At 36.1% G+C, this 115,343-nt stretch carries 98 protein-coding genes and 9 tRNA genes (1 of these 107 running past the window's edge); 33 read left to right on the top strand and 74 right to left on the bottom strand.

What is annotated here, in order from left to right:
- The 34 genes from FW781_RS22020 to FW781_RS21855 form a co-directional block, all read right to left on the bottom strand.
- Positions 1-503 carry the 5' end (the start) of a right-handed parallel beta-helix repeat-containing protein gene (locus tag FW781_RS22020; RefSeq protein ID WP_149389389.1) on the bottom strand. Its footprint begins 604 nt before the window's first position, so only the first 503 of its 1,107 coding nucleotides appear in the window; it begins with the start codon at positions 501-503; the stop codon falls past the left edge of the window.
- Entirely contained in the window at positions 500-1,585 is a 1,086-nt protein-coding gene (locus FW781_RS22015) for a glycosyltransferase (protein ID WP_149389388.1), read from the bottom strand. Before FW781_RS22015 ends, FW781_RS22020 begins: the two co-directional genes overlap by 4 nt.
- Complete coding sequence (locus FW781_RS22010) at positions 1,560-2,873, bottom strand: O-antigen ligase family protein (RefSeq protein ID WP_149389387.1); 1,314 nt, start codon at positions 2,871-2,873, stop codon at positions 1,560-1,562. Before FW781_RS22010 ends, FW781_RS22015 begins: the two co-directional genes overlap by 26 nt.
- Positions 2,851-3,870 carry a glycosyltransferase family 2 protein gene (locus FW781_RS22005; RefSeq protein ID WP_149389386.1) on the bottom strand — a complete coding sequence of 340 codons (1,020 nt, stop codon included), beginning with the start codon at positions 3,868-3,870 and terminating at the stop codon, positions 2,851-2,853. Before FW781_RS22005 ends, FW781_RS22010 begins: the two co-directional genes overlap by 23 nt.
- A complete protein-coding gene (locus FW781_RS22000) occupies positions 3,860-4,855 on the bottom strand; it encodes a polysaccharide pyruvyl transferase family protein (RefSeq protein WP_149389385.1) in 996 nt (331 codons plus the stop codon). The genes FW781_RS22005 and FW781_RS22000 overlap by 11 nt, the downstream gene beginning before the upstream one ends.
- 2 nt (positions 4,856-4,857) lie before the next feature.
- Positions 4,858-6,267, bottom strand: coding sequence for a lipopolysaccharide biosynthesis protein (locus tag FW781_RS21995; RefSeq protein ID WP_149389384.1), 1,410 nt, complete (start codon positions 6,265-6,267; stop codon positions 4,858-4,860).
- A gap of 38 nt (positions 6,268-6,305) precedes the next feature.
- Positions 6,306-7,598 (bottom strand): nucleotide sugar dehydrogenase, encoded by a 1,293-nt coding sequence (locus tag FW781_RS21990; RefSeq protein WP_149389383.1) that lies wholly within the window; start codon positions 7,596-7,598, stop codon positions 6,306-6,308.
- Positions 7,599-7,619: 21 nt separating this feature from the next.
- A complete protein-coding gene (locus FW781_RS21985; RefSeq protein ID WP_149389382.1) occupies positions 7,620-8,588 on the bottom strand; it encodes an SDR family oxidoreductase in 969 nt (322 codons plus the stop codon).
- Positions 8,589-8,590: 2 nt separating this feature from the next.
- Positions 8,591-10,930: a GumC family protein gene (locus tag FW781_RS21980; protein WP_149389381.1), complete on the bottom strand. Its 2,340-nt coding sequence runs from the start codon at positions 10,928-10,930 to the stop codon at positions 8,591-8,593.
- A gap of 3 nt (positions 10,931-10,933) precedes the next feature.
- Entirely contained in the window at positions 10,934-11,653 is a 720-nt protein-coding gene (locus FW781_RS21975) for a polysaccharide biosynthesis/export family protein (RefSeq protein WP_228720259.1), read from the bottom strand.
- Positions 11,654-11,923: 270 nt separating this feature from the next.
- On the bottom strand, positions 11,924-13,834 hold the full coding sequence (locus tag FW781_RS21970; protein ID WP_149389379.1) for a polysaccharide biosynthesis protein: 1,911 nt from the start codon (positions 13,832-13,834) through the stop codon (positions 11,924-11,926).
- A 319-nt stretch (positions 13,835-14,153) separates the two neighbouring features.
- Positions 14,154-14,227 (bottom strand) — tRNA-Asp (locus tag FW781_RS21965).
- Positions 14,228-14,259: 32 nt separating this feature from the next.
- Positions 14,260-14,333: transfer RNA gene (locus FW781_RS21960), tRNA-Asp, on the bottom strand.
- Positions 14,334-14,365: 32 nt separating this feature from the next.
- Positions 14,366-14,439, bottom strand: a tRNA-Asp gene (locus FW781_RS21955).
- A gap of 32 nt (positions 14,440-14,471) precedes the next feature.
- A tRNA-Asp gene (locus FW781_RS21950) sits at positions 14,472-14,545 on the bottom strand.
- A 124-nt stretch (positions 14,546-14,669) separates the two neighbouring features.
- Complete coding sequence (gene trxA / locus FW781_RS21945) at positions 14,670-14,987, bottom strand: thioredoxin (RefSeq protein WP_047380983.1); 318 nt, start codon at positions 14,985-14,987, stop codon at positions 14,670-14,672.
- 83 nt (positions 14,988-15,070) lie between these two features.
- The gene (locus tag FW781_RS21940) at positions 15,071-16,246 is read right to left on the bottom strand and encodes a cysteine desulfurase family protein (RefSeq protein WP_149389378.1); all 1,176 of its coding nucleotides are present in this window, start codon (positions 16,244-16,246) and stop codon (positions 15,071-15,073) included.
- A gap of 2 nt (positions 16,247-16,248) precedes the next feature.
- Positions 16,249-16,716 carry a hypothetical protein gene (locus FW781_RS21935; protein WP_149389377.1) on the bottom strand — a complete coding sequence of 156 codons (468 nt, stop codon included), beginning with the start codon at positions 16,714-16,716 and terminating at the stop codon, positions 16,249-16,251.
- Between the two features lie 24 nt (positions 16,717-16,740).
- Positions 16,741-17,328, bottom strand: coding sequence for an HAD-IB family hydrolase (locus FW781_RS21930; protein WP_149389376.1), 588 nt, complete (start codon positions 17,326-17,328; stop codon positions 16,741-16,743).
- Positions 17,329-17,334: 6 nt separating this feature from the next.
- Positions 17,335-18,060 carry an SDR family NAD(P)-dependent oxidoreductase gene (locus tag FW781_RS21925; protein ID WP_149389375.1) on the bottom strand — a complete coding sequence of 242 codons (726 nt, stop codon included), beginning with the start codon at positions 18,058-18,060 and terminating at the stop codon, positions 17,335-17,337.
- Positions 18,060-19,379 carry an FAD-binding oxidoreductase gene (locus tag FW781_RS21920; RefSeq protein WP_149389374.1) on the bottom strand — a complete coding sequence of 440 codons (1,320 nt, stop codon included), beginning with the start codon at positions 19,377-19,379 and terminating at the stop codon, positions 18,060-18,062. Before FW781_RS21920 ends, FW781_RS21925 begins: the two co-directional genes overlap by 1 nt.
- Positions 19,376-20,263 (bottom strand): decaprenyl-phosphate phosphoribosyltransferase, encoded by an 888-nt coding sequence (locus FW781_RS21915; RefSeq protein WP_149389373.1) that lies wholly within the window; start codon positions 20,261-20,263, stop codon positions 19,376-19,378. The genes FW781_RS21920 and FW781_RS21915 overlap by 4 nt, the downstream gene beginning before the upstream one ends.
- Positions 20,264-20,370: 107 nt before the next feature.
- A complete protein-coding gene (locus FW781_RS21910; protein ID WP_149389372.1) occupies positions 20,371-21,060 on the bottom strand; it encodes an OmpA family protein in 690 nt (229 codons plus the stop codon).
- A gap of 25 nt (positions 21,061-21,085) precedes the next feature.
- Positions 21,086-21,577 (bottom strand): lipocalin family protein, encoded by a 492-nt coding sequence (locus FW781_RS21905; protein ID WP_149389371.1) that lies wholly within the window; start codon positions 21,575-21,577, stop codon positions 21,086-21,088.
- A gap of 125 nt (positions 21,578-21,702) precedes the next feature.
- Positions 21,703-23,385: a S8 family serine peptidase gene (locus FW781_RS21900; protein WP_149389370.1), complete on the bottom strand. Its 1,683-nt coding sequence runs from the start codon at positions 23,383-23,385 to the stop codon at positions 21,703-21,705.
- Between the two features lie 86 nt (positions 23,386-23,471).
- On the bottom strand, positions 23,472-24,095 hold the full coding sequence (locus tag FW781_RS21895) for a WbqC family protein (RefSeq protein ID WP_394349737.1): 624 nt from the start codon (positions 24,093-24,095) through the stop codon (positions 23,472-23,474).
- A 59-nt stretch (positions 24,096-24,154) separates the two neighbouring features.
- Positions 24,155-25,801, bottom strand: a complete 1,647-nt coding sequence (lepB, locus tag FW781_RS21890; RefSeq protein WP_149389368.1) for a signal peptidase I — start codon at positions 25,799-25,801, stop codon at positions 24,155-24,157.
- A gap of 127 nt (positions 25,802-25,928) precedes the next feature.
- Positions 25,929-26,630 carry a 4-hydroxy-tetrahydrodipicolinate reductase gene (gene dapB / locus FW781_RS21885; RefSeq protein WP_149389367.1) on the bottom strand — a complete coding sequence of 234 codons (702 nt, stop codon included), beginning with the start codon at positions 26,628-26,630 and terminating at the stop codon, positions 25,929-25,931.
- Positions 26,631-26,691: 61 nt separating this feature from the next.
- The gene (locus tag FW781_RS21880) at positions 26,692-27,330 is read right to left on the bottom strand and encodes a DUF5683 domain-containing protein (protein ID WP_149389366.1); all 639 of its coding nucleotides are present in this window, start codon (positions 27,328-27,330) and stop codon (positions 26,692-26,694) included.
- Entirely contained in the window at positions 27,330-28,220 is an 891-nt protein-coding gene (locus FW781_RS21875; protein WP_149389365.1) for a ParB/RepB/Spo0J family partition protein, read from the bottom strand. Before FW781_RS21875 ends, FW781_RS21880 begins: the two co-directional genes overlap by 1 nt.
- 69 nt (positions 28,221-28,289) lie before the next feature.
- Positions 28,290-29,063: a ParA family protein gene (locus tag FW781_RS21870; RefSeq protein ID WP_149389364.1), complete on the bottom strand. Its 774-nt coding sequence runs from the start codon at positions 29,061-29,063 to the stop codon at positions 28,290-28,292.
- Positions 29,064-29,227: 164 nt separating this feature from the next.
- Positions 29,228-30,070, bottom strand: a complete 843-nt coding sequence (locus FW781_RS21865) for an energy transducer TonB (protein ID WP_149389363.1) — start codon at positions 30,068-30,070, stop codon at positions 29,228-29,230.
- Between the two features lie 250 nt (positions 30,071-30,320).
- Positions 30,321-30,608 carry a hypothetical protein gene (locus FW781_RS21860; RefSeq protein ID WP_149389362.1) on the bottom strand — a complete coding sequence of 96 codons (288 nt, stop codon included), beginning with the start codon at positions 30,606-30,608 and terminating at the stop codon, positions 30,321-30,323.
- Between the two features lie 188 nt (positions 30,609-30,796).
- Positions 30,797-32,083, bottom strand: a complete 1,287-nt coding sequence (locus FW781_RS21855) for an adenylosuccinate synthase (RefSeq protein ID WP_047380949.1) — start codon at positions 32,081-32,083, stop codon at positions 30,797-30,799.
- A 178-nt stretch (positions 32,084-32,261) separates the two neighbouring features.
- Between FW781_RS21855 and FW781_RS21850 the strand changes: the two genes are divergently transcribed.
- The 4 genes from FW781_RS21850 to FW781_RS21835 all read left to right on the top strand — a co-directional run bounded on the left by FW781_RS21850 (position 32,262) and on the right by FW781_RS21835 (position 34,993).
- Entirely contained in the window at positions 32,262-32,846 is a 585-nt protein-coding gene (locus FW781_RS21850; protein WP_149389361.1) for a hypothetical protein, read from the top strand.
- Between the two features lie 13 nt (positions 32,847-32,859).
- Complete coding sequence (locus FW781_RS21845) at positions 32,860-33,783, top strand: alpha/beta fold hydrolase (protein WP_149389360.1); 924 nt, start codon at positions 32,860-32,862, stop codon at positions 33,781-33,783.
- Between the two features lie 54 nt (positions 33,784-33,837).
- On the top strand, positions 33,838-34,383 hold the full coding sequence (locus tag FW781_RS21840) for an AAA family ATPase (protein ID WP_149389359.1): 546 nt from the start codon (positions 33,838-33,840) through the stop codon (positions 34,381-34,383).
- Positions 34,384-34,474: 91 nt separating this feature from the next.
- Positions 34,475-34,993, top strand: a complete 519-nt coding sequence (locus FW781_RS21835; protein ID WP_149389358.1) for a HEAT repeat domain-containing protein — start codon at positions 34,475-34,477, stop codon at positions 34,991-34,993.
- Positions 34,994-35,222: 229 nt separating this feature from the next.
- On the opposite strand, the gene abc-f is transcribed toward FW781_RS21835, so the two are convergent.
- On the bottom strand, positions 35,223-36,812 hold the full coding sequence (gene abc-f, locus FW781_RS21830; RefSeq protein ID WP_149389357.1) for a ribosomal protection-like ABC-F family protein: 1,590 nt from the start codon (positions 36,810-36,812) through the stop codon (positions 35,223-35,225).
- Positions 36,813-37,211: 399 nt separating this feature from the next.
- Here abc-f and FW781_RS21825 point away from each other — a divergent pair, with 399 nt between their 5' ends.
- From FW781_RS21825 to FW781_RS21800, 6 genes are all read left to right on the top strand, one after another.
- A complete protein-coding gene (locus FW781_RS21825; protein WP_047420642.1) occupies positions 37,212-37,766 on the top strand; it encodes a phosphoribosyltransferase in 555 nt (184 codons plus the stop codon).
- Between the two features lie 127 nt (positions 37,767-37,893).
- Positions 37,894-38,472, top strand: coding sequence for an adenylate kinase (locus tag FW781_RS21820; protein WP_047374143.1), 579 nt, complete (start codon positions 37,894-37,896; stop codon positions 38,470-38,472).
- Positions 38,473-38,535: 63 nt separating this feature from the next.
- Complete coding sequence (gene obgE, locus FW781_RS21815) at positions 38,536-39,519, top strand: GTPase ObgE (RefSeq protein ID WP_149389356.1); 984 nt, start codon at positions 38,536-38,538, stop codon at positions 39,517-39,519.
- 341 nt (positions 39,520-39,860) lie between these two features.
- Positions 39,861-40,349: a DUF6438 domain-containing protein gene (locus FW781_RS21810; protein ID WP_149389355.1), complete on the top strand. Its 489-nt coding sequence runs from the start codon at positions 39,861-39,863 to the stop codon at positions 40,347-40,349.
- Positions 40,350-40,441: 92 nt separating this feature from the next.
- Positions 40,442-41,080 carry a porin family protein gene (locus FW781_RS21805; protein ID WP_149389354.1) on the top strand — a complete coding sequence of 213 codons (639 nt, stop codon included), beginning with the start codon at positions 40,442-40,444 and terminating at the stop codon, positions 41,078-41,080.
- A gap of 178 nt (positions 41,081-41,258) precedes the next feature.
- The gene (locus FW781_RS21800) at positions 41,259-42,563 is read left to right on the top strand and encodes a DEAD/DEAH box helicase (RefSeq protein WP_149389353.1); all 1,305 of its coding nucleotides are present in this window, start codon (positions 41,259-41,261) and stop codon (positions 42,561-42,563) included.
- Between the two features lie 62 nt (positions 42,564-42,625).
- Here FW781_RS21800 and FW781_RS21795 read toward each other — a convergent pair whose 3' ends face one another.
- The 11 genes from FW781_RS21795 to FW781_RS21745 form a co-directional block, all read right to left on the bottom strand.
- Complete coding sequence (locus tag FW781_RS21795) at positions 42,626-43,387, bottom strand: TatD family hydrolase (protein WP_149389352.1); 762 nt, start codon at positions 43,385-43,387, stop codon at positions 42,626-42,628.
- 5 nt (positions 43,388-43,392) lie between these two features.
- On the bottom strand, positions 43,393-43,920 hold the full coding sequence (locus tag FW781_RS21790) for a DUF4269 domain-containing protein (protein WP_149389351.1): 528 nt from the start codon (positions 43,918-43,920) through the stop codon (positions 43,393-43,395).
- Positions 43,921-44,871: a GSCFA domain-containing protein gene (locus FW781_RS21785; protein ID WP_149389350.1), complete on the bottom strand. Its 951-nt coding sequence runs from the start codon at positions 44,869-44,871 to the stop codon at positions 43,921-43,923.
- Between the two features lie 75 nt (positions 44,872-44,946).
- The gene (locus tag FW781_RS21780) at positions 44,947-45,918 is read right to left on the bottom strand and encodes a polyprenyl synthetase family protein (protein WP_149389349.1); all 972 of its coding nucleotides are present in this window, start codon (positions 45,916-45,918) and stop codon (positions 44,947-44,949) included.
- A gap of 173 nt (positions 45,919-46,091) precedes the next feature.
- Positions 46,092-46,658 (bottom strand): hypothetical protein, encoded by a 567-nt coding sequence (locus tag FW781_RS21775; RefSeq protein WP_149389348.1) that lies wholly within the window; start codon positions 46,656-46,658, stop codon positions 46,092-46,094.
- Positions 46,658-53,425 (bottom strand): FG-GAP-like repeat-containing protein, encoded by a 6,768-nt coding sequence (locus tag FW781_RS21770; RefSeq protein WP_149389347.1) that lies wholly within the window; start codon positions 53,423-53,425, stop codon positions 46,658-46,660. Before FW781_RS21770 ends, FW781_RS21775 begins: the two co-directional genes overlap by 1 nt.
- Positions 53,426-53,550: 125 nt before the next feature.
- Positions 53,551-54,033: a hypothetical protein gene (locus FW781_RS21765; RefSeq protein ID WP_149389346.1), complete on the bottom strand. Its 483-nt coding sequence runs from the start codon at positions 54,031-54,033 to the stop codon at positions 53,551-53,553.
- 6 nt (positions 54,034-54,039) lie between these two features.
- Positions 54,040-54,867, bottom strand: coding sequence for a cell wall anchor protein (locus FW781_RS21760; protein ID WP_149389345.1), 828 nt, complete (start codon positions 54,865-54,867; stop codon positions 54,040-54,042).
- Between the two features lie 219 nt (positions 54,868-55,086).
- The gene (locus FW781_RS21755) at positions 55,087-56,229 is read right to left on the bottom strand and encodes an inorganic phosphate transporter (RefSeq protein WP_149389344.1); all 1,143 of its coding nucleotides are present in this window, start codon (positions 56,227-56,229) and stop codon (positions 55,087-55,089) included.
- A gap of 13 nt (positions 56,230-56,242) precedes the next feature.
- Complete coding sequence (locus tag FW781_RS21750) at positions 56,243-56,881, bottom strand: DUF47 domain-containing protein (RefSeq protein WP_047374124.1); 639 nt, start codon at positions 56,879-56,881, stop codon at positions 56,243-56,245.
- A gap of 152 nt (positions 56,882-57,033) precedes the next feature.
- On the bottom strand, positions 57,034-58,743 hold the full coding sequence (locus FW781_RS21745) for a DEAD/DEAH box helicase (protein ID WP_149389343.1): 1,710 nt from the start codon (positions 58,741-58,743) through the stop codon (positions 57,034-57,036).
- Between the two features lie 227 nt (positions 58,744-58,970).
- On the opposite strand from FW781_RS21745, the gene FW781_RS21740 reads away from it, so the two are divergent.
- From FW781_RS21740 to FW781_RS21710, 7 genes are all read left to right on the top strand, one after another.
- Complete coding sequence (locus tag FW781_RS21740) at positions 58,971-60,281, top strand: TolC family protein (protein ID WP_149389342.1); 1,311 nt, start codon at positions 58,971-58,973, stop codon at positions 60,279-60,281.
- A 3-nt stretch (positions 60,282-60,284) separates the two neighbouring features.
- Positions 60,285-61,547, top strand: coding sequence for an efflux RND transporter periplasmic adaptor subunit (locus FW781_RS21735; protein WP_149389341.1), 1,263 nt, complete (start codon positions 60,285-60,287; stop codon positions 61,545-61,547).
- A gap of 124 nt (positions 61,548-61,671) precedes the next feature.
- Entirely contained in the window at positions 61,672-62,421 is a 750-nt protein-coding gene (locus FW781_RS21730) for an ABC transporter ATP-binding protein (RefSeq protein ID WP_149389340.1), read from the top strand.
- Positions 62,422-62,445: 24 nt separating this feature from the next.
- On the top strand, positions 62,446-63,675 hold the full coding sequence (locus FW781_RS21725; protein WP_149389339.1) for an ABC transporter permease: 1,230 nt from the start codon (positions 62,446-62,448) through the stop codon (positions 63,673-63,675).
- A 107-nt stretch (positions 63,676-63,782) separates the two neighbouring features.
- Positions 63,783-64,448 (top strand): DUF2461 domain-containing protein, encoded by a 666-nt coding sequence (locus FW781_RS21720; protein WP_149389338.1) that lies wholly within the window; start codon positions 63,783-63,785, stop codon positions 64,446-64,448.
- 255 nt (positions 64,449-64,703) lie between these two features.
- A complete protein-coding gene (locus tag FW781_RS21715; RefSeq protein WP_149389337.1) occupies positions 64,704-65,498 on the top strand; it encodes an FkbM family methyltransferase in 795 nt (264 codons plus the stop codon).
- Positions 65,499-65,507: 9 nt separating this feature from the next.
- On the top strand, positions 65,508-67,007 hold the full coding sequence (locus FW781_RS21710) for a lipopolysaccharide biosynthesis protein (RefSeq protein ID WP_149389336.1): 1,500 nt from the start codon (positions 65,508-65,510) through the stop codon (positions 67,005-67,007).
- Between the two features lie 56 nt (positions 67,008-67,063).
- Here FW781_RS21710 and FW781_RS21705 read toward each other — a convergent pair whose 3' ends face one another.
- From FW781_RS21705 to FW781_RS21690, 4 genes are all read right to left on the bottom strand, one after another.
- Positions 67,064-68,104 carry a hypothetical protein gene (locus FW781_RS21705; RefSeq protein WP_149389335.1) on the bottom strand — a complete coding sequence of 347 codons (1,041 nt, stop codon included), beginning with the start codon at positions 68,102-68,104 and terminating at the stop codon, positions 67,064-67,066.
- A gap of 116 nt (positions 68,105-68,220) precedes the next feature.
- Positions 68,221-69,075, bottom strand: coding sequence for a glycosyltransferase family 2 protein (locus FW781_RS21700; protein ID WP_149389334.1), 855 nt, complete (start codon positions 69,073-69,075; stop codon positions 68,221-68,223).
- An 87-nt stretch (positions 69,076-69,162) separates the two neighbouring features.
- Entirely contained in the window at positions 69,163-70,563 is a 1,401-nt protein-coding gene (aspA, locus tag FW781_RS21695; protein WP_149389333.1) for an aspartate ammonia-lyase, read from the bottom strand.
- A gap of 72 nt (positions 70,564-70,635) precedes the next feature.
- Positions 70,636-71,661 (bottom strand): N-acetylmuramoyl-L-alanine amidase, encoded by a 1,026-nt coding sequence (locus FW781_RS21690; RefSeq protein WP_149389332.1) that lies wholly within the window; start codon positions 71,659-71,661, stop codon positions 70,636-70,638.
- 135 nt (positions 71,662-71,796) lie between these two features.
- Between FW781_RS21690 and FW781_RS21685 the strand changes: the two genes are divergently transcribed.
- The 8 genes from FW781_RS21685 to FW781_RS21655 all read left to right on the top strand — a co-directional run bounded on the left by FW781_RS21685 (position 71,797) and on the right by FW781_RS21655 (position 76,781).
- A tRNA-Ser gene (locus FW781_RS21685) sits at positions 71,797-71,881 on the top strand.
- A 14-nt stretch (positions 71,882-71,895) separates the two neighbouring features.
- Positions 71,896-71,970 (top strand) — tRNA-Pro (locus tag FW781_RS21680).
- A gap of 32 nt (positions 71,971-72,002) precedes the next feature.
- A tRNA-Arg gene (locus FW781_RS21675) sits at positions 72,003-72,076 on the top strand.
- A 476-nt stretch (positions 72,077-72,552) separates the two neighbouring features.
- Positions 72,553-73,308 (top strand): T9SS type A sorting domain-containing protein, encoded by a 756-nt coding sequence (locus tag FW781_RS21670; RefSeq protein ID WP_149389331.1) that lies wholly within the window; start codon positions 72,553-72,555, stop codon positions 73,306-73,308.
- A 24-nt stretch (positions 73,309-73,332) separates the two neighbouring features.
- On the top strand, positions 73,333-73,485 hold the full coding sequence (locus tag FW781_RS22575; RefSeq protein WP_172625781.1) for a hypothetical protein: 153 nt from the start codon (positions 73,333-73,335) through the stop codon (positions 73,483-73,485).
- A gap of 344 nt (positions 73,486-73,829) precedes the next feature.
- A complete protein-coding gene (locus FW781_RS21665; RefSeq protein ID WP_149389330.1) occupies positions 73,830-75,104 on the top strand; it encodes an erythromycin esterase family protein in 1,275 nt (424 codons plus the stop codon).
- The gene (locus FW781_RS21660) at positions 75,104-76,006 is read left to right on the top strand and encodes an ABC transporter ATP-binding protein (protein WP_149389329.1); all 903 of its coding nucleotides are present in this window, start codon (positions 75,104-75,106) and stop codon (positions 76,004-76,006) included. The genes FW781_RS21665 and FW781_RS21660 overlap by 1 nt, the downstream gene beginning before the upstream one ends.
- Entirely contained in the window at positions 75,999-76,781 is a 783-nt protein-coding gene (locus tag FW781_RS21655; RefSeq protein ID WP_149389328.1) for an ABC transporter permease, read from the top strand. The genes FW781_RS21660 and FW781_RS21655 overlap by 8 nt, the downstream gene beginning before the upstream one ends.
- Positions 76,782-76,885: 104 nt before the next feature.
- Here FW781_RS21655 and FW781_RS21650 read toward each other — a convergent pair whose 3' ends face one another.
- From FW781_RS21650 to FW781_RS21630, 5 genes are all read right to left on the bottom strand, one after another.
- Entirely contained in the window at positions 76,886-77,410 is a 525-nt protein-coding gene (locus FW781_RS21650) for a thermonuclease family protein (protein ID WP_149389327.1), read from the bottom strand.
- An 81-nt stretch (positions 77,411-77,491) separates the two neighbouring features.
- Entirely contained in the window at positions 77,492-78,100 is a 609-nt protein-coding gene (locus tag FW781_RS21645; RefSeq protein ID WP_149389326.1) for a hypothetical protein, read from the bottom strand.
- A gap of 3 nt (positions 78,101-78,103) precedes the next feature.
- On the bottom strand, positions 78,104-78,940 hold the full coding sequence (locus FW781_RS21640) for an RHS repeat domain-containing protein (RefSeq protein WP_149389325.1): 837 nt from the start codon (positions 78,938-78,940) through the stop codon (positions 78,104-78,106).
- Positions 78,912-79,490 carry a hypothetical protein gene (locus FW781_RS21635; RefSeq protein ID WP_149389324.1) on the bottom strand — a complete coding sequence of 193 codons (579 nt, stop codon included), beginning with the start codon at positions 79,488-79,490 and terminating at the stop codon, positions 78,912-78,914. Before FW781_RS21635 ends, FW781_RS21640 begins: the two co-directional genes overlap by 29 nt.
- Positions 79,463-79,759, bottom strand: coding sequence for a hypothetical protein (locus FW781_RS21630; protein ID WP_149389323.1), 297 nt, complete (start codon positions 79,757-79,759; stop codon positions 79,463-79,465). The genes FW781_RS21635 and FW781_RS21630 overlap by 28 nt, the downstream gene beginning before the upstream one ends.
- 259 nt (positions 79,760-80,018) lie before the next feature.
- On the opposite strand from FW781_RS21630, the gene FW781_RS21625 reads away from it, so the two are divergent.
- Together FW781_RS21625 and FW781_RS21620 are read left to right on the top strand one after the other, a co-directional pair.
- Positions 80,019-80,093, top strand: a tRNA-Pro gene (locus FW781_RS21625).
- Positions 80,094-80,125: 32 nt separating this feature from the next.
- Positions 80,126-80,199, top strand: a tRNA-Arg gene (locus FW781_RS21620).
- Positions 80,200-80,364: 165 nt separating this feature from the next.
- Here FW781_RS21620 and FW781_RS21615 read toward each other — a convergent pair.
- Together FW781_RS21615 and FW781_RS21610 are read right to left on the bottom strand one after the other, a co-directional pair.
- Positions 80,365-81,048, bottom strand: a complete 684-nt coding sequence (locus FW781_RS21615; protein ID WP_149389322.1) for an MBL fold metallo-hydrolase — start codon at positions 81,046-81,048, stop codon at positions 80,365-80,367.
- Positions 81,049-81,102: 54 nt separating this feature from the next.
- Entirely contained in the window at positions 81,103-81,690 is a 588-nt protein-coding gene (locus FW781_RS21610; RefSeq protein WP_149389321.1) for a Crp/Fnr family transcriptional regulator, read from the bottom strand.
- A gap of 170 nt (positions 81,691-81,860) precedes the next feature.
- On the opposite strand from FW781_RS21610, the gene FW781_RS21605 reads away from it, so the two are divergent.
- The 4 genes from FW781_RS21605 (at position 81,861) to FW781_RS21590 (ending at position 85,308) form a co-directional block, all read left to right on the top strand.
- A complete protein-coding gene (locus tag FW781_RS21605) occupies positions 81,861-82,685 on the top strand; it encodes a 5'-nucleotidase, lipoprotein e(P4) family (RefSeq protein ID WP_149389320.1) in 825 nt (274 codons plus the stop codon).
- Between the two features lie 118 nt (positions 82,686-82,803).
- On the top strand, positions 82,804-83,403 hold the full coding sequence (locus FW781_RS21600; protein ID WP_149389319.1) for a TetR/AcrR family transcriptional regulator: 600 nt from the start codon (positions 82,804-82,806) through the stop codon (positions 83,401-83,403).
- Positions 83,404-83,463: 60 nt separating this feature from the next.
- Positions 83,464-84,744, top strand: a complete 1,281-nt coding sequence (locus FW781_RS21595; protein WP_149389318.1) for an MFS transporter — start codon at positions 83,464-83,466, stop codon at positions 84,742-84,744.
- Positions 84,745-84,750: 6 nt separating this feature from the next.
- Positions 84,751-85,308 carry a cysteine hydrolase family protein gene (locus tag FW781_RS21590; protein WP_149389317.1) on the top strand — a complete coding sequence of 186 codons (558 nt, stop codon included), beginning with the start codon at positions 84,751-84,753 and terminating at the stop codon, positions 85,306-85,308.
- A gap of 371 nt (positions 85,309-85,679) precedes the next feature.
- Here FW781_RS21590 and FW781_RS21585 read toward each other — a convergent pair whose 3' ends face one another.
- The 8 genes from FW781_RS21585 to FW781_RS21550 all read right to left on the bottom strand — a co-directional run bounded on the left by FW781_RS21585 (position 85,680) and on the right by FW781_RS21550 (position 99,144).
- Positions 85,680-86,519: an SH3 domain-containing protein gene (locus FW781_RS21585; protein WP_149389316.1), complete on the bottom strand. Its 840-nt coding sequence runs from the start codon at positions 86,517-86,519 to the stop codon at positions 85,680-85,682.
- 22 nt (positions 86,520-86,541) lie between these two features.
- On the bottom strand, positions 86,542-87,369 hold the full coding sequence (prmA, locus tag FW781_RS21580) for a 50S ribosomal protein L11 methyltransferase (protein WP_149389315.1): 828 nt from the start codon (positions 87,367-87,369) through the stop codon (positions 86,542-86,544).
- A 415-nt stretch (positions 87,370-87,784) separates the two neighbouring features.
- On the bottom strand, positions 87,785-88,498 hold the full coding sequence (locus tag FW781_RS21575) for a 3-ketoacyl-ACP reductase (RefSeq protein WP_149389314.1): 714 nt from the start codon (positions 88,496-88,498) through the stop codon (positions 87,785-87,787).
- A gap of 193 nt (positions 88,499-88,691) precedes the next feature.
- A complete protein-coding gene (locus FW781_RS21570) occupies positions 88,692-90,254 on the bottom strand; it encodes a calcineurin-like phosphoesterase C-terminal domain-containing protein (protein ID WP_149389391.1) in 1,563 nt (520 codons plus the stop codon).
- A 70-nt stretch (positions 90,255-90,324) separates the two neighbouring features.
- A complete protein-coding gene (locus FW781_RS21565) occupies positions 90,325-91,773 on the bottom strand; it encodes a SusD/RagB family nutrient-binding outer membrane lipoprotein (RefSeq protein ID WP_149389313.1) in 1,449 nt (482 codons plus the stop codon).
- Between the two features lie 11 nt (positions 91,774-91,784).
- The gene (locus tag FW781_RS21560) at positions 91,785-94,748 is read right to left on the bottom strand and encodes a SusC/RagA family TonB-linked outer membrane protein (RefSeq protein ID WP_149389312.1); all 2,964 of its coding nucleotides are present in this window, start codon (positions 94,746-94,748) and stop codon (positions 91,785-91,787) included.
- Between the two features lie 397 nt (positions 94,749-95,145).
- On the bottom strand, positions 95,146-95,892 hold the full coding sequence (locus tag FW781_RS21555) for a glycerophosphodiester phosphodiesterase family protein (RefSeq protein ID WP_149389311.1): 747 nt from the start codon (positions 95,890-95,892) through the stop codon (positions 95,146-95,148).
- A gap of 168 nt (positions 95,893-96,060) precedes the next feature.
- Positions 96,061-99,144: a TonB-dependent receptor gene (locus FW781_RS21550; RefSeq protein WP_149389310.1), complete on the bottom strand. Its 3,084-nt coding sequence runs from the start codon at positions 99,142-99,144 to the stop codon at positions 96,061-96,063.
- A gap of 324 nt (positions 99,145-99,468) precedes the next feature.
- Between FW781_RS21550 and ligA the strand changes: the two genes are divergently transcribed.
- Positions 99,469-101,475, top strand: a complete 2,007-nt coding sequence (ligA, locus tag FW781_RS21545; RefSeq protein WP_149389309.1) for an NAD-dependent DNA ligase LigA — start codon at positions 99,469-99,471, stop codon at positions 101,473-101,475.
- Positions 101,476-101,658: 183 nt separating this feature from the next.
- A complete protein-coding gene (locus tag FW781_RS21540; protein ID WP_149389308.1) occupies positions 101,659-103,950 on the top strand; it encodes a T9SS type A sorting domain-containing protein in 2,292 nt (763 codons plus the stop codon).
- 103 nt (positions 103,951-104,053) lie between these two features.
- Here FW781_RS21540 and FW781_RS21535 read toward each other — a convergent pair whose 3' ends face one another.
- The 9 genes from FW781_RS21535 to FW781_RS21495 form a co-directional block, all read right to left on the bottom strand.
- Positions 104,054-104,506 (bottom strand): hypothetical protein, encoded by a 453-nt coding sequence (locus FW781_RS21535; RefSeq protein ID WP_149389307.1) that lies wholly within the window; start codon positions 104,504-104,506, stop codon positions 104,054-104,056.
- A gap of 32 nt (positions 104,507-104,538) precedes the next feature.
- Positions 104,539-106,254, bottom strand: coding sequence for an ATP-binding protein (locus tag FW781_RS21530; RefSeq protein ID WP_149389306.1), 1,716 nt, complete (start codon positions 106,252-106,254; stop codon positions 104,539-104,541).
- A 5-nt stretch (positions 106,255-106,259) separates the two neighbouring features.
- The gene (locus FW781_RS21525) at positions 106,260-107,369 is read right to left on the bottom strand and encodes a sensor protein KdpD (protein ID WP_149389305.1); all 1,110 of its coding nucleotides are present in this window, start codon (positions 107,367-107,369) and stop codon (positions 106,260-106,262) included.
- Positions 107,370-107,425: 56 nt separating this feature from the next.
- A complete protein-coding gene (locus FW781_RS21520) occupies positions 107,426-108,511 on the bottom strand; it encodes a porin (RefSeq protein WP_228720258.1) in 1,086 nt (361 codons plus the stop codon).
- A 69-nt stretch (positions 108,512-108,580) separates the two neighbouring features.
- Entirely contained in the window at positions 108,581-109,138 is a 558-nt protein-coding gene (locus tag FW781_RS21515; RefSeq protein ID WP_149389304.1) for a K(+)-transporting ATPase subunit C, read from the bottom strand.
- A 10-nt stretch (positions 109,139-109,148) separates the two neighbouring features.
- Positions 109,149-111,188 carry a potassium-transporting ATPase subunit KdpB gene (gene kdpB / locus FW781_RS21510; protein ID WP_149389303.1) on the bottom strand — a complete coding sequence of 680 codons (2,040 nt, stop codon included), beginning with the start codon at positions 111,186-111,188 and terminating at the stop codon, positions 109,149-109,151.
- A 178-nt stretch (positions 111,189-111,366) separates the two neighbouring features.
- Positions 111,367-113,061 carry a potassium-transporting ATPase subunit KdpA gene (kdpA, locus tag FW781_RS21505; RefSeq protein ID WP_149389302.1) on the bottom strand — a complete coding sequence of 565 codons (1,695 nt, stop codon included), beginning with the start codon at positions 113,059-113,061 and terminating at the stop codon, positions 111,367-111,369.
- A gap of 6 nt (positions 113,062-113,067) precedes the next feature.
- Positions 113,068-113,145, bottom strand: a complete 78-nt coding sequence (locus FW781_RS22835) for a potassium-transporting ATPase subunit F (RefSeq protein ID WP_077415921.1) — start codon at positions 113,143-113,145, stop codon at positions 113,068-113,070.
- A 353-nt stretch (positions 113,146-113,498) separates the two neighbouring features.
- The gene (locus FW781_RS21495; RefSeq protein WP_149389301.1) at positions 113,499-114,821 is read right to left on the bottom strand and encodes a sigma-54-dependent transcriptional regulator; all 1,323 of its coding nucleotides are present in this window, start codon (positions 114,819-114,821) and stop codon (positions 113,499-113,501) included.
- Between the last annotated feature and the right edge of the window lie 522 nt (positions 114,822-115,343).

Below are 115,343 nucleotides of genomic sequence, written 5' to 3'. Positions count from 1 at the left end.
GGATTATAGATTTTTATATTTACGGCATCTTTAATATTTATTCCCATACCCCATTCTCCTGTTTTCCCCATATGAACAGATCGGTCTCCTATAATATTAGGGTTATATATGCTGACATTTTTCTTTCCTGTAATATCAATCATAGCATATCCCTGATTATTGGATGCTTTCAATTTTAATTGAGATTTGTCATCAAATAACAAAGTAGAATTATCCTTTAGTTGAAGTCCCTTATCATTGATTAAAACAGGAAAATTAGGTAACAACACCGTTGCATTTTCGTTGATTGCTTTTTGAACATATACTGTATAATCTTCTGATCCGTCCTTTTTATAATTATTTGGCAGAAGTTTTACAACTTCAAAAGATTTTGTTTTTAAACTATTGAAAGATGAAGTGACTTCAGCTTTTTTAATATAGGTATCGGGAACATCTTTATAACTAAATTTGCCCTGCGCACATGATAGATTAACTATAAGTAAAAAGATTAATAAACTTCTCATAATGTATAATATATTTCACGATAATATTTAGCGATTTCTTCAATAGAGAAATCTGTTGATCTGGAAAAACATTTTTCAGCAGTTGTGTTATAAAAAGATGAATTTGAGTATAAATTTTTAACTATTTCAGCTAAATCCTCCTCTTTCCCTCTATCAAATAATATTCCATACTGTGAAACGACTTCTGAAAGGCCCGGCACATTTGAGGCAACCACAGGCTTATTACAAGCCATACCTTCTACTGCTACGATGCCAAATCCTTCATAGTGTGATGACACAACTACTACATCGCTCATTTTGATGAGTTCAGCTATATTAGCCTGATTACCTAAGAAAAAAGCTCTGTTTTCCAACCCATTCTTTCTAACGAGTTCATTACAGTTTTCTAATTCCGGCCCATCTCCTACGAACATCGCTTTTACATGAGAAGGTAACAATGTAAGTGCTCTGATCAGGGTAGGCTGGTCTTTTGCAGCTCTAAAACTTGCAACCTGAATTAATAAAAAATCTTTGTCTGATAGATTATACACAGTCCGGGAATAAGCTTTTGAATTATAAAACCTACTCAGATTGACTCCGTTATTGATGACCTTCATTTTTGCTTTAAATTCAGATCCTAAATGTTGAATCAGATTTTTTTCTGTGGATTCTGAAATACAGATGATAGAATTTAATTTAGAGTAGATAAATTTTTCTATTCTTTTTAAATACCATTTAGATCTTCTGTTATTTTCTGTACTATGTTCAGTAAATATTACTTTTTGTTTTCCGGAAAATAAAAGTTTGTATAATACCCCCCAGTATAATGTAGGAAATAAATGTAAATGAATAACATCCGCATCTGCCACTATCTTATTTATAAAAAAAGGGATCCGAATATCATAAAGGCTTTTTGAAGGAATTGCTTCAATTTTTATTTTTCCATTACTTTCTACTTCTTTTTTTAAAGACGTATCAATATCGTCTAATAATAACAAATGTATTTCGTCTGAACCTCCCTCAGATAATTCAGTACAAAGGTCAACTACTAACCTTTCTGCACCGCCAAACCTTAAACTATTTATGATATGATATACTTTCATTATTATTGAGTGTTCCGATAATTAGAATAAGTGGAATAACGATATAGTGCGTATTTATAAATGATGCATGGAAGTTTCCTCCAACAAGCATTAATAAAAAAAGAAAAAACAAAATTGGCTGCTTTTTTAAACCTTTAAACCACACAACAATTAGAAATAATAATAGCAGTAAGGTAAAAATAACACCATACTGTACAAGAAAATCTAAAATAAAATTATGGGGTAACATAGATTTTGATGTCTCACTAAAGCCCAAAAACCTGGCACCAAACCAGAAGTCTTTATAAAAATAGTTGAGGGCATTCAAATAGTTATCTAAACGTCCGGAGTCATTGGATAAATTAGTTGTTCTATTCAAAGAATATATATATAATATGGTCTTAACCAGGGGAAACCCTACAATTAATGATACCACAATTATTTTTATATTCCTCAGGTATATAAGCAGAAAGAAAAGGGCTATAAAAAGAGCTGCTATACCGGATCTTCCAGAAGTTAATACACTGGTTCCTATAGTAAAAAGCAAGAAAATGATACTCAATTTATAATTAATGATATATTTCTTAGTCAATAATCCATAACATAAAATCAAAGAGGCGCTTGATAAATAGATAGATGAAATACTATAATCATAAAAAAGACCAGCAAATCCAGTTCTGGATTTACCAAATTGATTCTGAACACCCAGATAATTTATTCCCAGAATTTTCAAAGACAGGTATTGGATTAATACCATTAAACCTGCCACGGATGCTGCGAAAACATAGAACTTCATCATCGAAGAAACAGTTAAGTCAGACATTCTTAACTTAATTAACGCTATTATAATTATTAATAAAAACAACAGTGTTTTTATCAATGTTTCGACTAAAATTTTCGGATAATTGGACTGATTAAAAAAATAGACACCCAAACAAAACAATAATAATCCCAGCCCCAGGACTTGAATGAGCTGGTTCTTTTTTGAAGAAAAGTTACTTGCCAGTAATACACAGATAAATAAAAACTGAATGATAATAAAAAGGCTGAAGAAGCTGCTTCCCACTAAAGGGCTGAAACTGAAAGGTAAAGTTAATATTAAACAAACAGTAAATGCTTCATTAACGGTAGCCCTTTTACGTATACGATTAAAGTAAAAAAGAAATAACAGAATAGATAAACCACCTACTACTATCTGGTTTAAATTAAACATATATAATATTGAAATCACAAAACATATTGATATACCTATAAGGTAATCAGATTTTGTGAATTTATCTATAGTATTATTTATTTCCAATCTTTTCATTTATCAATTCATATATTCCAAAAAAAGTTAATTTACTTAAAGCTAACTTCATTAACTGAGTAAATGGCAACCTTTTTAAGTTAAATAATAAAATTTTAAGATATCTTTTACCTAAAACACAATTAACATTGAATTTATTATTCGGATAATTTGATTTTAGTTCTAAAGAAAGTTTCTTAAAAAAGGAAAGAATAAAATCCACAGAAAAGTCTTCAAAACTGATATTTCTAATTTTATCCGATAAAGACAGAATATAAATAAAATCTAATTCTTTTTGATCTAAAACAATATTCTGCTGCTGTAAAGCAAGCTGCTGAATATTAGATATTGTTCTCTTTCTCTGTTCTATCTGGCTGGCTCCAACATTAGTCTGGCTATTGGGTGTATCTCTATAATACAACAAAGGCATTCTAAAATTGTACCCTTTACCATATTGCAGAATTTTGATCCACAATTGATAATCTTCGGCGTACTTATAATCCTTTTCGAAAAAAAGATTATTCTCTTTAATAACATCCGCCCTGAACATTACTGCCGGATGGGTAAAAGGTGTACTGAAAATTGAATGTATTCTAATTGATGTATCATCAACCGGAAGTACACTAAGGTGAAAATGAGAAATAGAATCGGCAAATTCCTTTCTGGATGAACTGCAGATAATATATTCCGGATTCTTTTCCATGAAATCTATCTGCATTTGAAAACGGGATGAATGGCATATATCATCAGCATCCATTCTGGCAATATATTCACCTTTTGATAATAAAATCCCTTTATTCAAAGTTTCTATTAACCCTAAATTCTTTTCATTTTCAATGTATCTTATCCTTTCATCATTATAGCTTAGTATAATTTCTTTTGTGAAATCTATGGAACCGTCATTAATAACCAACAATTCAAAGTCTTTAAAACTTTGTGCAAGTATACTGTCTACCGCTGTTCTAAGATACTGTTCAGCATTATATGCAGGTAAAATTACCGAAATTTTAGGACTCATTCTTTACATAAAGTTTAACATTATTAAAATTCTTCAGCCATGCATCGTAAAAATTTTTACTTTTCCCATAAACATTATCTAAGATAACAACCTCTTTATCCAATAAGATACTCAGGATTAAACCGTGTAAACGGGTTGTATATACTTTATGATATTGATTGATGAACTCCTTTCCGCGGTTGATATGCAGATCCATCCCATTCTTCTTTTTTAACCCATAGGCGTTATCAATTATTAAAGAAGAAGCAGGCAAATGCTTGATGATTTTTGAAAGTTTGCCGTCCAAAGCTTCTACATAATTGGTGATGGTATTCATTCTCTTTGAAGAAGAGTTGTAAGTTGGCCAGTCTTTTATATCATATTCACCTTCAATCACATTTTGAAAAGAATCTTTACTTGCTTCTGCATCAGTTCTGTTCAGATATAAATTTTTTCTCGTTTCAGGAGAATTGGTCTTGATATCAGCATCAAAATCTAAAAAGAAAGCCATATCCGGTGCTAATTTTAATTTTTCTTCATTAAAATTAGCTTTCAAAGTATCATATGAAGGCTGGTCTCTTACTAATACGTGAAGATCAGGATGATTGTTGAAAATAGCAAAATCTCTTTTCAGATTGGCTTCGCTATTATAATGTACCGTTTGAGGCAGAACAATAACCCTGTTATTGGGAAAGTTTTCAATGATGAATCTTTTAAAACTTTGACTTGATTCATAAATATCACCAAAGTTTCCTCCTCCATGCAGCAGAATAACTGTCTTCTCAGATTTTATATCACTTTTTTTGAAAGTATATCTATTGTATTGTCCAATACATTTATGTACTAATGTTTTAAAAAATTCTAATTCTCCTTTCCAAATTAAAGAATCTCCAATATTTCTATGATTAGGTATATCTAAAAGAATAAAATCATTATCAATGAGTGGAGTAAGCTGAGTAGATATTATATTTTTTAATTGTCTTATATTTTCTTTATTGGAATTCATATTTATTTTTTTAGAGAATTTAATTTATTAAAGACTTTTTTTAAAATATCTTTATTAAAATAACCGAAAAGCAATAACGACAATACCGTTAAAGATATTGAAATTAAATGACTACTATTTATGTATAACAATATAATTATACTAAAAACTACCAGCAGCTGTATGATGAAAGACTTAATATCTAGATCCAGTTTTAAAATCTCAGCAGTCTGTCTGTATCTTATAACAAACATAACAAAGAAACTGACAAATGTACCTAAAGCAGGTGCATAAAGGCCGATATACTTTATAAAAGCCATTGAAATAAATACATTCACCAATGCTCCTATCACACTTGTAATAAAAATCCCCTTCGTTGATTTGGTTTTCAAGTAAATAGCACCTAAAAAGCCGGAAATCGATGAAAAACAAGAGCCTATATACAGGAGAGTGGCATATTTCCAGGATTCATAAAATTTTGAATCAAACAGAACTTCCGTAATCAACGGAGTAGCCGCTATTAAAATGGTTGATAAACCAATATTTACAGCGATATATTTATTAAAAAGCTTTGAAAAAAAAGGATTATTGGGGTCGTTTCCGGAGATTGCCATATCCTGCCAGGCCAGCATAAAGACGGTATTAAAAATCGTCAGAATAGCGGGAAGCCTTGCAGAAACAGCATAGATACCATTGTCTTCTATTGTTAAAAATTTTAAAATAATATATCTGTCTGATGCATTAATAACCCACCAGCTTATGGAGTTCAATATTAATGGAAGGGAATAAAATAGAATCTGCTTTTGTAATGAGTAGTTAATTTTTATACTAACATATTTCTTAAACAGAAAGCTTACTTTGAACAGCATCAATAAAATTGCAATAAAATTACTGATAAAAAGAGCATAAAAGATCCCCTGTACCTTATCATGAAATATATCCGTCAGTAAGAAAAGCAAACTAAAAGAAAATATAAAAAAACTATTTATAATTCCTATAAATGAATAGTATCTCGTTAACCCCAACCCTCTTAATATCTGCTGAAAAAAAGGCAATAAACATGCGCTTATAATCAGCAATGACAATTCTTTCTGGTAAGGAATATGATAGAAAAGCCCGGCAAGGTAAAGTAACAGTTCAAAGCTGATAAAAGAAATTATTAACAGAACACTACATTGCTTAAAAATAGTATCAATATAATTTTCTTTTTCGTTTTCTTTATCCAGAAACCAGCGATAAATGGCCTCATTCATCTGCAAAGAGACAAAAGGGACTAATAAATTGACACTTGTCAATACTAAGTCATATTCTCCTAATTCTTTTCTGGAAAGGTAGTAGGAATAAATAGGAATTAATAGAAAAGATAAAATCTTAGATCCAAAATTACCAACGGTATATATTAAAGTACTTTTTAGTAAAGTATTGCTATTCATTATTATAGTAATAAATATTTATTTCAGTTCATATTTATTTATAATCTTGAATGACTTTCTTCTAAGATTCCTTTTACGTCATAAATTATTCCATTTTCTTTTAAATGATTTTTTAAATCCAGATCATTGAATTGTTTATGTGCAACGGTAAGGATAATAGCATCATATTTTTCCTGTGGAATTTCATTCACGACCTCCAATCCATATTCGTGTTTTACTTCATCAGGATTCGCCCATGGATCAAAAGTGGTTACTTGTAAAGCATAGTCTTCAAGCCCATGAATTACATCTACCGCTTTTGTATTACGTACATCCGGGCAATTTTCTTTAAAAGTTATTCCTAAATTCAAAACTGTAGCACCATTGATGGTCACCTTGTTTTTAATCATAGTTTTCAATAGCTGAGAAGCGACATACTGTCCCATGGAATCATTAAGACGGCGTCCTGCTAATATGATTTCCGGATGATATCCTTTTTCCTGAGCTTTCTGAGCCAGATAATAAGGGTCTACACCAATGCAGTGCCCTCCTACCAATCCTGGTTTGAAAGGTAAAAAGTTCCATTTGGTTCCTGCAGCTTCCAATACTGCGTGAGTATCAATATCTAAAAGATTGAATATTTTTGCCAATTCGTTTACAAAGGCAATATTAATATCCCTTTGTGAATTTTCAATTACTTTGGCAGCTTCTGCAACCTTGATTGTTGGAGCAAGATGAGTGCCTGCAATGATTACAGACTTATATAAATTATTTACTATTTCCCCGATTTCAGGTGTTGAGCCCGAGGTAACTTTTAAGATTTTTTCAACGGTATGTTCTTTATCACCAGGATTAATACGCTCAGGAGAATATCCTGCAAAGAAGTCCTGGTTAAATACCATTCCTGAAACTTTTTCCAGAACAGGAATACATTCTTCTTCAGTAGCTCCTGGATATACTGTAGATTCGTAAATCACAATATCACCTTTAGACAACACTTTTCCTACAGTTTCTGAGGCTTTATACAGCGGAGTAAGGTCAGGACGGTTATGTTGATCCACTGGAGTCGGAACAGTAATAACGTAAATGTCTGCATCCTGAATATCTTTGATATCAGCCGAACAATATAATCCTTTTGCTGCTCCCTCATTAAAAGGGTTATTCTGAATTAATACAGATTCCAATACTTCATTTTCCACTTCCAGAGTACTGTCTACCCCTGTGTTTAATTCTGCAATCCTTTTCTGATTAATATCAAAACCTACAACCGAATATTGTGTGGCAAACAACCTGGCTAAAGGCAAACCTACATATCCTAATCCTATAATAGCAATTTTATGTTCTTTCTTCATAAAGATTCAATTAAAAAATGTTTACTTTAAATTTGTCCAATACCAGTTAATAGCTTCTTTTAAACCTTTATCTATATTGTGGCTAGGTTTATATCCTAATAATTTTTCTGCTTTTTCAACGGATGCCAGTGAGTGTGGGATATCTCCTACACGGTTCGGACCATGAACAGCATCAATGTTGGCAATCTCTCCATCAAAATCGCTAAGATATTTTTTAAGATATTCAATCAGATCATTCAATGTTGTACGATCACCCACTGCTGTATTATAAACTGTATTCACTGCATCTGGGTTTTCAGTAAGCATGGCCAGCTCATTCATCTGAATTACGTTGTCAATATATGTAAAATCACGGGAAAAATCACCTGTACCATTAATTTTTGGTGATTCGTGGTTGATTAGTTGTTTTATGAATAAAGGAATCACTGCAGCATAAGCTCCGTTGGGATCCTGTCTTCTTCCAAATACATTAAAATACCTCAAACCAATGCATTCCAATCCATAAGTTTTTCCAAATACATCTGCATACAATTCATTGACATATTTAGTAATGGCGTATGGCGATAATGGTCTTCCAATAACATCTTCTACTTTAGGTAATGATGCAGAATCACCATATGTGGATGAGGAAGCTGCATACACGAAACGCTTTACTTTGGCATCACGGGCAGCAATCAGCATATTTAAAAATCCTGAAACATTCACATCGTTACTTGTAATAGGATCCTTAATTGATCTGGGAACTGAACCGAGGGCAGCCTGGTGCAGAATATAATCTACATTTTCCACCGCCTTCTGACAAATTTCCAAATCACAGATATCTCCTTCGATAAGCTGATAGTTTGGATTTTCAAGGAAAGGTTCAACATTATGACGGTGTCCTGTTGCGAAATTGTCTAAACAAACAACGTTATAACCTTTATTTAAAAAATACTCTGTTAAGTTAGAACCGATAAAACCCGCTCCACCTGTAATTAAAATTTTATTCATTTTTATGATTTGAAAATTTTACTCCACCAACTTTTTTTATCATTTGTTTGACTGTAGCCATATCCATAGCTATAGTTATATCCGTAACCTCCTGCACGTTTTGAAACATCATTAACAACAAAAGATACGTTTTTCAACTTAGAGTCTTTCACCAGATCATTAGCAAAATCTATCAAAATATTTCTTGATACTCCTGATCTTACAACATATAGTGTTGCATCTGCTGTATCAACAATACTAAGAGTATCTGAAACCAGCATAAGTGGAGCAGAGTCAATAATGATATAACTATATTGAGAAGACATATCCGCAATAAGCTTTTGATATCTTCCGTTAGAAAGCAGCTCCTGAGGGTTAGGAGGAATTGCTCCGGCATAAATAACATCACATGAAGGATTGGTAGTGGATGTATGGATAAGTTCTTCCACGTTTACAGAATTATCATATAAATATTCTGTAAGACCTTTTCTTTTGGTCGGCTCACTGTCATATCGCTGAATCTGAGGGTTACGAATATCTGAACCAATCAGAAGCGCTCTTGAATTTTTATTGGCAATGGTAAGCGCAAGATTCACAGATACCAGGGTTTTCCCTTCTCCTTTTACGGATGAAGTTACCATAATTACTTTAGCAGAATCTTTTACAGGCAAAATAAATTTAAGATTGGAAACAAGAACTCTGAAAGCTTCAGCCAGCTCCGAGAAGTCGTTTTTCTGTATCAAATGGTTTTCATTATCCTTAAGCGAAGGGATATCTACCAATACACCCAATTCTGAACGTTCTTTAATATCATCTCTGGTATAAATCTTATCATCCATCATGAAAAGGAAGTATAAAACAGCAAAAGGAAATAATACCCCAAGTAATATAGCTCCTAAAAGGATAATATCTTTTTTAGGGGATACAGGTATATCTTCTGTAAATGCAGGGTTTACAATTTTAGCTTTCGGTACATTTACCGAAAGATTGATTGCGTTTTCTTCTCTTTTTTGAAGAAGGAATAAAAACAATTGCTCTTTAAGAGTTTGCTGACGCTCGATTCCCCTATAGACTTTAGACTGCCCGGGAACTTTCTGAATCATACTGTTGTTAGTATTGATCTGGTTCTGCAGCTGAGAGATACCTGTCTGCACCGTTTGCTTCTGCTCACGGATATTATCACGGATCACTTCTTTTAAAGAGGCTATTTCCCTGTTCATTTCTATGACAGCAGGGTTTTCGTTAGTAGCCTGCTTAAGGGTTTTATTCCTACTGATAATCAACGAGTTATACTGAGATATCGTTTGTTCCAGTGAAGGATTCAATCCAAGATTGGATGGCATAAGCTGGTTATTGCCTTTTGAAGCCTCTCCTGAAAGTGAATTCAGAAGATCCAGCTGAGCCTGCTGCTGAAGAAGAACTTTGGTATTATCACTGGTGTTCTGTAATGCCAGTTCGGCCTGTGCCTGAATGTCCACAATACGGTTACGGTTCTCGAAATCTTCTTTTTGGTTTTCTACCCCTGAAAGGTCTTTGGTAATCACTTCCAGTCTTTTATCGATGAATTCCTGAGTATTCTGTGCTTGTAAATTTTTATCTTTCTGACCATCCAGATTATATTGCTTAGTAACCTCATTAAGAATAGCCTCCGATTTTTCAGGAAGGGTTCCTATCAGGTTAATCTCCATTAGCATGGCTTTTTCATCTGGTAAATTTACCTCTATCTTTTTTTCTAATTTTTTTACTTTCTCAATAGGATTCCAAAAAACTATTTTATATTTTGATTTAAAAGGAAAAGCAGAATTTCTATGGAACATCACGATTCCAAAATCTAAATTCAGGGGTACATTGAACTTACCCTTAAAGGTTGCTTTTTTTTCATTCTGAAGTGTAAATTCATCTCCCTTTAAGTCTATCATTGTATATTCAGAAAATTTAAAATTTTCATTATTATTATATGATAATACTTTTGCAACAACTGGAATTTTGCTAAATAGTTGTGAATCTTTAATTTCTCCTGTATTGAAATATTCCACACTGAGATTAAGGTTTTTCACTACCTCCATTAGAATAGGTCGTGAGGTGACAACAGCTCCCTCACTTTTCAGCTCATCAGCATTCCCTAGGCCCATACCCAAATTCTCCAGATCAGACAATGCCGAGGAAAGATTATTTTGTTTTTTATCAAATTTAAGAACCGTTGTCGATTGATATTGAGGTACACTATATCTAAGATAAATATAAGCACTTATTACAAAAAGTAAAATGGAGGCAATAAACCATGGCCATTTATAAAGGTATTGAGAGATAATTTTTCTTAGATTCAAACTATCTTCCTTTTCCTGAAATTCTATCTTCTGCATATTTTATCTTCGTGTTAAGGCAATAATAAGCGTACCCGCTGTTAATAATGCACCAATAATCTGGAATGTAAGAGCTCTGTTCGGGTTCGAGTTGGCCTGAACCTGTTTGTTTTTGTCCGGCTGTACATATAATATGTCATTTTGTTTCATATAATAGTATGGAGAACTTACAATATCAGATCTGGTAAGGTCAACATTAGCAATCTGATCAGTACCATCTTCTCCTGTACGGATAAGCTTTACATTGGTACGGTCTCCGAAATCTGTCATATCACCAGCAAGACCTAATGCCTGAAAAATATTAATCTTTTGAGAAACACTTTCTTTCTGTCCCGGGTTTTTTACTTCACCTAAGATACTCACATTGAAATTTTTGAGAGTAATACTCACCATAGGATCTGTAAGGTATCTCTTGAGACGAGCCTCCAAATCATTTTTCAATTGTATCTGTGTCATTCCTTTAGCATATACATTCCCAATTACAGGAAAATATATGTTCCCTTCCTCATTTACCAAATACTCGCTTGGTTGTGCATATTGATTTATCCCGGTATTTGAATTGCTTCCTACCTTGTTTGTTGTATTAAGATTAAATGGCTTTACTGCAACTTCATCCAGTGCAGAAACAAGAATTAAAAGTACATCCCCTTCCTGAATATGTAAGCCCTGGAACTTTGCTTTTGCAACTTCCTCTTCCATATTATGTTTCGATATATATACCATATTTTGCTTCGGTCTACATGATAGTAAAGTAACCGACAACAATAGTATATATGCAATAATAGTTTTATTCATATGTTTTTGTTCTAAGTCTACTTGAATTAACTTCAATTTTATTTAAGATTTTATGATATTAGTTTTTACTTATTTGAAATATATTTTAATCCCTCTATTTAGATCAATTCTTTTTCTAGCAATTTTCATTCCGTTTGAAAACAAAGTAACGAAAATTATTATTTTCTACTATTTCTTTATTAATCTCATTCCTATAATTTACTCATATACTTCATGTTCAGATATTTTATCCAGAACTTCAAATTCCGAATTATTGCTTATAAATTCCGGTACAATGACTTTTAATGTTTTCACAATTTGTAAGCTATCTTTATTCACTGCCAACATAATAATTTGTTGACATAAAGCTTCTATATCTTCAAACGCCATCACCGGATCTCTGGATATCATAATTTTCTCATGATGTGTAGGAATAGTTGTAGAATGATCTGTTAGAAGTTCTTCATATAATTTTTCACCAGGTCGTAAGCCTATAAAATCAATTTTAATATCAATACCTGGTGTATATCCTGATAATTTGATCATTCGTTCTGCTAAATCCAAAATTTTGACAGGTTTACCCATATCAAAAACATAAATTTCACCTCCTTTTCCCATTGTTCCTGCCTGAAGTACCAATTCACAGGCTTCCGGAATAGTCATAAAATAACGAATAATATCAGGATGAGTAATCGTAACCGGTCCCCCTTTTTCAATTTGTTTTTTAAAATGCGGTATAACAGAACCGTTGGAGCCTAGTACATTTCCAAAACGCGTTGTAATAAATTTTGTTGTATTCTCCGAAGAATTTTGTAAAGACTGTACAAAAAGTTCAGCGGCCCTTTTAGAAGCCCCCATTACGTTGGTTGGATTTACAGCTTTATCTGTAGACACCATCACAAAACGATTTACATTATATTTTTTCGATAAAAGAGCTAAATTTTTAGTTCCTCCGATGTTTACGAAAATAGCTTCATGTGGATTATCTTCTATTAAAGGAACATGTTTGTATGCAGCCGCATGGTAGACAATTGAAAACCGATGATCTTCAAACAGTTTTTCCATCCTGGAATAGTTTGAAATATCTGCCAATACAAATTTGAATCTTTGGTTTGGGAATCGCTCTAATAATTCAAGTTGCAATTCATATAAAGGAGATTCTGCCTGATCAACGACCACAATAAGTGATGACTTCAATTGAGCAACCTGCCTTACAATTTCGCTCCCTATAGACCCAGCGCCTCCGGTTACTAAAATAGTTTTATTAACATGAAAACTCTTTACCTCTTCCCCCTCTATTTTAATGGCAGGACGATTAAGCAAATCTTCAATCTTAAGCGGGCGGATGCCTTTTACAACATCATCTTCTTTTATTATACTAGCCACAGGGGCTTTTAATACTTTCAATCCATGATCCAATGCTAGAGCAGTCCATTCTTCCATTTCCCGTTTTGTCATCATATCCTTGATCAAAACTGCATCAAACTGTTCTCTCAGATTATCACTTTTAAGAAACTGCTTTTTATTATAAATCTTATGACCCAACAGCATTGCCTTCTTAGAATCTGACCTGGCACTAAGAAATCCTGCCAGCTGGTATGGATGATCAGGATTATGGATGATAGCATTCGCTAATGAAACAGAAGTATCTCCTATCCCTACAACCGCAACCCTTTCCTTGGATGAAACATCCTTATCTATAAATATAGAAAAAAACTGTTTGGTTATCATTCTGAAAAAGAACATCAGAAAAATAGAAATAAAGAAAAACAAAAACAGTACCGGATATAAAAAAAGAGGTTTACCCAACGCCAGTGCCGATATAAAATTCAGTCCCAGTAATGTAATCAGAGTACTACCTGAAGACCATAGAATTTTACAAAAATCTGAAAAAGTAGAATGTCTTATGATTCCTGCATAGGTTTTGAACAGGAGTATAAACAGAATATTAACAATAATTACTGAAAATATTTTTTCATTTTGGTACTCAATAAAGTTCAGCCTTACCCCCAGACTTTTTAAGAACAAATATGAAACTAAAACAGAAAAGAAAATAACTGAAATGTCGATAAAAAAAACCGACCATCTGGGTATATACCTTAACTCCCTGATTTTAAAAATGTCCCCCATATACAAATAAACCTAAAATATCATTTTCATTAATTCAACACTCGGTGGCTTTTATTATTGGGCGAAGGTAATAATTATTATTAATATTTTTAGTACTACATGTTAATTTTTATTTAAAATATAAATTAACATTTTGAAACAAAATTTCGAAACTAGATTATTAAAAAAGCCCATAAACCAACTGGGATGTACGGATATTATTTTCCATCCAACTTTTGTCCCTGGTCATTTCTCACATTTTTGAAATACACGTAAAACAAAAAAAATACTGTAAAACATATATTTTACAGTATCCTATACAAATTTCATATTGTATCTGCGATCCGGACGGGACTCGAACCCGCGACCTCCGCCGTGACAGGGCGGCATTCTAACCAGCTGAACTACCGGATCAATTTTTTTAAAGTAAATTGAGAAAACTTCTGCGATCCGGACGGGACTCGAACCCGCGACCTCCGCCGTGACAGGGCGGCATTCTAACCAGCTGAACTACCGGATCAATTTTTTTAAAAGAAATTGAGAAAACTTCTGCGATCCGGACGGGACTCGAACCCGCGACCTCCGCCGTGACAGGGCGGCATTCTAACCAGCTGAACTACCGGATCAATTTTTTTAAAGTAAATTGAGAAAACTTCTGCGATCCGGACGGGACTCGAACCCGCGACCTCCGCCGTGACAGGGCGGCATTCTAACCAGCTGAACTACCGGATCATTTTTTAAAGAACGTCGTTTCTTTTTCGTGGTTGCAAAATTACACCTTTTTTTGTTATCTGCAAATTATTTTATAAAAAATGCCTCCCAATACTGGAAGGCATTCATTATCAAACTTATTTTTTTATAAGTGAGCGCTTAATTTTTCAGCGATTACCTCTTTTGGAGCTACACCTACTAATTTGTCTACTACTTCTCCGTTCTTAAAAATAAGAACTGTAGGGATATTTCTGATACCATACTGCATAGAAATCTCTTGGTTGTTGTCTACATCCACTTTCCCAACGATTGCTTTACCTTCAAAATCTGATGCAACTTCTTCGATGATTGGTCCTAAAGTTCTGCATGGTCCGCACCATACTGCCCAAAAGTCTACTAATACCGGTTTATCTGATTTTAAAACCGTATCCTGAAATGAGCTGTCTGTAATTTCTAAAGCCATTTTTGTTTCTTTTATTTTATTAATATTATTTTTCTTTTAATCCTCTTTCGGATGTTCAAAATTACGATTTTTAAAGCACAAGACTATCTATGCTCAACATTAGTTTTTTCTATAGTGTAATCACTTGAAATTTCTTTCAATGCATTCACTAATGCATCGATATCCGCTTTGGTTGTCATATGACTGAATGAGATACGTAATGGGGTACAATGATCCATTTCGTCTTCAGAAAGCACCATCATCATAACCATTGAAGGTTTTGAAGCTCCTGATGAGCATGCACTTCCCTGAGAGATTGCAATTCCTTTCATATCCAGCTGAAGTCCTATCAATGGGTTTTTGTATGGCAATAATGCGCTTAAAACGGTATAAAGACTGTTTTCTTTTTCAGCACTTCTTCCGTTGAATTTAATTCCTTCAATTTCCGCAGAAAGTCTTTCAATTGCATAATTTTTAATATCCTGCATATGGTTGGTATATTCATCCATATGATTCAGAGAAAGTTCTAATGCTTTACCCAGTCCTACGATACCGCTGACATTTTCTGTTCCGGCTCTAAGGCTTCTTTCCTGAGGTCCTCCGGTAATTATTCCTTTTAAACCTGTTGCTTTTCTGATAAACGCAAATCCAGCTCCTTTTGGCCCATGAAACTTATGAGCACTACAGGAAGCAAAATCTACAGGGATATCAGAGAAATCAAGATTCATATGAGCCATAGTCTGTACAGTATCCGAATGGAAAAGTGCATGATACTCTTTGCACAGCTGGGCAACTTTTTTAAGATTAATGATATTTCCGATTTCGTTGTTGGCATGCATTAAGCTTACCAGTGTTTTTTTATCTGAAGCTTTTAACAGCTCTTCTAGTTTTGTAAGGTCAATATCTCCTTTTTCATTCGGACGGATGTAGCTTACTTCTACTCCTTTTCTGCTTTTCATATCCAGAATACTTTCAGAAACACATTTATGTTCCAGAGGAGAGCTGATGATTCTTTCTACTCCAAGGTGTTCTACCGAGGATTTGATGATCATATTGTTGGATTCGGTTCCGCAGGAAGTGAAAATGATTTCAGCAGGAGTTACATGAAGATAGTCTGCAACCTGTCTTCTTACATTTTCAATAAGGATTTTTGCTTCCTGGCCAAAGCTGTGCGTTGAAGACGGGTTTCCGAAATTCATCTTCATAGTGCCCACCATTGCATCTATAACTTCTTCTGCAAGCGGAGTGGTTGCGGCATTATCTAAATATACTTTATCCATTATTATTTTGAATATTTTAATTCTACGGAGGTAAACTTGTAATCTGTGGGAACAGTAAAAATAAACCATGGACTGGAGATCACCTGAATTTCCAGTCCACCGGAAGGCTCTCCGGCCGGAACTTCTACATAGAGAATCTGATTTTTCACAGATACACTTTTGACTTCTTCAATTTTGTGACTTCCTGATCTGAAGGTTCCCAAATTGTATAAAACAACTTTTTTGTTTTTCGGAAATTTCGGATAGCTGATATAAGATTCTTTTCCCAGGTCTGCGATTCCAAAACTTCCTTTGATAATGTTACGAAATTCTTTTTCGTCATTGATTATCTTAAAGCCAGGTTTATCGGTTCCTCCCTGAGATTCAGAAACAAGGACCTCAGTATTTCCCTGCATAGCAGAAGACTTCTGAGATGAAGCGCTTGCACAGCTCATCAATATTACTGCACATGCAATCAACAGGCTTTTCATTTTTTACAATTTTATCTCCCAAAATTAGTGAAAAAATTGATAATGTCCCTCATTTGCCCATTTCAACATTGCCCGATCTCCTGAAGTATCCCCAAATGCAATAATTTTATCGTACTTAGAATTGTTTATTTCTTCTTTAATTCTTATCAGTTTTTCTTTCCCATTGCAGTTTTTCCCTACAAAATTCCCAGTGAAAACTCCGTTCTTAAACTCTGCCCGCGTAGAAATAAGCTCCATTTTAAGTTTTTCAGCAAAAGGCTTTACCCAAATATCTAATGATGCAGTCACCAATAAACTTTGTGTATTATTCCTATCGATATTTTTTATAAAGTCTAATGCATTTTCCCTCACAATTTTAGGATAATGAAGTTCAAAAAATTGTTTAGACTTCATTTCAATCTTTTCCTGGGTCTGCCCTTTTAGAATAGACCCAATAAAGCTTTTTTTCACTTTTTCCGTTTCTGCCAGCTTCAGTTTCAATAAGATAAAGAGAGGTACATGTCTTAAAAATTGTATCCGGTATTTTGTAGAATCGTAGAATTTAAGATACATAAACATAGTATCTTTATAGGTCAAAGTTCCGTCAAAATCAAAACAATACAATTTTTTCATTTCTCTTTAAAGCTTTAATTTTTTGAATATAAATTCAGGGATATTCCTGATAATCATCATAATAATACTCCAAACCGGCAAAACATATGCCACGTTTTTTTCCTTTTTGAAGGCTTTATAAATACAGGCAGCCGCTTGTTTCGGTGTTGCTGTCAGTTTAGGATTTAAAGGCAGGCCTTCTGTCATTTTGGTTGCCATAAATCCAGGTTTTATAGTAAGAACGTGTACTTTCTTATCAAAAAGATAGTTTCTTAAACCACTTAAATACGCTGTAAAAGCTGCTTTCGCACTTCCGTAGATAAAATTACTCTGTCTTCCCCTGTCTCCTGCTACTGATGAAAGCCCAATGATCGTTCCGGATCTTCTGTTTTCAAATTTATGAGCAAAATAGTTCATTACAGGAACCAGTTTTGAATAATTAATATCTATGATACGTTCCGTATTCCGGTTGTCATACAGTCCCTCTTCTGTTCCTTCTCCTAAATATCCTACGGCACAAAATAATACATTTGAATTGATATAATCAAATCTGTTGTAATCAATTTCTTTAGTCAGATCCAGTTCAATGACTTCTGCCTGCTGCAGAAATTTCACATCAATATGTCTTGCAAACCGTTCTGTAGTTTCTTTATTTGAGGTAAAAAGATAGATTTTTTCAAATTTTTCTCCTTCCTGAAGTGCTTTTTCCACAAAAGCCTGTGCCACTTCAGATGTGCTTCCCAGAACTATCATTATGAGTTGTTGTTTATGATTCTTTTGTGCTGTAAAGACACAAATTTAGGATTTTGAATATTTTTCAGATAATTAGTCAATGATGATCTGCTCATACTGTCTTTGGTAAGGTAAATTCTTCCTCCGAACTCCTGAACAATTGCATCAAGCTGGTCTACCAATTTTTTCAGTTTTGAATTCACTTTAAAATCCAGGGCGAGCGTATACCCTTCCACCGGGAATGAATTGTAAGCCTCCGGATTGTGCTTTCCGAAAAGTTTTAAAACTGCTAAGAATGATCCATTCCCGCTGTTGGCAATCGTTTCAAGGATTTTTTTCATCCCTTCTTTTCCCGCTTCTTTAGGAATGACCATCTGATATTGTATAAAACCGGATTTCCCATAGATTTTGTTCCAATCATTAATCGCATCCAAAGGATAGAAAAATGTTTCGTAATCAATAAAGTTCTTAACTTCCTTCTTGGACTGTTTCTTATAGTAAAGCCAGTTGAATATTTTTACCGTAAGTGCATTCAATACAAATCCGGGAAAATAAAAAGGAACTGTAGGCTGTAATTTTTTCTTTAATCTTAAAGGGGTTTTCGAAAGACTCTGAGGCAGCTCATGTTGGAAAGCATGCTCACCTCTCATCAGGATACTTCTTCCGATATTTTTCCCTTTCTGAAGGCAATCGATCCATGCAACGGTATACGTCCAGTTTTCACTTTCATCAAACAGTTTAAAGATTTCATCCAGATTTTCTGCTTTGATGCTTTCCTGACGAATATATGCGGATTCTATATTTTTAAGCTTAAACTTTGCCGTAAGAATAATCCCTGTAAGTCCCATTCCACCGATAGTAGCCCAGAATTTCTCTGAATTTTCTTCTCTGGAACAGGTAATAATTTCCCCATTCTCCGTCATGAGCTTAAATTCAATCACGTATTCTGAAAAACATCCTTCTGCATGATGATTTTTCCCATGAACATCGGAAGCAATAGCTCCACCCACTGATATAAACTTTGTCCCTGGAGTAACGTACAGGAAATATCCCTGCGGAACAGCAATTTCCAGAATGTCTGAAAGCAGTACTCCGGATTCGCATTCTATCACTCCGTTTAAACGGTCAAAATTGATGAACTTATTTAATTTTTTTGTTGAAAATATAGATTCTCCCAACGAAGCATCTCCATAGCATCTTCCGTTCCCTCTGGCAATAATTTCGTTGTGATTGAGTACAAATTCTTTTATTTTTTTGAAACTGTCCTCTGATCTCATTTCTTTCTCCACTACCGGGAAATTACCCCAGTTTGTAACTTTCTGTGTGAAATTCGGCTTCATTTCTTAAAATAAATTTGAATTAAAAATGCAGCAACCCAAAGTAATAGGGTAACCTGTATATAGCGGTCCCGGTACACAATTTTTGTAGGAGATTCCGTTCTGTTGTAAACCAAAGTCTGCTGAAGATATCTTAATAAGGCAAAAACTACGAAGATTACCGTGTAAAAAACCCTTTCATGAAATCTTTCCTGAACTTCCGGTGACAGGGTAAACATCAGGTAACACACAATAGCCAGTGTAATCGAAATCGACAGTGCAATATCTGCAAACTGAACGTTATATCCGTCCAATGCTTTTCTTGTTTTTCCTGAAACCTGAGCGTTGATCAATTCCCCCCTTCTTTTTCCAATTGCCAGTACAAGGGCCAATACAAACGTTAAGAGAATAGCCCATTGTGAAATACTGATTCCGGTAATATAACCTCCAGCCAATACACGGAGTACAAATCCTATAGCAATAATAAAAATATCGATGATCGGAACATGTTTCAATCTAAATGTATAAGCAAGATTCATTACTACATAGAAACCTATGATGATGGCAAACTTCCAGAGCAGCTCGTGGAAGTAGAGTTGTGTAAAAAATACAAGAACAATATCCGTGATGACCAGACCGATAAGAATTCCTATAGCTTTCGCTTTTGAAATAGCACCACTAGCCAGAGGTCTTCTCCTTTTTTCAGGATGCTTTCTGTCTGCTTCAATATCATTATAATCATTCAGAATATATACTACACTTGCAGCAAGCGAAAATATAACAAATGCAAAAATGCTTTTGACAAGCAGATCTACGTTGGTAATGTTACCTGAAAAGAATAGCGGGACAAATACAAAAAGGTTTTTCACCCATTGCTCTACACGGAGCAGCTTTAAATATTTCTTCATTTATGTTGTTTCAAGTGCAAAAGTAATCAATTCAAAATTTCTAGCATAAAAATACAAAAAAAACCGCCGGGGCGGTCTTTTACGAAAATATTTATATGTAAAATTAATTACTGCCCTTGCTTGGCATCATTAATCATTTTTTCATTTGCAGTAATCGCAAACTCAACTCTTCTGTTTTTAGCTCTTCCTTCATCAGTATCGTTGCTTGCAACCGGCATATTTTTACCTTCACCTTTTGTGAACATTCTGCTTGATGCAACTCCTTTTCCTGCTAAATAAGATTTTACAGCATCAGCTCTTCTTTGAGAAAGTGCCATGTTGTAAGCATCTTTACCTACACTGTCTGTATGTCCGTAGATATTGATATTAGTATCAGGGTTATTCGCTAATACCTCAGCTAACTTATCAAGGTTAGTTTGTGCAACAGAAGTAAGGTTTGAAGAGTCGAATGCAAAGTTAACGATGCTTTCGTTCATTGTTACTTTAATACCATCTCCTACTCTTTCTACCTGAGCTCCCGGTAAAGTTTCTTTAATATCTTTAGCCTGCTTATCCATTTTGTTACCGATAACATTACCAGCTACACCACCGATAATACCACCTAATACAGCACCAATAGCTCCATTTCCTCCTTTTCCTACATTGTTCCCAAGGATACCTCCAAGTACTGCTCCTGAAGCAACACCAACCGCTGTACCTCTTTGTTGGTGATTTGAATTCTGAACCGCCTCACAGCTTGTCAATAATAATGCTGATGACAAGAAAAGGGCTCCTACGTATGTTTTATTAAAATTCATTTTTTTGATCTTTTATGTTGATAAATTATTTCATTCCCGCTCTCTGGAAGTTGTAAACTACTTTTACATTACCTCCTTCAAAAGGAACATCTTGCTCAAGTGAAAACTGATCTGTAGTCTGGTTGATTAACGTCATTGTATAACCTGCAGTATTTTGTTTTGCTTTAGTACCTGAAGCAATTTTTTTAAACATAAACGTATTACCGTCTTTTACTTCAAATTTTATTGGTTGTGTAATTGCCGGGCAATCCCCACCGCCATTTAAAGTATACGCTCCTGTCCAGTTATTAGGAATCAGTCTCCAGTGGCTTCCTACGAAACACTGTGCATCTGCACCTTCGTCAAAAGGTTTAATTTTATAACCTTTATCATAATCTATGCTCACAATCTGCCAGTCTCCTTTCATTTTCAGGAAGTCGGCTCTTTGATTTTGAGATGTAGCTGCTTTGTTAACAGAGGAACACGAAACTGCAAAAAGTGATGTTCCCAACATCCCTGCAAGTAGTAACTTTTTCATTTTGTTGTTTATTATTTTGTTACTATAAAGTTACAAAAAACCGTGCCAAAATTTAAAATAAAAAATAAAAAGTCCGAAAAAAATTCGGACTTTTTATGGTTTCTCCTTAAACACAGGGAGATAAATTATTTTTTAACAGCCTTTTTTACGGATTTCGAAGGCTTAGCAGTGCTTGATGGCTTTCCTTTATAGAAATTGGTGTAGGCATATTCTGCGGCCCTTTTCAGGTCGATAACACCTCCTGCCTGCGATTGATCTGTGAATCCGTTTGCTGTACTTGGGTTGCTGCTTTTCACAAGTGCTTCAATGATCTGATAAGGTTTCAGATCCGGCATATATGCTAATAAAACAGCAGCTCCACCAGCTACCACAGGAGAAGCCATAGAAGTTCCCTGAAGGTATTTGTATTCGTTTTTAGGAACGGTAGAATAGATTTCTTCTCCAGGAGCGAAAACATTCACCATTTTTTTATTGTAGTTAGAAAAATCGGCTCTCAAAGCATTGTTTTTATTGGTACTTGCTCCTACTACAAGAACGTTGCTCACAAATGGTTTTTCATCCGTAACATTCTTAAAGTTGGTAGGAAATGCCAAGTGTTCTGCTACATCTTCATTTTCGTTACCTGCGGCCTTTACTAAAAGAACGCCTTTATCTTCAGCATATTTAAAAGCATCCCAAACTACATTTTTACCCGGTGAAACAGGTTTTCCGAAGCTCATATTTAAAACTTTTGCTCCGTTATCTACTGCATATCTGATGGCGTTGGCAACATCTTTATCTCTTTCATCACCGTTTGGAACTGTTCTTACAGACATGATCTTAGCAACCTTTGAAGCTACCCCATACTGAATTTCTTTTCCTTGCGGAAGTCCTGCAATGATTCCTGCTACGTGAGTTCCATGTTCTGCATCCGGTCCTTCGTAATGATTGTTACCATAGCTTTTTTCAGAATAGTCATCATAGTTATCCCCTACAATTTCTTTTCTTGGATCATAGGAAAGATCATATTGTTTTGCTGCCGGAGCAAAATGGTCTATTGCCTCCTTCATCTCTTCCTTCATCTTTTTTTCAAATTCAGCGGAAGACTTTCCTTTGAATTCGGGACTTTGAGAAATCTGACCCAGAAATTCCAATGCGATTGCATCTTTCTGATCTGTAGGGGCTTTAATTGCTGAAAGTGTTTCAGCTGTTACAGGCTTACCTCCTAATAATTTAACCATATTAGGAATCAGCTCGTTCAGCATAGAATAGGTTTTGAAATTTTGCTGAGCCTCGATACTTTTTTTATTGAACATATCCTTGGCTTTCATATACATATCAAACTCTTCTTTCATCTGAGCCTGATTTGCTTTATTCTTAGTAGAATCATTTCCTTCAAAAACAGGTTTGTATTTGGCAACAACTCTTGTCACTTCCATGTTGTCAATATCAACATCACCGTTTTTACCTCCTATGAAGTTCCAGCCGTGTACATCGTCAATATATCCGTTTCCATCATCATCTTTGCCATTTCCGGGAATTTCGTTAGGATTTGACCAAAGGTTCTTTACCAATCCGGGGTGGTCTACCTGTACTCCACTATCCAAAACTCCTACCACAACAGTTTTAGGCTTCAGTCCTTTAGATTCTAAATATTTATAAGCATTTGCCGTATTTACTCCATATACTTTTGAAGTTGTAAAATCCTTATGATACCATGTCATCAGATCTTTATCTTCATTTGGATCAATACTTTTAGCTTTAGATTCCTGTGCAAAAGAAAAACTAAAACCTGCTAAAAAAACTGCAGCTAATAATACCTTTTTCATATATTGAAATTTATTTTTTAAAGAGATATACCAATCGCCGACTTTATCTGCTGTATGCTGAAAATATCCTTAATAACGATGGTATGCTAATATGATTGTTTTATATTTTTTATATACATAAGCGATTCCGGACCTTTATTACATAGAAGATCAAGAACCGACAAATCTTCCAAAAATCCGAATTTATCAGAAAACGTCTGGTAATACTCTTCCATTTGAAACTCTGAAGGAAGCTTTGCCGAAAACTTTTCTCTGAAATTAATACTTTCAGGATTTTTGATATATTCTTCATTCAAAGAGTGTGCCTTTTCTGTTTTCAGTATCTGTTGGATAACTTCTATCCCTTTAAGGTTAAAATCAAGAAGATACTTTTCCTGAAGTTCAAATATTTTTCTGAACTTATCTTCATAATATTCAAAGTAAGGAGAGCTCTGATATGCTGTTTTAATTGATTTCCAATGAAGAGCTCTCCAGTCTTCACGATAAGAGATCTCTACATCTTTAAATTCTCTTTTCCCGTTATGATGGATAGGAATTATTAAAGACAATTTTCCGTTGGCTCCATAGATGTTTGCTCTGTTTCTGTAAGTCTGCTTGGGAAAGCTCTCAAACTGTTCCAATGTAATTTCATTCTCAGGATTTAATAATACTGAAAACCATGAAATTGGGGGCAAATAAAATGCCGGCAATAATACATTCTTCATATTCATAATGCAAAAATGAAGTATTTTTTCAAATACTTCATTCTATTTTAAGTTTAATTTTTCTATTAGTCGTCTTCAGTTTTTTTCTTTCTGAACAATTTCACGAAATACTCCCATCCGAAGAACAGGATCAGGATCATCGCTGCAATCCACCAGTAAGAGGTTTTATTGGCTTCTCCTGTATTGGTTGCTTTGAACATTCTTTCCCAACGGATTTTGAAAGGTGCCTGATAAGTAGAGCTGCTGTCTGCAAAAGCACCCTGAAGGCTCATCCACGTAAACATTGGCTTTCCTACGATATTTTCTTCCGGAACAAAACCAAAGAATCTTGCATCTAGTGAAGCATCTCTGTTGTCTCCCACCATCATATAATAATCCTGCTGAATGGTATACTGAGTAGCTTCTTTTCCGTTGATAAAGATCTTCCCGTTCTTTTTCTCTAAACTGTTATGCTCATATTCAGAAATGATCCACTGATAGGTTGGAAGTGTTTCCTGATTGATCGCTACAACATCTCCTTTTTTAGGAATTCTAAGCGGACCGTACCAATCCTGATTCCAAGGTTTGTTGATTGGGAAGATAGATTGTGTCGTATCAACCTTGGTTTTAGCTTCATCTCTGTAGTATACTGCAGCTTCTCCTTTTGCTGAAACCTCTTCTTTCATATCAAGAACATGAGGAAGTTCTTTAATTTCTTTAGCCGTCTTATCAGTTAACCCCTGAAAGCCATAAATAAATCCTCCGTTATCCTGCTGAAACTCCTGAACCGGTAAAAATCCATAAGCTTTATATAAGGTTGGGATATCTAATTGAGCATCCGTTGTTACAATATATCTGTGCTGTACTTCCTGATCTCCTAAAACAACTTCCGGTTTTCCGTTAACGAAAAGTCTTCCGGCTCTCATTTCAAAAGTATCACCTGCTGTAGCAACACAACGTTTTACGTAAGGATCTTTTCTGTCGATCGCAGTATGCACGGAATCCTGAGGATAGTTGAAAACTACCACATCATTTTTCTGCGGCTTATTGAATTGTAAAATTCTTGTGTAAGGAAGCTTTATTCCATCTACATATGATTTTGGATCATCTTTCGGGTTACCCTTTTGTCCTGTATCCATAATCGTCCCCTGAAGGAAAGGTATTGCTACCGGACGCATCGGAAGTCTGTACCCGTAGCTCCATTTGTTTACAAAAAGGAAGTCACCTACCAATAACGTTCTTTCCATAGACCCTGTAGGAATCCCGAAAGGCTGTGTTACAAAAACGTGGATAATGGTTGCAAAAACTACCGCGAAGGTAATAGAACCTACGAATGTATCTTTCTTTTTATCATTCTTTTCTTCGTCTGTAAGGAACAGGTCATTTGCATTTTCATCTTCTAACTCTACATCTTTAGAATAGTTGATTACCGCCATATAAATAAATGGCAGGATCACGGTAAGAATCTGATCTTTGAAAAGGGTTTTCCCGAACTTTTTCACCAGGTAAAGGTGGAAAACAGACATCATGATTGGCCCTACAATCGGAAGATAAGACAGAATTGCCCACCATTTCGGATGTTTTGTTTCTTTCAGAATGATGAAATAGTTGTAGAAAGGGATAAAAGCAAATAAAGGGCTATACCCCATTTTCTTGAACAGTTTCCAAGATGAGACGCCCATCAATACGGATAGTATGAGGACATATACTGTATAAGTTAAAAAATAATTCATAATTTTTTTGTGCCTATTCTTATAATAAAAATGATGACTAATAAATGATAAAAGCAGTCCGCTGTTTACAATTCACTATTCATCATTTTCTGTTTATTTGTCTGCAATTTACAGAATTTGTTACAAATTAAAGTCCCAAAACATCTTTCATTGCGAAGTTTCCTTTTTTATCTTTGATCCATTCGGCAGCTACCACAGCTCCCAGTGCAAAACCGTTTCTGTTGAAAGCCGTATGCTTGATCTCGATTTCATCTACTTCGCTTCTGTAATATACGCTGTGTGTTCCCGGAACTTCATCTTCGCGTACTGCAAAAATTCCTAGTTGTTTGCCTTTTGTTTCTTCCAGTTTCCAGGCATCGAATTTCGGATTGTTTTGGATAATTCCTTCTGCAATGGAAATAGCGGTTCCGCTTGGAGCATCTTTTTTGTGAATGTGGTGAATCTCTTCCAGCTGGCACGAGTATTCATCTACGTTTTTCATCAGATCTGCAAGTTTTTCGTTTAAAGCAAAAAACAAATTGACTCCTAAGCTAAAGTTGGAACCATATAGGAATGCTGTACCGTTTTCTACAGCCAGTTTTTCTATTTCTTCTTTCTGATCCAGCCAGCCTGTCGTTCCACAGATCACCGGAATTTTGTTTTCAAGACAAGCTTTGATGTTTTCAAATGCCACTTCCGGCAGCGAAAATTCAATCACAACATCCGGATTATTAAGATTTTCAGCAGTTGGGGTTTCCTTAAGGCGGGCAACTACTTCATGACCTCTTTTCTGTGCGATCTCATCAATGATCTTACCCATTTTACCATAACCAACTAATGCTATTTTCATATAATCTTTTTTATTTTTAAATACTGCTTTCAACCGGAGTCTTTTGCAGATATGTTGTCTTCTAAAATCTATAACTTAAACTGAACCCTGTTTTTGGAGCACTGTATCCGTACTGATCCTGAATCACTGATGGCTTAAAAACCAGATCCGGGTCATGACGGCTTTCGTAAAGGTGGGCATCTACTACAGCATCTACAATATTCAGAATATAAATAAGTCCTGTAATTGCAATGGCGTAATCTCTTTGCCTTTTAGCTCTGTCCTGAGCATTTCCTAATGCTCTTTTATCTAAAAACGGGTGACTGTCTACAAATTCATTGGGTGTTCCGTTAAGTTTCGCGATGTAGTATTCACGATATTTTTTGTACTGGTTGTCATTCCATACAGCAATACCTACTCCGGCTCCTACCGCTCCCCAAACAATGGGAATCTTCCAGTATTTTTTGTTATAAAACTGTCCCAATCCCGGTAAAACGGCAGAATATAATCCTGCTCTGGTGGGATTCAGCTTTATGGTTTTTACTGTAGGTCCATTGGCTTTTTCAAGATCTTCAATGATCTTTGCTTCTGTTTTCCCTGGTTTTACCACACGGGGTTCCTCTGTCGGAGGAGTCTGCATCCGAACGGTATCAATAGGTTTCACTTGTGAATAGGCCAATGCAGCGATACACAAGAAAAATGTGAAAAATATTTTCTTCATTATTTAATATGGGATAAAATATATTCCAGCTCTTCTTCATTTTTGAAGTCCAGGACAATTTTACCTTTTTTACCATTTCCAAAAGATTTGATCTCTACTTTTACGTCTAAGATATCAGCGATGGTCTTCTGGGCTTTTTTATAGTTATTGGAAAGCTCCACTTTTGCTTTTTTTGCAGCGGGAGACTTTGGATTCTTCAATGCAGCAGCTGCCTGCTCTGCCTGACGAACGTTTAATTTTTCTTTGATAATAAGATCGAACAACACCTGTTGATCTTCTTCGCTTTCAAGACTGATGATTGCCCGGCCGTGTCCTGCAGAAATCTCACCGCTTCTGATGGCATTCTGAATATCCGGATTCAGTCTTAACAGCCTGATAGAGTTCGTAATAGTACTTCTGTCCTTTCCTATTCTCTGGCTCAGATTTTCCTGAGTAAGCCCTATTTCCTCTAAAAGCCTATGATACGTAAGTGCAATTTCGATGGCATCAAGATCTTCTCTCTGGATATTTTCAACAAGAGCCATCTCAAGAAGTTCCTGATCATTCACTAAACGGATATAGGCAGGAATAGTCGTTAACCCCGCAATCTTAGTTGCTCTGTAACGTCTTTCCCCGGAAATGATTTCAAACTTTTCACCATCTTTTCTCAGGGTAATCGGCTGGATTACCCCTAGGTTTTCAATTGACTGTGCAAGCTCGTTTAATGCTTTTTCATCAAAATAAGTTCTCGGCTGCGTCGGGTTTGGATAAATATCTTCAAGCGAAACTTCTACAATATTTCCCACAAACTTATCTGCTCCTTCATCAGTAGCTGAATTGACAGTTGCTTTAGATTCTGCGCTTAAAATGGCGCCCAAACCGCGTCCCATAGCTCTTTTTTTGTCCTTCATAGATATAATGGATAAATGATGTTTAACAAGTGATGACCAGCATACACTTATTGGCCATTTATTATTAATTTAATTCTTTATTAAGTTTTCGTTCCTCAAAAGAACTTCTTCAGCTAACTGAATATACTGAACAGCTCCTTTACTTTCTGCATCATAATTCAGGATACTTTCCCCGAAACTTGGTGCTTCACTCAATCTTACGTTTCTGCTGATAATAGTTTCAAAAACCATTTCCGGGAAGTGCAGGTTTACTTCTTCCACTACCTGATTGGATAATCTCAATCGGCTGTCATACATCGTAAGAAGAAGACCCTCAATTCCAAGATCTTTATTATGGATTTTCTGAACGTTTTTAACGGTATTCAAAAGTTTCCCAAGTCCTTCTAATGCAAAATACTCACACTGGATTGGAATAATTACAGAATCTGCTGCAGTAAGAGCATTTACTGTAATAAGACCTAAACTCGGTGCACAGTCGATGATAATGTAATCATAATCGTCTCTTACACTAGCCAGTGCTTTTCTCAGCATATACTCACGGTCTTCCTTGTCTACCAATTCAATTTCAGCAGCTACCAGGTCAATATGTGACGGGATAATATCCAGATTCGGAGTTGCTGTTCTTTTGATACAAACTCTTGTTTCTGCACTATGCTCCAGTAGATTATAGGTGGAATACTGAACATCTTCAACACCCAAACCGGATGTAGCATTTGCCTGAGGATCAGCATCAATGATTAATATTTTTTTTTCCAATACTCCTAATGCTGCTGCCAAATTTACAGCGGTGGTAGTTTTACCAACACCTCCTTTTTGATTAGCAATACCTATGATTTTTGCCATTATTAGAACTTTAAGTTTCAAAAATACACTTTTTTCTTTGCTCTCGGTGAGTGGGGAAAATCAAAATTGAGTTAAAATATTGTTAATAAGCAATTTAGCAATAAAAAAAATTATCCACAAAAAAAAATCTTTGTGGATAACTATTTGAAATGTGTTTTTCCGTATTAATTATCAAACTTCATTGAGATAGGAAATTTGAAATAACTTCTTACGAATTCTCCTTTTTTGTTTTTGGCCGGGATCCATTTTCCTTTGCTTGAGATGTTTTTAATTGTTCTCATGGCCTCATTGTTAAATTCGGCGTTGGTTCCATTAGCTTTTACCCCTGAGATGGTTCCGTCCATTTCTACAATAAAGGTAACTGTCGTTTTCACAACATCTTCTGATTCAAATCCTGAACCGTCGAAGTTGTTCATTACTTTATTTCTGAAGGAGTCTATTCCTCCTGTGAAATTAGCTTCTACACTTAATTCCGTTTCAATCTTTTTAGGATCAGCTTTTTCAACTACCGGATCAGCTTTTACAGCTGGTGGCCCATCACCTCCTATAACTCGAGGAACAATTGGAATATAGCTTGTAGTCGGAGTCTCTTTACCTTCAGATGTTTCTGTGCTTGCTACTGCATTAGTTTTATCCACAACTTGTTTTTCATTGGTAACAATAGCTTTAGGCTCTGGTAATCTGTCATCATAAGTTTTTACTGCGGGAGCCGGTGGCGTTGGTTTTACAATTTGTACAGGAGGATCTTTCGGCTTTTCTACATCTTGAATCTCAATTACATGTGGAAGGTTATATATAGTTCCTGTAGGTACTTCTGCAGGTTTAAATGCAGAAAGCACAAATGGTGTAATGGATACTGCTGCCATTAAACTTGCTCCGATAAAAAGCGCTTTGGTTAATATTCGATCTGATTCGTTTCTTAATGCATAGGCACCATATTCTTTATTGCGGTGCTCAAAGAGAACTTCGTTAAAACGAAATTCCTGGTTTTGATTATGTTGTTTCATCACTACTACTTTTTAAACTGTTAAAAATTTTGATTATTAGTTTGGTTAGCTCTTATCGATAAGCAATGTTGTAATATCAAAACATCTGCCAAAATTTTAGCAAAACAACATAATATTAGAAAATTTTATGATAATGTTTGAATTTTAACATTTTTAAATAGAAAATTTACACAGAAAAACAGGACTGTTTCTTATGAAAATAAATAAGAACAACAAAACACAAACAACAGAGGATTAGCTTAGTAAGAGATTATATAAGCAGTAAAAGAAGAGTTAGCGGTATTAATAATCCCAAAGCATTAATCATAATGAGAATAACAGAACTGATCTTTGTTTTTGAATAACTTTTAGAGGCAAAATAGATTGCCCCTATACTAAAAATCAAACTGCAGGCAATAAACAGAATCAATAAGAAATTTGAACTTACACTGAATGGCAAGCCTAAGTAAACAATAATCAAAACAGCATATGCAATGGTAAAATATAAACTGATCACAATATTGTCCAGAAAGCGTTGTGGTATTTTATTTTCTTCCATTATTCTTTTTCTTATTTATATTTTATGTATTAAAACAAAAGTATACAAAAATTCAAAACCGGAATGACCCCACCAAAAATCTTTTAAGTTGTGATTGTTGTACTCCTTCAGCAAAAAAACAAATAGATTAAAACAAAAAAAGAGACCATCAAGCGACAGTCTCTTTTTTATTTAATAGTCTAAGAATATTAGAATAATTCTTTTCTGATGATGTTCTGACTTCTTTCAGGACCTACAGAAACTAAGTATACATTAATTCCTAAATATTTCTCAATAAACTCGATGTATTTCTGAGCAGTATCAGGAAGTTCATCATAGCTTCTTGCTTTTGTAATATCTTCGCTCCAACCTGGTAAATCCTGGTAGATTGGTTCGTAGTTGTACAATTTTTCTGTAGATGAAGTGAAGTAATCAATAATTTTTCCATCTTCAGTTTTGTAATGTGTTACTACTTTCAGGTTTTCAATTCCTGTAAGAACGTCAAGCTTAGTGATCACAAGATTGTTGATTCCGTTGATCATACAAGCATGCTTTAAAGAAACAAGGTCTAACCAACCTGTTCTTCTCGGTCTACCTGTAGTGGCTCCGAATTCACCTCCGATCTGTCTGATTTTTTCACCCAGTTCGTTATCTAATTCTGAAGGGAAAGGACCGTTTCCAACTCTTGTACAGTATGCTTTAGCTACTCCAATAAGGTTTTGAAGGGATGTTGGTGGAACTCCTGCTCCTGAACACACACCTCCTGTAGATGGAGAAGATGAAGTTACGTATGGATATGTTCCGAAGTCGATATCAAGCATTAATGCCTGTGCTCCTTCGAATAATACATTCTTACCATCTCTGATCGCCTCGTTCAGTTCCAATTCAGTATCAACGATTCTGTCCTGAAGTTGTTTTCCGATTTCTAAATATTCATTGTAGATTTCTTCAACGTCCAAAGTTGGTTTTCCGTAATATTTTTCAAAAAGAGAATTTTTAACTTTTAAGTTTTTCTCAATTTTATCTCTTAAAATTTCAGGATTTAAAAGGTCTACCATTCTGATCCCGACTCTTGCAATTTTATCTTCATAACAAGGTCCGATTCCTTTTTTGGTAGTTCCGATCTGAGTTCCTCCGTGTTCCTCTTCACGGTAAGTATCCAAAAGGATGTGGTAAGGCATGATGACATGCGCTCTTCTGCTGATAAAGATGTGATCTGTTCTCAAGCCTTTGCTCTCGATCTGACCAACTTCTCTAATAAAAGATTTAGGGTTTACCACTACTCCGTTCGCAATGATACATTTCCCTTTGCATTGAAGAACTCCTGAAGGAAGAAGGTGCAAAACGAATTTTTCTTCACCTACATAAACCGTGTGACCAGCGTTATCTCCACCCTGGAAACGTACTACATAGTCCGATTTTGCTGATAAAACATCCGTGATTTTTCCTTTGCCTTCATCTCCGTACTGAAGACCTACAACTACATAAGTTGACATATTTTACTTTTGTTTTTAGATTCGTGCAAAATTACTTTTAAAAAAAATGACGGCCAAATTCTAGAGGATATTTATTTTGAGTTAGGGTGAAAATCATGAGGTTAATATGACTCCATTTCTATTATTTTTACTTTCATGCCTATATAAAATGGATTATATTTACTCTAAAATATTTAAAATGAAATTTAAAATTCTGATTCTACTTTTAACAACACCTCTGCTTTATGTAAACGCTCAAAATAAAGTGAGTGATTATCTAAATGTACCAGGTCCTATTAAATTGAATCAAAAAGAATATACTCTTGTCTGGAGTTCACATCCTAATGAAAATTATTTCAAACAAGAATATTTAAGCTCCAATGAAAATGTCAATAAATACAACAGTATGGTTTTAATTGACTTCATAAAGGGTGACTTCAATCTTAAGGATATTGTTGATCAAAAAGTAACTGAACTTCAGGAGATGAAAAAAAACAACCCTGTTGTCAATTATCAGATTCTTGAAAACAATGGAGAGTATATTTTAGATTTTCTTATTAGTGAAAATTCAAAGGACGGAAAAGAAATATTGATTGCTGAACGAAATATTTACCGTTATAAACTTATTAATGAGGGTAAAAACAAAGGTATTTTTCTTTTTGCAATGAGTGAAAGAGGATATCCGGAAAATATGGATACTTTCTTTAATAATCTAAAATCCAATTCTACTCAATTAATTGAAACTGTTGGAAATTATAAACTTCCAAACATTGAAATAAAATAATATTCCAATTGCTATGATCTCATCCCAAACATCAGCATACCTACCCTCAAAAATAAACAGTGAGTCTCAGCTTTTCCACACCATATTTTCCCCGGAAACAGTAAAAGCCACCCTTCTCATTGTTCATGGCATGCAGGAACACAGTGGAAGATATGGAGAGATTGCAGAATATTTTGCAGCTCATGGGATTGCTGTATTGACGTATGATCATCTGGGACATGGAAAATCTGTCAAAGAGAAAAAGGATATTGGTTTCTTTCAGCTTGAAAAACCGGATGAAAGGCTTGTAGCGGATGCAGAAATGATGGCGGATTATCTTGCAGAGCAATATCCGGATGTTCCGCATTTTATTTTGGGCCATTCTATGGGATCATTTATTACACGCTGTCTTCTTCAAAAAGCAAGCAATAAGTTTGCAGGAGCTGTCATTACGGGAACCGGCGGACCTTTAGCAGAAATTAATATATTAAGAGGTTATTTGTCATTAGCTAATACCGTTGCACCTCATCATCGTACTTTTTTGAATTCTGTGTTCACGAACGTTAATAATAAACATTTTAAAAAAGATAAAGATTTCGGCGATACCAGCTGGCTGAGTGTAAATTCTAACAACAGAAAAGCTTTTGAGCAGGATGAGCTTTGTGGAATTCCGTTCACTCATAATGCTTTTTATACTTTATTTACTATTTATAAAAAAGCGACAGCGAGAAATTGGGCTGCTCCTATTTCTAAGTCATTTCCTTTTCTGTTTGTAAGCGGACAGAATGATCCGATAGGTGACTTTGGAAAAGGAGTTATGCATACAGTCGATAATTTAAAAGCTGATGGCTTTCAGAATGTGGAAGTAAAGATCTATCCGGAAATGCGTCATGAGATTTTAAATGAGGAAATACGAGAAGAGGTATTGAAGGAAATTGATGACTGGATTTCAAAATAGAAAGAATCTCTCGCAAATTTTGCAGATTTCGCGGATGTAATACACTTAAAAATCATGAGAATACATATTTTCGGAGCATCGGGTTCCGGAGTGACCACTTTAGGAAAAGCTTTGTCTGAAGAACTCCAAATTGAATACTTTGACAGTGATGATTTTTTCTGGCTTCCAACACCAATCCCTTTTACAGAAAGACAAAACCCTGAAACGAGAAATTCAATTGTTTCGGAAAAACTTCATACTTCTGAAAACTGGACTTTTGGTGGCTCAATCATTCATTGGGGTGAAAATGTATTTCCGACATTTGACCTGATTATTTTCCTCTATCTCCCTCCCGAAATCAGAATGGAAAGGCTGAGAAAAAGAGAATATGAAAGATATGGAGACGAAATTATTACCAATCCGGAAAGAGCAGAAAAATTTCAGAAGTTTATGGATTGGGCTAAAGATTATGATCACCATACGGGTATTGCCAACAGAACTTTGAAAACCCATTTGGAATGGCTGTCTGCAATGAATACTCCTTTGATTGAGCTTTCAGGAGATTATGACCTGCCTCAAAAGATGGACATTATTCTGAATACAATAAAACAGGCTATATAGAGATTGCTTCGCTTTGCTCGCAATGACATTGATTATGCTACTTTCAAAAGAATTGCTATTTTAGGACACTTAAAAAAAATAATCAATCACCGTGACTATAGAAGAACTTATAAAAGACAAGACTGTAAAATCAAAAGAAAAGGTAGACATCATCAGCAAATGGATTATTGATGCTTCTTTACCTACTGATGAATTAATTGCTTTCGCTGAAAAATCAAAAGATCCTGTAAAGGCAACCTGCGTAGAAGCCTTGGAATATGCTACAAAACAGAATTCCAATCTAGCGGATGAAACCGTATTTTCATTTGTTACCCAAACCCTTACTGAAAAAGCACCCAGAATAAAATGGGAAAGTGCCAAAGTAATAGGTAACACAGCTCATTTATTCCCTGAAAATCTGGATCCAGCTATTTCTAATTTGTTAGTGAATACGGAACATGAAGGAACTGTAGTACGATGGAGTGCAGCATTTGCATTAGGTGAAATTTTGAAACTGAAGACTAAGCATAATACGACTCTACTTCCAGCTCTTGAAAATATCAGTGAGAAAGAAGAGAAAAACAGTATTAAAAAGATTTATCTGGATGCGATTAAGAAAACAAAGAAATAATCTTTTTTTCATATAAAAATAAAAAACCTGGAAATCAATTTCCAGGTTTTTTATAATAGGTTTTGGCTAAAGCCAATGGATTCTTATTCTATATTTTAAAGACGGGCCAAAGCCCGTCCCTATTGAATACCAACTACATTATTCATTCGCAGAAAATAAATAATTAGCATTTCGCAGAAACCTCATAATATTTAGATTCCTACGGAATGACAAAGTATGAATACAGTTCTTAATCCAACAAAACCTCACTATTCACACCAATCTCTTTCAGAAAAACTTCGTCGTGGGAAATCACCAGCAATGTTCCATGATAGTCTTTAATGGAATTGGTGAGAATTTCTATATTCTGGAGATCAAGATTATTGGTAGGTTCATCAAGGATGATCATATCCGGGGCTTTATTGCTGATGGAAAGTCCGCAGAGAAGCAGGCGCAAACGTTCTCCTCCACTCAGCATACCACATTTCTTGTTCCAGGTATCTTTCCAAAACAAAAATCTTGACAATAATGTTTTCACTTCGGATTCCTGTATTGCACTGTCATTAAAGGTCTGAACAAAATCATAAAGCGTTGAGTCCTGATCAATCAGAGAATATTCCTGATCAATATAAATAGTGTTGAATTCCGTCTTGGTTATTTTCCCTTCCGAAGGTTTAATATTTCCCAGCAGAAGCTTGATCAGCGTAGTTTTTCCTGAGCCATTCTGACCTTTGATTGAAATTCTTTCCCCACTTCGGATCTCAAGGTTGAAATTTTCTTTCCATAGATTTCCATTTCCATAATTGAAGTTCATATCATCAGCAGTAATTAAAATCTTCCCTGAATGCAGACTGGAATCATTAAAGTTCACTTTCATCTGTTCAGAATTCTTTAAGGAGGAGCGCAGATCTCTCAGCCCCTCTGAAATCCCACTGATTTTCTCTGCATGTACACTTTTCAGTTTTGAACTATTTTTTTCAGCATTATTCCGAAGCGTATTCATCATAATGCGTGCAACTCCGGATTTTTCCTGCTTTTGCTTTCCTTTTGCGTCCAGTTTCTGTTTTCGTTCCAGTGTTTCCCGTTCTTTTTCTTTTGCTTTTTTCAGCGCCCGTTCTTTTGCATGGATGTCATTATGCAAAGCTTCTTCCTCCACTTCTTTTTGCTCTGCATAGAAATCATAGTTCCCGCCATATGCAGTAATTCCCTGATTGCTTAATTCAAAAATGGTATCAACAAGATTCAGTAAAGTCCGGTCGTGGCTTACAATTATTACTGCTGCATCTGTTTTATCAATAAGGTCATACAATAACTTTCTTCCTTCAAGATCCAGATGATTGGTGGGTTCATCCAAAATGATAATATCAGGCTGGCTGATCTGGATTCCGGCAAGAAAAACCTTTGTCTTCTGGCCGCCACTTAAACCTTCCAGTGTTTGATTTAGATCAAAATTGTCAAGTCCCCAATGCTCCAATGCCTGCTGGCAGCGCTCTTCAATATCCCAGTCGTCATTGAGTATTTCAAAAAAAATTTCATCCACTTCTCCATTGGTAATTTTTTGGAGAGCATTCAGTTTCTGATCTATTTTAAGACATTCAGCAATGGTAAGATGGTTAAAGTTCCCAAATATCTGAGGAACATAGAAAATATCGCCGAGAATATTAATATTGCCCTCTAAAGGCTGTATTTCACCCGCGATTATTTTCAGCAGGGTTGATTTTCCCATACCATTACTTCCCACCAATGCAGATTTGGTTTGAGACTGTATTGTTAAATTGATATGATTAAATAGAAGATTTCCTCCCGGAAACCCAAAGGATATATTTTGTAGTAAAATCATGATTTCTTTCTTAAAAAATGGTTGAATACCAGTAACATCTTCGTTACTGTTTTTATTGAATCTGAAAGAAATGATATCCTACATGTCCGTATTTTGGATTTTGAAAGAACAAAGATACTCATTTTCTGCAATATCCATTTTTCCAATAATTATCAGGATATTTATCATCTCTTTTTTCTTCCATATTTAAACACAAGGCATTTATTCTCTGCCAAAGAATTCATTTTTCTAAGGTTATACCTTTCTATGTCGTTCAATCATTTATACTTATTCTTATTTAAACAGGCTTCATCATGATACTCCAATCTATCATCCCGAAAGCGCCAAACTTTCAAACTCATAAAAACAGGAAAGTATTTTAATCAAAAATCCGTAACTTTGCCTCCTACTAAAAATTTTATGGAAAGCATTAAAGTTCACGACAAAACTTTCGTTCCTTATTTAAAGGATGCCGAAATTCAGGAAATTGTAAAAGAGACAGCGTTAAGAATTTATGAAGATTATAAAGATGAAGTGCCTGTATTCATTGGCGTTTTAAATGGGGTGGTGATGTTCTTCTCAGATCTTTTAAAATATTACCCGGGGGAATGTGAAATTGCCTTCATTCAAATGAGTTCTTATGTAGGAACTGAATCTACAGGGATTGTTTATCAGAAAATGGAACTTACCAAAGATGTAAGAGACCGTCACATCATTCTTGTAGAAGATATCGTAGATACAGGAAACACGGTTGAGAGTCTTTTCAAATATTTCAAGGAAACACAACGTCCGAAATCCGTAAAACTGGCCAGTTTCTTACTGAAACCTGAGATTTACAAGAAAGATTTCAAGCTGGATTATATCGGAAGGGAAATTCCGAACAAATTTGTACTTGGATACGGACTTGATTATGATGAATTGGGAAGAAACCTACCTAATTTATATCAATTGGAAGACGGACAAATCAACCATTAATTATTGTCATTAGCTACCGGCTATTGGCTGTTAGCTTTAAAACTTAATCGAAATAAAAGTAAAATATTAACTTAAAAAAGCTAAAAGCCAACAGTGTATTACTAACGGCTGGAAGCGTATCAACATTATGATAAACATTGTTCTGTTCGGCCCTCCAGGAAGTGGAAAAGGAACACAAGCTCAGAATCTAATCGAAAAATTCAATTTAAAACAGGTTTCAACAGGTGATCTTTTCAGATACAATATGAAAAATGACACTGAACTTGGAAAACTGGCTAAGTCATACATCGATAAGGGAGAATTGGTTCCGGATCAGGTAACAACAGATATGCTGATCGACGAGATCAAAAAACCTACTGATACCAACGGTTTTATTTTTGATGGATATCCAAGAACAACGGCTCAGACAGAAGCTTTGGAAACCATCGTTAAGGAAGTACTGAATGACGATATTGATATCTGTCTTTCATTGGTAGTAGAGGATAAAATTTTGGTTGAAAGACTTCTGAAAAGAGGTGAAACCAGCGGAAGATCAGACGACAGCAATGTAGAGATCATCGAAAACAGAATTAAAGAATATTATACTAAAACAGCAGAAGTTGCCGAGCTTTATAAGCAGCAGGGTAAATATGTAGAGGTAAACGGTGTTGGAGAAATTGATGAAATTTCCCAAAAACTTTTCGCTGAAGTAGAGAAAATTAAATAATCGGGATACGGGTGCGGGATAGAAAATTTCGTCCCGTAGCCTGCAACTCGCAACACAAACTATATGTCTAACTTTGTAGATTACGTAAAGATCCATTGTAAAAGCGGACACGGAGGTGCTGGTTCTGCCCACCTTCGCCGTGAAAAGTATATCCCTAAAGGTGGTCCTGACGGTGGCGACGGAGGTCGTGGCGGACACGTCATCATGAGAGGAAATGCTAATGAATGGACTTTGCTTCCACTTCGATACACCCGTCACATAAAAGCAGAACGGGGTGAAAACGGAGCAAAAAACCAGCTGACCGGAGCTGACGGTTCTGATATTTATATCGATGTTCCTATTGGGACCATTGCTAAAAATGAGGAGGGTGAAATTATCGGAGAAATCCTTGATGACAAGCAGGAAATCATTTTGATGCAGGGAGGAAAAGGAGGAAAAGGAAACGAACATTTCAAATCTTCTACCAATCAGACCCCAAGATATGCTCAACCCGGAATGGATGGTGAAGAAGGCTATGTTGTCTTTGAGCTTAAAATTTTGGCCGATGTAGGACTTGTTGGGTTTCCAAATGCTGGAAAATCTACACTTTTAGCATCTGTTTCTGCAGCAAAACCAAAAATTGCCAATTACGCCTTTACCACTCTGACTCCTAACCTTGGAATTGTAGATTACAGAAATTACAAGTCTTTTGTAATGGCTGATATTCCGGGAATTATTGAAGGAGCAGCGGAAGGAAAAGGCTTAGGACACAGATTCCTGAGACATATTGAAAGAAACTCTATCCTGTTATTTTTAATTCCTTCTGATTCTGAAGACCACTATCAGGAGTTTAAGATTCTGGAAAATGAGCTGAAGGAATACAATCCTGAACTTTTAGATAAGGATTTCATTGTTTCCGTTTCAAAATCTGACCTTTTGGATGATGAACTGAAAAAAGAAATCTCAGCAGAGTTTCCGGAGAACAAGCAGCCGCTGTTCTTCTCAGGAGTTACCGGAGAAGGCCTTATGGAACTGAAAGATGCCATCTGGAAGCAATTGCACGGATAGAAAAAACATTGATTCACCAGTTTTATTTTAAAATGGAACTGCAACATACAAAAACAGCCTCAGATTTTCTCTGAGGCTGTTTTGTATAAAATTAACTCTATTTCTTTTAGACAATATTTTAAACCATTAAGTAGGATTTAAGAAATAAAGTATAGTTAAGTAAATCATTCCGATTCTTAAGTATAAAGCGGAGTTCATCTTCATATTCTTAACACCTTAATACAATCTTAATGGTTCAAATAAAAGGTTAAGCAGATTCTCCATTTATATTTAACATAAAAACAAAGGAAGGTTTTTATCTTTTGGAACAATTATTGGGAGAATCTCCGAAATTTTAAACTATGAAATATTTACTAGGTCTTTGCGCATTTGTATTTTTATTTTCGTGTACTTCTCAGAAAGTAAATTCAAAATATTCTGCTATTGAATATGAGGCTACTCCCTGTTTCGGATTCTGTCCTGTTTTTAAAATGACAATCAGTCCGGACAGAACTGCAGTTTTTGAAGCGGAACATTTTAATTTTAATGATAAACCTTCAAAAGATGAGTTTTCCAAGCCTCGCGAAGGAACTTTTAAAGGGACAATCAAGGAAGAGGATTACAATAGATTAATCAGTTTGCTGGACGGGCTCAATGTAAAAAGCCTAAACGACAAATATGGTGAACGAAACATTACCGATCTTCCAACCTCTTATTTAAGAATCAAATTTGCTGACGGAGCTTCAAAAAACATTGAAGACTACGGAAAAAACGGAAGTGAAAAGCTTTCAGAAGTATATAAATTTTTTGAAAACTTAAGAAAGAACCAACAATGGAATAAGGTGAAATAGTTTCACTAAAATATTTAAATTATCTTTGCCACAGTAATTCCTTCATTTGGAGGAATTTTTTTTTGTAAAATTAGTAACCATTTAAAATAAACATGAAGAAGAACATTTTTTTCCTTGCAGTATTTGCTTTCTCAGCACTATTGAATGCACAAGAAAACCAAAAAAATCCGACATCTATGAGCTTTGGGGTAAAAGGAGGATATTCCTTATCCGATATGAAGTTTTTTGGAACTGGACTGGATTCAAAATCCTATTTCTATGCAGGTATCGTAGCAGAACAACCTTTATCCTCTAAATTTGGTTTGCAGGCTGAATTACTGTATACTCAATTGGGTGGTAAAGATGCTTATCCCTGGTATGAGTTGGTGGGCAATGAAGTGATAAACATGGGTAATATGAACTTTGATTACAAATTCAATCAGATACAGGTTCCTGTTTCAGTAAAATACTATATTGTTCCACAGCTTTCTGCATCTGCAGGAATCAACTTAGGGTTTAACATATCATCCAAAGTAAAAATGGATAATCTTTTTGATGAGTCAGAAACCCACAATTACGAATCTTTAAAAACCTTGAATTTATTTCCTTTCCTGGGTGCAGAATATAAGATTAATGAAAAGTTTTTTGTGGATGCCAGGTACAATTTCAATTTTATAGAAATGAATAAAAGCAATGCCGTTCCTATTAAAATTGGATTTCTGCAGACTGGCGTAGGATATAAATTTAAATAAGACTTCAGACATTTAATAGAAAAAAATGGCGGCTCATATTTGGGTGGCCATTTCTTTTTCCACTAGTAAATAAGTCTAAAAAAGTGGAATAAGATACTTAAAAATATTTAAACTACCTTTGCAGAATGTAATTCTTTCAGACTGAAGGAATTTTTATTTAAATTTTAAAATAATTCATTTGAATTTTACAGACTTAAACTTAATAGAACCTATTGCAAAAGCAATTCAGGAGCAGGGATACACGACTCCCACTCCTATCCAGGAAAGATCGATTCCTGATATATTAGAGGGCAGAGATTTTTTAGGCTGCGCGCAGACAGGAACTGGTAAAACAGCTGCTTTTTCTATTCCTATTCTACAGAATTTATCCAAAAATAAAATTCCCAATAAACATATAAAAGCATTAATCCTTACTCCAACCAGAGAACTGGCCATCCAGATTGAGGAAAATATTAATGCTTACGGTAAATACCTTCCATTAAAGCAACTTGTAATTTTCGGAGGGGTAAAACAAGGAAATCAGGAAGCTGCTTTGAGAAAAGGAGTTGATATTCTGGTAGCAACACCAGGAAGGCTTCTTGACTTTATTGCCCAGGGCATTATCAGTTTAAAAAATCTTGAGATCTTTGTTCTTGATGAAGCAGACAGAATGCTGGATATGGGATTTGTACATGATGTAAAAAGAATCATCAAACTTTTACCTCAGAGAAGACAGACTTTATTCTTTTCTGCAACAATGCCGAATGAAATCCAGAAACTGGCTAATTCTATCCTGAATAATCCGGTAAAAGTAGAAGTAACTCCGGTTTCTTCTACCGCAGATACCATTAAACAGTCTGTTTATTTTGTAGAAAAAGATAACAAACTGAATTTATTAACTCATATTCTTGAAAATGATATTTCAGATTCGGTACTGGTATTTTCAAGAACGAAGCATGGTGCAGATAAGATTTCCAGAAAACTTCAGAAAGACAATATTTCTGCAGAAGCGATTCATGGTAATAAATCTCAGAATGCGAGACAAAATGCGTTGAATAATTTTAAATCGGGAAAAACAAGAGTTCTTGTAGCAACAGATATTGCCGCAAGAGGTATTGATATTGATGAATTGAAATTTGTGATCAATTTTGAGCTTTCCGATGTTTCTGAAACCTATGTACACAGAATCGGAAGAACAGGCAGAGCCGGAGCTGAAGGTAATTCTATATCTTTTGTAGACGGACTTGATCTTTTGAATTTAAAGAATACAGAAAAGTTAATCGGAAAGAAAATCCCGATAATCAAAGACCATCCATTCCATACTGATGATTTGGTTGCCCAGAAAAGAGATTCTAATAATAAGCCTATGCATGCGGGTGGTGAGAAACCTAAAACAGCAGGCAATAATAATTCAAGGCCAAATAACAATCGTAAAAAGCCTTCTACAGGAGCTTCAGTAGGATTCAAAAAGCCTAAGAACAAGAATTTCACCAGAAAGAAATAATAAATAAAACCCTTTTCAAAATTGAAAAGGGTTTTTGTTTGTCTTATAGTTGAGAACTTTTGTTACTGAAAAAGATTCTTTGCATTTTCTGTAGTAATGCGGTCTATCTCAGAGAAATCTTTCCCATAAATATCTACCAGCTTACCAGCTACCAGATCAAGATAGGAACTTTCATTTCTTTTTCCTCTGTGGGGAACCGGCGCCAGATAAGGAGAATCTGTTTCCAGAACAATTTTATCCAATGGAATCTCACTCAGAAACTGGTCTATTTTTCCATTTTTAAAGGTGACTACACCACCAATTCCTAAAATAAAATTAAGATCAACGGCATGCTGTGCCTGTTCCAGATTTCCTGAAAAGCAATGGAAAATCCCTCTCAGCTTTGGGTGTTTTTTTCTTTCCAGCACTTCAAATGTCTCATCAAAGCTCTCTCTTGTATGAATCACAATGGGAAGGTCTTTTTCTATCGCCCAGTCAATCTGCTGTTCAAAAGCTTTCACCTGAATATCCAGTGTTGTTTTATCCCAATACAGATCAATCCCGATCTCTCCTATTGCTGGAAAATGTCTCTGTTCGAGATAATTTTTTACAATTTCAAGTTCTTTTTCCCATGATTCCGGTTTTACATAACAAGGATGTAATCCCATCATTGAAAAAATCTGTCCCGGATATTCTGTTTCCAGCTGCAGCATCTTCTCATGGGATTCAGAATCAATGGCAGGAAGATAGAATTCTGTAATTCCTTTATCTAAAGCCCTTTGAATAGCTTCTTTTCTGTCTTCATCAAATTCTTCTGCGTACAGATGTGTATGTGTATCAATCATTTTATTTAAAATTTCAATAGATCTTCGTAAGGATTTTCAAGCCCCAGCAATATTCCGAAAGCAGGTTCTGTCTTTACTCCTTGTTTCTTAAGTTCTATTATTTTTTGTTTAAATTCTTCTCCTTTTTCCTGTAATATTTTGTATTCAGCAACCATATGAAGATATGCGTTTTGCTGTGTTGTAGGCTTATTTTGTCCGAAAATTTCAATGGGAAATTCTTCCAGCATAAAGTTTAATGTAATGCATTTTTCGCCATTTATGATCGGATATTCAACTTTCGTTTCAACATCGTAAGGAATAAACCGGCTAAACATTAAATCATCCAGAAAATCTTCTTCAAATCTTAAATCGACCTCAAAAATAAGATCCAGATCACTTCCTTCTATGTCAATTTCAATGGGAACAGTTCCTGCTAAAATGGGTGAATAATCTTTTAATTTTTCAAAAATCTGATGTTTTGCAAGAACTTCATAAGCTCTTTTCTGCCTTTCATTTCCGGTCTTCAGATAATCAATTTTGGTAAAATCAAGCATTTAAAATATTTTATGTTTTACCTTTTTCCGCTGAATTTCAATTCTTTGATCTAATTTCTCTCTGAATTCTATAAACTTTGGATCTTTCTTGTCACTGGTCTTATGTTCGAGTGCCTTAATAATCTTAAAGTTTTCTTTAATAAAATTCTGGGTATCAACTGAAAAATAAGCATTCCCAAATTTCTCAAAAATATAATTAACCGCCTGTGTGCTAGGATGAATCATGTCTTCTTTATAAAAACGATAGTCCCGCAGGTCATCCATCAAAATCTCATAAACCGGCAGATAATGACAGTCTTCAAAGAGAGAAATAGACTCGTGGATAGCTGTAATTAATTTGGATTTACTTAACTGGTTTTCTACCATTCCATCTTTGGTATGTCTTACAGGGGAAACAGTAAACAGAATCTGTACTCCTTCTTTACAAATGTCTTTAAGGTCAAGAATCGTCTGGTAAATCGAACTCGTAAGCTCCTGATGGGAAAGCAGTCTTTTCTCAAAAAACTTTTGTGGAATTTTGTGACAGTTGGCCACCAGCTTATTTTTGGGAAGAAACTCATAGATAAATGATGATCCGTAGGTAATGATGATCCAGTCGGCTTCCTGAAGAAAGGCATTCCCGGCTTCAATGGCTCCATTTATTTTATCTAAGGTCTGATGAATATACCGGGTATCAAAACTGGTATGATGATCCAGAGAAATATATTCTTCATTATAGGTAATCAGTTCTTCTTCTTCATAAAACGCAGAATCATGTAATCTATTGACAGCGTTATTGATTGAAAAAGGATTAAATATCGTCCCAAAAGGATTATTAAGGGTCTGAAGCTGTCCGTCATGAAGTAAATCAGTCATTTCAGACGCAAAGCATGAACCTATTGAAAATATTTTATCTTCAATCTCAATCTTTTTATCTGATGCAGGAATATCAACTTCTGTTCTGAATTTCATTGTATAGGGATTGGGTTGCAGGAAATAGATCGCAGGTAAATACTGCTACCTGCTACCTACCATCCACTACCTCTATTAACTTTCTCTTCTCAACAAATAATTTGCCAGTTCGATAAAAGGTTTTTTCTTTTCTTCAGGAACATCTATTTTCTGAAGATAGCTTTGCCCGATTTCATTATGTTTTTCGATCAGACGTAATGCTTTTTCATCTACTTTTGTTCTTCTGAATATCTTTTCCACTCCATAGACTTTATCAACATTTTCAGTCTTTTTAGAATACCAGTAATCCAGTTCTTTTCTTTCTTCATCGGTAGCATGTTCTCTTGCTAACAAATACAGAACGGTTTTTTTGTTTTCGTAAATATCTCCGGCATGTTTTTTCCCAAACTGTGCCTGATCACCGAATACATCAAGGTAATCATCCATAATCTGGAATGCAATTCCGATATGTTTTCCGAAGTTGAAAATAGCTTTAGCATCTTTAAAATCTGCTTTTGCAATCAAAGCTCCGATTTCAAATGATGAAGCACTCAAAACTCCTGTTTTATAAGTAATCATCCTGATGTAATCATCAAAAGTAACGTCTTTCTGAGTTTCAAAGTTGATATCATACTGCTGTCCTTCACAAAGCAGAAGCCCGGTGTGGGTAAATATTCTGATACATGCTTTAAAGATTTCAGGCTCAAGATCCTCAAAAAACTTATAGGCTTTAAGCATCAATCCGTCTCCGGAAAGAATTCCCACATTTAGACCATGTAAAGTATGAATGGTGGGTTTGTTTCTTCTTAGTGGCGCTTCATCCATAATATCATCATGGATCAGCGTGAAATTATGGAAAAACTCGATAGCCAATGCCGGCTTAATTGCCTGCTTAAGATCTCCGCCGAACATCTCACAAGCCATCAGCACCATAATAGGACGAAGACGCTTTCCACCGTGGGAAATAATATAATTCATCGGGTCATACAGCTCCGAGGGTTTATCTTTAAAAGTATATTTAGTGATGGCGTCCGCAACAATCTGCTGGTATCTGTCTAAAAATTCCATAAAATCTTTTAATTTGAACAAAAATACGATTTTTCGGGGCTTTATAAAACAAAAAACTCATCGTTTCACCAGAATTTTTGAGGTTACAAATTTAACGAAGAGTTGATTATAAAAGCCCCCTATGATAATCATAAGGGGGCTTGATTTTAAGTATGAATTCTAATATTGACTATCTATGGTTTAAAAAAATAGGTATTTAGGTCAAAAGTATTAGATGAAATATTTTTGTTGAAATATTTTTCTTTTATCTCTGAGGAGTTTCTATATTTTTCTATATGCTCTCCAAAGTATATAATCTTGGGCCTCACTGTAAATTTTTTCTTTTTCTTAAAGACTAAGCTATTATTAAAATCGGAAACATTATAAATGATTTCTTTTTTCTCCAAAGGCTTAATCTCAACTATATTCTGGGCAATATATTCTGAAGCAGAGAGATCCTGATTTATTCCGTACATTTTTTCTCTTTGCCTCATGGGTACAATATTAGATTGATAATCATAATTTTTCGGATACTCAAAACAAATCGCCAATCTTGCAAAATTACTGAGTGACGGCCATCTATTTTTATAATCACAAGAGTATACTAAAGCTCTATTATCTGCTACCAGCTTAATCGTTTCAGTCTGGCTTGTATTTTTAATACTCACTAAAATCTTTGACAGACTTAATTGTTTTGCATTAATACTTACAGATTGAGCAAATAGCCAATTACTGATTAATAGTAAACATAATGTTCTCATTATTTCTTTTTATGATATAAATGTTTATAATCTTTGTATACACTTGTTGTATCACCAAGACTAAAAATAAATTTAAATGCTCTGTCTTCAGACCAATCGGTTAAACTGCCAGTTATTGTTTCAGTATCTTTATAAGTATTCACTGTCTTAATATACTGGGTTTTATATGCCTGTGATCTCATATCAGCTACATGATAATATTCATGCAATATACTTTTTCCTAAATTTACCCAGCTAGAAAAAGAACCTTTAAACAAAGTTATTACTATTTTTCCTGATATTTCAACACTCAATACTTTACCTTTTACTCCTTTAGTGGTAAAAACTGTTTTTTCTCCCCATCGTGTATCGGCCGCAAAGTCATCATTCGGATTAATATTATTTTCTAAATCCAGTTTAATATCGCTGATAGGAACGGCTTTTACTGCCGCCAACATGGCTTTGGTAAATAATTTTTTAACTTTTCCATAGGCATCTTTTACACTTTCCATATTCTCGGCTGGTTTTCCATCAGGATCCTCAAAAGCTTTTCGGATCAGATTATTTTCTTCAATCTTATGAGCAAGGAAATTAAATCCTGTAACAATCAACCCTTGTCCGGCTCCCATCCAGAAGTTTCCACCTCCAAGTACAGCACCTACACCACCACTTATCGCTCCATTAAATAATGCAAAGCCGTCACTTCTCAGGATGTTATTTGATCCTACATTACTTGTCGCCATTTCTAATAAATCACTGGAAGCACTGGAAAATGCGCCACTTAATGCACCACTCCAGAAGTTTCCTCCCTGTACATAAGATAAGAGCCCTTGTGTCAGAGCATGAGCTCCTGCTCTGGCCAGAATAGTTCCTGTGGGTCCCAATGTATTAATTACTGAAGCAATTTTAAATACATCTCCTATCTGCCCAGCAAGTCCGGCACTTGCATAAGACATGGCCAGACTGCCGGCAAAACGCATGGGATCAAAGGGAGTCTGTGTATAGTACATCGTAAAAAACTCTGAAACTATAGCCACTACTGCTGGTACCCACCAAACAAATTCTCCACTCGGGTCATTATAGAGCAGTGGGTTATTCATTACGTATCCATACTTATTATAGTTTTGGGTATTATATGGATCCTGAATATTTTCATCAGCATTTAAAAATCTTCTTAATAGTGGATCGTATAACCTTCCGTTCATATGGATGATTCCTACTTCTGCAAAATATTCATGGCTGGTATATCCACGATCTATAAGCAGAGAAGAATTGTCAATACTATTTTTATCTGTAATAACCGGGCCATTTCCTATCTGCAAATGAGTGAAATTACCCCAGGCGTCAAAATGCCGCTGCTCTAATTTATTTCCTGCTTCATTACTTATAGCCAAAATACTCCCCAGATGATCTTTATGCAAAAATTTATAAGATCCAGCATTCTCTGTAAAATCTTTTAAAAATACAATGTTGCTTTCATAGGGTGTTCCTCCTATATACAAAATATGCTTTTCTTTTCCTGTAGCATTATTTTTCAATATTTCATAGCTTCCGTCCTCACTATAATATTTGGTAAACTTACCTTCTTCATCAGGATTGAAATTACCTCCATAGGTAACTCTCTGCCTCATGTCTGTCAGACCATACTGAAAAGCAACATCTCCCTTCATTCCATCAATAAATACAGGATCATTGTTTTCATTATAAACAATACTTTGAATCAAATCATTGTTATAATTTTGCGTCCCTGCTGCATTAAGGGTCATCCCCGTAGCCTGATAGACCTTTGAAGAGTTTTCAAATTTAATCTTACCTACCTGGTCATTTTCTACAATTCTACCTTTAACGTCATATACATTTCTGTTTGATGCAGGCTTTATACCTGTAACGGGGTCTGTCCAATTGATCAATCGGTTATTGCTATCATAATCAAAGGACTCCACGATATTAAAATCACCACCTGTAGTTCTGCTTTTTAATTCATTTTTAATAGCATCAAAAGAATAAGAAAGCTGTAAAATACTTGGTTTAACTTGTGAAGAGTGATTAGTAGTACTTAAAAAACCGTTGGTATCATAAGTATTCGTTATCTCCGCTGCTCCTAATTTAGCTTTCAGAATCTGGCCTTTGGCATTTGTTTCATTAAGTTGAGATAATATTTTTCCGGAACTTTTATCTTTTACTTGAGATAACTCACCATTCCATGCGCTGTATACGTTTTCTATTTGTACTTTCGTCAGAACACCGGAAGAATATAACTGTTTTTCATAGGAAATTACTCTTGCTTTATCGTCGTATGTAATTCCTTTCTGAATAAAATATTTTCCGTTGCTGCTTTCGGAAGAGGAAACTATTCTTCCCTGAGGATCATAAGAAATGGCAGAACTATATGGCATTCCATTAGACGTTCCTGATTTTGAGGCCAGCCTTCCCTTATTGTCATAGGTAAAAGATATGGTCTTATCTGTTGCCTTGCCCCCGTCAGCTACTGAAAGTTCTTTATTTAAAATAAGCTGTCCTAAAGCATTGTATTTATATTCCTTAGTTCCTTTAGGACTTATGATCTTTTTGGGTTGCCCCAATCCGTCATATTCATATTTGTAAATGCCGTTAGAAGGATCATTAACTTCGGACTTTCTTCCCCAGCCATCATACTTGGTTGTTACAATATTTTCTCCGTACTGGGCTTTTACCTGTTCACCGGCTGCATTATAAACAAACTGTATGGTTCCTCCTTTATCCGTACTTGAAACTACATTTCCTAATGCATCAGAAATCTTAGAAGTAGTTCTCTGATATCCATTTAGTTCCTTTATTGTAGTTGTCGACCCTGAAACAAGTGTTTCTGTTTGCTTCCCGTTGGATGCAGTAGCCGTGGCTTTAGCAGGAAACACTGAATCATCATAAACAATGGTATTCCATAGACCAGCTCCCTGCCCCTCAAAATAAGGATCAGATTCCATTGTTTTTCTTCCTAACACATCATACCGGGTTTCCTGAGACACATATTTTCCCTGGCCAAAAGCTTTCGTAGCTATCTTATACTCCTGCCCCAGTTTATTAGTATATTTTTTTGAAATGCCTCCATCAGGATTGTATTCAGTACTAATAATATTAGAATTATCGTCCCTGTCATATTGATAGGTTGTCATTCCTCCTAAATTATTCTTAGAAGTCAATATTTTTCCCCACTTATCATATGTATTTTCTAAAGTGTTCCCGAAAGGATCTGTCTGAGTTAAAACCTGTCCCCAATTATTATATTCAATTTGGATAATCAGCCCAAGGTTATCGGTTTTTTTATTGACAAACCTACCTTGTGGTTCATAACCTGTTTTAGTAGTTTGTGTTTGCGAATCGGTACTGTTTGTGATGTTTTTTTCAGTAAGATTCCCAAAGCTGTCATAATTATAGGTTTCAACTAAGTAAGCAGTATTATCCCTGTTCCAGGTTTTTAAAGTTTTTAATAAATTATTGTCATAGCCATATTCCTCTTTACTGGCTTTACTATCACCATATGCCTGAGTTACATTATCCTTTAATTTTGGACGCCCTATATAGTAATTTGCACCAACACCAGACGGATTATGGTAATAATCAAATGTAGAAGTGGTAATTGCCAATCCATTATTAACATTAGAAATACTTTGTTTTGGAAGATAATAGTCTCCATACGTTACATTTCCGGTTATCACTGTTCCGGTTAAGAAATCCTTAGATTTTGTGTTACCTGGAACAATGGCTGTAATGACTTTAGCTTTATTTGCATCAGCTACTGCTGCTGTTACAACCTGCCCATTCAGAATTTTGTCAATTTTATAATCATATTGTTTAAATGACAATAACTGTGTATTATTTTCAGTAATATCTGCCGGGAAAATTTTATTTTCATCATACGTTCTGACAGACCAGTCTTTATATGGCAGACCTTCATTTAAAGGCATCAATTCTGAGCCGGTCCAGATTTTTGTATTTTCAAAACCATTGGCAAAAAATGTTGATTGGGCCGTTTGCCTAAAACCGATCATCCCCTTACCATTCAAATGACCGATCAGATCTCTGTATCTGAATTCCTGCTTTCTTTGATCCTGGATCAGTTTAGAAACCACATAATAATTCAGGTTTTCCCTAACATTGATATAAGGATAACTTACAGGATTGGTATCGAGATAAGATTTGTAAATATTTCCTTCGTTGATCAGAGGAGAATATTCTATGTCTGTTTTGATTCCACCTTGTGTAATAGACTTTATTCTTGCCATCTTATCCAGCTTACCTCCTAAATCCCATGTGATAAGTTTGGTTTTATGGATAATAGCAAAATCAGTATTGAGCTGTGAAAGTCGGAAGCTTCCTATGAGTGGAAAATAATGTTCTCCATAATTAGAATAGTTAATATCTTCATCGTTCTTATCTCCCCATGCTGTTTCTTCCTTAGAGGCAAGATTATATGCTGTGGTAAATATTGGTTTACCGGTACTGTCAGCACCATCATTTCTGAAATAAACGAATCCGTAGCTTGAATCCGGGTTATTAATTGCCCATTCTCTGAACCATACTTCAGACTGAAAATGAAGAAAATCACTTTTCCCGTCTTTATTCAGGTCAGGGGTAAAATAATTTCTTAATGTTTGTCTTCGCTTAGTAGGAGCTCCGGTATGTTCAGGTTTATAGAGAGTCAGATTTGAATAATAGTATTCCGCAACCCCTTTACCTGTAGAAATAAACATTTTCCAGTCTGCGGAATCTTCCGCTACCGGAGACATCACATCCGTTTTTCCGTCACCATTAAAATCTCCTAGTAAAGCCACTCCTCTTACTGAAATCTGTGCCGGTGATTGTACTTTCAGCTCAAATTCTTTTGTAGCATTATTTAAGGAATACACCTTGGTTCCATTAAGAAGGCTGATAAGATCTGTTTTTCCGTCACCATCAAAATCCCCAATTGGAACTGGCTTATAATACCATTGATCAGTAAATAAATATGGTCCTATATATTTGCTGTAATCACTTAAAGGCAGATTTACTCTTTTTAGAGTTCCTGACAGCGGATCAAAATAAAAATCAAAAATCTCATTTCCAATAATTTCGGCTCCCTGAAGCTCAGGATACCCGTTCCAGTCCATACCCCATATTTCTTCCTGTACCATTTTCAAGGTAGAAATAATAAACTCCGATATTCCATCACCATTGAAATCACCTTCCAGGAATTTTAAAGTAGAGGTACCTGCCACTAATGGATTAGATACACCATATATAGGAGTGTACCCTTCAGTACTGCTAAAATTATAGGGTGAGAAATCTAACTCTTTGGAGGTAATCTCTTCAAAGTTGGTCCCATTAAAATCATAAATTTTAAGTCTGGTTTTTCCATCCGGTTCATTATCCGATAAAGTATACAAAACATCTTTTGGGCTAAACTTTCCGTTCTTCAAAAAAGATCCTTTTGATACTGCCGTTCCTGCGTACTGTACGGTGAAAAATGTTGAATTTCCATCAAGCCTGCTAAGCATTAATGTATTCTTTTTTACAAAATCTAATTTTCCATCTCCATTAAAATCTCCCGAAATAACACCATCTCCATAAATTTCATCAAATCTGGAATTCTGATTAAACATATTTGATGACTGCGGAGATGATTCATTTTCAAAAGTTACAGGATTTGCCGGCTCATTATTAGCGTTATATTCTGTTATTTTATTAACAAATCTATACTTAGTATCATTATTAACATACTCAATAACATATCTTTTAAACTGACTACCGTTTGAATTGACTTTAACCTCTGATAAGATTTTACTTTGTGTGTGTCTCAATCCCTGTACATAGGATTCTTCTACTATACCTCTGTCATTATAAGTAAATTCAATTAAGTTAAAATGAGGTTTATTGAGCGTTTCATTTCCTCCCCATGCTATTGTGGATATCCGCATGACACGATTAGAGGTTCTGAATCCTCCGGTATCAGAGTCAGATTCATAGCTATAGCTAATGTAATTTCCTTGTGCATCTTTCCATTTTACAATATTGTACTCTAAAGGAGTAGTTACGACAACACTTCCTCTAAATCCTCCTTCATTTTTACCATACCAAGCTTGTGAGCCATCCTCAAAAGTAACTTCAAAATGGGCTGGCCCCGCATCTTGCCCGTCGATACCATAGGTACCTACAGATTTTATTTTAATATTGGAATATTTCTCGGTAACATATTCTGCCCCATCCTTGCCATATTCTCCAGACTTAAGGATCAATCTTTGCCCATTGAAACTGTAATAATCTGAATAATCTAACTGAATACCTTTTGGTTCGCCATCCTTATCAATATTTTTTCCAATTCTTGAAATAGAAGTAATTCCTGATAAGTTCCAGCTGTATCCTGCAATACCGTTTCCTGATCCGCTGGCATAAACAAGATTAATTTGAGGAGCTACACTTTTTATGCCCGGAGGAAGAGCTATAGGCAAAGTAAATTGAAGCTGACCTCCACCTGCTACGTCAATATTTCCTTTTGTATCATGGAAACTTTTGCCTGCAGGAGATGAAGTCCCGTTAGGGTTATTAGCCCCTGCATTTGAATTTGTGGGCCCTCCACCCGGATTCTCCGTAGCAGGGCCTATTTTTGCCAGAAAAGGATTTGAAACATCTGATTTGGCAAAAAATCCTTGTGTCATGACCACCGTTTGCGGATCCTGAACCGTCCGCGAGGTAGATTCGGGCTGATAAAGTATGGTCTGTGTAAATCCCCATACTGAACACAAGGATAACATCAATGATGAAAATAATTTCATTGTTGTATTAGTTTTTTATAAATAGTAATTGATGAATAATCATTGACCATTAGAAATCATGTTGAATAAAAGGAAAGAAAAATGTTAAAATCTTTCTATACTTTAATCCTTAGATTCCCGGTTTTCTATCTCTTCGTTACATTTCTACCAAAGACCCTTCCGTCTTTCAAGGTGAAACGAAGAATATAAACTCCCCAGTCATATCCGGTCATATTAATTTTTACCTGACGGTTTAATCCCGGAATATTCTGTTGCTGGAATTTCCAATGAACGGTACTGTGCTGATATAATGAAACAGATTCAATCAAACTGTCTACTTCTTCAGTCCAGTCAATAGTAAGATAGTCATTTACAGGAACAGGATAGAGCCTGATCTGTTTCCAGAATGTTTTTTCATCTATGGCAGAAGACTGTTGGCTAGCAGCCCTCTCTTTTGCTTCTTCTAATTTGATTTCTTTGGGTACAATTTCCTGGGCATTTTTCCCAGCTGCGTTAGTTCCTCTGTATCTTTGGTTTCCGGCTTCATCATACTTGAAGTAAACTTCAGTTTGCGAATAGCCCATAAAACCAATCAGCAGAGAAGCTGCTGAAAGAAGTTTTCTTTTCATGGATATTTATTTTTTTGTAGAAAGAAGTTGCTGTACCTGAGATTTCAATTCTCTGATTTCTTCAGACTGAGATTTCAGTTGTTTGTTCTGCTCGATAGAATAAAGGGTCAATTCCTCTATTTTTTCCAAAAGTTTAGCATCCATTTCACCTAGGTTAATCCCTTCTTTTTCTACTTCTTTTGCAGAAGGAATATTAGGTAAATGCCCTTTTTCGGAAATGTGTTTTTCCACATCTTCAAGCGAGAGAAGTTTATAGTCTTTCTTGAAGACATAGTCTGCCCAACCGTTAGCAGTAGGATTTTCAACTTTTATCTGTTCTGCTTTTATTCCTTTACTCACATATAAAATAAAGTTAGGATCATTATCATAAAGTTCTGTTCCCATCGTTACTTTTCCAGTATTGAAAAGAACCAATAGGTTTTTATGAACTCCATCAGAAAAACGCACTCTTGAAATTCCGGGCGAATTAGGAGTAGTGGTATCTGCATTAGGATCTACAGCATTATTATTATCCATATGGATATTCAGATTATGACCGCTTAAAAGTCTCATCACTGCATCATTGGGTTGAGCCCATTGAGAATAACAGCTGTTGCAAGGGGAAAGAGCCAGCTGCAGGCTTCCGGTTCCGGGAATTCCGCTTCCGATATTAATACTCTGGCCATCGAGTTTGAAAATCTGCTGATTGTTCTGCTTAAAAACAATTGGATTATTATCCGTTGTTCCGATAAAATTGTTTGAAGGATTGGTTCCTGCATTACCCGTAGTATTCCAGGTTTGTGCAAAAATGCTGGAAGTCGCAATTGTAAAAACGAATAGTAAAGTACGTTTCATTGAATAGTGTTTAAATTTATTTATTCCGGCTGCAAATTTAAGACTTTTTCACCGTAATCACCTTTTAGTGTCTTATAATTAAAGATTATATAACACATAAAACCTATATTGAAAAAAAAAATATTATAAAAAACACCAGACTTCCTTGCTTTGAGGCTTTATAAAACAAAAAACTTTGCCCAAACGGACAAAGTTTATATAATTATATGATTTGTTTTTTTAGAAAAGGAAGGTTACCATAAGATACGTAATTCCTGCAACAATTGCTGAGATTGGAATGGTAAGAACCCAAGCCCAAAGAAGACTTACGGTAATCCCCCATCTTACAGCTGAAATTCTTTTCGTTAATCCTACCCCGATGATAGAACCTGTGATCGTATGTGTAGTAGATACAGGAATACCAAAGTGGTCTGTAATGAACAGGGTAATAGCCCCAGCAGTTTCTGCACTTACACCTTCTAATGAAGTTACTTTCGTAATCTTGGTACCCATTGTTTTGATGATCTTCCATCCACCGCTCATTGTCCCTAAAGCAATTGCAATAAATGAAACTAAAGGAACCCAGATATAATGTTGAGCAAAATAATCAAAACGTCCTGCAGAAGGAATATTCAAATATTGTGCATCCTGAAGCATATTAACGTGATAATAAATTACTGCTGCCCCAATGATACCCATTACTTTCTGAGCATCATTCAAACCATGTCCTAAACTAAACAGTGCTGATGAAACCAACTGCAATCTTTTGAAAGATTTGTCTGCTTTGTGTGGATTTGATTTTTTATAAAGGTGTACAATAATTAATGTAATAATGATGGAGATAATCATTCCTATAATTGGTGCCATGAAAATGAACAGGAAGATAGGAATAACTTTATCAAACTTTACCACACCCTGATGAGTTACCTGGCTGAAAGCCTCTTTAGTGGTCTCCCACATCCCAAGCTCGGGCTGTGCTGCAGCCACAGCATGATAATCCATCATGTAAGCATGCATAAGAGCCGCCCCCAAGAATCCTCCGATCAGTGTATGTGATGATGATGAAGGAATTCCGAACCACCATGTAAGAAGGTTCCAGGCAATAGCCGCTATAAGTCCGGAAAATATAACCTCAAGAGTAATAAAATTCTCATTAACTGTTTTGGCAATCGTATTACCAATTTTGAATTCTCCAATAATATAAGCAGCAATAAAGAACGCTGCAAAGTTCCAAAGTGCTGCCCAAAGTACAGCCTGGAATGGAGTTAAAACTTTTGTAGAAACAATAGTCGCAATTGAGTTGGCGGCATCATGGAAACCATTGATATAATCGAAGATCAGGGCCAACGCAATAATAACTACAAGTAAAATCGGAAATTCCATTTTTTGCTATGTATTAGGCGTATTTAATCATGATGTTCTCGATTGTATTGGCAACATCTTCTGCTTTATCCGTTACAATTTCAAGGTAGTTCAATACAGATGAAACTTTAATAATGTTGATCGCATCATTGGTTTCAAATAAGTCTACCATTGAATTGGAAAGCAAATCGTCAGCAATATTCTCAATAGAGTTCACCTTAATACAAGCTTCTTTCACCTGTTCCATGTTTTTGAACCCTTTAAGGTTTTTCATTGCATTCTGAATTTCAAGACATGCTTTATGGATCAATAAGGAGAAGTCTGAATAAGCCTTCATCTCAGGTGATTTGTAAAGGAAAATATATTTTGTGGAAGCGTAGATATAATCAGCGATATCATCCAGTCCTGTTGCTAATGTGTGGATATCCTCACGGTCAAAAGGTGTAATGAAGTTTTTCCCTAATTCTACGAAAATTTCGTGAGTAAGTTCATCATTCTTGTGTTCGAAGTCACTCATTTTCTTCAGCATAGAATCATCATTAAGATCGAAATCCTTGATTCCTGTGTTGAAATCTTCTGACATTGCAACTAGATTTTCAGTTACTTTTTCGAAAAGTACAAAGAAGATTTTATCCTTTGGTTGAAAAGCGTGGAAAATATTACCAATTCCCATTTTTTAGTATTTATAATTCGTGTGCAAATTTCCTAAAAAAGGATTGTACGTGAAACTATATGACATTAAGTTTTGTTAACATTCGCTTAACTCCTGATTATCAAATAAAAAAACCGGCTTTAATGCCGGTTTTATATAGTAATTGATGAGATTTAGTTTGCAACTTCAGCTCTCATATCTTTTCCTTTGAACTTCATGGATTGAATATTGCTCAAGACATTGTCTTTAAACGATTTTTCAACTTCAAAGAAAGAGAATTTTTCTAAGATTTCGATATCTCCGATCTCAGCTCTCTTCTTGGATTTTCCATCACCAGTAGCCTTATTGATAATATCCAAAACATCAAGCTTCTTCAAGTGGTCTTTTTTTCCAAGATTAAAGAAGAATCTTACCATATTCTCATCTCTTCTTCTTGGCTTTCCACCACGATCTCTGTCTCTTCCACCGCGATCTCTGTCTCTGCTGTCTCTGTCACGGCCTCTATCCCTGTCTCTATCACGTCCACGGTCTCTTCTTGAGTAATCATCATCTCTGCTGCTCAGCTTCTGCTCAGCAAGGTCGTGTTTGTCTTTGTAATATAAAGCAAGATCCTTCAATTGGAACTGTAGCAGCTGGTGCACCAATTCTTCTTTTGTAAATTTGCTTAGATCAGGAATTAAGCTATCATCAAACTCGAAAAGATCCTCGTGCTCCGTCAATAATTTTTCGAATACACCTCCTACCTGAGCTTTGATAATATCATCACCAGTAGGAATGAATTTTTCGTTGATTTCAATTTTTGTTGCAGATTTGATCTGTTTCAGTTTTCTGCTTTCTTCAGGCTTTATCAAAGCCATAGAAATACCGTCTTTTCCAGCTCTACCTGTTCTTCCGCTTCTGTGAACGAATACTTCAGGATCATCTGGTAAAGAGAAGTGAATAACGTGAGTAAGAGAGTTCACATCCAATCCTCTTGCTGCAACGTCTGTCGCCACAAGAATATCAATGTTTTTCAATCTGAATTTCTTCATTACCGTATCTCTCTGTGCCTGAGAAAGATCACCATGAAGAGCATCAGCTGCATATCCGTTCTGCATCAGGAAATCAGCAACCTCCTGAGTTTCCATTCTCGTTCTACAGAAGATAATGGAATACTGATTAGGATTAGCATCGATCAATCTCTTCAATGCTTCTTTTTTCTGACGGTACCCTACTACATAGTATTCGTGAGTAATGTTCTTCTTCACTTCGTTGATAGAACCTACTGAAATACGGTGCGGTTTTGTAAGGTAATTTTTGGAAATTCTTTCCACCTCTTTATTCATCGTTGCCGAGAATAAGAAAGTTTGTTTCGTTTCCGGAGTTTCGCTTAGAATGGTTTCCAATTCGTCTTTGAATCCCATAGAAAGCATTTCATCAGCTTCGTCTAATACTAACCAATGAATCGCAGAAAAGTCTAATGCCTTTCTGTTGATAAGATCAATTACTCTTCCCGGAGTTCCCACAATAATCTGTGGTTTATCCTTCAAAGATCTCATCTGATCTACAATACTACTTCCACCATAAACTGCTGTAGTTTTGATGTCTTTCATGTACTTAGAGTAATTCTTTATGTCCTTCGAAATCTGAAGACATAATTCCCGTGTCGGACAAAGCACCAATAATTGGATTTTGCGACTCGTATCGTCAATCATATCCAAAATCGGAAGCGAAAACGCTGCTGTCTTGCCTGTCCCTGTTTGCGCAAGTGCGATCAAGTCGCGAATATCTGAAAGAATAAAAGGGATAGTCTGTTTTTGGATTTCTGTTGGGCTTTCGTAGCCCAGTTCGCCAATTGCCTTAAGGATATCAGGACTTAAATTGGTTTCCGTAAATAAATTCATTAACTATTTTAAAATTTTTGCAAAGATACAATAAATATTTGACTTGTTTTTGAATAAAGTTTTAAATATACAATCTTAAATTCAGAATCCTTTAATATATTTTTAATTTTTTGAAAATTAAATGTAAAAAAAACAACCTTAGGTTAAAAACTTGTTAAACATTATTTTTTTTTATTAAATTGGATTGATTTTTTCTGTGTTATTTATGAATTTTCAAAAATAAAACCATGGAACGCAAATTTTCCTTTTTGATATTCTTATGTATGGCTTTGGAAATATTTTCCCAAACACCCAATTATCCGGCTGCCTGGACTCTGGAAAACTGCATTGAATACGCAAAAGAGAATACTATTTCCATTAATTCTCTAAGGCTTTCAAAAAATGCTGCCCAACAGGATCTCCTTCAGGCAAAAGATGCAAAATATCCCAACTTAAACGGAACCGTTTCACAAGGACTTTTTGCCGTCAACGGAAGTGACGGTCTTCATATGACAGGCACACAATCTCAAAGCATCGGGGCCAATTCTTCCATGACACTTTATCATGCTAATTACATTAAAAACAATGAAGTCTCAAAAGATTTACTGGTTCAGATGGCAGACTTATCCGTTCAGGAAGCACAAAACAACATTACCCTCACGATTACACAGGCTTTTCTGAATATTCTGATGAATCAGGAAAATATCATTTCTCTTGAAAATGTGCTGAAAACAACCCAAACTCAATTAAAACAAGGTGACCAGCTGTATAAAGCAGGAAGCCTTTCCAAATTAAATTATCTACAGATACAGTCACAAGTTGCCCAGGATCAGTATAACCTAACAGCTGCTCAAAATAATCTGCGGACCAATACTGTTAATTTAAAACAAATCCTTCAGCTGCCTTCAGCTTATGATTTTCAGATCGTAAAACCCGACAGCATTATGGTAGATGATCAGTTGAAAACCCTGCAGGAAGTTCAAAATCTGGCACAAAATCAACGTCCGGAAGTAAAATACGGGGAGCTTAACGTAGAAAATTCCAATACAAATCTGAAGATGACTAAAGCTTCCATTCAGCCTACCCTGAGTCTGACAGGAAATATTTCTACCAACTATTCCAACGGAAATGGAAATTATTTTAATCAGTTGGGAAATAACTTTTATATGCCGATTGGATTAAGCCTTGGAATTCCGATTTACAATAACAGAATTTATAAAACACAGATTGAGAAGTCAAAAATTGCCATTGAACAGGCTAATCTTGATTTACTGAATACCAAAACAGTCCTTAATCAACAGGTAGAACAATCTTTCATCAATCTTCAGAATGCCTTATCCCAGTATGATTCTGCCTTCAAACAGATGGATATCAGCAAGCAGAGTTATGATATTGTGAATGCCCAGATGAAAATAGGAAGCATTGATTATGTACAGCTTCAGCAGCAAAGATTGCTTTATATACAGTCTGTCCAGAATTATCTTCAGGCAAAATACACTGCAGTACTCAATAAACAGATCTACGAATTTTACGCAGGTAACCCTATAAATCTAAAGTAAGCTATGAAAACAAAGAATAAAAAATGGTTGTACTGGGTTGTGGGCGGCATCATTATGATAGGTGCAGCCTGGTTTTTCTTTATCAGAGAAAAAGAAATAAAAATTCAGCTGGAAACAGTAAAGCCTGAAATGGGAGAAATCTCAAATTCCATTACTGCTACAGGAACCATTCAGCCTGTAGATACCGTTGCAGTAGGTACTCAGGTATCAGGAATCATTAAAAATATTTATGTTGACTTTAATTCTACAGTGAAAAAAGGCCAACTGCTGGCTACTTTAGATCCGGATCTGCTTCAGTTCCAGTCACAGCAGATCAAAGCGAACCTGCAAAATGCAAAAAGCAATCTTGCTTACAACGAAATTAATATCAACAGACAGTCACAGCTTTACAAAGTAGGAGCTATCAGTAAAGCAGATTATGATAATGCAACGAACCAGTACAATGCCGCGAAAGCACAGGTAGGGTCTGTAAACGCCCAGCTTTCCACAGCCAATAAAAATCTGTCTCTGACTAACATTTATTCCCCGATTGACGGAACTGTACTCAACAGGAATGTAAGTGAAGGGCAAACGGTTGCGTCAAGTTTTAGTACCCCTACCCTTTTCAGTATTGCTAAAGATCTTACCAAAATGAGGGTACGCGCTTCTGTAGATGAGGCTGATATCGGCAATGTAAAAGTAGGTCAGAAAGCAACATTTACAGTAGATGCTTTTCCGGATGAGACCTTTGATGGTGAAGTCTCAGAAGTCCGTCTTCATCCTACAGTCTCATCGAATGTGGTGAATTATACCACCATCATCAACGCAGATAATTCAGGTTTAAAACTGAAGCCGGGAATGACGGCAAATATTACAATTTATACGCAGGTTTTAGACAATATCATGAAAATTCCGGTAGCTGCAACCAGTTTCAGACCGGATAGCTTAATTATCAAAAAATACAAAATAAATTCACCATTCGCCAACGGTAAAAAACATGAAAAAGGACAATGGAAAAATCAAAACAAAGGAGTTGAAAATAAAAATGAAGCTGCGGTCTGGATCATTGCTAAAGACAGTACCATTTCCCGCAAAAAAATAAAAACAGGAATGGATAATGACACCGAAATACAGGTGGTTTCAGGGTTAAATAAAAACGACAATATCATCACCGGCTATAAAGTCCTTTCAAAAAAAACATCCGGCGGGCAGACTAAAAGCCCATTTATGCCTCAAAGAAGAGGTGGTGGAAACAATAGAAACAGTGGCGGCGGCGGACCAAGATAATTCAAATCAAACCTAAGTAAATCAACTAGCAACCTGCAACTAACAACCAGCAACTAGCAACTAGCAACTAGCAACTAACAACCAGCAACAAACAACTAGCAACCAGCAATTAAAAACAAAAGTCATGGCAGAAAAAATTCTGGAGATCACGGATCTGAAAAGAGAATTCAAGATGGGTGAAGAAGTTGTTCATGCACTCAAAGGTGTTACATTCACAGTAGAGAAAGGAGAATTCGTGACCATTATGGGAAGCAGCGGTTCCGGAAAATCTACCCTGCTTAATATTATTGGCTGCCTGGATAAACCTTCTGGAGGAGACTATAGCCTGGATGGGGTTAATATTAAGAATCTTGACCGCGATGAGCTTGCTGTTCTCAGAAATCAAAAAATCGGTTTTGTATTTCAGTCTTATAACCTTCTTCCAAGAACCACAGCAAAAGAAAATGTAGAGCTTCCGCTTCTTTACAACTCAAAAATATCTACTGAAGAGCGTCACAAAAGAGCTATACAGGCATTGACTGCGGTAAAACTTGAAAGCAGGATTGATCATCTTCCCAATCAGATGTCCGGAGGGCAGCAGCAAAGAGTTGCCATTGCCAGAGCTTTGGTAAACGAACCTGTAATGATCCTTGCAGATGAAGCCACCGGAAACCTGGATACCAGAACGTCCTATGAAATCATGGCACTCATGCAGGATCTGCATAAACAGGGACGAACCATCGTTTTTGTAACTCATGAACCTGATATTGCCACTTTCAGCAGCAGAACGGTGACTCTTCGGGATGGGAAAGTCATTAAAGATGTCAATAATGATCATATCAAATCTGCCAGAGAAGCTCTCGAAAACCTTCCGGTAAATGATGATTACAAATAGTTTTAAACTGAAAATTTTATTACAATGAACCTCTCAAACCTCTTTAGAATTGCCTGGAAAGCCCTCTTGCGGAATAAACTGCGTGCATTTTTAACCATGCTGGGTATTATCATTGGTGTGGCTTCGGTAATTGCAATGACTGCCATTGGAGAAGGTTCAAAAAAAAGTATCAGTGATCAGCTTTCTTCTATGGGCTCCAATATGATTACCATACGTCCGTCCAGTAATGTGAATGTTTCCGGAGGGGCCAGAATCGGTGCTTCAGGATTACAGACTCTGAGACCTCAAGATGCAGACGCTATTTCAAAAGGAGCTCCTGATGTTTCTTATGTCTCCCCTGCTGTACAGACTAATGGACAGTCTATCAACGGACCTAATAACTGGCCTACTCAATTACAGGGTGTGAATGAAGAATATTTCAATATCAGAGACTGGAGCATTGCGAATGGCAATTCTTTCACCAGAAAAGATGTGTCATCTTCCAATAAGGTCTGTCTTTTAGGGCAAACGGTATACAACAGTTTATTTCCCAACGGTGAAGATCCTGTTGGGGCCATTATCAGATTCAATAAAGTTCCCATGAAAGTTATCGGAATCCTGGCTCCAAAAGGATCTAATGCATTTGGACAGGATCAGGATGATGTGATTATTGCACCATTCAACACTGTTCAGAGAAGATTTTTAGGAATCACTTATGTTCAGACTATTTATGCAGCTTCTTCGAGTGAAAACACTTCACAGCAGGCTACCGACCAGGTTTCAGAAATCTTGAGAAAACAGCACAAACTCCCTGCTGATGGAAGCAACGATGATTTCAGTGTAAGGACTCAGGCTGAACTTATTTCTACCATGAGTTCTACCAGCCAGCTTCTGACAGTTCTGTTATCTGCTATTGCCGGTATTTCGCTTATTGTAGGAGGAATCGGAATTATGAATATAATGTATGTATCCGTTACGGAACGAACCAAAGAAATCGGTCTGAGAATGTCTATTGGTGCAAGAGGTAAAGACATCCTGTACCAGTTTCTTATTGAAGCAGTATTGATCAGCATCACTGGTGGAATTCTTGGGGTCCTTTTAGGTATTCTGTCTTCGGAACTGGTTACTTTTTTCCTTTCGTGGCCTACGTTTATTACGGAATCTTCAATTATTATTTCATTCATTGTCTGCGCTGTGACGGGAGTGTTTTTCGGATATTATCCTGCTTTGAAAGCTTCAAAACTTGATCCTATTGAAGCATTGAGATATGAATAGTTTTTGTAAATTTGAGTTGTGAGATTCGGGTTTCGAGGTTTCGGGATTCGGGGTTGAGAAGCCTTTATAAATCTCACTTAACAACAATAAAAAACACCTAACACAATATGTCTGCAAGCATTTCTTCTAAAACTTTTGATTTTTTAAACAAATTAAATAAAAACAATAACCGTGAATGGTTTAATGAAAATAAAAATCTGTACACAGAATCCCAGCAAAATGTTGTTTCATTTTTGGATGAACTAATTAAAGAAATGTCAGGTTTTGATGAAGAGCTTGCTAAAATTGACAGTAAAAAAGCGCTGTTCAGAATTTACAGAGACACCAGATTTTCAAAAGACAAATCTCCTTATAAAACCAATTTCGGAGCATCTCTGGGAATGGGAAAAGGCAATCAGAAAGGAGGCTACTATCTTCACATGGAGCCCGGAAAATCCTTTCTCGCCGGAGGGATCTATATGCCCGAATCTTCCGTTCTGAAAGAAGTACGTAAAGAAGTATCATTGTATGGCGATGATTTCCTTACAATTCTCAATAATAAGGATTTTAAAAAGCACTTCCCGGAACTAGACCAGGACGACAAACTGAAAAAAATTCCTCAGGGTTTCGAAAAGGAGGATCCTATGGGAGAATATCTGAAACTTAAAAATTTTATTGTAGTATATTCTCTAAAAGACGAGGAAGTATTGGATAAAAATGCTGTGAAAAATATGAACAAAATTTTTAAGCTGATGAAGCCTTTCAATGATTTCCTGAATAGACCTTTTCTTTAACATCCTTATTGCTGATTTTTTTAACCACAGACAATTCAGAGCTTTACAAGTGACTGAGTGGTGTATTATGAGCCGGAGCTATGTTAGCTTTAAAGAGATGTTCATGATACGCAGGGGTCTCTGTGATCAAAAATTCAATAGGTTACAAAAACAAATTTTAAAAATTCTTATTGAAAATCAAGTCATTATATTTAACATTTTTTAAGAAAAGTTTTACATTTTTACTTATCTTTGCTGTTCGTCAAAACGCTTACGATGTCTTTATACCAAAAAATCGCAGAAAAACTACAATACATAAGTCCGAATTTCTATAAAAAAAGATATTTTAAAACGTTAAATAATCTTAATAAAAATAATTTTTCGGAACGTAACGTAGAACCGGAACTGGTATGGATCAAAGAATACCTTTCCAAGAATGCTGTTATATTGGACATTGGTGCTAATGTAGGAACTTTCCTCTATCAATTGGAGAACAGTTTGAACCATGATAACATTTATGGTTTTGAACCCAATAAAAAGCTTTACCGCAGATTAAAGAGACTTTTTCCGGCCATGCATATCTTTCCTCTGGCTCTTTCTGACGAAAACATAATGGCCGAGTTCAAAGTGCCTATTATTAACGGAAAAACAATTGCTTCCCGTGGTACTTTAAACACTTCTTACAAAGAAAAAGGAGAAGAAAAAAGCTATACGGAAAAAGTAAAAGTAATCAAACTGGATGAATGGGCTGCACTGGAACATTTCAAAAGGCTTGATTTTATCAAAATAGACGTTGAAGGAAACGAAATAAAAACACTATTCGGAGCGAGAGAAACCATCCGACAGTTCATGCCAACATTAATGGTCGAAATGGAACAAAGACACCACCAGACTCCTATATGGAACGAAATATCTGAAGTAATAAGCTGGGGATATAAAGCGAAATATCTGAACAGAAACAGCTTTACCCTGGAAAGTCTTACAGAGGATATCATAACACAAAATACAAACGACGAAAAAAATAAAACTCAGTACATCAACAATATTATTTTTATACCTAAAAACATTTAAAACAACTTTATGAGTGTAGTAGCGAGACAAGGCTTCAAATATTCCATCATCGGTTATATTGGGTTTTTGCTGGGCACAGTTTCCGCAATATTCATATTTCCGAATGATTTTGAATTTTATGGAAAGCTGCGCTACATTCTTCCCACTGCAGAAATGCTGGTTCCTTTTGTAGTCCTGGGAATTTCCTATTCAAACGTGAAATTTTTTCATACGGTAGAAAAAGACGGTAAAAAACAAAACATGCTGTCATTGTCGCTGCTCACTGTTTTTATCAACTTTCTTATTTTCACGGTTGTATTCTTTATACTTCCCTATTTTTATCCAAAATTCAGGCACTCGGAAGCATGGAAGATCAAAGAAATGATTCTTCCGCTGATTTTAATTCTTTCGTTTTGTACTATTTTCAATAAATACACTTCCAATTATAAAAGAATTGTGGTTTCCAATATTTTCGACAATCTGTTTCCGAAAATCGCAAACCTGGGAGCTTTCTGCCTCTTTTTCTTTGCTTTATCACAGAATATTACTGCTGCAACATCACAGAAAATAGCTTTTGCTTTCTTTTTTGGAATATTCTTTTTAATGCTTTTGGGATATATTTATTATACTAACAAACTGGAAAAAATCAAGCTTGATTTTAATACGGATTATTTTAAGAAAAACAATTTCTGGAAAGAATTTTTCAATTACAGTTTCTTCGGATTCCTGGGAACTTTTGGAAATTACCTGGCGATCAATAGTTTTATGATCGGAGAATTTATGGGAATGGAAGAGGTAGGAATTTATTCTGTTTTATATGCCCTGATCTCATTAATCTCTATTCCACAGCTTGGGTTATTTAATATCTCTGCTCCTATCATCAACAAAACGCTGGCAGACGGAGATATGGAAGAGCTGGACAGGTTTCACAAGAAAACTTCTTTAACGTTATATTTCCTTGGTGCCGTTTTATTTTCATGCATCATGGTTGGATTCCCCTATCTGACAGAATTCATGCCTAAGAACGGAACTATGCTCAGAGAATATGAACCTGTAGTCTGGATCTGGGGTTCTGCCGTATTGATAGACCTGGCAACAGGTTTCAACGGAAATATTATCTCTCTTTCAAAATATTACAGATTTAATATTCTGGTGATGCTTTTACTGGCAGGACTGACAATTGGACTTAATTATTATTTCATTAAAAATACAGATCTTAAACTGATCGGAATTGCTTTGTCCACCGCAATTTCACTTACCATCTACAATGTCGTAAAAATCGTTTTCAATTATATTGTATTTAAAGTTTCTCCTTTAAGCATTGAAATGATTTTTGTCTCTATTATCTGTACTTTAGCGATTACAGTAGCTATTGTTCTTCCTAACTTCAACAGCAATCTGCTTAATCTTGTTTATAAGCCGGCAGTTGTTCTGATCCTCATCTATGTCGGAAATTACTTCACCAAAATATTTCCCATTGAAGACTATCTGAATATGAGATTTATTAAGAGTGTGCTTAAGATTAAATAGGCCTTTTAAAGTGAAAACACGAAGGAGAGTGAAGGCATACCTTGAAGTATCCTGACTTATATCAGACTATTTAGAAACTGTTCCAGTTTTTCCTGCACCCCTTCTTTACTGTAAGTGTTATGAAAGTCAAACGAAGTCTGTGATAAAGTCTTTAACTGATCAAGAACTTTTTCTTTTTCAGGAATGATAAATTCAAGTTTTGAAGGATAATCTCCAGGGAAAACGGCCAGTTTTCCGTAAGCTACTGCATCCCCTAGATTTCCCGTCATTTTAGTCACTCCATATGTTTCTTTCATACTGAAAAACTCTGTTTCCTGCTGAATGGGACACCACAGAACATCTGCTTTCTGCATCCATTTCTCAAAATCTTCGGCAGAAACTCTTTCAGAGAAATAAGTAATACTGATATTTTCAGGCAGCCTTTGAGACAGACGTTCAAGCTGTTTTAATTCATCATCTTTTGCTTTTCCAAGGAATACAAACTCACAGTGTTTATCTGACTTCAGGTCCTGGATTGTTTTAAAAATATAAGCATAATCTCTTCTCTTCTGAGAAACTCCTCCCGGAATAACCACAATCAGATTATCATTTTTAATTGGATCAAAATCTCTGGTATAAAACAATGGCAAAAACTGATGCCTCTCCGAAACCAATGCTTCATCCAGCACTAAAAGAGACTGAGCCTTCTGATAAACTTTAGTATTATAAAATAATCCTTCTTTGAGCCACAATTTCAGTCTGAAAATAACATCCCCTTTGAAAACACTTTTCATCAGGCTCAGTTTTGAAGCTTTTGTAAAATTAAGATTATGGGTAATGATTGCTGTATTGTACTTTTTGGTTATTGCCAGAAAAGTATTAAAATAACGATGCACCGTCCCTATAACAACCAGATCATATCCTTTCCCCTTTAACTGATCCAGAATCATAGAGCTGTCTGATAGAAACACAGCTTCACTGCTATCATTGATCTGATCTTTAATTCTTTTTGAAAAATAATAGTCTACGGCAAAATCCCGGGAATCTTTCATAATATCCATGAAAGCCTGGGCAATTTCTGCGTGGGTATCTATTTCTATGTAAGCTATTTTTTTCACTGGTGAATGGGAACTAAGTTTTGGCTAAAGCCAGTGGATTTTTATTTTTTATTAATTAAACGGGCTAAAGCCCGTTTCTATTGATGAATATTTACAACGTATAGAAAATTTACATTCTACATCTTCAGCCACTTCTTTTTCAGCATTCTCCAACGTTGATCATTAACAGCTTTTTGCTCTTCCTTTGTAATTTTAAGCTCCATTTTTTTTGATCTGCAGTTTTCATAGGAATTGACAATATCAAAGAAAAATGATGGAGACTTGCTTTTCATCGCTTCTTTTGAGGAGGCAATATAAGCCAGAAATCTGTTCAGACCTAAGAAATAAAAGTACCTGCCATAATAATCCGCAGGCCGGATGGTGTAATCAGCTCCTTTTACTTTAATCAGCTTCACATGAAGTTCCGGAAGAACAACTTCCTTCCACCCAAGATTTTCCAATAGTATGGAATCAATATTATCCCAGCCCAATGTTTCCCTTAAACCTCTGATCTGAGTAAAACATTCTTTACGGTAAGCCTTCATAGGGCCTCTTACATGATGCTTATTGGAATTTCCTTCATAGATCCAGTTTCCGTCTTTTTCTATGTACAAAAGACCTCCTACAAGTCCATATTCCGGATTGTTTGCAAAAGCTGCTTCTACTGCGGCCAGATAGTTTTCAGGAAGGATGATATCGGCATCAAATTTACAGATGATATCAAATTCATCCATCGATTGAGTCCGGAGACCATTTTTAAAGGCATGAACTACTTTAGATCCGGGCTGATGTGCAGATTTCTGAAGATTGATCGTTTCAAAACGCGAATCTGCATTTGTATATTTCCTGATGATTTCAGGGGTTCTATCTACAGAACCGTCATTCACTACCACTACTTTAAAATCTTTACTGCTTTGCTTTTGTAAAGAATCCAGCGTAAAGGAGAGGTTGTCTTCTTCGTTATGGGCAGGAATTATGATTAAAAACCTCACAGGAATTATAAGTGATTAATGATGAATGATCAATGATAAGAAACTTTTTAGGATATCAATTCATTGATCATTCATCGTTTATAAAATTTATTTGTTATGCGGTTTCAGCATATTTTTCGGATCAAGGATTTCGTCTAGTTTCTCCTGGGAAAGAATTCCCTTTTCAAGAACAAGGTTGTAAACGCTTTTTCCGGTTTCCAAAGCTTCTTTCGCAATCTGTGTAGACTGTTTATACCCGATATAAGGGTTAAGCGCTGTTACAATACCGATGCTGTGTTTCACCATATTCAGACAGATTTCTTTATTGGCCGTAATTCCAACCACGCATTTCTCACGAAGGGTATCCAAAGCGTTGCAAAGGAAGTTGATATTTTCCATAATCGCATGAGAAAGTACCGGCTCCATTACATTAAGCTGCAGCTGCCCCGCCTCTGCTGCAAAAGTTACGGTAAGATCATTCCCGAATACTTTGAAACAAACCTGGTTTACCACTTCCGGAATTACCGGATTTACTTTACCCGGCATAATAGAGGATCCCGGCTGCATTGGCGGAAGGTTGATCTCAAAGAGACCGGCTCTTGGACCTGATGAAAGTAATCTTAAATCATTACAGATTTTTGATAGTTTTACAGCAAGACGCTTGGTTGCTGAAGAATAGATTACATAGGATCCTGTATCTGGTGTTGCTTCCACTAAATCCGGTGCTGAAACAATTGGATATCCTGTAATCTGAGCTAAATTTTTAGCACAAAGTGTAGCATAACCCACCGGAGCATTTAATCCTGTACCGATAGCCGTTGCCCCCATGTTTACTTCTACAAAAAGATTTGCATTGTTATTCAGCTTAGAGATATCTTCTTCTAATGTAGCGGCATACGCTTCAAACTCCTGCCCCAAAGTCATTGGAACAGCATCCTGAAGCTGTGTTCGGCCCATTTTGATAACATCATGAAATTCCTGTCCTTTTGCACGGAATGCAGCAATAATTTTTTCAAGCTTTTCTACCAGTCCGATGTTCATCTGCAGCAATCCCATTTTGATGGCTGTAGGATAAGCATCATTGGTTGACTGGGAAAGGTTGATATGATCATTAGGTGAACAGAATTCATATTCTCCTTTATTTTTTCCTAATTTTTCCAATACAATATTGGCAATCACTTCGTTGGCATTCATGTTGATAGAGGTTCCTGCCCCACCCTGAATCATATCTACCGGAAACTGGTCATGATATTTCCCGTCTACAATTTCATCACACGCTTCTGCTATTTTAAAATAAAGGCTTTCGTCTAAAAGTCCCAGTTCATAATTGGTTTTTGCTGCTGCTTTTTTTACAAAAGCCAACCCTTTTATGAAATCCGGATATGAAGACAAAAGCTGTCCTGAAATTTTAAAATTATCGATAGCTCTTTGTGTCTGAACCCCATAATAAGCATCTAAAGGCACATTCAGTTCGCCTAATAGATCACTTTCTTTCCTGAAATTTTCCATTACAGATATTTTACTGTTTTTGATCGTTTAAAGATAGCAAAAACGCATCTAACCGATGCGCTTTAATTTGAATTATTTTACCGGATATTTTTGATTTAAAGCCTGCAGTGTTGCCCATGTTTCGGCATCCATGATTCCGTCATAATTCTGCGGACGGAAATGGTACTGGAATGCTTCAATTGTTTTCTTGGTAGCATCATCCCAGGTTCCGCTAGGCTCCAATCCGTATCCAAATTTCTGCAATGAAGTCTGAACAAGGAAAATAAAGCTGGATTCATTATATCTTGCTGTAATGTCTGCCTGCGCTGCCTCAAGATAAGTTTGCTTGGCTGCTTCATCATACCACATTCCAATCTGGTATTCATCATATAGTTTTTTCCATGGGAACATTGGTCCCGGATCCTGTTTTCTTGTAGGAGCAATATCTGAATGAGCAAGTACATAAGTAGGCTGAATCTGATATCTTGCCACAATATCTTTAACCAATGCTGCTACTTTTTTCACCTGATCATCACTAAAAGGAGCAAATGTTCTTTTACCTGCAGCATCTGTAGTATAGCCGGTATTTACAATTTCAATCCCAATAGAAGAATCATTAAGATTTTTGTCATTTCTCCATGAACTTACTCCTGCATGGTATGCTCTTTTGTTTTCATCTACCAACTGATAGATCTCGTTATCTCCTGTATTGTTTACCAGATAGTGGGCACTCACCGCCTGCTGGGTAAGAACCGTAATCGATTTATCATCTGCAAGAGCTGTATAATGTAATATTAAGTAACGTTGTCTGAAATTTTGGGCTACTGCAGGGAAATATGTCTTTACAACTTTATATCCTCCTGGTTTTGCAGATACAATAGAACCATAACTTATCGTATTATCATTTTTTGTTGGGTCTGCTATATTAGTAGTAAAAAAGTCCACTCCACGATCGGATACTACTTTTGGTTTCGGAGCAACCGGAGGTGTTGTCTGAACCTTCGGTTTCGCCTGTGTTATCGGGGTTTTCGGTTTGTAAGTATTTTTTTTCACATTTTGCTGAGAAGTACATGAAAAAACAAAAGTGCTTAATCCGATGATATATAATGTCTTACGCATCAGTTTGGTTTTTGGATGATTTATTACTTCAAAAATACACAAATTTTTCTTGAATTTTATTTGGTAAATAAAGAAATCTGTTCTATATTTGCACTCGCAATAACGGAACAACGATCATTAAAAAATAAACAAAAAGGAGGGTTGCCAGAGTGGTTAATGGAGCAGTTTGCTAAACTGTCGACGCGAAAGTGTCGCAAGGGTTCGAATCCCTTACCCTCCGCTCATTTATATATTCGGGGCGTAGCGTAGTCCGGTCATCGCGCCTGGTTTGGGACCAGGAGGTCGCAGGTTCGAATCCTGCCGCCCCGACTGTTTTAGTAGTTTTCTCAAAACTACTTAATGGGTGCGTAGCTCAGCTGGATAGAGCATCTGCCTTCTAAGCAGACGGTCAAAGGTTCGAATCCTTTCGCGCTCACAAAAACCTCACAATTTTTATTGTGAGGTTTTTTTGTTTTAGGAGGTTACACATCTTATTTTACAATCCAACAACATCAATGATCAGACAGTATAGAGCATCCCGATTTTAATCGGGACGGCAAGAGATTCAAACCCGTTCGTACTTACATAAATGCCTTTATAGTCAAATACTTTTCACATGGCTTTTATTACACAGCCCAATCATCATTTTGTTCCTCAATTCTTCTTACATCCCTATTCCAAATAACAGTGTCGCGTTTCGCTGAATCGTATTTTTTCAATTGACAGCAGAATATGGGAGATAAGTTAAAAGCAGAATAAACAACCTCATGAATTAACAGTTATTAGATAAATACCTACAGATACCGGCCAATCTCCCACATTTGTGAATTGCTCTTTTGTAGCACGATTAATACCCTTCAATTTTATACTCGAGTTAAAACAACATCTATTACTAACATAAAATTTAATTAAATGAAAAAATTTATCCTTCTCCCGTTTTTTTTATTTGCTTGTACTAATTATCTTTTTGCACAAGTTATTGGTCCGGTTATAGATACTTATAAAATCAATGTAACCAGAAATGATAATTTCATTGATGAAACTACACCAGGACATGCTCATACTAATGCTACACTTGATATAAAAATTGGTTCTAATGAACGAACAAATTCTTTTTCTACGGATATTGTTTCTTCAAAAGATTACAGCTTTCCTATCATCTTTTTATTTCCTGGAACTCCTCCGCCCGTTACCTATGTTAAACTAACTTTTAGTCCCTCTTTTTTATCCAGTGGATATTATCCATTGAATACAAATGTTGGAGATCAAACAATAATTCCTGCTATAGGAAATTCCTCGCAAAACTTTGGATATGGCACATCTATTACCTGTATTGCTAAAAATAAATACACTTTCAGCATTACTCGATTTAACGCCTTCAGTCCAAATGCATTAAAGAACAGCAGTCCACAAAATAAAACATCTATAGTACACAACCCAAGCCTGGGATTCTCTGAACTTTACTACACTGCTACAGCTAAGGAGACGATTTCAATAAATGTAATTGATATTTATGGCAAGATCGTGAGGGCGTATAACACTGATGTAGAAGCTGGCTTAAACAAGCTGCCAATTGATATTCAAAATAATCATGTAGGAGGAACTTATATTGTTGAATGGAAATCCAGCAATGGCACAAAAGGGACCTTAAAAATGGTAAAACAATAAAAGCTTCAATAATTAAAAAAATAAATGGCGGTGTTGATCCTGATATCGGATATTGCCCAGACAACAAAACTTACATTTCCTGTTTTGGAAAGTGTCCGAGTGGAAGAAGCCCATTGTGTTCACTATGATAGAGAGGTAAGAATCGTCTCAAAAGGAGTTGATTACAATGTCTATTAAGAGATTAAAAACATGGTAGATATTAGATTCTATCATGTTTTATTATTAAAATCAAAACTATATGGACTTGTAAAAATAACTGGACTGCATTTTTTATTATCTTTTTAATAAATCATGATCTTTAAATTAATCTATCTGCTCAATTTTATTTCTAACCCCTCTTTGTTCGATCAATTATCACATTTCATTCTCACGAAGGAGGATGACCATTCATTAGCAATTTTTTACTGGTATTAGTTTCGTTACTTACCTATAATATTCACATATAAGAGTAACATTATTTAATAAAACACCACTCATTAAAGAGACCATACAAATATTTAACAATTATGTAAATTTAATTGATGAAGAAAATACTTTACACTCTTATAGTTTCTGTAATTGCAGTTGTAATCCTGAATAGAGTTATCTTTAAAGATATCCCTGAAAAAGAAAAACAGGAACTTCTGAACGACGTCCAGCGATACAAACACCCTATAAAAAGCATTTCTATGGAATATCCGGACAACAGTGACCTGAAGGTTCTTGATTCCGTGCTTAAAGAGAACAGGATTGTCATGCTGGGAGAAAACATTCATGATGACGGAGCTACAATGAGGGCTAAAGGCAGAATCATCAAATACCTCCATGAGAATCTGGGGTATAATGTTGTATTGTATGAAGCCGGGCAGTATGATACCTGGATGATGAATGAGGAAATGAAAAACCACAGCCTAAAAATCCCTTCAGCTTCTATAGGAGGATTGGGACTTTTCGATTTCTGGTGGGATAACAGTGAAAACCAGCCTCTGATCAGCTATTATCAGAAAACTAAAACATCATCTTATCCGATAGAACTGGGCGGGTTTGACATTCAATTTTCTGGCATAGAGCTGTATGACAGACGCAGTAAGCTTTTGAAGGATTTTTTCAGCAAAAATTCAATTGACCTTAAACCCTTCCCTCTTTTAAATAAACACATCAATCAGATTTCCAATTTTATGTACAAAGGCTTTGCCAGTAAAACATTACCTGGAAATCAGAAAGAAAATTTTCTCAATGAAATCACCAGACTTGAAAAGATGGTTTCAAAGCTAGAAAAGACGTCTGAAAACAGAATATATACCTGGTATTTACATGATATGAGAAACAATTTCGCTAAAATCTGGAAATATAAAGCCGGGTCTATGCAGAGTATGCAGTTCAGAGACTCTCTGATGGCTAAAAACCTTGTTCATCAGATTGATTCCGTATACCAAGAACAAAAGATTATTGTCTGGTGTTCCAACCTCCATACTTTTGCGAGCCGGTACAGCAAAGATTATTTACCTCTGGGTACTTATATCAAAAATAAATATGGAAAGGCTTCTTATATGGTTGATTTTTCATCTTATACCAAATACAATAAAACGGGAACCCCTATGGATAAGCCTGGAAAGCTCGCCATTGAAAATACATTTCATGCAACGAAGACCCCTTATTTCTTTATCAATCTCAGAAATATCCCGGAAAGTTCTGTACTGAAGAAAGAGTTTATATCCACCATCAATCAGGGAACAGATCAGAAAAAGGTCTGGAGCCAGTTTTTTGACGGAATATTTTACATAGACACCAATACTTTTTTAACCTCTCACGAATAATGGAAAGCATCACTACCAAAAACCTCAGTTATACCATAGGTTCTAAAGCCATTCTGAACAATATCAACCTCAATATTCCCGAAGGCAGTGTTTATGGATATCTTGGAAGAAACGGAGCGGGAAAATCGACTACGATCAAACTTCTTTTGGGGCTTCTGGAATCATCGGCTGACAATATTTTCATTCAAAATAAAAGTTTACAACAGAACCGCACAGAGATTCTTGCCAGTACAGGAAACCTGATTGAATCCCCCTGTTTTTATACAAAGCTTACTGTTTTTGAAAACCTAAAATATCTGGATATCATCTATGGCAAAGGAAATAAAAGGATTGATGAGGTTCTTGAACTTGTAGATCTGCATAACGAGAAGAAAAAAAAGGCGACAGCTCTTTCAATGGGAATGAAGCAGCGCCTGGGAATTGCAATGGCTATTTTTCACGATCCCAAACTTCTGATTCTGGATGAACCTCTCAACGGACTTGATCCTCAGGGAATTTTTGAAATGAGAAAACTCTTCCAGCATCTGAATGAACAGGGAAAAACCATTTTCCTTTCGAGCCATATTTTGAGCGAGCTTGAAAAAACAGCTACCCATATCGGAATTATTGAAGGTGGACAAATGATTTTCCAGGGAACAAAGAATGAACTTTTAAGCAGAGTGGAAAAAGAAGTCGTTTTAAAAGTTAATCCTGTTGAAAAAGCATTATCTCTACTTCAGGACACTTATTCCGCAACGCTGAATACTATGAACAAGGTTTCTGTAAAAATCAATGATGACAAAGAATTCAATGGTCTTCTTACCAAATTGATCCAAAATGGAATTGAGATCTATGACATAGAGTCTCAAAGCACCAATCTTGAGCAGATTTTCATTAATTTAATTTCTAAAAACCATGACTGATACCAATACTTTTTTAAAGGCATTTTCATCCGAACAATATAAACTTTCCAAAAACAAAGAAATTTTCGGGATTCTGCTTGTTCCTGTCCTGATTATCTTCGCGGTTGATCTGTATATGGTTTATGATGTACTCCGCTCCGGAATAGAAGAATCTGAGGGAACAATAAATCCATGGAAAGCTTCATTGGGAAAAATCGTATTTATGTTTTTTTATCTGTTGTTTCCTATACTCGTTTCTCTTTTTGTGCATGCGTGCTGCGATGTGGAATACAGAAATAATAATTATAAAATTCTCTTCACGCTTCCGGTTTCCAAGACTAAAATATTTTTCTCGAAAGCTATATTCATCCAGATTACTATTTTTTTCTCTGTGCTTTTCTCTTATCTGACTTTATTGTTAAGCGGATATTTGCTAAGTATCGTTTTTCCACAGCTGGGTTTCCAGAATTATGACTTCAGGGAAGTGATATTTTATGTCTTTGTGAAATTCTTCATTACTCTTTCTGCTATTGCCATGGTACAGCTAACGTTGAGTCTTCTTTTTAAAAACTTCATTTATCCTATTGGTTTTGGGGTATTCATGCTGCTTTTCACGACGATTATCTATCAGAAAAAATTCTCTGATTTTTTGATTTATACCGGAGGCTACAAATCAATGGACAACTTCATGAGTGAAAATATCGCTTTTGAAAGAATAGATTACTGTAATATCGCTGCCATTTTTATCTTCATGACTACGAGCTTTTATCTTTTTGTAAAGAAGAAAGGGGGATAGATAAAATGTTGGAAGCAGGGAGCTTGAAGATGGAAGTTACTATTAGTCAAATCACGGAATAGATGTCAATTAGCTCATATCTTCAAGTTTTCTTACCAAAGTATTTATGCAACTCCTTTTGCTTTTGTTCCGGTTTTAGCGGCCTCGATTTTCTTATTATTCCTAAGCTCACGTTTCATTTTACGGTAATCCCATGGAGCAACAGCATTAATATCCTGCCAAAGACCAATTTGTTTAATTTTGGCATTTTCCTGAATTTTACCTAAAGAAGCATCCTTGGAATAAGAGAAATACCACCACCCCATTCCTGCTTTGATAAGCTCTTTGGAGAGGTATTTTCCGTCATCATAATATACTTTCGCGATAGACCTTCCATAACGGTCTGTAGTGGTTTCTACAAAGCTTACCGTTTTCCCAAACACCTGAGCTGAAGTGAATTGTTTTGCATTTTTCCCAAACGCTTGCCCACTTTCCGGGCAGTCGACTTCAGCCAGCCTGATTTTCTTTTGCTGGTTTCCTTTTAACAGTAAAGTAATGGTATCTCCGTCTGAAATTTTGATCACTCTTCCGGTAGTCTGTGAGAATAGAAATATAGGGAAAAGTACGTACAACAGCATTAATCGTTTCATGTGGCAAATATAGGAATTAGTGGGGCTTTTTAATGAAAAAACCTCGCGTTTTGCGAGGTTTTTTAAAATTATTAGGGATACTTATAGTTTCCTTTTTATTAATTTAAACTTTTCTTTAGATCCTTTTTCAAATTCTGTCCATAAACTTGTTTCTGTAAATAAACTTAAACAAAAAGCACCATATCCTATATCTGAATGGGGATATATTATTAAATTATGTTTTGGCAAAATAAAAAATAAATAACCCGAATCTTCTGGCAATATATCTGATCCCATCATCAAAAAGGATAGATCTAAAATATCCTGATATTGACAATTCTTAAAACATCTAAAACTAGAACTTATTTCAGAAAAAATTGAATCATTAATATTTTCTAGATTATCATCAAATACATTCTCTAAAATTGGTAAAATATATCCTTTTGAGCTTAAATTATATTCCAGTGTTTTATACTTTAGTTTTTTGTAATCAATATAAAGCGAAGTAACAACAATTATTTCATCAAAATATTTTTGAAAATGCAACTTAAAAAAATCAACTGTAGCTTCATATTTTTCCGAGTAGTCTGCTACAAAATTTTCGTTCCAAAAAATTGTACTTAAAAAAAAAGGATTGTCAATTTTTATAGGATTATCTAAATTACTGTCCAGTATATTAGATAAAAAATTATAAACTTCATTTTTATTCATAATTTATAAGTTCTTTTTTAAGATCTTGCTATCACTAGAAGTTACTGTTATTTTTTTACTTTTTGTTGGCTCGTTTCTTCCAATCCCAACTTTCCATTCTTTTTCACCACTATGTTCTGTAGTGCTCTTCTGCCAAATTTCATTTGTTTTGTTATTAGTATAATTTTTTCCTTTTTTATTAAAGTTTTGTGGATGAGAATCTAGGGTTTGGACTATATCACCTACTTCGGCACTATTTACTTTTTTCTTGTCATTTTTAGAATGATCTGTATTTAAAATAGTAATCTTTTGTTTTATTGCCGCAGGAAAATCTTTAATTGTTAAATTATCTTGTTCTGCTACAGGAAAACTTTCTTGTAATAGTTTTTCTTTTTCTTCCTGATGTGAAAGTCTGCTAAATTCATATCCTCTTTGTTGCTGAAAAATTTTTTGTTGTTGCAAGGCTCCATATCCTGCGGCTACTAATCCTCCAAAAACTCCTCCTGCAACTCCACTTACAAAGCCCCCTGTCCCTAAAACAATTATTCGGGCCCCTCCTAAAAGAGGTAAAGAAAATGTTTGCTTTCCATTTGGATCAACATATTTAATAGGATTTTGGTAGGTATAAATATAAGGATTTAGATTTCCCCAAAAATATACTCCATCGTTATGTTCTCCTTCTCCATAAAATTCTGTTTCCATCACAGGATTATGTACAGCTAACGGATCCACCCCATACCAGATACTCGCTCTCGGGTTATAATATCTTGCTCCATAATAATACAGCCCCGTTTCTCGGTCCAGCTCTTTTGCATTGAACTTATATGGGTTATCATATACTCCTGTTTTCTGCTCCAGCATCGTTTCCCCGGAATGGTAAATTTAAGAAAAACTGTGTACTCTGAGCACTGGAATTGGTAACAAATGTTGCTGTTCCTAGGTGATCATTATGCAAATAGTACAATCCTAGCTGGCTGGTTGGCCCGTTTAAAGTATTCAGCTCTGCTAAGGAAATATCTCCTACTCCTGCTTTTTCAAGGTATGTTTTGAAATCAACAGAAGGGTCAGGTTCTTTCATTGCTGTTCCCTGATCCGATGTTCTGAGATTCAATGGAACAAAAATATTGCTTCCATCCATCACCCGGCTGGCAAAACGGGTTGCTCCTTCAAAATAATGTTTGGTATACTGTCCGTTTAAGGATACCGTTACATATGGATTAGGATACAATGTATAATCTGTTAAACTTAAGCTTCCCGGATCTACTAACTCTCCGTTCTGATATAACTGAGAACTTCCATGAAGGTTATATTTTATCGTTCTTTCCCCTTTATCATCGTAGGCATAATACTGGTATACACCCGAATCGTCACTGTAAAAAGCTTTTAAACGATCCTGCTCATCCCAGAACATCTGCTTAGAACCAAATTCATCAACATGCTCAATGGTATTCCCATTTTCATCATATTCGAAAAGTTGTGGGATTTTGCATCAAAAAAATAAGCGCCTTTTTCAAGAAACACATCTTCATTTTCATTCGAATACTGATCAATTTGAGCAGACACCTCATCATCAAGATAATCTTCCGGAGATTTAACGTAAAAAACTAAATTAATGGAATCATTCTGAAACGCTTTTTCCAGTGCAGGAATATAAATTTTATAAAAATCCTCTGTTTTCATTTTTTTATGATTGTAAAAATAAAACACCATGAACAAACGGTTTCAAATTTCAAAAAGACAAAAAAGAGAAAAAAAATGAAAATTTTTTCATCATTTTTAAAACAATATAAGTCTATGGTTATTAATTGAGTAAAGGTAACAAAAAAGTCTTCACTAAAAATTAATTAAAAATTATTCTTCATTTTATTTTTTTATTTGAAAAAGTATTGTACCTTTGCAACCGCAAAAACGAAGTAAATATCGTTACTGATGACACCCTCGGGGCGTAGCGTAGTCCGGTCATCGCGCCTGGTTTGGGACCAGGAGGTCGCAGGTTCGAATCCTGCCGCCCCGACTGTTTTAGTAGTTTTCTCAAAATTACTCAATGGGTGCGTAGCTCAGCTGGATAGAGCATCTGCCTTCTAAGCAGACGGTCAAAGGTTCGAATCCTTTCGCGCTCACTTAAAGACTTACTGGAAACAGTGAGTCTTTTTTGTGTTTATTGCCAGATAAACGAAACCAACAGATAATCTACTTTTAACACTCCTCTATTTATGATTTCAAGATTAATCATTTAGTTTTTTCTAAAAGAGTGTTCTTTAAATCATAATACACCAAATTGATCTTTAAATAGCCGTACTACACTTAGTCACAAATTTTTGAAACCTGCGATCTGTATTTCGCATGACCGGTCCGTGACCGAAGCAGATAATAGCGGGATCCAGTTTTGCCAGCTTCTGCAGCGATTCAATATTGCGCTTCTGATCTGAGGTGAATAGGTTTGGCGGCAGCCGTAGGCCGGTTGCTGTGGTGAGCAGATTCATATTTGTCGCTACATCTCCGATGATCAGTACACCATCCCGTTCGCGGAATAAAGAAATATGCCCCGCTGAATGTCCGGGCGTCTCTATTACCTTAAAGTTTCCAATTCTATCGTTTTCAACGATTGTCTGGTCTACTTTATGCCCCTGGCCGGCCCAATACTTTTTTTGAAGCTTTGCCACCCAATGCTGTGGTGTGGGATAGTCGTTGGTTACCATACCCGTTTCTGTCCTGAAAACTTCATTTGGATGGCAGAGCAAGGGTATTGCAAATTCTTCACATATTCGATCGCTACAGCCCTGATGGTCTGCATGCGCATGCGTCAGTAAATGTTGACGAACGGGGTTTTTCCGGAGAGCTTTCTTTACAGTGGTATACGAACTCCGTATTCCGGAATCTACCAATACATCTTCAATAATGTAGCAGTTGATGCTATTTCGAGGCATCAGTGAAATTTGAAATACTTCGGAAGCAATTTGATGTAACATAGCTTTTTTGTGCAAATCTACATCCCTGACCACTACTGTATAAGGACATTTGTCCTATAGTAACTTAGGTCTGTGTATTTCTCCCTTCGCCCGTGTAAGAGATCGTTGCGTGATGCCGAGATACGATGCCAAATCCTGAGTTGATGTACGTTGGACGAGCATTGGCTCGACAGACAGAATATGACGGTATTTATCCACAGCCGATCTATTATTGTAATTCAGCAGATAATGTTCCTTTTGGGTATACTCCTGCTCCATCACAGATCTTATAATACCGTTCCAGCCTGTCACCTGGCTTAGCAAATGTTTATAGTCCGGGTAGCTTATCCTGTAAATTACGCTCTCTTCTATAGCCCTGATACTCCGTTTGGATTTTTCCTGCGCCACAAACTCCTGAAATGAGGTAACAAATTCATTTTCAAATTTAAAACAGGTTACAATTTCCTTTCCTTCTCTGTCAATGGCATATGCTTTTACAGCACCAATGGCAATAAATCCAATATAGCGGCAGGATTCATCCTCACGAATAAAAAAATCCCCCTTTTTTAAGCGGATTGGTTTGAAGAACTGCGCAGAAAAGCTAATTTCTTCGTTTGATAGTCCTCCTGTTGAGGATAGATAATTTTCAAATACATCAGTCATTTCACAATCTTTTCGTCCTTTTTCTTCTTACCCGTCTATGGATTACATACTCAATCCAGTATCCAAATCTAACAATTATTATACATTCAAAAAGCTGCAGACACAACCTTTTTAAAAAATTTGTTATAAAATCAAATTGTCATAAATTTGTTTTATTCTATTCTCATGCAATGAAAAACCTCTCCTTTATTATCGCAAGCTGTCTTTTTGTTCTGACTACATCATGCCAGACAGCAACACCTGTATCAAAAACAACCATTCAGGATACTCCTTATCAAAATCTTGGACTTCATGGAAAAATATATGGTGCATTTTATCAGCAGCGAGCAGCAGAATATGAGGCGCTGTGTCTTCAGGCATACAATATTGCAAAACTCCGCTTAGACGAAGCTTTGGCAAAGAAATCAGAAAAACCTCTGGCAATCGTTTCAGATATTGATGAGACTTTCTTAGACAATTCCTATTACGCTGTTGAACGCTCAAAATTAGGCAAAGGTTATGATCAGGCGACCTGGGAAGAATGGACAGCGAAAGGTGCGGCAACTCCCCTTACCGGATCTCAGGAATTTTATCAATATGCAGCAAACAAAGGTATTCAGGTCTTTTATGTAACTAACCGAAAGGAACAAGAGCGTACAGGGACACTTAACAATTTGAAAAAATACAATTTTCCTCTTCAAAGTGAATCCAATCTTATCCTGCGATCCAAAGAAAGCAGTAAGGAAAATCGAAGAAAAGATATTGCAAAAAATTACAATATTGTTTTATTATTAGGCGACAACCTTGCTGATTTTTCCAGCCTGTTTGATAGTAAATCAGAAAACGAACGATCTGCAGCAGTAAAAAACTCAGCAGATGAATTTGGTAAAAAATTTATCATAATTCCGAACGTTGGATACGGAGATTGGGAGTCCTCATTTTATCATTATAAATACGATTACACAGAACAGCAGAAAGATTCAATGATGTATGATGCTGTAAAAACCAATCCTTAAAAGATTTTTTTCTCCAAAACTCATCTATTGGGATGGCTTTTTAAACAATTTGACAAAATTTGTTTTTTTGTCAAAAATAATTTATTTTTGCATTCATATTTCAGATAATTTTCAGACAATGTCATCTCACACAGAACAAGATCAGCTTTCACAACAAATCCTGGAGACCGCTTCAGGACTGTATTTGAAGTATGGTCTAAAGAAAGTGACAATGGACGATATTTCAAAAGCGGTTGGTAAAAGCAGAACTTCAATTTATTATTATTATAAAAACCGGGAAGAAGTCTTTCAGGCGGTGTTGGAAAATCTGATCAGGGAAGTTATTTCTGAGATTGATTCCAAGATGAAGAAGAAAAGAACTTTTGAAGGAAAAATCCAGGAGTTTTGTGTGGCTAAAGTAAAAACATCGGAAGAAAGATCTTCGTTTTTCAGAGCTATAGAAGCCGGAATGGACAATGAAGAGAAGTCAAAGCACATCACCGATGCCCACAACAGAATGATGGAAGCAGAAAGAAATCTTCTGCTTGCTTTATTTTCAGCGAACATTAACAGTGGTGACATTCCCAAGGTTGCCATTGAAGAACAGGAAACCATTATCTTTATTCTACAGAGCAGTATCAGGGGAATAAGGCGTGAAATGAGTTTAAAAAACAATTTTGAAAACTTAAACAGTACAGTGAGCACTCTAACCTCTATGGTTATTAAACATATTGGCTAAAAATTTTTTATTTTAATTTTGACACTTTTACATTATTTGTCAAATAGTCTATTTAAAAAAATGAACAAATTAAGTAATATCAGTACATTCCGGGCTTTCAGAAGCACCAATTATACATTGTATTTTTTCGGACGTTCTGTCTCTCAATTTGGGACGTGGATGCAGCGTACAGCGGTAGTTTGGGTGGTATACAGCATGACCCAGTCTGCTTTTATGCTGGGACTTACCATTTTTGCAGAACAATTCCCTTCATTCTTATTTTCTGCGTTCGGCGGGGTTGCTGCAGATCGGTACAACCGGTATAAGATTATACAGATCACTCAAATTTTATCATTAATACAGGCCTCTCTGTTAGCTTTTCTGGTAATGACGGGTCATCAGAATATATGGAGTTTCATTGTACTCAGTGTTTTTCTCGGCATTATCAACGCTTATGACATTCCGGCCCGGCAGGCTATGATTAATGAAGTGGTAACGGATGACGAAGATCTTCCGAGTGCACTTTCTCTGAGTGCTGCCATGGCAAGTATTGCTAAATTGGCAGGCCCTGCCCTTTCCGGGATTATCCTTCAAAAATTTGGAGCGGGAACATGTTTTCTCATCAATGCAGCCAGCTTTGCCGCAGTAATGCTTTCGATTTCTCTGATGAAAATAAAAATCATTCCTAAAAAGTTGACTAAAAAAGGAACTTTTACAGAATTAGCCGAGGGTTTCAGGTATCTGAAAAAAGAACCCTCCATCAGTCTGGTCATTATTATGCTGAGTATTACGGGTCTGCTGATTTTACCTTATGATACATTAATTCCTGTTTATGCAAAGGAAATTTTTAAAGGTGATGCTAAGACATTCGGTTATATTTCCAGTTTCATTGGAATTGGAGCGGTTCTCGGAACTGTATTTCTGGCTTCTCTGAAGAAAGGTGCATCCATGAGGAATATTCTTATCCTGAGTACAGTTATTCTGAGTATTGGACTGATATGCTTTTCATATGCCACCAATTTCTACTGGTCTATGTTTTTTGCAGCGCTTACAGGATTGGGGGGTGTTGCACAGTTTACCACCTGTAATATTATCGTCCAGTCTGAGGTGATTCCCGAGATGCGTTCAAGAGCGATTAGCATTTTGTTAACTGCCATATTCGGAATGCTGCCTTTGGGAAGTGTACTTATTGGGTTTGTCTCGGAGAAAATAGGAGCGCCAAAAACCTTGTTGATAGAAGGAATTGCAGGTATTTTAATTGCTGTTATCTTCAGACGTTTATTATTTAAAAAGAATAAAACCAAAGCTGTCAACAACCAACTTTTAGAAGAATCAGAAGAACAATTCATCAATAAAGTATAATTAAAAATGGAAAACACAAAAACAGCATTATTGGTGATGGATATGCAGTCATCAATACTAAGCAACTTACCTGACCCGCAAGAATTGGTATCTAATGTAAGCAAAGTCATTAAGACCGCTAAAAGCCGCCAAATTCCGGTTATTTATATCACAGTGGGATTCAGACAGGGAATGCCGGAAATAAGTACTAAAAACAAAGTATTCTCAGGAATTAAGGAGCATATGGCAGATATTGATATGAAAGACTGGATTGCCATTCATCCTGATCTTAGTCCTGATGAAAAAGATATTGTGATTACCAAAAGGAGATTTAGTGCTTTTACAGGAAGTGATCTTGAAGTTGTTCTCCGCGGAATGGATATCCAGCATTTGGTACTGACAGGAGTATCTACCAGCGGTGTTGTTTTATCTACAGTGAGAGAAGCTGCAGATAAAGATTACAACCTTACAGTGATTGAAGATTGTTGTAAAGACGGAGATGAAGAAGTACATCATGTGCTGATGAGAAAAGTTTTCCCAAGACAGGCAGATGTTACTAGTATGCATGACTGGACACAAGGGTAAGAGCAGGCAAAATAGATTACATCATCAATCTGCCATCATCCGTTTCATTGGATGAAAATTCCGTTTCATCTCCTTATTTTGCTGAATCAGTTTATATTTTACATCAATGAATAAGAAGACGCATTACTTTTACATGGTAAACGTAGCCGAAAGGTCACTTAGTTAGTTTTAATTAGTATAAGGAAACATTGATTAAGGATCAATAAAAATCTTTTTGTGCTTTAATTCCTTATAGCCATTTATGGCTCAACTATACACTTAATCATGTTTGGGTAGGATTGGTTTGCTCCAGTCCTATTTTTATACCCTTTTTATACAATAAAAAAAACCGCTGCGGTTACAACGGTTTAATTTATTTTAAGGAAATCATATTATTTTAACTTATAAGAACTTCCGTTCCAATGATAAGTTTTAGAAGAGCTTTTTTTCTTCTCTCTGTCTTTTTCATCTATTTCCATATCTTCTGTTTTAAGGATAAATGCATTGGGAATTCCTCCTTTATCATTAGGAAAAATATATTCTTCGCTATGATAAAAAGCTCCGGCATCACCCACGTTCATCAACTGTGGAAGGGCAATCAGCTTTTTATCTTTAAAAAGAACATACTGATCGTAACTTGCGATTCCACAGGCTTCTCCGGAAACCATTGCTTTTAGGGTAAATTCAACGTTCTGCAATTTGTGATTGCTTTCTATACTGAATGCGGCTGAACTTAACTCTTCTCCTCTTCCTGTATCGAAATAGACCTCATCAATGAGTATATTTCCTTCCATTACTTTTATTCCGGCGATATTCTGCTTTTCGGTCTCATTGGATTCTTTATTCTTCCTGTCAATCGTTTTGGAAAGTCCAAATAGAAAATCATATCCGTTTTTATTACGGTATCCTACACAGAGGTTACCGCCCCAGATATATCCTTCCAATGTCTTTTCTCCTTTCTGATAAGAGATTTTATACCAATTGGCCGCTCTTTCTCCCAACTTCAGGACAGTTTCTTCCTTTTTAAGAATCACCACCTGCTGATTGGTCTGCAACGAATCTACAATCTGAGTATTAACTCCCGGATCCAGCCTCACGCGGGTCCAGTCGGTAAAAATTTTCTGCGTTTTATTTTCTTCAAAGCCAAAGATTCCATCAGCATATACTTCATTTTCCTGCGCTGTAAAAAACTGCAGCATCAGTATCAATAAAGCACTCCATAAAGTTTTCATATTCGTATTTTGTTTTTTGGTGTTATTTTTCAAGCAGAAGACTTACCCATTCTTCACGCTGTAACTGTTTTTTCAGTTCCAGCCCGCTTTCTTTACATACTTCCAGAATATCATCTACATCAAAGAAACATAATCCTGAAAGTAATAGTTTTCCACCTTCATTCAATACTGAAACATAAGTCGGAATATCTGAAATAAGGATATTTCTGTTGATATTGGCTAAAATAACATCAAAATTCTCTTTTCCTAAGTTTTCGGCAGTTCCCTGTTCGATGTCTAATTCTACACTGTTTCTTACTGCATTTTCTTTTGAGTTTTCTACAGACCATTCATCAATATCGATAGCTTTCGTATCTCCTGCTCCTTGTTGTTTCGCATAGATTGCCAGTACAGAAGTTCCGCATCCCATATCCAGTACTTTTTTACCATTGAAGTCAATATCCATCATTTGCTGGATCATCAGGTGGGTGGTAGGATGATGCCCCGTTCCGAAAGACATTTTTGGCTGAATAATAATTTCATGCATTCCCGGTACCGATTCATGAAATTCTGCTCTGATCAACACTTTGTCATCAATATTGATTGGAGAAAAATTCTTTTCCCATTCTTCATTCCAGTTGATATTCGGCATTTCTTCGAAAGTGTATTCGATTTTTACGTTTTCGTTTTCAAAAACCGGAAGTGCTTTCAACTGATCTTCCTGAAACAATTCTGTCTGGATATATCCTAAAATTCCGTCAATTTCTTCTGTAAAGCTGTCAAAACCTATTTCTATAAGCTCTGCCATTAAAATCTCATTCCAAGGCTGTAATGGAGAAATTTTGAAATTGAATTCTAAATAATTTTGCATGTGACTAATTTGCTGCAAAAATACTAATGTTATTATTGTTAAAAAAATGAAGTTGTAAGTTTTGGCTGAAACCGGGGATTTTTATGTTTTTTTAAATGGGTGAAAGCCAATTTCTATTGAATGAATACTGCTGAAAAGTATATTTTTATCCCGCTGGTGATACAGATTTTTTCCTGTAAATAAATTCCTTAAAAAACTTATTTAAGTAATTTTTCGCGCTCGCGGATTTTGCAGATGGTGCAGATTTTTTGGAAATGTGAAAGATTCTAAGTTTTGGCTAAAGCCTAAAATGAAAACGTAAAATAAGAAAGCGGGCTAAAGCCCGCTCCTATTGAATTTTATTCTTCAAGGCAGAGTAACAGTTCTTTGCTGATAACTTTATACCTTAAACCTTGAACCTTAAATTTTTAAACTCTTATGGATTCGTAGAGAAAATAGAGCCATTCGCAATTAACGCTCTTCTGTTCATTTTCAGAATATCTCTTACCCATTCTGCAAAGTCTTCCGGCTGTAATACTTTATCAGGATTTCCGTCTGTAAGACCTCCCTGAATGCTCATATCTGAAGCAATGGTACTTGGAGTCAAAGTGATTACACGGATATTTTGTTTTCTCCATTCTGCCATCATGGATTGTGATAAAGATACTACTGCTGCTTTTGATGCTGCATATGCGGACATGTTAGGTCCTCCTTTAAGACCTGCCGTAGAAGCTACGTTTACGATATCACCTTCTCCTTTAGCTTTCATAAACGGATGAGCTGCTTTCGCTGCGTAATACACTCCGAACAGATTGGTTTTGATCACCTGCTCCCAAGTTTCAGAAGGCATTTCTTCAATAGTTCCGAAGTCTCCTATTCCAGCGTTGTTGATCAGAATATCAATTCCTCCCAATTGTTCCGCTAAAGATTCAATTCCTGCTTTTACCTGAATTTCATTGTCTACAGAAAAAACTGCATATGCTGAATTTACGCCCAGTTTTTTGATTTCTTCAACCGTCATTTTTAGGTTTTCCTCGTTTCGCCCTGTAATGGCAACGTTTACTCCCTCATTAGCCAAAACTAGTGCTACCGCTTTCCCTAATCCTCTTCCACCACCTGTTACGATGGCATTTTTTCCGTTTATATTCATAGTAATGATACTTTTCTTTATACAAAGTTACGAAACAACATTTTTACGAAGCGGTGAAAAGACAGATTTAATAGTTTTTTAATTACCTGGGAGGACTATTAAAATTTATATTTTCTTAACTCACAAAAATAGAAGCCGATCTGGTGGACCGGCTTCAAAATCTAAAAAAAGGTATAGTAAAAAAAATAAAAACTTAAGGAATCTGAATTGAATTCTGAACTTCAAATTCTTCTGAAGCTGTGAATTCGTTTCCGTACATATCAACAGCCTTCACCTCAACTTTATGTTTTCCTAATGATAATTTTTTAGGAAAGTCTGCTTCCCAGATATGTTTTGACATTTCAGGATTAGAAGGTCTTCTTCCCGGAAGAATTTTTTCTGTAGAATCCCATTTGAAAACAGAAAGGGCAAAATTCGGGTCTATGGTTTCATCATATTCCATTTCTTCCCATTTTCCTCCGTCTATTCTGTATTCTACTTTGTCTTTTTTGCTTCCCATAAAGAAATTGGCCAACACTTTTGCAGAGGTTCTGGAGGAAGGAATTACTTTAGGAATATATAATTTGATCTGATAGTCCTCCGGTTTTCCGGCTGTTCTGTATTTAACTTTATACTGATTGTCTGTAAAGCTAATGAATGAATATCCTTTTGCTGTTCCGTCTCTCATCGTTGAAGTCGGAAGTCCGGCATCATCAGGTGTTCCTGAGTACCAGTCGCCACAAGTGGTTCCTACGTTATATTCGTGTAATTCTTTGATGCCATTCCAGCCTGCTTTTTTACCGTAGAAAATCTGCTGTTGGATATGGGTATGTGCTGATAAAAGCAATACATTCTGAAAAGGGTTTAAGAAATCAAATAATTTCTGGCGATCAGCATTTCTAAAGCTGTCTTCATTTTTGTGCTCCAACGGAATATGGAAAGATATAACGATCAGTTTATTTTTATCTACCAGTTTCAGGTCGTTTTCGATAAACTGAAGCTGATCTTCACGGAACCCTCCCCAATATCCTTTGCCATCTCTCGGATCCGGATAAAGAATATCATCCAGAATGATGAAATGTACGTTACCATAGTTGAAAGAGTAATTGGCCGGACCAAAATTGGATTCAAATGTTTCATCGGAAAGACGGTCTTCTTTCGCATCATAATTCATATCATGATTTCCCATTACATTATACCAAGGCAGTCCGACTTCTTTCATAACGTCTGCATAAGGTTTCTGCAAGCTTAGATTATCTCCTACCAAATCTCCCAGACTGATTCCAAATACTGCATTTTTTTTGGTATTCTTCACTTCATTTACAATTCCTCTTTTGAAGTAATCCAGTTCTTTTTCTGTGTAAGGCTGCGGATCTCCAAAAACAAGGATATCAAAGTTTTTGTTTTCGTTTTGCTTATAAAGCGGGAAGCTCAGTTCTTTGGGAAGATCTCCTGTAGCAGCAACTCCTTTGTATTTAAAATCTGCGGGAGAACCTTTTGGTTTGTGATGGTAATAAAACTGAGGTAAGTTATTTGTATTCAAAGCCGTTTGATATCCTGAAGGTTTGATGACAAAAATAGTCTGATCTTCCTGAACCGGAAGGCTGTATCGCCCGTTTTTATCAGTAAGAACTACCTGAACACCATTGGAAACGGCTACGCCTTCAATTCCTTTTTCGCGGTTTTCTTTCTTTTGGTTTTTGTTACCGTCTTCGTATACATATCCGGAAACAGAATTTTGCGAGAATGCCAATGCTGAAACCAGAATACAAGGCATTAAAAATTTTATATTGATACTCATAATTTTTAAATCTTTAAATTATTTTTAAATTTTTCAATTAATGATATTATTTATTCCACCACATTTTTACGTTGATATTGTCACCTCCCATGGATTGTACGGCTGCATTATAATTATCCGTATTCATCACTTTTGTGGTGGTAGGATACATAAATCTTACAGGCATCTGTCCTCCGTTCTGAAGCCCACCGTTGTTAGGAAGTACCGGCAGTTTTGTACGTCTGTATTCGTACCATTGCTGATGATCTACAAAAAACAGGGAAATATATTTCTGAAGCATTAGCTTTTGTAAAGAACCGTCGTAAGCTACGTTTGCATTGCTGAAGTAATTGGCCGGAACTGTTGCTCCCCACTGTTCAATAATAGATTTTACTCCGGTTTCATAATAAGTCTGTTGATTTCCTGCGATAATTCCTTTGTTAACCAATTCTGCCAGGATAAACTGAACCTCAGAATAGGTCATGATTAATATTTTTAAAGGTGCTTTTGCAAGATTCTGATTAAGGTTAGAAGGCTGATAGTTGAAAGCTGTTCCTAAAGCATATCCTGATGGAGCTCCTTTATATCCAAGATCTTCCCCGGTAGTTGCTTTTGCTTTCGTAAAAAACATACTCAGCCTTGGATCGTTATTATCTTTCATTGCATTTACAAAAAATTCACCTGCTGATCTGTATGCCGTAAAATCCTGAGGGCGGGCAATTGGCGGCAAATATGGAGATACTCCTGAAAGCGGCAGTACTGCACTGTCTGTATTATTTTGAAAAACAGGATATTGTGCAGGATTATTGACAATCTCCTGAATTCTTTCATATACATTTACTTCACCGTTTCTGCTTAAAATTCTTGTTAATAATCTCAATGAAAGAGAATTACAGAACTTCTTCCATCCTAAGATACCGGTCTGGCTATTGGTATTGGCATTGTAAAATAAATCTGTTTCTGCTAATGCCTGATTTGTGTTGAATAGTGAATTGGCAGTTTTAAGATCATTTAGGAGCTGAATGTAGATATCTTTCTGTTTATCATATTTCGGTCTTAAAATATTTTCTTCAATCTTCACTGCTTCAGATAAAGGTACATCTCCAAAGGCATCGGTAAGATTGGAAGCAATCCATGCATTCAGGACCATTGATATGGCCAGATAATTATTATTCTGTTCTTTCGCTGCATATTTTCTAAGGTCGCTTACCTGCTTAAGCCATTTATAAGAAGTATTCCAGTAGCCGTTACCACTTTTTTCGTCCATATAATATCTGCTGTAGGTATTTCCTTCATTTGGAAAATCTAAAGCGATCTGCATGATATCAAAAGTAAAATCATCTGCTCTGTTATAGCCATAACTTCCCATTTCGTACTGAATAGGAGCAAGAAGACTTCCCACAGAAGGATCTTTTATTTTACTGGTATCTGTATTGATTTCTTCAAATGTTCTGTCGCAGGACTGAAGCATACAAACAGAAGCAGCCAATGTCAGATTTATGATTATTTTTTTCATTTTTAAAGATTTTAGAATTTAAGATTTAACTGAAATCCAACTGTTCTTGCGGTTGGAAGCTGTCCCATTTCAACTCCCGGAGTAATGGTTGCATTATCCAGCGTAGCGACTTCAGGGTCAAACAATGGGAACTTCGTCCACATCCACAGATTCTTTCCGAAAATGGCAATCGTAAGATCATCCAGACCTATAGATTTTATGGTTTCTTTCGGGAATGAATAGGCAATTCTTGCATCTCTCAGCTTGATAAAATCTGTACTGAAGCTGTTGGTTTCCACATTGGCTCTTCTATAGTAATCTCCATAATAAGAAGATACCAGTACTCCTTTTATATTCGGGCTGAAAGATCCGTCAGGATTCTGAACAACACCATCTCCTACAATCATTCCACCAGGATTATCTCTTCCGGGAAGGGTAGATTTCAGCTTACCCTGTTCGGACATTTTATGATGCGACTGAGAATAAGCAATACCACCATACTGTCCGTCAAACGAGAAGCTGATCGTAAAGTTTTTGATCTTGAAATCATTCTGAAGACCGGCTCTCCATTTCGGGAATGCATTTCCTACTTTTTCAATATCGGCTGGTCTTGCAGGAAGTCCATTGTCTCCGTAAATTACTTTTCCATCTGGAGTTCTTAATAATTTAAATCCATACATGTCTCCAAGGGAACCTCCCACTTCCATTTTATAGAAGACAACATCACCTACGTTGGACACAATTCCGTCAAATCCTTCAGGCAAAGTCATCACTCTGTTTTCATTGGTAGACCAGTTCCCGCCTACTTTCCATGAGAAGTTTTCACCTTTCACAGCTAAGATATCAGCTGAAAGTTCAAGTCCTCTGTTTCGGATTTTCCCCGCATTGATCACTCTTTTAGAATATCCGCTTTCCGAAGGCAGCGAAACAGGAATAATCTGGTTTTCACTCATGTTCTGATAAGCGGTAAGATTAATATTCAATCTGTTTTTGAAAAGACTGAAATCCATACCTGCTTCAATATTGGTGTTTTTTTCAGGTTTAAGGGAAGGATTGTTAAAAGTAGTAGGTGCTACCACACTTCCGGTAATATTACTTGCGGTATAGTAGTTATCCAAAAGATAAGGATCGCTGTCTATCCCTACTTTCGCCCATGAAGCTCTCAGTTTCCATAAGTTCAGATTATTACTTTTCAGGTTGAAAATGTCTGAAAGAATGAAGCTGGTACTCACTGAAGGATAAAAGAAAGATCTGTTTTGCTTCGGAAGCGTTGAACTCCAGTCATTTCTTCCGGTAACGTCCACAAATATTTTATTATCATATCCCAGCGTTAGTAATCCATAGACACTGTCTACATGTTTGTCTCTTGGTGCCGGATATTTAACCGGAATAGAAAGCGCATTGGTAAGGCTGTATTCGCCGGCCGTTTTCAATCCGATTGCCTGATAATCTGTCATCAGGTATTCATTATATCGGATACTTCCCCCTGCAGAAGCAGAAATACTGAATTTATTCCAATCTCCTTTGTAAGAGAATAAAACGTCATTGTTGTATTCCTGATTTTTGATAAACTGTTCTCTGTAGAAACCTTTCAGGTAATTTGCAGAACTCCATGGTCTTTTGGTTGTTCTTTTTTCATTAAGAATTTCAATACCTGACCTCAGCATTAAACTGAAATTCTTATTAAACTGATAATCTGCCGTAATGTTTCCTGTAATGGTCTTTTTTCTGACCCCATTCAACATTTCATAAGCGATCATATAAGGATTGTCAATAAAGGAGCTGAAAGGATGGATTTGGTCAACCTGTTCCTGACCCGGCTTCCAGATTGGTTTGTACCATTCAAGATCTACATTGGGATTTTGGAAGATCATGAAATAAGAAATCGACTGGTTGTTGTATCCCGTTGCAGGAAGGTTGTCACTGGAAGTAGTGTTATAAGCAAATTTTGTAGAAATCTTTAATTTTTTAGTAAGCTGATGTGCAAATGATAAGGCGAAATTGAATCTGTCAAAGCCGGTATTCGGCATCATCCACTCGTTATTAAGATAGGTAAGTGAAGATCTGAAACTTGTTTTGTCATTTGAGCTTTCTACTGAAATACTGTTTGAGTAGGTAGAACCTGTTCTCCAGAAACCTTTAATATTATTTTCATAAGGTCTCCACAATTGTCTTTCCTTGCTTTGTCCCAGTACATTGGGATCGTATTGAAAATAATACTGTCCTGCGAATTTAGGTCCGAACGCACTGCTTGTACCGCCTGTACTTGGTCCGTCTGCGGAAAGGCCATAAGAATAGTAAAAATTTCCTGCTGTATTGGTGGCCAAAGTTCCCTGTCCGTATTCATACTGCCAGTCCGGCCATTTCAATACAGAATCAAAGCTTGAGGAAGAATTAAAAGTTACTCTCAGTTTTCCGTTTTTCGTTTTTCCGGATTTTGTAGTAATCATTAATGCTCCGTTGGCAGCACGGGATCCGTATAATGCGGCGGCAGAAGCTCCTTTCAATACGGTTACAGATTCAATATCATCCGGATTGATACTGTTTAATCCGTTTCCAAGATCAATTGGAACATCACCTCCCGAACCTGCTCCATAGGCTGCCGTACCGGAACCTGTGGTAGAATTCCCCATTGGTACTCCATCCACTACAATAAGAGCGTAGTTATGATCCATCATAATGGATTTTTCTCCTCTCAAAGTAATTCTGGAAGTTCCAAGCGGTCCCGCTCCTGCAGTCTGAATTTTAAGACCTGCCACTTTCCCTTCCATTGACTGTGCCCAGTTGTTATTCTGGGTTTCTTCAAATGTTTTGGCTTCTACTTTCTCGGCAACATACCCCAAAGCCCTGTCATGTCTCTTGATTCCCAAAGCAGTTACTACCACTTCATCAAGTCCTTTCACTGTGTCTTTTTTAGCTTTCTGCTGAGCTGCCAGATTAACGCTGACGAATCCTAACAGTGACAAAACCAACAGTTTTTGTGTCTCTTTACGCATTTCCTTTTTGTTTGCGCAAAATTAGAACGACATTATAAGGATGGTCTTAACACAGTTTTAACGTTTCTTAAAAAATCATTAAACCATATGTTAATGCAGCTTTAACAACATTACATAAACAACTAATTAACAAACACTTATACAATTAAGTGTTTTTAATACCAGTCTGAAATTGTATTTACGTATCTTTATTGTCTTTCTTTGAGTTATTATTATAAAAAAAGCGTAAAATACTGATTTACAAAACAATTAATCATATTCATAAAAAGAGTTAAACACATAAAAAGAACAGTCTGCCCCATTATAAAGGGCAGACTGTATAAATTGTTGATTATTGTTTGAGAAGTGTTGTAAACCAACCCTTCAGCTATACTATTTTGTAGAAGACTTTCAACAGTTACTTATTCTTTAACTGGTCAGGAATATTGGTTGTTACAAACCCGATTCCTTGTTTTTTCAACTCATCGTATACAGCAACATCATTTACCGTCCATGAATTGGTAATTAATCCTAATGCCTTTGCTTCGGCAATCCAGGTAGGATTTTTCTGGAAAACGCTATAATGATAATCCATACCATCCAATCCTTCTTTTTTGATCTGTTCAGGAGACAATTCGCCATTCAGATATTGAACTTTAGAGGATGGAGCCAGCTTTTTGATCTCTTTACAGATATTAAGGCTGAAAGAAATAAACTCACTCTGAGATTCCAGCTTCATATCCCTGATCATTTTGATTGTTTTCTGCGTGATCTCATTTTCAATTTCCGGAGTCTTGGCAGGTTTGATCTCAACGATCAGCTTCAGGGATTTATCTTTTTTCCCTTGTTTCAAATAATCTTTTAACGTAGGGAACTTTTCTCCATTGGATAATTTCAATGCTTCCAATTCTTTGAACGTAGCTTCTGAAATTTCCATCTTACCATGGTGCTCATCATGATTGATGACCAGTACACCATCTTTTGTCATTCTTACATCAAATTCTGCCCCGTATATCTTTAATTTCTGGGCATTTTCCAATGACTGAAGCGAGTTCTCCGTTGTAGGAGGCTGAGTCTGGAAATATCCTCTATGGGCAATGATCTGGGTTTGTGCTTTCATCATAACTGTACTTAAAACTGCTAACCCTAAGATAAAATTTTTCATAATATAATTTAGATTATTAAAAATAAAGTCGTGAAACTTCCTGATAAAGGTAGTTATTAAAAAATGAAAACCACAAAGACATAAAAGATTTCCGGATTACAGCTAAGTGATATTTATAATAGCCTGCTCTGTTTCTTTTATGTCTTCAGTGGTTAAAAAAGATAATGATTAGAAGGAATACTTCGCTCCAATCTGAATCTGGTATGGATTTCCGGAAAGAGGAACCAAACCGCCTCCGCTTACGTTTTTGGTGTATTCATACTGCATAGTATCCTTGTTAAACTTAGTCACCTTATACAGAGAAGTATTTCCATATGATTTGTTTACACCCCATTCTTTATTAAGAAGGTTTGCCACGTTGAAAATATCTACAGAAAGTTCAAAAGCGCCTACTTTATCAAATTTTATTTTCTTCGCTACACGAACATCCCAAACGCCATAGAAACCGTTTTTACCTCCGTTACGTTCTGCAATTTTGCCATTGTATTCATTGATATAATCCTTCAGAGCCTGTCCTACCTGCGGATCATCCAAAATAGATTTGGTAAGATTCGGGAAGATAAAAGCAAGGTCGTTGGAGTCTACGAAGTCACCGTTGATATTTCCCCCTGTTGTTGCAGAGAAACGGGTTCCTCCGATTCCTGAATATCTGATTCCTAATGTAAATCCGGCAATGGTGGGAGAGTTACCATAGATCACCACTTTATTACGAAACTGGTTGTCAGAATAGGTCATTCTTAAGTCTCTCGGATCACTCTGAATCATCGTAGATAATGTTGCAGAATTCGCTACATTTCCGTTGTAAGAAGTATTGTCTTTAATATCGGACCATGTATAACTTGCCGTGATCTCTCCATCTTTCCAGTAACGGTAGCTTGTATCTATCACGAATGAGAACTGGTTTACTTTACCATCACTTGCCAATTCCAATACTCTTCCAAAGTTGTTATTGATTCTTCCTTGTTTCCAGTCGAAACTTACACTGTTATTGGCATTATTGGTAATAGCACCGGTAGGAATGAATACACCTCTTCCACCTTCATTAGCTAGTGTAAAGAACGGATTCGCCACCATGTTTCTGTCGTAGTAATAATAATTATTTCTACCTAATGCCATATATCCTGCAATTCCCGCTCTGAATCTTTCATTGAAGAAATGGGTATAGGAGATATTCGCTTTATAAACGATTGGAATTTTTGCATCTTTACCCGTATAGTTGATAGTTGGGATCTGATACTGAGAAAGTGAAGGCACCGAATTATAATCATTCCTGTAACTGTTGAAATCTGGGAACGGAACATCTTTACCCGTTACATCCACTGTAGCAAGATGTTTTCCATCGAATACAAGATTATTGATAATCATGTAGTTGTTGATATCCGAAGAGAAAATTCCGGCACCGAATTTAAGGAAGTCTTTATTTCCTTCATTGATATTCCAGTCAAACTGGAATCTTGGCTGGATGACAAATGATTTGATCTGATTGTCAGTTCTGATTCCCATTTCATCAAACAGTTTCTGATTGAATTCTGCCTTTGGGTAACCTCCGTAGTCTAATCTTAGTCCTGCCATTAAATCCAGACCTTTTGCCACTTTGGTCTGGAACTGACCATAAACACCAATGTTCCAGATATTTGATCTTACAGACGGATCTTCCATCAAAGGAACTTCTCTGTAGAATCGGTAAGGAGTCATTGCATCAAAGTTACCCATTCCCTGGAAATGGAATCTTCCGTTCACTTCACTTCCGTACACAGATTTCGCGGTTGTATACATCAAATCAGCTCCGAAAGTATATTTTACCTTATCTGTATTGTAATATAGGTTATCTACAATCTGGAATACATTATTTCTAAAGCTTTCCTGTGCAAAACGATGCCCACCAATCTGAATATTGGTAGATCCCACACTTGAAGCGACGCCTTCAACAATCGCTCTTGGTACAGGCTTTCCTAATTGATTGTTCTGATAACTGTCCTGGAAAGTATAAAGATACTGCGCCTTTAATTCATTGGTTAAATTAGACTGCAGGTTTGATCTTAAGGTTAACAATAAACTGTTATCAAGGTTTTTGTCATTTCCGTAAGATTCAAAGAAATTGATATTGGTATTATCACCCAATCCGTTTTTATTAAGGTCATAGGTGAAGTTATTTCTCAGGGTCAATAAGTTCTTTTCGTTGATCTGCCAGTCTAAACGTAAAAATCCTGCATCCGAGTTTCTTACTTTGTCGAAACTTCCAAACTGAGGGCCGCTTCCTACTCCATATTTTGCTCTGGCAATGTCCACAAACTGATTAAGGGTCTGCGTTGTCGTATTGAATCTCTTCTCATCATCCGGAGATTTGATATCGGCAATAATCAAAGGTCTTGAATCCAACTGATGATCCCATGCGACGAAGAAATGTAATTTATTTTTAATGATCGGTCCACCCAATGAGAATCCGAACTGAGAAGTAGAGAAATCATTATCTCTTTTGTTTCCTCTGATGTCATACGGGCTGGAAAGCCAGTTGGTTCTTAAATATTCCCAGGCACTTCCTGAAAATTTATTGGTTCCTGATTTGGTAACGGCACTTACAGTACCTCCTCCGCTTCTTCCCAATGTCACATCATATTGGTTGGTGGTAATTTTGAATTCACGTACCGCTTCAATTGAGATGGAGAATGGTGCACCGCTTCGGCTGGTAGTAGCTCCTGCAGAAGTAGGATTTTTGGCCGTCATCCCGTCAATCGTAAAGTTGGTAGAAGATCCTAGCTGTCCGGAAAGGTTTCCGCCTTTTCCGCTTAGTGGTGATAGTTCAGCAAGATTGGTGAAATTTCGTCCGTTTACCGGAAGCATACTGATATTTTTAGCAGAAATTGCTGTAGCAGCACCCAGGTTTCCGATCTTGTTTTTCAGGTTTCCTGTAATCTTTACTTCCTCGATTTGTTTTTCGCTGCCAAGATTCATATTTACGGTAACCTGATCTCCGAAGTTTACATTGTAACCTTCTTTTTTATCATCGTTTACAATAACTGTATAAGGCCCACCCAGAGGAATTTCCTTAAAAATATACTCTCCTTTTGAGTTTGTTTCCGTTTCCGTTTTGAATCCGGTGGATTCATTCACGATTGTTACTTTCACTTTTTCCTGAGCTGTACTTCCCGGCCCGGTAACTTTCCCTACAATAGAAGCCTGCGTGGTCTGTGCATACGCTATTGTCCCAAGTCCTAAAAACAATAATCCCAGTACAATCTTTACTTTTTTCATTTCTTCCGAAGATCTTTATGATTAATTTTTTGATGTTCGCCAGGAAACCTCTTTGATTTTCATGTTAATAGATCACGTTGAGGTTTCTTTCAATCAGATGTGCAAAGGTATTTTGACTTTAAGAGCGGGGTGTTTAACAAAGCTTTAACATTTCTTTAATTAAATCAGAACGTTATGTTAAATTACTTTAAACACATGTTTTATTTCCTGCAAAACCAGTTGATTAAACCATATTACGCATTCTTAATTTTCCTGTAATATTTAATTCTGTTATTTTTTAAATGCGATTACTTTAGTTATTTTTGCTCAAAAGATAGAAAGCCAATGTCTGAAAACATTCAACAAAAGATAGAACAGCTCCGCAAAGAGCTTCACCAGCATAACGAAAACTATTATCTACTGGATACACCCACCATTTCGGATTTTGAATTCGATATGCTTTTGGAAGAACTGCAGAATCTGGAAGCCCAATACCCTGAATTTTATGATGAAAATTCTCCTTCGGTACGTGTAGGTGGCGGTGTTACCAAAGTTTTCCCTACGATTCAGCATAAATTCAGAATGTATTCTCTGGATAATTCTTATGATTTTGACGACCTTGAAGACTGGGAAAAAAGAATCATCAAAACCATTGAAGATCCTGTAGAATTCGTTGCTGAGCTCAAGTATGACGGCGCATCCATTTCTATTCTTTATGAAAACGGAAAACTGTCACAGGCTGTCACCCGTGGAGATGGCTTCCAGGGAGACGAAATTACCCCGAATGTACGCACCATTTCAGATATTCCTCTGACTTTAAAAGGTGATTTCCCTGCTCAGTTTTTTATGCGGGGAGAAATTTATCTGACCCGAAAAAACTTTGATAAAATCAATAAAATACGCGAGGAAGAAGGCCTTGATCCTTTCATGAATCCCAGAAATACAGCCAGCGGAAGTTTAAAAATGCAGGACAGCGCTGAGGTGAGAAAGCGCGGACTTTCTTCTGTACTGTACCAGTTTATTTCTGAAGATATTCCTGCGGAAACACATTGGGAACTTCTTCAAAAAGCACAGAGTTGGGGCTTCAAAACGTCTCAGCAGGCAAAATTATGTAAAACGATGGCTGAGGTACAGGAATTTATTACATTCTGGGATACTGAACGCCATAATCTTCCTTTTGAAATTGACGGAATTGTTTTAAAAGTGAATTCATTACAGCAGCAGAGACAGCTTGGTTATACGGCTAAATCTCCCCGTTGGGCAATGGCTTATAAATTTAAAGCAGAAAAGGTAGAAACAGAGCTTCAAAGTGTATCTTATCAGGTGGGAAGAACGGGTGCCATTACTCCTGTTGCTAATCTTAAACCTGTTTTACTGGCCGGAACTATCGTTAAAAGAGCATCACTGCATAATGAGGATATCATCAAGAAACTGGATCTTCATGAACATGATTTCGTCTATGTAGAAAAAGGGGGTGAAATCATTCCAAAAATTGTAGGCGTAAACACGGATAAAAGAACAGAAGAAAGCAAAGAAATAGAATACATCAAACATTGCCCTGAATGTGGAACTGAACTGGTAAAAATTGAAGATCAGGCCATTCATTTCTGTCCGAACGAACTTCACTGCCCTCCACAGGTAGTGGGAAGAATGATTCATTATGTTTCCAGAAAAGCATTGAATATTGACAACCTTGGTAGTGAAACTATTGAACAGCTTTACAGGGAAAAGCTAATTGAGAATCCTGCAGACTTTTATGTTTTGACGAAAGAGCAGCTTCTTCCATTGGAAAGGATGGCTGAGAAATCTGCTCAGAATATCATTTCAGGAATTGAGAAATCCAAAGAAATTCCTTTTGAGAAAGTATTATATGGAATCGGGATCAAGCATGTGGGAGAAACGGTTGCCAAGAAACTGGTCAAAAACTTCCCAACGATTGAAGAATTAAAGAATGCTACAGTGGAAGAGCTTTGCCAGGTAGAAGATATCGGGGCTAAGATTGCAGTAAGTATAGTAGATTTCTTCCAAAACTCTGAAAACGTATTGATGATTGAACGTTTAAAATCTTATGGTGTGCAGCTTGAAAAGGGAGAAAGCACCAATGAAGTACTATCCAACGTTCTGGAAGGAAAAACATTCCTATTCACCGGAAAATTATCATTATTTACCAGAGAATCTGCTGAGGAAATGGTAGAAAAACATGGCGGAAAAAATATTTCTGCGGTATCAAAGAACCTCAACTATCTTGTGGTAGGGGAAAAAGCCGGAAGTAAGCTGAAAAAAGCTCAGGATATCGGAACGATTACTATTCTGGATGAACAGCAATTCCTGGATCTGATTGAGAAACAATAAAGAATAATGATTAAATCATTTATATAAGACTGTGAAATCTATCACAGTCTTTTTTATTTTCATTTGAAATAAATGCTTTGAATTCAGACATAAAAAAAATAATAAAATATTCACTTAAAAGTTTACATTTGCTTTTGATTTGTAATCAAATAGTAAAAAACTAAAACGTAACCAACTAAAACCATGAAAAAACTCTACTCAGCCATTCTGCTGGCTATATTTTCTGTACTTCAGTCACAGATTGTCAATATTCCCGATGCTAATTTTAAAAGCCTGCTGGTAGCCAATATACCTTATCTGGCTACAAATATTATGGGTAACAGTACTATTATTGACACCAACCATGATGGAGAAATCCAATTATCTGAAGCGGCCAACATCAGTAAATTAAACTTTGACACCACTACTTTGCAAAATTATACCTCCTTTTCTAATAATGTGATTTCAATAGAAGGGATAAAAAGCTTTACTAATCTGACACATTTTAATATTGACAATTTTCCACTGTTACAAAGTATAGATCTTAGTAATAATACAGTATTATATAAACTGGATATCAGCAGATGTTATGTGTTGTCATCAGTAAATCTTCAGGGTTGCAGCCAGTTGCATGATCTGGATATTTTCTTTACTAAAATCCTTTCGATAGATCTATCAGGATTGACAAATTTATATGATGTGAATATGACACAGTGCCAGCTTGCTAATATCTTTTTAAATAACAACACGAATCTGACCAACTTATCATTGGTTTCCAATAATCTTCAGACACTCCCTTTAAATCAAACCCCTAATCTGAAATTTTTAGGGATCCCCGGTAATAAGTTTACGTCACTCGATTTCAGTGCTTTTCCAAAAATTGAATCCCTAAATTGTACCTACAATAAATTTACAAGTATTGATCTCTCCCAAAATGGAGAACTTCAGATTTTCGGATGTGATATGAATCCGAATCTTCAGTATTTATTTATTAAAAATGGAGTCAATAACTTTACACAGAATAATACTTCAACATTTTCAGGGACTCCCAATCTTGTTTATATCTGTGCAGATGATTTTGAAATTCCTAATATCACTTCACTGTTACAAACTACTATGGTCAATTCATATTGCTCATTCACCCCGGGAGGCACATTCTATACTATTCAAGGGAATACAAAAGTGGATATCAACAATAACGGATGCGATCCCAATGATCCCAACAAAGCTTTTCAGAAATTTACAATAGCAGGAGGCGGAATTACAGGAAGTATGATTGCCAATACTTCCGGAAATTACAGTATTCCAGTACAGGCAGGCAGTCATACAGTAACTCCGGTTCTGGAAAACCCTACCTATTTCAATATTTCTCCGGCGAGCTTTACGGCTAATTTTCCTCAACAGATAAGTCCTTTTACTCAAAACTTCTGTGTAACTCCAAACGGAGTCCATCATGATCTGGAAACAGTAATCATACCTGTAACGGCAGCTTCACCTGGTTTTGAATCAAAATATAAAATCATCTATAAAAACAAAGGTACTGCACCTCAGTCGGGAAATATAGTTTTTAATTTCAATAATAACCTGATGAACTATCTGAGTGCAACGATCTCTCCAAGTTCTCAATCTACCGGAATGCTGAACTGGAACTTCACGAATCTTCTTCCTTTTGAAACCAAAGAAATCACTGTAATACTGAAATTAAATACACCAACTCAAACCCCACCAGTAATTAGCGGAGATATTCTGCATTACACGGCGCAAATCAATGGAGCTACTGATGAAACACCTGCTGACAATAGTTTCACTTTAAACCAAACGGTTGTCAACTCTTTTGATCCCAATGATAAAACCTGTCTAGAAGGAACTACTATTACGCAAACCCAGGTGGGAGATTATGTACATTACCTGATCAGGTTTGAAAATACAGGAACTGCAAACGCTCAGAATATTGTTGTAAAAGATGCTATTGATACTTCCAAATTTGATATATCAAGTTTAATTGCATTAAACGGAAGCCACAATTTTGTTACAAGAATTACCAATCCGAATACGGTTGAATTTATCTTTGAAAATATCCAGCTTCCTTTTGATGATGCGAATAATGACGGATATATTTCGTTCAAAATCAAAACAAAATCTACCTTAAATCTTGGAGACAGCTTCAGCAATACAGCGAGAATCTATTTTGATTACAACCACCCTATTGTAACCAATACTTACACAACAAGCGTTCAAAATGTATTGGCAACAGCAGAAATTGATAAGGAAAACCAGAGTATTTCTGTTTATCCTAATCCTGCAAAAGATGTTTTAAATATCAGATCCGAGCAGGAAATCATCAAAGCTGAAATCTATGATGCGACTGGAAGAATTATCAGATCAACAAATGTAACTGAAAATTCAATTTCTGTTTCAGAACTTTCCAAAGGAAATTATATTCTAAAAGCTTTCACAAAGGACAAAGTACTTGTACAAAAGTTTATTAAAGATTAAGCTTATAAAAATTTCATATAAAAAGGCTGTGATCAATTTCACAGCCTTTTTATTGATTAAGAATCAATAACTTCCGGTACCTTCAGAATATACATAATTTTGTTTACTTGAAAACAATAATGGTATACGGAATGCTTTCGCCTGCTTTAGGCAAGATCAACCTGATATGTTCCTTATTCTTATAATAATCTATATAAGGCTCTTTAGTGATAATCTTCCCTTTCTGAGTTTCTTTATATCCGGCTGCTAATATCAGTTTAAGATATTGGTCATATTCTTTTTTGTCCCTAAACTCAAATTCAATCCTGTCTTCTGATTTTTCTTCTTTGTATTCAAACTTTCCGATTTTTGAGGTATAGTCTGGGGCTTCGTATTCGGTTAAAAGAAAACCTAAACCTTCAGTTCTGTCATAAAACTTGAACTTTTGCTGTTTCATTTCCTTTTTAAACTCATCCATTGTCAGTTTGTTGAAACCGTTAAGTTGTTCTAATGAAAATGTCTGAGCAGAGATCTGAATACTTAGTAAAATCAATAAAAGTCCTAAAGTCTTTCTCATTGTTATTTTTTAGCACAAATATAAAATAACTCTTACGAAACCGGCAGTCTGAAGTAAAATGTACTCCCGTTATTCAGAGAACTCTTCACTCCTATTTCTCCATGCTGTTTTTCAATGAAATTCTTGGAGATTGCTAATCCCAGCCCTGTTCCGTTCTGATGTTCGCCGGGAACCTGGAAATAACGGTCAAAGATCTGACGATGGTATTTTTCATCAATTCCGCTTCCGGTATCAATAATACTGAACTGAATGAACGAGTTGTGTTTTTCTACCACAATCTGGATTTTTTCATCCTGAAAAGAGTGTTTCACAGCATTGGTAAGAAAGTTATTCATCACCCAGACTGTTTTATCAAAATCGGCAGTTACCGCATCACTTTCTTCTAAAAGATATTCTGTACTGATAGCAATATTTTTCTGCTCTGCCAGTTTTTCTACATTTTTCACAGCAGTCTGTACAATTTCTTTAGGAGAACATTTTTCTACAGTCAGTCTGATATTTCCTGATTCTACCTGAGAGAGATTCAGCAATTCACCTGTAATGTCTAGTAAACGCTGCCCGTCTTCATTAATGCTTTTCAACAATTCCTGCTGCTGCTCGTTCAGTTCCCCGAATTTTTGATTTCCAAGGAGCTGTACGCCCATTTTTATGGCTGAAATTGGAGTTTTCAGTTCATGGGAAATCGTTGCAATGAAATTGGTTTTGGCAAAATCCAGCTCTTTAAAAGGGGTAATATTTCTCAGCAAAATTACCTTTCCGATGTATTTTTTCTCCTTTTCACCTGTTTTTACAATATTAATAGGAATAATATCCTGCTCAAAATAATTTTCTTTGTTATCTCGTACGATCTTAATAGGATCTTTTACCGGATGATCTATATTTTTCAGCAGTTCACGTATCAGATCATTGTTGATGGCTACTTCATGGGCAGTTTTTCCGATGATCTCTTCCTTATGGAGATTAGTAATCTTCAACGCTTCATCATTAATCATGTAGATAAAATGATTTTCATCCAGACCAATAACTGCATCGTGCATATTGTTGACTAATGTTTCGATACGTTTTTTATCCATCAATTGTTTAGAAAGCGTACTGCTTTCGTACTCCTGAAGTTTCTCTGCCATACTGTTGAACGATTCTGCCAGGCTGTTGAATTCTTCACTTCCTTTGAAATGTACCCTCTCATTATAATTTTTATCCGCAATCTGTTTGATACTGAAGGTTAGCTGATTGATTGGCTCCGCAATAGTTTGCGGTAAATTGAAAAGCAGAATAAAAGCAATCAGAAAGCATACTGTTCCTAAACTTACGATCCAGAAAGTGGCATTTTCTGCCGTAATGATGGCGATGTCACTCTTCCGTTCTATGCCTTTCATATTTAAAGACATAATCTTGGCCAGATCTTCGCGGATGAGTTTTTCTTTGTGGATATCAGGAGCTTTCAGATAACTGCTGAAGTGCAGGTTGAGGTTCTGGGTAGCTTCTTTTTCTCCAAATTCTGTAAGATTCTTTTCCTGTAATTTATTATTTTTCCTAAAATCTGCTATTGCCACAGTACTGTCTGTACTGATATTATCCAGGGCCAGAAGCATATTCTTGGAAAATTCCAGACTGTTGTAATTGGCAGTAAGGATCTTTTCAGTATCGGATTTTAATTTATTGATGTACACAGAACCTATCACTGAAAGCAGTACGATCAGCAGAAATAAAAGGCCAACGCCTAAGGTAAGTTTCGTTTTAAGTTTCATTATTTTTATGATAAAATAATAATATCTATCTGTCTTTCATTCAGCCTGTTCATAAGGGTATAGATCCAGCTGTACCCCAGCATCCGCTGCCAGAAACTGGCATGAGGTTTACCAATGCAGACCGTTGTGATATTATGGGCAATCACATATTCCAGGATTCCGTTATGAACACTGCTTTCTTTGATCCGGACTACTTTGGCGCCTAATTCCTGTGCTAAATTAAAATTATTAATTAGAAACCGCTGTTTATCAAGTGCAATTTTTTCCGGATTTTCTGAAGGTTTCTGAACATACAAAACAGTCCATGGACTGTTATAGTAACTGGCTAATCTCGCTGTTTTCCGGATAATTGTTTTGGCAATTTTTTCATTACTACTGATGCAGGCAAGGAATTTTATAGGTTTAAAATTTTCTGTTTTAATCTCAGTTTCTACCTTTCTTTCCACATGGGTGGCCACTTCTTTTAAAGCTAACTCACGAAGCTGGAGAATATGTCCGCTTTGGAAGAAATTGCTGAGTGCTGTCTGAATTTTTTCCTTTTTATAGATTTTGCCTTCTTTTAAGCGTGTCAGAAGTTCATCGGCAGTAAGGTCGATATTCACTACTTCATCTGCGAGTGCCAGTATTTTATCCGGAACCCGCTCTGCGACTTCTACTCCTGTGATCTTCTTTACCTCTTCATTCAGACTTTCAATGTGCTGGATATTCATGGCGCTGATGACATTGATCCCGTTATCGAGGATTTCCAGTACGTCCTGCCATCTTTTTTTATTTTTAGAACCTTCTACATTGGTATGGGCCAGCTCGTCAACCAAAACTACCTCTGGATGTTCGTTGATGATGGCCTGAAGATCCATCTCTTCAAGGTTTTTTCCTTTATAAAAAACTGATTTTCTTTCAATTTCAGGAAGACCTTCTACCAGAGCCACGGTTTCTTCCCGGCCATGGGTTTCTATATAGCCCACTTTTACATCAATGCCATTTCGCAAAAGAGAATGAGCTTCCTGAAGCATACGGAAAGTCTTTCCTACGCCTGCACTCATCCCGATATAAATTTTGAATTTTCCTTTACGGGATTTCTGGATAAGTTCTAAAAAATCTTTTGCTGATGACATTGATTTTATTCTTTTTAATTTTACTTTAAACACGTTCAACTGTGGTTAATCTGATCCTAAAACCAGGCTGCAAGACTTGTTGTAATGAAGAAATTTCCTTTTTTAAATTCATCATCTTTCGCAAAAATGGCATCTTTAGCAGTAAAACCTCTTGCTTCTGTACGGAAAACCACGTTTTTAAAGATCGCATAATCTACATTGAGAGAATATCCGAAAGTCTGAAATCCATTGGGAGTTTCCGTACTGATAATCACCCCGTTTTTATCATTATAATATTCCAGTCTTCCGGCTAATGCCCATTTGTTGTCAAACTGATATTTCATGAGAACATTCGGGCTGTACCAGATATTATACTGCTCGCTTCCTTTTGACTTCTGTTCTGCTCCGATATCAAATCCCAATACTGCAGAAAACTGATCTGTGAGCTGAAAACTTCCATACAAATCATGGAAATAGCGCATTCTTTTGTCTTCTTTAGCTTTATCATTCCCGATAAATGAACTGCTGTTCAAAGTAATTTTATCATTCGGTTTGTAGGTCACCTGATGTCCGAAGGAAATACTCTGATTTCCTTCCGGTTTTGCAATTCTCTGCCAGCCATTCAGTACTAATCCGCTTACAAACCATTTTCCGTTATCTGAGGTATAAGAAATTTTAGCGCCTGTTTCAAAATAAGGAGAATTTTCTGCTGCAAAACTTCTGGTCAGATTGATATTATCTTTTCCTATAGCACTTTCCCAGCCGATATGAGACGGCATGATCCCTGCATCAATCCACAGGTTTTTATTTTTAGAAATTTTGATTCCGATATTGGCTTCATTTACATAACGCAGGGCATTTTGTTCGGCAGCCATATTATCCTGGGCATAAGTTCCGGCCATTAGAGCTACATTGGCACGGAGATTTTCACTCTGATAGTTGGCTTTAACCAATCCCAGATTGAGGTTCATTTCATTATGTCTGTTATATGAATATAAAAAGTTTTGACGCATATGATTGCCAGGCTCATTAAAATCATAGGTATAAAACAGTTCTGCATATGCTGAAAATGTCACTTTATTGCCCATTTTTAATGAATCTGATGACTGTGCCTTAGCTAAAGATAGTCCTAATAGTGCACTTATAACTAGATATTTTTTCACTTTTATTAAGGTATGTTAACCATGTGCCAAGATGTAAAATTTTGACATGGTTATCGGTTATTAAATTTATTATTTTAATTGATCTAAAGCGATATTAAGCTTTAAAACATTCACTTTTGATGGTCCGAAAAGTCCTAACAACGGCTTTTCAGTGTGATTATTGATTAAGTTTTTGATCTGTTCTTCAGAAAGGCTTCTCACTTTTGCAATTCTCTTTGCCTGATACAAAGCTCCTTCTTCAGAAATATCAGGATCCAGACCACTTCCGCTGGCAGTAACCAGTTCTACGGGAACTTTAACATTATCCATTTCAGGATTTTGCATTTTTAACGTGTCAATTCTTTTCTGTACCGTTTCCAGATATTCTTCATTGCTTGGCCCTTTGTTACTCCCCCCGCTTCCTGCTGCATTATAATTGACTGAGGAAGGACGGCCATGAAAGTATTTTTCAGATTTAAATTCCTGCCCGATATTGGCATAAAATTTCTGGCCTTTACTGTAAACAATTTCTCCGTTGCCTTTGTTGGGAAGTATTTTAGAACCTCCATATACAACTGCCAGATAAATACCTGTAACCACCAGCATTACAAGCGTTAATCTGAATGCTGAAACAATATGATTTTTCATTTTTTTAATTTTAATAGAATAAACTGATTACCAGATCAATGATTTTGATTCCAATGAACGGAACAATTACTCCGCCCAGACCGTAGATCAAAAGATTCCTTCTTAATAAGGCGCTGGCTCCAATTGGTTTATAAGCCACCCCTTTCAACGCCAGCGGAATCAGAAACGGAATGATGATCGCATTGAAGATAACTGCCGATAAGATGGCTGTTTCCGGGCTGTGAAGATTCATAATATTCAGTTTCTGAAGCGAAGGAATAAAAGTGATAAATAGCGCAGGAATAATGGCAAAATACTTCGCAACATCGTTCGCAATACTGAAAGTCGTCAAGGTTCCTCTTGTCATCAGCAGCTGCTTCCCGATTTCCACAATTTCAATCAGCTTTGTCGGGTCGTTATCAAGATCCACCATGTTGCCGGCTTCTTTAGCAGCCTGTGTTCCACTGTTCATCGCTACGCCTACATCTGCCTGGGCCAGTGCCGGAGCATCATTGGTACCGTCTCCCATCATGGCGACCAGCTTACCTTCCTGCTGTTCTTTTTTGATGTAATTCATCTTATCTTCAGGCTTGGCTTCGGCAATAAAATCATCTACTCCGGCTTTTTCTGCAATAAATTTTGCTGTCAGAGGGTTATCTCCGGTTACCATCACCGTTTTTACGCCCATTTTTCTCAGTCTCTGGAAACGTTCCTGGATACCTGTTTTGATGATATCCTGAAGTTCAATAACACCCCATACTTTTTCATTAACAGCGACAACAAGAGGAGTTCCACCATTTTCAGAAATCTTGGTCACTGCATCCTGTGTTTCCTGTGGGAAGATATTCCCGGCTTTTTCAGTCAGTTTTTTTATGGTATCATAAGCTCCTTTACGGATTCTTGTTTCATCAAAATCAATTCCTGAAGTTCTGGTCTCCGCTGTAAAATCAATATACGTGGGATTGGCAACCAATAAGTCTTCAGGTTTCAAAGTGCTCAGTTCAATAATTGATTTTCCTTCCGGTGTTTCATCAGCTACGGAACTTAATGCAGAAGCTTTAATGAATTCGTCAAGCTGAATTCCGTTCGCAGGATGAAATTGGGTTGCTTTACGGTTTCCGATCGTGATTGTTCCTGTTTTATCAAGCAGCAGAACATCAATATCTCCTGCTGTTTCTACAGCTTTACCACTTTTGGTAATTACATTCGCTCTCAATGCTCTGTCCATCCCTGCAATCCCGATTGCAGAAAGCAGACCACCGATTGTTGTCGGAATAAGACAAACGAAAAGAGATATAAATGCTGCAATAGTAATCGGAGTCTGCGCATAGTCTGCAAAAGGCTTTAAAGTGAGGGTAACAATAATAAATGTAAGGGTAAACCCTGCCAAAAGTATGGTTAATGCGATTTCGTTAGGTGTTTTCTGTCTTGAAGCTCCTTCTACAAGAGCAATCATTTTATCTAAAAAGGATTCTCCCGGCTTTGTTGTTACTTTTACTTTAATTCTGTCCGACAATACTTTCGTACCTCCGGTTACAGAGCTTTTGTCGCCTCCGGCTTCACGGATTACAGGAGCACTTTCTCCGGTAATGGCAGACTCATCAATAGTTGCAAGACCTTCAATAATCTCACCATCCATCGGAATCTGATCTCCGGCTTCACAAAGGAAAATATCGCCTAATTTCATTTCAGCAGACATTTTCAACATTGTTTCTACCTGAAATCCGGGTTTATTATCAACCACTAATTTAGCTGGAGTTTCTTCCCTTGTTTTTCTTAAGGTATCAGCCTGTGCTTTTCCTCTTGCCTCTGCAATAGCTTCTGCAAAATTGGCAAACAGAACCGTGAAAAATAAAATAATAAATACTAAAAAGTTGTAGGAAAAGCTTCCCTGGCTTTTATCACCGGTAAGACTGAACATGCTCACAATAAACATGACAACTGTTCCGACTTCCACCAGGAACATTACCGGATTTTTAAACATGATTTTCGGATTCAGCTTTACGAAGGACTGTTTTATGGCTTCGTTTACCAAATCTCTCTGAAACAATGTTTGTGACTGATTTTTCATTTTTTTGAAAGAGTTTATATCATTGTAAATCAATAATCACCATTAAGGTCTGCCAAATAATAAGGATAGATATGGATAATATTAAGTGAACGTTTCAGTAAGTGTCAGACTAGCTTCCTCAAACTTTTCAGCATCCTTAATGGTTGAATATTGATTTTAATTTTTAATGTTCACATTTTTATTTTGAGAAATACTGAATCTGCTCTGCAATAGGCCCCAGCGTCAATGCAGGGAAGAAAGACAGCGCTGCAATCAGTAGAATCACCGCCAGGGTCATAAATCCGAAGGTAGCCGTATCTGTTTTCAATGTTCCTGAGCTTTCAGGGATATATTTCTTCTGTGCCAGTAGTCCTGCAATGGCTACCGGTCCTATAATCGGAATGAATCTTGACAGTAACAGGACAATTCCTGTTGAGATATTCCACCATGGTGTATTGTCTCCAAGTCCCTCGAATCCTGATCCGTTATTGGCTGCGGAAGAAGTAAATTCGTACAGCATTTCACTGAAGCCATGGAAACCCGGATTATTCAATGTTTTTGCTCCAAACTCAGGTAAATAAGCTGTTAAAGCCGTTCCTGCAAGAATTAAGAAAGGATGGAATAATGCTACAATCATCGCGATCTTCATTTCTTTGGCTTCAATCTTTTTCCCCATAAATTCAGGAGTTCGTCCTACCATCAGACCGCTGATGAATACAGCAAGAATGATAAAGATAAAATAGTTCAGAATTCCTACTCCACAGCCTCCGTAGAAACAGTTGATCATCATGGCGAGGAGTTCATTCATCCCGGAAAGCGGCATTGTACTGTCATGCATCGCATTTACAGATCCTGTAGAAATTACTGTAGTGGCAATACTCCAATAACCGGATGCAGCACTTCCAAAACGGATTTCTTTGCCCTCCATGGCTCCCAGGCTGCTGTCTGTTCCCATTTGTGTAATCAGAGGATTTCCACCAGTTTCATTCACAACATTCGGAATGGTAAGAGCAAGAAAACCAACTGTCATTACAGTAAAGATCACCCATGAAAGTTTTCTTTTATTCAGATAAAAACCCAGTGCAAATACCAATGCAAACGGAATGATCATTTGGGTAACCATCTCTGTTATATTGGTGATATAATTAGGATTCTCAAGCGGATGAGCGGAATTCGCTCCAAAAAAACCACCACCATTAGTTCCCAAATGCTTGATTGCAACAAATGCAGATACAGGACCTCTGGAAACATCAGCCTTCTGACCTTCCATGGTAATGATATGATCCTTTCCTTCAAAAGTCATCGGACTTCCGTTCATAGAAAGAATGAAAGCAACAATCACACTTATCGGAACAAGAATTCTGATTATTGATTTTGTGAAATAATCATAAAAGTTTCCTAATTCTGTGCTTGTTTTTTCTTTAAAAGCTTTGAAAAGAACCGCCATTGCCGCCATACCTGTTGCTGCCGTTACAAACTGTAAAAACATAAGATAAAGCTGGCTCAGATAGCTTACTCCCGTTTCTCCTGAATAGTGCTGTAAATTACAGTTGACTAAAAAGGAAATAGTTGTATTAAAAGCCAGATCGGGTGTCATGTTCGGATTTCCATCAGGATTTAAAGGAAGCCAGGCCTGGTTCATTAAAAGAAGAAAACCAATGATAAACCAGATCAGATTGATCGCCAGCATGGCATACATATTCTGCTTCCAATTCATCTGACGGGAAGGATTAATTCCCGATATTTTATAAATTACCTTTTCAATGGGTTCAAAAACCGGATCAAGAAAAGTTTTTTTGTATCCATAAACATTAGCTATGTATTTACCTAAAAATATTCCGATAACTAATGTGACAGCAAACATTGCTATAATGCCTAAAATTTCTGTATTCATGACCAATTAAAATTTTTCAGGTTTAATTAAAACATAACAGATATACACAAAGGCAAGTATTGAGAGGAAAAATAAACTCCACATAATTTATATTCTATCAAAAAATTCAACTGATTTATATAAAAGCCAAAACAATACTGCAAAAAGCAGAATTAAACTTATAAGCATCATATCTTAATCATTAGGGTTAAAAGAGTCAACAATACGTACGATACAATCAGCAGACTAAAAGTTGAATGCTCCCGTTTTTTAAACGTTTTTCTTGAAATTGTCATTTTTAAATATTTTATTCAGAGACTATATGCCAAAAGAAGGTCCAATTAAAAAAAAACAAACACAAAACATTGATTAACAAAGAATTAAATTACATCTTGAAACTATATAAAAACAGAAAAGCCTATCAAAATGATAGGCTCTTTATTAAAATGATAAAAAATTTATTTTAGTCCGTATTCTTCAAGCTTTCTGTACAGCGTAGCAATACCAATCTCCAGTAAGCGGGCTGCTTCCGCTTTATTTCCTTTTGTGTACTGTAATACTTTTTGGATATGTACTTTTTCGAGTGATCGAATGCTCAATGAATCACTTTCCGGAACTTCTTTTTCGGAATAATGAGGAAGGCTCTCAGCATCAAGAATATTATTATCCATTAAGATCAAGCTTCGCTCCACAGCATTTCTCAACTCACGAATATTTCCTTTCCACTCATTTACCTCTAACGCTTTATAATAGTCCGGACTTACCTGAACAGAAGACAAGTGAAGTTTATGGGAAAAAAGATCAATAAAGTTCTTCGCAAGTACTTTCAGATCTTCCTTTCTATTGCGGAGAGGCGGAAGACTTATTTCAAATACATTCAGTCTGAAATAGAGATCTTCTCTGAAGTTTCCCTGTTTTATTTCACCTTCCAGATCTCTGTTGGTAGCCGCGATCAGTCTAAAATCAGATTTTGAAACTTTCGTCTCACCCATTTTGATAAATTCTCTGGTTTCCAAAACTCTGAGCAACTTAGCCTGGAGTTCTATAGGCATCTCACCAATTTCATCCAGAAATAAAGTTCCCCCATTAGCCTCTTCAATCAGACCTTTTTTATCTTTAACAGCTCCTGTAAAAGCGCCTTGTTTATGACCAAAAAGCTCACTTTCCAGAATCTCCTTACTAAATGCCGAGCAGTTGATTGCCACAAAGCTGTTTTTCTTTCTGTCACTCCCTTCATGAATAGCGCTGGCAAATACTTCTTTACCCGTTCCTGTTTCTCCTGTAAGAAGCACAGCAGCATCCGTTAAAGCCACTTTTTCCGCCAACTTTTTAGCCTGCAGAATTAAAGGTGATTTGCCTATGATCTGATCAAAACCTTTGGTAACTACCTGCTGGACGATTCTTGACTTATTGTCTTTCACCTTGTCAAGGGCCTTATAGACCAATGGGATAATTTTTTCATTATCGTCTCCTTTCACCAGATAATCGTAAGCGCCATTTTTCATAGCCTGTACTGCATCTGTAATATTCCCAAATGCAGTCATTAGAATAATTTCCAGCTGAGGATATTTTGTTTTAATTGACTTGATCAATTCTACTCCAAAAGCATCAGGAAGGCGAACATCACTAAGAACAACATCAAAGTCATATTGCTCTAGCATTGTCATCGCTGAACGTGCTGTAGAAGCTTCTTTTACATTAAAATTTTCTTGGGAGAGGATCATTCCTAATAGCTTAAGGAGTTTGATCTCATCATCGATGATCAGAATGTTTCCTGACATTATATTTATTTTTGGAAAACTGCTACAAACTTATTGAATTTATTCGAGTAAAATAGAGATTATAGAGAATAGTTTTCTGAACGACACCGAAACTATAGAAGCTTCTCCCGCTATCCATTCATACTCCTCACGCTAAAGCTCTCCAACCCTGCAACCCTGCAACTCTCCTACGCAAGCTGCGGGGTAACCATTACTATCGGGGCTAGGGGGCAAGACAGATTATGAATGATGCGTTATGAATTATGAGTGGTGGATCCAAGGTTCGGGGTTCGGGTTGCGTTTTCTTGAGTTCTGCTTAATACAGATTCATTATATTCAATAGAAATGATTTATCCTTTTTTCATCAAAAGCTCTCCATGATCATCTGCGAAAATCCGTGTCCTCTGCGGTTAAACCAATATTTATTCAATAGGAGCGGGCTTTAGCCCGTTCTCATGTAAAAGCAATATTTCCATATGGCTTCAGCCCAAACTTAGAGTTGATGCATCTTTATAAAATTTAAAAGGTATTGTTGAGACTCCT

This window comes from Chryseobacterium panacisoli, assembly GCF_008274625.1.
Taxonomy (GTDB): Bacteria; Bacteroidota; Bacteroidia; order Flavobacteriales; family Weeksellaceae; genus Chryseobacterium; species Chryseobacterium panacisoli.
The sequence above is the reverse complement of the archived record's forward strand: the minus strand, read 5'-3'. Positions and strand labels throughout refer to the sequence as shown.

What these genes read in the sequence shown, in the direction of transcription:
- FW781_RS21845 (WP_149389360.1), top strand. Translation starts at nt 32,860, where the DNA reads ATGATCTCATCCCAAACATCAGCATACCTACCCTCAAAAATAAACAGT.
- obgE (WP_149389356.1), top strand. Translation starts at nt 38,536, where the DNA reads ATGTCTAACTTTGTAGATTACGTAAAGATCCATTGTAAAAGCGGACAC.
- FW781_RS21720 (WP_149389338.1), top strand. Translation starts at nt 63,783, where the DNA reads ATGTCTGCAAGCATTTCTTCTAAAACTTTTGATTTTTTAAACAAATTA.
- FW781_RS21775 (WP_149389348.1), bottom strand. Translation starts at nt 46,658, where the DNA reads ATGAGAACATTATGTTTACTATTAATCAGTAATTGGCTATTTGCTCAA.
- FW781_RS21615 (WP_149389322.1), bottom strand. Translation starts at nt 81,048, where the DNA reads ATGTTACATCAAATTGCTTCCGAAGTATTTCAAATTTCACTGATGCCT.
- aspA (WP_149389333.1), bottom strand. Translation starts at nt 70,563, where the DNA reads ATGGAAAATTTCAGGAAAGAAAGTGATCTATTAGGCGAACTGAATGTG.
- FW781_RS21860 (WP_149389362.1), bottom strand. Translation starts at nt 30,608, where the DNA reads ATGGAAGAAAATAAAATACCACAACGCTTTCTGGACAATATTGTGATC.
- FW781_RS21730 (WP_149389340.1), top strand. Translation starts at nt 61,672, where the DNA reads ATGGCAGAAAAAATTCTGGAGATCACGGATCTGAAAAGAGAATTCAAG.
- FW781_RS21825 (WP_047420642.1), top strand. Translation starts at nt 37,212, where the DNA reads ATGGAAAGCATTAAAGTTCACGACAAAACTTTCGTTCCTTATTTAAAG.
- FW781_RS21820 (WP_047374143.1), top strand. Translation starts at nt 37,894, where the DNA reads ATGATAAACATTGTTCTGTTCGGCCCTCCAGGAAGTGGAAAAGGAACA.
- FW781_RS21540 (WP_149389308.1), top strand. Translation starts at nt 101,659, where the DNA reads ATGAAAAAACTCTACTCAGCCATTCTGCTGGCTATATTTTCTGTACTT.
- FW781_RS22575 (WP_172625781.1), top strand. Translation starts at nt 73,333, where the DNA reads ATGGCGGTGTTGATCCTGATATCGGATATTGCCCAGACAACAAAACTT.
- FW781_RS21995 (WP_149389384.1), bottom strand. Translation starts at nt 6,267, where the DNA reads ATGAATAGCAATACTTTACTAAAAAGTACTTTAATATATACCGTTGGT.
- FW781_RS21755 (WP_149389344.1), bottom strand. Translation starts at nt 56,229, where the DNA reads ATGGAATTTCCGATTTTACTTGTAGTTATTATTGCGTTGGCCCTGATC.
- FW781_RS21670 (WP_149389331.1), top strand. Translation starts at nt 72,553, where the DNA reads ATGAAAAAATTTATCCTTCTCCCGTTTTTTTTATTTGCTTGTACTAAT.
- FW781_RS21780 (WP_149389349.1), bottom strand. Translation starts at nt 45,918, where the DNA reads ATGGAATTTTTAGACAGATACCAGCAGATTGTTGCGGACGCCATCACT.
- FW781_RS21940 (WP_149389378.1), bottom strand. Translation starts at nt 16,246, where the DNA reads ATGGATAAAGTATATTTAGATAATGCCGCAACCACTCCGCTTGCAGAA.
- FW781_RS21880 (WP_149389366.1), bottom strand. Translation starts at nt 27,330, where the DNA reads ATGAAGAAAATATTTTTCACATTTTTCTTGTGTATCGCTGCATTGGCC.
- FW781_RS21740 (WP_149389342.1), top strand. Translation starts at nt 58,971, where the DNA reads ATGGAACGCAAATTTTCCTTTTTGATATTCTTATGTATGGCTTTGGAA.
- FW781_RS21910 (WP_149389372.1), bottom strand. Translation starts at nt 21,060, where the DNA reads ATGAATTTTAATAAAACATACGTAGGAGCCCTTTTCTTGTCATCAGCA.
- FW781_RS21515 (WP_149389304.1), bottom strand. Translation starts at nt 109,138, where the DNA reads ATGAAAAATCATATTGTTTCAGCATTCAGATTAACGCTTGTAATGCTG.
- FW781_RS21605 (WP_149389320.1), top strand. Translation starts at nt 81,861, where the DNA reads ATGAAAAACCTCTCCTTTATTATCGCAAGCTGTCTTTTTGTTCTGACT.
- FW781_RS21535 (WP_149389307.1), bottom strand. Translation starts at nt 104,506, where the DNA reads ATGAGAAAGACTTTAGGACTTTTATTGATTTTACTAAGTATTCAGATC.
- FW781_RS22005 (WP_149389386.1), bottom strand. Translation starts at nt 3,870, where the DNA reads ATGAGTCCTAAAATTTCGGTAATTTTACCTGCATATAATGCTGAACAG.
- FW781_RS21570 (WP_149389391.1), bottom strand. Translation starts at nt 90,254, where the DNA reads ATGCCTTGTATTCTGGTTTCAGCATTGGCATTCTCGCAAAATTCTGTT.
- FW781_RS21575 (WP_149389314.1), bottom strand. Translation starts at nt 88,498, where the DNA reads ATGAATATAAACGGAAAAAATGCCATCGTAACAGGTGGTGGAAGAGGA.
- kdpB (WP_149389303.1), bottom strand. Translation starts at nt 111,188, where the DNA reads ATGAAAAATCAGTCACAAACATTGTTTCAGAGAGATTTGGTAAACGAA.
- FW781_RS21640 (WP_149389325.1), bottom strand. Translation starts at nt 78,940, where the DNA reads ATGCTGGAGCAGAAAACAGGAGTATATGATAACCCATATAAGTTCAAT.
- FW781_RS21645 (WP_149389326.1), bottom strand. Translation starts at nt 78,100, where the DNA reads ATGAATAAAAATGAAGTTTATAATTTTTTATCTAATATACTGGACAGT.
- FW781_RS21930 (WP_149389376.1), bottom strand. Translation starts at nt 17,328, where the DNA reads ATGAAAAAATTGTATTGTTTTGATTTTGACGGAACTTTGACCTATAAA.
- FW781_RS21895 (WP_394349737.1), bottom strand. Translation starts at nt 24,095, where the DNA reads ATGAATATGAAGAATGTATTATTGCCGGCATTTTATTTGCCCCCAATT.
- FW781_RS21555 (WP_149389311.1), bottom strand. Translation starts at nt 95,892, where the DNA reads ATGAAAAATTTTATCTTAGGGTTAGCAGTTTTAAGTACAGTTATGATG.
- FW781_RS21795 (WP_149389352.1), bottom strand. Translation starts at nt 43,387, where the DNA reads ATGATTGATACACATACACATCTGTACGCAGAAGAATTTGATGAAGAC.
- FW781_RS21925 (WP_149389375.1), bottom strand. Translation starts at nt 18,060, where the DNA reads ATGATAGTTCTGGGAAGCACATCTGAAGTGGCACAGGCTTTTGTGGAA.
- trxA (WP_047380983.1), bottom strand. Translation starts at nt 14,987, where the DNA reads ATGGCTTTAGAAATTACAGACAGCTCATTTCAGGATACGGTTTTAAAA.
- FW781_RS21690 (WP_149389332.1), bottom strand. Translation starts at nt 71,661, where the DNA reads ATGCGTAAGACATTATATATCATCGGATTAAGCACTTTTGTTTTTTCA.
- lepB (WP_149389368.1), bottom strand. Translation starts at nt 25,801, where the DNA reads ATGAATTATTTTTTAACTTATACAGTATATGTCCTCATACTATCCGTA.
- FW781_RS21630 (WP_149389323.1), bottom strand. Translation starts at nt 79,759, where the DNA reads ATGAAAACAGAGGATTTTTATAAAATTTATATTCCTGCACTGGAAAAA.
- FW781_RS21745 (WP_149389343.1), bottom strand. Translation starts at nt 58,743, where the DNA reads ATGAATTTATTTACGGAAACCAATTTAAGTCCTGATATCCTTAAGGCA.
- FW781_RS21790 (WP_149389351.1), bottom strand. Translation starts at nt 43,920, where the DNA reads ATGCTTGATTTTACCAAAATTGATTATCTGAAGACCGGAAATGAAAGG.
- FW781_RS21905 (WP_149389371.1), bottom strand. Translation starts at nt 21,577, where the DNA reads ATGAAAAAGTTACTACTTGCAGGGATGTTGGGAACATCACTTTTTGCA.
- FW781_RS21870 (WP_149389364.1), bottom strand. Translation starts at nt 29,063, where the DNA reads ATGGCAAAAATCATAGGTATTGCTAATCAAAAAGGAGGTGTTGGTAAA.
- FW781_RS21655 (WP_149389328.1), top strand. Translation starts at nt 75,999, where the DNA reads ATGACTGATACCAATACTTTTTTAAAGGCATTTTCATCCGAACAATAT.
- FW781_RS21750 (WP_047374124.1), bottom strand. Translation starts at nt 56,881, where the DNA reads ATGGGAATTGGTAATATTTTCCACGCTTTTCAACCAAAGGATAAAATC.
- FW781_RS21840 (WP_149389359.1), top strand. Translation starts at nt 33,838, where the DNA reads ATGAGAATACATATTTTCGGAGCATCGGGTTCCGGAGTGACCACTTTA.
- FW781_RS21935 (WP_149389377.1), bottom strand. Translation starts at nt 16,716, where the DNA reads ATGAAAAGCCTGTTGATTGCATGTGCAGTAATATTGATGAGCTGTGCA.
- FW781_RS21975 (WP_228720259.1), bottom strand. Translation starts at nt 11,653, where the DNA reads ATGGTATATATATCGAAACATAATATGGAAGAGGAAGTTGCAAAAGCA.
- FW781_RS21970 (WP_149389379.1), bottom strand. Translation starts at nt 13,834, where the DNA reads ATGGGGGACATTTTTAAAATCAGGGAGTTAAGGTATATACCCAGATGG.
- FW781_RS21610 (WP_149389321.1), bottom strand. Translation starts at nt 81,690, where the DNA reads ATGACTGATGTATTTGAAAATTATCTATCCTCAACAGGAGGACTATCA.
- FW781_RS21810 (WP_149389355.1), top strand. Translation starts at nt 39,861, where the DNA reads ATGAAATATTTACTAGGTCTTTGCGCATTTGTATTTTTATTTTCGTGT.
- FW781_RS22010 (WP_149389387.1), bottom strand. Translation starts at nt 2,873, where the DNA reads ATGAAAAGATTGGAAATAAATAATACTATAGATAAATTCACAAAATCT.
- FW781_RS21595 (WP_149389318.1), top strand. Translation starts at nt 83,464, where the DNA reads ATGAACAAATTAAGTAATATCAGTACATTCCGGGCTTTCAGAAGCACC.
- FW781_RS21785 (WP_149389350.1), bottom strand. Translation starts at nt 44,871, where the DNA reads ATGAAATTCAGAACAGAAGTTGATATTCCTGCATCAGATAAAAAGATT.
- FW781_RS21855 (WP_047380949.1), bottom strand. Translation starts at nt 32,083, where the DNA reads ATGTCAACTTATGTAGTTGTAGGTCTTCAGTACGGAGATGAAGGCAAA.
- FW781_RS21725 (WP_149389339.1), top strand. Translation starts at nt 62,446, where the DNA reads ATGAACCTCTCAAACCTCTTTAGAATTGCCTGGAAAGCCCTCTTGCGG.
- FW781_RS21900 (WP_149389370.1), bottom strand. Translation starts at nt 23,385, where the DNA reads ATGAAAAAGGTATTATTAGCTGCAGTTTTTTTAGCAGGTTTTAGTTTT.
- FW781_RS21850 (WP_149389361.1), top strand. Translation starts at nt 32,262, where the DNA reads ATGAAATTTAAAATTCTGATTCTACTTTTAACAACACCTCTGCTTTAT.
- kdpA (WP_149389302.1), bottom strand. Translation starts at nt 113,061, where the DNA reads ATGAATACAGAAATTTTAGGCATTATAGCAATGTTTGCTGTCACATTA.
- FW781_RS21865 (WP_149389363.1), bottom strand. Translation starts at nt 30,070, where the DNA reads ATGAAACAACATAATCAAAACCAGGAATTTCGTTTTAACGAAGTTCTC.
- FW781_RS21715 (WP_149389337.1), top strand. Translation starts at nt 64,704, where the DNA reads ATGTCTTTATACCAAAAAATCGCAGAAAAACTACAATACATAAGTCCG.
- FW781_RS21980 (WP_149389381.1), bottom strand. Translation starts at nt 10,930, where the DNA reads ATGCAGAAGATAGAATTTCAGGAAAAGGAAGATAGTTTGAATCTAAGA.
- FW781_RS21765 (WP_149389346.1), bottom strand. Translation starts at nt 54,033, where the DNA reads ATGAAAAGAAAACTTCTTTCAGCAGCTTCTCTGCTGATTGGTTTTATG.
- FW781_RS21550 (WP_149389310.1), bottom strand. Translation starts at nt 99,144, where the DNA reads ATGAAAAAAGTAAAGATTGTACTGGGATTATTGTTTTTAGGACTTGGG.
- FW781_RS21495 (WP_149389301.1), bottom strand. Translation starts at nt 114,821, where the DNA reads ATGTCAGGAAACATTCTGATCATCGATGATGAGATCAAACTCCTTAAG.
- FW781_RS21585 (WP_149389316.1), bottom strand. Translation starts at nt 86,519, where the DNA reads ATGAAAACTTTATGGAGTGCTTTATTGATACTGATGCTGCAGTTTTTT.
- abc-f (WP_149389357.1), bottom strand. Translation starts at nt 36,812, where the DNA reads ATGATTTTACTACAAAATATATCCTTTGGGTTTCCGGGAGGAAATCTT.
- dapB (WP_149389367.1), bottom strand. Translation starts at nt 26,630, where the DNA reads ATGAAAATAGCATTAGTTGGTTATGGTAAAATGGGTAAGATCATTGAT.
- FW781_RS21710 (WP_149389336.1), top strand. Translation starts at nt 65,508, where the DNA reads ATGAGTGTAGTAGCGAGACAAGGCTTCAAATATTCCATCATCGGTTAT.
- prmA (WP_149389315.1), bottom strand. Translation starts at nt 87,369, where the DNA reads ATGCAAAATTATTTAGAATTCAATTTCAAAATTTCTCCATTACAGCCT.
- FW781_RS21565 (WP_149389313.1), bottom strand. Translation starts at nt 91,773, where the DNA reads ATGAAAAAAATAATCATAAATCTGACATTGGCTGCTTCTGTTTGTATG.
- FW781_RS22015 (WP_149389388.1), bottom strand. Translation starts at nt 1,585, where the DNA reads ATGAAAGTATATCATATCATAAATAGTTTAAGGTTTGGCGGTGCAGAA.
- FW781_RS22835 (WP_077415921.1), bottom strand. Translation starts at nt 113,145, where the DNA reads ATGTGGAGTTTATTTTTCCTCTCAATACTTGCCTTTGTGTATATCTGT.
- FW781_RS21760 (WP_149389345.1), bottom strand. Translation starts at nt 54,867, where the DNA reads ATGAAACGTACTTTACTATTCGTTTTTACAATTGCGACTTCCAGCATT.
- FW781_RS21660 (WP_149389329.1), top strand. Translation starts at nt 75,104, where the DNA reads ATGGAAAGCATCACTACCAAAAACCTCAGTTATACCATAGGTTCTAAA.
- FW781_RS21875 (WP_149389365.1), bottom strand. Translation starts at nt 28,220, where the DNA reads ATGAAGGACAAAAAAAGAGCTATGGGACGCGGTTTGGGCGCCATTTTA.
- FW781_RS21735 (WP_149389341.1), top strand. Translation starts at nt 60,285, where the DNA reads ATGAAAACAAAGAATAAAAAATGGTTGTACTGGGTTGTGGGCGGCATC.
- FW781_RS21805 (WP_149389354.1), top strand. Translation starts at nt 40,442, where the DNA reads ATGAAGAAGAACATTTTTTTCCTTGCAGTATTTGCTTTCTCAGCACTA.
- FW781_RS21990 (WP_149389383.1), bottom strand. Translation starts at nt 7,598, where the DNA reads ATGAAGAAAGAACATAAAATTGCTATTATAGGATTAGGATATGTAGGT.
- FW781_RS21650 (WP_149389327.1), bottom strand. Translation starts at nt 77,410, where the DNA reads ATGAAACGATTAATGCTGTTGTACGTACTTTTCCCTATATTTCTATTC.
- FW781_RS21635 (WP_149389324.1), bottom strand. Translation starts at nt 79,490, where the DNA reads ATGTTCTGGGATGAGCAGGATCGTTTAAAAGCTTTTTACAGTGACGAT.
- FW781_RS21560 (WP_149389312.1), bottom strand. Translation starts at nt 94,748, where the DNA reads ATGCGTAAAGAGACACAAAAACTGTTGGTTTTGTCACTGTTAGGATTC.
- FW781_RS21590 (WP_149389317.1), top strand. Translation starts at nt 84,751, where the DNA reads ATGGAAAACACAAAAACAGCATTATTGGTGATGGATATGCAGTCATCA.
- FW781_RS21600 (WP_149389319.1), top strand. Translation starts at nt 82,804, where the DNA reads ATGTCATCTCACACAGAACAAGATCAGCTTTCACAACAAATCCTGGAG.
- ligA (WP_149389309.1), top strand. Translation starts at nt 99,469, where the DNA reads ATGTCTGAAAACATTCAACAAAAGATAGAACAGCTCCGCAAAGAGCTT.
- FW781_RS21985 (WP_149389382.1), bottom strand. Translation starts at nt 8,588, where the DNA reads ATGAATAAAATTTTAATTACAGGTGGAGCGGGTTTTATCGGTTCTAAC.
- FW781_RS21525 (WP_149389305.1), bottom strand. Translation starts at nt 107,369, where the DNA reads ATGTCATCAGCAAAAGATTTTTTAGAACTTATCCAGAAATCCCGTAAA.
- FW781_RS21770 (WP_149389347.1), bottom strand. Translation starts at nt 53,425, where the DNA reads ATGAAATTATTTTCATCATTGATGTTATCCTTGTGTTCAGTATGGGGA.
- FW781_RS22000 (WP_149389385.1), bottom strand. Translation starts at nt 4,855, where the DNA reads ATGAATTCCAATAAAGAAAATATAAGACAATTAAAAAATATAATATCT.
- FW781_RS21530 (WP_149389306.1), bottom strand. Translation starts at nt 106,254, where the DNA reads ATGAAACTTAAAACGAAACTTACCTTAGGCGTTGGCCTTTTATTTCTG.
- FW781_RS21665 (WP_149389330.1), top strand. Translation starts at nt 73,830, where the DNA reads ATGAAGAAAATACTTTACACTCTTATAGTTTCTGTAATTGCAGTTGTA.
- FW781_RS21915 (WP_149389373.1), bottom strand. Translation starts at nt 20,263, where the DNA reads ATGAAGAAATATTTAAAGCTGCTCCGTGTAGAGCAATGGGTGAAAAAC.
- FW781_RS21920 (WP_149389374.1), bottom strand. Translation starts at nt 19,379, where the DNA reads ATGAAGCCGAATTTCACACAGAAAGTTACAAACTGGGGTAATTTCCCG.